Source organism: Roseibium sp., from assembly GCF_048260565.1.
In the GTDB taxonomy this organism is placed as follows: Bacteria; Pseudomonadota; Alphaproteobacteria; order Rhizobiales; family Stappiaceae; genus Roseibium.
In genome coordinates, this window is the sequence record NZ_JBLXGP010000005.1 from 1 (window position 1) to 115,343 (window position 115,343).

At 60.5% G+C, this 115,343-nt stretch carries 99 protein-coding genes, 1 tRNA gene, 2 pseudogenes and 1 riboswitch (1 of these 103 running past the window's edge); of the genes and pseudogenes, 30 read left to right on the forward strand and 72 right to left on the reverse strand.

The annotated features are described in order from the left end of the window. The 4 genes and pseudogenes from ACN0SO_RS12795 to ACN0SO_RS12810 all read left to right on the forward strand — a co-directional run. Window positions 1-263: pseudogene (locus ACN0SO_RS12795) on the forward strand (4-carboxy-4-hydroxy-2-oxoadipate aldolase/oxaloacetate decarboxylase); the annotation flags it as partial. Window positions 264-324: 61 nt separating this feature from the next. Beyond that, complete coding sequence (locus tag ACN0SO_RS12800) at window positions 325-1,194, forward strand: amidohydrolase family protein (RefSeq protein WP_417678235.1); 870 nt, start codon at window positions 325-327, stop codon at window positions 1,192-1,194. A gap of 250 nt (window positions 1,195-1,444) precedes the next feature. Next, entirely contained in the window at window positions 1,445-1,801 is a 357-nt protein-coding gene (locus ACN0SO_RS12805) for a protocatechuate 4,5-dioxygenase subunit alpha (protein ID WP_417678237.1), read from the forward strand. 12 nt (window positions 1,802-1,813) lie between these two features. Further along, window positions 1,814-2,662 carry a class III extradiol dioxygenase family protein gene (locus tag ACN0SO_RS12810; RefSeq protein ID WP_417678239.1) on the forward strand — a complete coding sequence of 283 codons (849 nt, stop codon included), beginning with the start codon at window positions 1,814-1,816 and terminating at the stop codon, window positions 2,660-2,662. Between the two features lie 106 nt (window positions 2,663-2,768). Here ACN0SO_RS12810 and ACN0SO_RS12815 read toward each other — a convergent pair whose 3' ends face one another. From ACN0SO_RS12815 to ACN0SO_RS12870, 12 genes are all read right to left on the reverse strand, one after another. Then, complete coding sequence (locus ACN0SO_RS12815; RefSeq protein WP_417678241.1) at window positions 2,769-3,341, reverse strand: ATP-binding protein; 573 nt, start codon at window positions 3,339-3,341, stop codon at window positions 2,769-2,771. After that, complete coding sequence (locus tag ACN0SO_RS12820; RefSeq protein ID WP_417678243.1) at window positions 3,338-4,612, reverse strand: PP2C family protein-serine/threonine phosphatase; 1,275 nt, start codon at window positions 4,610-4,612, stop codon at window positions 3,338-3,340. Before ACN0SO_RS12820 ends, ACN0SO_RS12815 begins: the two co-directional genes overlap by 4 nt. Window positions 4,613-4,628: 16 nt before the next feature. Beyond that, on the reverse strand, window positions 4,629-4,934 hold the full coding sequence (locus ACN0SO_RS12825; protein ID WP_417678245.1) for an STAS domain-containing protein: 306 nt from the start codon (window positions 4,932-4,934) through the stop codon (window positions 4,629-4,631). 15 nt (window positions 4,935-4,949) lie between these two features. Continuing rightward, window positions 4,950-6,092: a methyl-accepting chemotaxis protein gene (locus ACN0SO_RS12830; RefSeq protein ID WP_417678247.1), complete on the reverse strand. Its 1,143-nt coding sequence runs from the start codon at window positions 6,090-6,092 to the stop codon at window positions 4,950-4,952. Between the two features lie 99 nt (window positions 6,093-6,191). Continuing rightward, window positions 6,192-7,262 carry a protein-glutamate methylesterase/protein-glutamine glutaminase gene (locus tag ACN0SO_RS12835; protein ID WP_417678249.1) on the reverse strand — a complete coding sequence of 357 codons (1,071 nt, stop codon included), beginning with the start codon at window positions 7,260-7,262 and terminating at the stop codon, window positions 6,192-6,194. An 11-nt stretch (window positions 7,263-7,273) separates the two neighbouring features. Further along, complete coding sequence (locus ACN0SO_RS12840) at window positions 7,274-7,915, reverse strand: chemoreceptor glutamine deamidase CheD (RefSeq protein WP_417678251.1); 642 nt, start codon at window positions 7,913-7,915, stop codon at window positions 7,274-7,276. Continuing rightward, window positions 7,915-8,781 (reverse strand): CheR family methyltransferase, encoded by an 867-nt coding sequence (locus ACN0SO_RS12845; RefSeq protein ID WP_417678253.1) that lies wholly within the window; start codon window positions 8,779-8,781, stop codon window positions 7,915-7,917. Before ACN0SO_RS12845 ends, ACN0SO_RS12840 begins: the two co-directional genes overlap by 1 nt. A 66-nt stretch (window positions 8,782-8,847) precedes the next feature. Then, window positions 8,848-11,124 (reverse strand): methyl-accepting chemotaxis protein, encoded by a 2,277-nt coding sequence (locus tag ACN0SO_RS12850; RefSeq protein WP_417678255.1) that lies wholly within the window; start codon window positions 11,122-11,124, stop codon window positions 8,848-8,850. Window positions 11,125-11,205: 81 nt separating this feature from the next. Further along, the gene (locus ACN0SO_RS12855; protein ID WP_417678257.1) at window positions 11,206-11,727 is read right to left on the reverse strand and encodes a chemotaxis protein CheW; all 522 of its coding nucleotides are present in this window, start codon (window positions 11,725-11,727) and stop codon (window positions 11,206-11,208) included. A 13-nt stretch (window positions 11,728-11,740) separates the two neighbouring features. Next, window positions 11,741-13,969, reverse strand: coding sequence for a chemotaxis protein CheA (locus ACN0SO_RS12860; protein ID WP_417678259.1), 2,229 nt, complete (start codon window positions 13,967-13,969; stop codon window positions 11,741-11,743). Between the two features lie 21 nt (window positions 13,970-13,990). After that, window positions 13,991-14,356, reverse strand: coding sequence for a response regulator (locus ACN0SO_RS12865; RefSeq protein WP_417678261.1), 366 nt, complete (start codon window positions 14,354-14,356; stop codon window positions 13,991-13,993). Then, window positions 14,357-14,659, reverse strand: coding sequence for an STAS domain-containing protein (locus ACN0SO_RS12870; RefSeq protein WP_417678263.1), 303 nt, complete (start codon window positions 14,657-14,659; stop codon window positions 14,357-14,359). Between the two features lie 334 nt (window positions 14,660-14,993). On the opposite strand from ACN0SO_RS12870, the gene ACN0SO_RS12875 reads away from it, so the two are divergent. Beyond that, on the forward strand, window positions 14,994-17,411 hold the full coding sequence (locus ACN0SO_RS12875; RefSeq protein WP_417678265.1) for a PAS domain-containing protein: 2,418 nt from the start codon (window positions 14,994-14,996) through the stop codon (window positions 17,409-17,411). Between the two features lie 27 nt (window positions 17,412-17,438). Here ACN0SO_RS12875 and ACN0SO_RS12880 read toward each other — a convergent pair whose 3' ends face one another. From ACN0SO_RS12880 to ACN0SO_RS12905, 6 genes are all read right to left on the reverse strand, one after another. Then, window positions 17,439-18,713, reverse strand: a complete 1,275-nt coding sequence (locus ACN0SO_RS12880) for a glycerate kinase type-2 family protein (RefSeq protein WP_417678267.1) — start codon at window positions 18,711-18,713, stop codon at window positions 17,439-17,441. Window positions 18,714-18,827: 114 nt separating this feature from the next. Next, window positions 18,828-19,649, reverse strand: coding sequence for a carbohydrate ABC transporter permease (locus ACN0SO_RS12885; protein WP_417678269.1), 822 nt, complete (start codon window positions 19,647-19,649; stop codon window positions 18,828-18,830). After that, the gene (locus ACN0SO_RS12890) at window positions 19,646-20,533 is read right to left on the reverse strand and encodes a carbohydrate ABC transporter permease (RefSeq protein ID WP_417678271.1); all 888 of its coding nucleotides are present in this window, start codon (window positions 20,531-20,533) and stop codon (window positions 19,646-19,648) included. The genes ACN0SO_RS12885 and ACN0SO_RS12890 overlap by 4 nt, the downstream gene beginning before the upstream one ends. 210 nt (window positions 20,534-20,743) lie before the next feature. Then, window positions 20,744-22,027, reverse strand: coding sequence for an ABC transporter substrate-binding protein (locus ACN0SO_RS12895; RefSeq protein WP_417678273.1), 1,284 nt, complete (start codon window positions 22,025-22,027; stop codon window positions 20,744-20,746). A gap of 65 nt (window positions 22,028-22,092) precedes the next feature. Continuing rightward, on the reverse strand, window positions 22,093-23,166 hold the full coding sequence (locus tag ACN0SO_RS12900; protein ID WP_417678275.1) for an ABC transporter ATP-binding protein: 1,074 nt from the start codon (window positions 23,164-23,166) through the stop codon (window positions 22,093-22,095). Continuing rightward, on the reverse strand, window positions 23,163-23,963 hold the full coding sequence (locus ACN0SO_RS12905; RefSeq protein WP_417678277.1) for a DeoR/GlpR family DNA-binding transcription regulator: 801 nt from the start codon (window positions 23,961-23,963) through the stop codon (window positions 23,163-23,165). Before ACN0SO_RS12905 ends, ACN0SO_RS12900 begins: the two co-directional genes overlap by 4 nt. Before the next feature lie 272 nt (window positions 23,964-24,235). Here ACN0SO_RS12905 and ACN0SO_RS12910 point away from each other — a divergent pair, with 272 nt between their 5' ends. Together ACN0SO_RS12910 and ACN0SO_RS12915 are read left to right on the forward strand one after the other, a co-directional pair. Continuing rightward, window positions 24,236-25,795 carry an alkaline phosphatase PhoX gene (locus ACN0SO_RS12910; protein ID WP_417678279.1) on the forward strand — a complete coding sequence of 520 codons (1,560 nt, stop codon included), beginning with the start codon at window positions 24,236-24,238 and terminating at the stop codon, window positions 25,793-25,795. A 98-nt stretch (window positions 25,796-25,893) separates the two neighbouring features. Next, window positions 25,894-27,522: a hypothetical protein gene (locus tag ACN0SO_RS12915; RefSeq protein ID WP_417678281.1), complete on the forward strand. Its 1,629-nt coding sequence runs from the start codon at window positions 25,894-25,896 to the stop codon at window positions 27,520-27,522. 40 nt (window positions 27,523-27,562) lie between these two features. On the opposite strand, the gene ACN0SO_RS12920 is transcribed toward ACN0SO_RS12915, so the two are convergent. The 3 genes from ACN0SO_RS12920 to ACN0SO_RS12930 form a co-directional block, all read right to left on the reverse strand. Then, complete coding sequence (locus ACN0SO_RS12920) at window positions 27,563-28,264, reverse strand: GntR family transcriptional regulator (RefSeq protein WP_417678283.1); 702 nt, start codon at window positions 28,262-28,264, stop codon at window positions 27,563-27,565. Between the two features lie 394 nt (window positions 28,265-28,658). Then, window positions 28,659-30,011 carry an aromatic amino acid lyase gene (locus ACN0SO_RS12925; protein ID WP_417678285.1) on the reverse strand — a complete coding sequence of 451 codons (1,353 nt, stop codon included), beginning with the start codon at window positions 30,009-30,011 and terminating at the stop codon, window positions 28,659-28,661. Beyond that, window positions 29,989-31,332: a hypothetical protein gene (locus ACN0SO_RS12930; RefSeq protein WP_417678287.1), complete on the reverse strand. Its 1,344-nt coding sequence runs from the start codon at window positions 31,330-31,332 to the stop codon at window positions 29,989-29,991. Before ACN0SO_RS12930 ends, ACN0SO_RS12925 begins: the two co-directional genes overlap by 23 nt. A gap of 123 nt (window positions 31,333-31,455) precedes the next feature. Between ACN0SO_RS12930 and ACN0SO_RS12935 the strand changes: the two genes are divergently transcribed. From ACN0SO_RS12935 to ACN0SO_RS12945, 3 genes are all read left to right on the forward strand, one after another. Beyond that, window positions 31,456-31,869: a VOC family protein gene (locus ACN0SO_RS12935; RefSeq protein WP_417678289.1), complete on the forward strand. Its 414-nt coding sequence runs from the start codon at window positions 31,456-31,458 to the stop codon at window positions 31,867-31,869. Beyond that, on the forward strand, window positions 31,866-32,813 hold the full coding sequence (locus ACN0SO_RS12940) for a 2-hydroxyacid dehydrogenase (protein WP_417678291.1): 948 nt from the start codon (window positions 31,866-31,868) through the stop codon (window positions 32,811-32,813). Before ACN0SO_RS12935 ends, ACN0SO_RS12940 begins: the two co-directional genes overlap by 4 nt. 103 nt (window positions 32,814-32,916) lie before the next feature. Continuing rightward, a complete protein-coding gene (locus ACN0SO_RS12945) occupies window positions 32,917-33,735 on the forward strand; it encodes a sugar phosphate isomerase/epimerase family protein (protein ID WP_417678293.1) in 819 nt (272 codons plus the stop codon). A gap of 18 nt (window positions 33,736-33,753) precedes the next feature. On the opposite strand, the gene ACN0SO_RS12950 is transcribed toward ACN0SO_RS12945, so the two are convergent. Next, window positions 33,754-34,665 (reverse strand): LysR substrate-binding domain-containing protein, encoded by a 912-nt coding sequence (locus ACN0SO_RS12950; RefSeq protein WP_417678295.1) that lies wholly within the window; start codon window positions 34,663-34,665, stop codon window positions 33,754-33,756. 162 nt (window positions 34,666-34,827) lie between these two features. Here ACN0SO_RS12950 and ACN0SO_RS12955 point away from each other — a divergent pair, with 162 nt between their 5' ends. Next, window positions 34,828-34,950 carry a hypothetical protein gene (locus ACN0SO_RS12955; RefSeq protein ID WP_417678297.1) on the forward strand — a complete coding sequence of 41 codons (123 nt, stop codon included), beginning with the start codon at window positions 34,828-34,830 and terminating at the stop codon, window positions 34,948-34,950. Between the two features lie 134 nt (window positions 34,951-35,084). Here the strand turns inward: ACN0SO_RS12955 and ACN0SO_RS12960 are convergent, their stop codons facing one another. Then, a complete protein-coding gene (locus ACN0SO_RS12960) occupies window positions 35,085-37,526 on the reverse strand; it encodes a Tex family protein (protein ID WP_417678299.1) in 2,442 nt (813 codons plus the stop codon). Between the two features lie 201 nt (window positions 37,527-37,727). Here ACN0SO_RS12960 and ACN0SO_RS12965 point away from each other — a divergent pair, with 201 nt between their 5' ends. Next, window positions 37,728-38,297: a fasciclin domain-containing protein gene (locus ACN0SO_RS12965; protein WP_417678301.1), complete on the forward strand. Its 570-nt coding sequence runs from the start codon at window positions 37,728-37,730 to the stop codon at window positions 38,295-38,297. Between the two features lie 87 nt (window positions 38,298-38,384). Here ACN0SO_RS12965 and ACN0SO_RS12970 read toward each other — a convergent pair whose 3' ends face one another. Together ACN0SO_RS12970 and ACN0SO_RS12975 are read right to left on the reverse strand one after the other, a co-directional pair. Continuing rightward, window positions 38,385-39,131, reverse strand: a complete 747-nt coding sequence (locus tag ACN0SO_RS12970; protein ID WP_417678303.1) for an anti-sigma factor domain-containing protein — start codon at window positions 39,129-39,131, stop codon at window positions 38,385-38,387. Then, complete coding sequence (locus tag ACN0SO_RS12975; RefSeq protein ID WP_417678305.1) at window positions 39,128-39,685, reverse strand: sigma-70 family RNA polymerase sigma factor; 558 nt, start codon at window positions 39,683-39,685, stop codon at window positions 39,128-39,130. Before ACN0SO_RS12975 ends, ACN0SO_RS12970 begins: the two co-directional genes overlap by 4 nt. A gap of 284 nt (window positions 39,686-39,969) precedes the next feature. Between ACN0SO_RS12975 and ACN0SO_RS12980 the strand changes: the two genes are divergently transcribed. Next, window positions 39,970-40,914: a glutathione S-transferase family protein gene (locus tag ACN0SO_RS12980; protein WP_417678307.1), complete on the forward strand. Its 945-nt coding sequence runs from the start codon at window positions 39,970-39,972 to the stop codon at window positions 40,912-40,914. A 7-nt stretch (window positions 40,915-40,921) separates the two neighbouring features. Here ACN0SO_RS12980 and ACN0SO_RS12985 read toward each other — a convergent pair whose 3' ends face one another. Beyond that, on the reverse strand, window positions 40,922-42,046 hold the full coding sequence (locus ACN0SO_RS12985) for an ATP-dependent DNA helicase (RefSeq protein WP_417678309.1): 1,125 nt from the start codon (window positions 42,044-42,046) through the stop codon (window positions 40,922-40,924). A 182-nt stretch (window positions 42,047-42,228) separates the two neighbouring features. Here ACN0SO_RS12985 and ACN0SO_RS12990 point away from each other — a divergent pair, with 182 nt between their 5' ends. Further along, window positions 42,229-42,552 carry a PAAR domain-containing protein gene (locus ACN0SO_RS12990; RefSeq protein ID WP_417678311.1) on the forward strand — a complete coding sequence of 108 codons (324 nt, stop codon included), beginning with the start codon at window positions 42,229-42,231 and terminating at the stop codon, window positions 42,550-42,552. 25 nt (window positions 42,553-42,577) lie between these two features. On the opposite strand, the gene ACN0SO_RS12995 is transcribed toward ACN0SO_RS12990, so the two are convergent. From ACN0SO_RS12995 to ACN0SO_RS13015, 5 genes are all read right to left on the reverse strand, one after another. After that, the gene (locus ACN0SO_RS12995; RefSeq protein ID WP_417678313.1) at window positions 42,578-43,333 is read right to left on the reverse strand and encodes a helix-turn-helix transcriptional regulator; all 756 of its coding nucleotides are present in this window, start codon (window positions 43,331-43,333) and stop codon (window positions 42,578-42,580) included. Between the two features lie 231 nt (window positions 43,334-43,564). After that, the gene (locus ACN0SO_RS13000; protein WP_417678315.1) at window positions 43,565-44,521 is read right to left on the reverse strand and encodes an MliC family protein; all 957 of its coding nucleotides are present in this window, start codon (window positions 44,519-44,521) and stop codon (window positions 43,565-43,567) included. A gap of 124 nt (window positions 44,522-44,645) precedes the next feature. Next, window positions 44,646-45,677 carry a 4-hydroxyproline epimerase gene (locus tag ACN0SO_RS13005; RefSeq protein ID WP_417678317.1) on the reverse strand — a complete coding sequence of 344 codons (1,032 nt, stop codon included), beginning with the start codon at window positions 45,675-45,677 and terminating at the stop codon, window positions 44,646-44,648. Between the two features lie 14 nt (window positions 45,678-45,691). Beyond that, on the reverse strand, window positions 45,692-46,933 hold the full coding sequence (locus ACN0SO_RS13010; RefSeq protein WP_417678319.1) for an NAD(P)/FAD-dependent oxidoreductase: 1,242 nt from the start codon (window positions 46,931-46,933) through the stop codon (window positions 45,692-45,694). 4 nt (window positions 46,934-46,937) lie between these two features. Next, window positions 46,938-47,831, reverse strand: coding sequence for a dihydrodipicolinate synthase family protein (locus ACN0SO_RS13015; RefSeq protein WP_417678321.1), 894 nt, complete (start codon window positions 47,829-47,831; stop codon window positions 46,938-46,940). A 122-nt stretch (window positions 47,832-47,953) separates the two neighbouring features. Here ACN0SO_RS13015 and ACN0SO_RS13020 point away from each other — a divergent pair, with 122 nt between their 5' ends. Further along, window positions 47,954-48,610 carry a GntR family transcriptional regulator gene (locus ACN0SO_RS13020; RefSeq protein WP_417678323.1) on the forward strand — a complete coding sequence of 219 codons (657 nt, stop codon included), beginning with the start codon at window positions 47,954-47,956 and terminating at the stop codon, window positions 48,608-48,610. Between the two features lie 10 nt (window positions 48,611-48,620). On the opposite strand, the gene arsB is transcribed toward ACN0SO_RS13020, so the two are convergent. From arsB to ACN0SO_RS13065, 9 genes are all read right to left on the reverse strand, one after another. Further along, the gene (gene arsB, locus ACN0SO_RS13025; protein WP_417678325.1) at window positions 48,621-49,661 is read right to left on the reverse strand and encodes an ACR3 family arsenite efflux transporter; all 1,041 of its coding nucleotides are present in this window, start codon (window positions 49,659-49,661) and stop codon (window positions 48,621-48,623) included. Window positions 49,662-49,783: 122 nt separating this feature from the next. Continuing rightward, window positions 49,784-50,128: an ArsR/SmtB family transcription factor gene (locus ACN0SO_RS13030; RefSeq protein WP_417678327.1), complete on the reverse strand. Its 345-nt coding sequence runs from the start codon at window positions 50,126-50,128 to the stop codon at window positions 49,784-49,786. An 84-nt stretch (window positions 50,129-50,212) separates the two neighbouring features. Next, window positions 50,213-51,040 (reverse strand): dipeptide ABC transporter ATP-binding protein, encoded by an 828-nt coding sequence (locus tag ACN0SO_RS13035; protein ID WP_417678329.1) that lies wholly within the window; start codon window positions 51,038-51,040, stop codon window positions 50,213-50,215. Continuing rightward, a complete protein-coding gene (locus ACN0SO_RS13040; protein WP_417678331.1) occupies window positions 51,040-51,876 on the reverse strand; it encodes an ABC transporter ATP-binding protein in 837 nt (278 codons plus the stop codon). The genes ACN0SO_RS13035 and ACN0SO_RS13040 overlap by 1 nt, the downstream gene beginning before the upstream one ends. A gap of 4 nt (window positions 51,877-51,880) precedes the next feature. Continuing rightward, entirely contained in the window at window positions 51,881-52,735 is an 855-nt protein-coding gene (locus ACN0SO_RS13045; protein ID WP_417678774.1) for an ABC transporter permease subunit, read from the reverse strand. Window positions 52,736-52,827: 92 nt separating this feature from the next. Next, entirely contained in the window at window positions 52,828-53,835 is a 1,008-nt protein-coding gene (locus ACN0SO_RS13050) for an ABC transporter permease subunit (RefSeq protein ID WP_417678333.1), read from the reverse strand. A 123-nt stretch (window positions 53,836-53,958) separates the two neighbouring features. Continuing rightward, window positions 53,959-55,557: an ABC transporter substrate-binding protein gene (locus tag ACN0SO_RS13055; protein WP_417678776.1), complete on the reverse strand. Its 1,599-nt coding sequence runs from the start codon at window positions 55,555-55,557 to the stop codon at window positions 53,959-53,961. 308 nt (window positions 55,558-55,865) lie between these two features. Next, a complete protein-coding gene (gene glpK / locus ACN0SO_RS13060; protein ID WP_417678335.1) occupies window positions 55,866-57,359 on the reverse strand; it encodes a glycerol kinase GlpK in 1,494 nt (497 codons plus the stop codon). 69 nt (window positions 57,360-57,428) lie between these two features. Next, window positions 57,429-59,816, reverse strand: a complete 2,388-nt coding sequence (locus tag ACN0SO_RS13065; protein ID WP_417678337.1) for a mechanosensitive ion channel domain-containing protein — start codon at window positions 59,814-59,816, stop codon at window positions 57,429-57,431. Between the two features lie 269 nt (window positions 59,817-60,085). Between ACN0SO_RS13065 and ACN0SO_RS13070 the strand changes: the two genes are divergently transcribed. Continuing rightward, window positions 60,086-61,213 (forward strand): DUF2336 domain-containing protein, encoded by a 1,128-nt coding sequence (locus ACN0SO_RS13070; protein ID WP_417678339.1) that lies wholly within the window; start codon window positions 60,086-60,088, stop codon window positions 61,211-61,213. A gap of 17 nt (window positions 61,214-61,230) precedes the next feature. Here the strand turns inward: ACN0SO_RS13070 and ACN0SO_RS13075 are convergent, their stop codons facing one another. The 4 genes from ACN0SO_RS13075 to fliI form a co-directional block, all read right to left on the reverse strand. Further along, window positions 61,231-61,701: a paraquat-inducible protein A gene (locus ACN0SO_RS13075; protein ID WP_417678341.1), complete on the reverse strand. Its 471-nt coding sequence runs from the start codon at window positions 61,699-61,701 to the stop codon at window positions 61,231-61,233. 124 nt (window positions 61,702-61,825) lie between these two features. Beyond that, window positions 61,826-62,266, reverse strand: coding sequence for a DsrE family protein (locus tag ACN0SO_RS13080; RefSeq protein ID WP_417678343.1), 441 nt, complete (start codon window positions 62,264-62,266; stop codon window positions 61,826-61,828). A gap of 245 nt (window positions 62,267-62,511) precedes the next feature. Further along, window positions 62,512-62,919, reverse strand: a complete 408-nt coding sequence (fliJ, locus tag ACN0SO_RS13085; RefSeq protein WP_417678345.1) for a flagellar export protein FliJ — start codon at window positions 62,917-62,919, stop codon at window positions 62,512-62,514. 28 nt (window positions 62,920-62,947) lie between these two features. Further along, entirely contained in the window at window positions 62,948-64,240 is a 1,293-nt protein-coding gene (fliI, locus tag ACN0SO_RS13090) for a flagellar protein export ATPase FliI (protein ID WP_417678778.1), read from the reverse strand. 404 nt (window positions 64,241-64,644) lie between these two features. Between fliI and ctrA the strand changes: the two genes are divergently transcribed. Then, window positions 64,645-65,337 carry a response regulator transcription factor CtrA gene (gene ctrA, locus ACN0SO_RS13095; RefSeq protein ID WP_153771958.1) on the forward strand — a complete coding sequence of 231 codons (693 nt, stop codon included), beginning with the start codon at window positions 64,645-64,647 and terminating at the stop codon, window positions 65,335-65,337. Between the two features lie 181 nt (window positions 65,338-65,518). On the opposite strand, the gene ACN0SO_RS13100 is transcribed toward ctrA, so the two are convergent. From ACN0SO_RS13100 to ACN0SO_RS13130, 7 genes are all read right to left on the reverse strand, one after another. Next, window positions 65,519-66,391, reverse strand: coding sequence for a CheR family methyltransferase (locus ACN0SO_RS13100; RefSeq protein WP_417678347.1), 873 nt, complete (start codon window positions 66,389-66,391; stop codon window positions 65,519-65,521). Continuing rightward, window positions 66,388-67,596 (reverse strand): protein-glutamate methylesterase/protein-glutamine glutaminase, encoded by a 1,209-nt coding sequence (locus tag ACN0SO_RS13105; RefSeq protein WP_417678349.1) that lies wholly within the window; start codon window positions 67,594-67,596, stop codon window positions 66,388-66,390. The genes ACN0SO_RS13100 and ACN0SO_RS13105 overlap by 4 nt, the downstream gene beginning before the upstream one ends. Before the next feature lie 26 nt (window positions 67,597-67,622). Further along, a complete protein-coding gene (locus ACN0SO_RS13110) occupies window positions 67,623-67,988 on the reverse strand; it encodes a response regulator (RefSeq protein ID WP_417678351.1) in 366 nt (121 codons plus the stop codon). Between the two features lie 41 nt (window positions 67,989-68,029). Next, window positions 68,030-68,512, reverse strand: coding sequence for a chemotaxis protein CheW (locus ACN0SO_RS13115; protein ID WP_417678353.1), 483 nt, complete (start codon window positions 68,510-68,512; stop codon window positions 68,030-68,032). Further along, entirely contained in the window at window positions 68,509-71,271 is a 2,763-nt protein-coding gene (locus ACN0SO_RS13120) for a chemotaxis protein CheW (protein WP_417678355.1), read from the reverse strand. Before ACN0SO_RS13120 ends, ACN0SO_RS13115 begins: the two co-directional genes overlap by 4 nt. 133 nt (window positions 71,272-71,404) lie before the next feature. Then, window positions 71,405-72,049, reverse strand: coding sequence for a histidine phosphotransferase ChpT (gene chpT / locus ACN0SO_RS13125; protein WP_417678357.1), 645 nt, complete (start codon window positions 72,047-72,049; stop codon window positions 71,405-71,407). Window positions 72,050-72,150: 101 nt separating this feature from the next. Then, complete coding sequence (locus tag ACN0SO_RS13130; RefSeq protein WP_417678359.1) at window positions 72,151-72,531, reverse strand: YHS domain-containing (seleno)protein; 381 nt, start codon at window positions 72,529-72,531, stop codon at window positions 72,151-72,153. Between the two features lie 265 nt (window positions 72,532-72,796). Here ACN0SO_RS13130 and ACN0SO_RS13135 point away from each other — a divergent pair, with 265 nt between their 5' ends. The 9 genes from ACN0SO_RS13135 (at window position 72,797) to ACN0SO_RS13175 (ending at window position 86,422) form a co-directional block, all read left to right on the forward strand. Continuing rightward, a complete protein-coding gene (locus ACN0SO_RS13135) occupies window positions 72,797-73,408 on the forward strand; it encodes a DUF1134 domain-containing protein (protein WP_417678361.1) in 612 nt (203 codons plus the stop codon). 139 nt (window positions 73,409-73,547) lie between these two features. Then, a complete protein-coding gene (locus ACN0SO_RS13140) occupies window positions 73,548-74,819 on the forward strand; it encodes a hypothetical protein (protein ID WP_417678363.1) in 1,272 nt (423 codons plus the stop codon). A 267-nt stretch (window positions 74,820-75,086) separates the two neighbouring features. Further along, window positions 75,087-77,291: a multiheme c-type cytochrome gene (locus ACN0SO_RS13145; RefSeq protein ID WP_417678365.1), complete on the forward strand. Its 2,205-nt coding sequence runs from the start codon at window positions 75,087-75,089 to the stop codon at window positions 77,289-77,291. 18 nt (window positions 77,292-77,309) lie between these two features. Continuing rightward, window positions 77,310-78,779, forward strand: coding sequence for a hypothetical protein (locus ACN0SO_RS13150; RefSeq protein WP_417678367.1), 1,470 nt, complete (start codon window positions 77,310-77,312; stop codon window positions 78,777-78,779). Between the two features lie 43 nt (window positions 78,780-78,822). Further along, window positions 78,823-80,106: a 2Fe-2S iron-sulfur cluster-binding protein gene (locus ACN0SO_RS13155; protein ID WP_417678369.1), complete on the forward strand. Its 1,284-nt coding sequence runs from the start codon at window positions 78,823-78,825 to the stop codon at window positions 80,104-80,106. A 53-nt stretch (window positions 80,107-80,159) separates the two neighbouring features. Continuing rightward, window positions 80,160-81,179, forward strand: a complete 1,020-nt coding sequence (locus ACN0SO_RS13160; protein WP_417678371.1) for a cytochrome c family protein — start codon at window positions 80,160-80,162, stop codon at window positions 81,177-81,179. 11 nt (window positions 81,180-81,190) lie between these two features. Beyond that, a complete protein-coding gene (locus ACN0SO_RS13165; protein ID WP_417678373.1) occupies window positions 81,191-82,894 on the forward strand; it encodes a 4Fe-4S dicluster domain-containing protein in 1,704 nt (567 codons plus the stop codon). Continuing rightward, window positions 82,882-83,718 (forward strand): hypothetical protein, encoded by an 837-nt coding sequence (locus ACN0SO_RS13170; protein WP_417678375.1) that lies wholly within the window; start codon window positions 82,882-82,884, stop codon window positions 83,716-83,718. The genes ACN0SO_RS13165 and ACN0SO_RS13170 overlap by 13 nt, the downstream gene beginning before the upstream one ends. Window position 83,719: 1 nt before the next feature. Further along, on the forward strand, window positions 83,720-86,422 hold the full coding sequence (locus ACN0SO_RS13175; RefSeq protein WP_417678377.1) for a hypothetical protein: 2,703 nt from the start codon (window positions 83,720-83,722) through the stop codon (window positions 86,420-86,422). Window positions 86,423-86,437: 15 nt separating this feature from the next. Here the strand turns inward: ACN0SO_RS13175 and ACN0SO_RS13180 are convergent, their stop codons facing one another. The 4 genes from ACN0SO_RS13180 to ACN0SO_RS13195 form a co-directional block, all read right to left on the reverse strand. After that, window positions 86,438-87,778, reverse strand: coding sequence for a tetratricopeptide repeat protein (locus tag ACN0SO_RS13180; protein WP_417678379.1), 1,341 nt, complete (start codon window positions 87,776-87,778; stop codon window positions 86,438-86,440). A gap of 362 nt (window positions 87,779-88,140) precedes the next feature. Then, window positions 88,141-88,524 (reverse strand): Rap1a/Tai family immunity protein, encoded by a 384-nt coding sequence (locus ACN0SO_RS13185; protein WP_417678381.1) that lies wholly within the window; start codon window positions 88,522-88,524, stop codon window positions 88,141-88,143. 214 nt (window positions 88,525-88,738) lie between these two features. Continuing rightward, window positions 88,739-88,814: transfer RNA gene (locus ACN0SO_RS13190), tRNA-Glu, on the reverse strand. A 111-nt stretch (window positions 88,815-88,925) separates the two neighbouring features. Further along, window positions 88,926-89,282 carry a hypothetical protein gene (locus ACN0SO_RS13195; protein ID WP_417678383.1) on the reverse strand — a complete coding sequence of 119 codons (357 nt, stop codon included), beginning with the start codon at window positions 89,280-89,282 and terminating at the stop codon, window positions 88,926-88,928. On the opposite strand from ACN0SO_RS13195, the gene ACN0SO_RS13200 reads away from it, so the two are divergent. From ACN0SO_RS13200 to ACN0SO_RS13210, 3 genes are all read left to right on the forward strand, one after another. Further along, window positions 89,281-90,306 carry an RluA family pseudouridine synthase gene (locus ACN0SO_RS13200; RefSeq protein ID WP_417678385.1) on the forward strand — a complete coding sequence of 342 codons (1,026 nt, stop codon included), beginning with the start codon at window positions 89,281-89,283 and terminating at the stop codon, window positions 90,304-90,306. The genes ACN0SO_RS13195 and ACN0SO_RS13200 overlap by 2 nt on opposite strands. A gap of 188 nt (window positions 90,307-90,494) precedes the next feature. Continuing rightward, on the forward strand, window positions 90,495-91,379 hold the full coding sequence (rpoH, locus tag ACN0SO_RS13205; protein WP_417678387.1) for an RNA polymerase sigma factor RpoH: 885 nt from the start codon (window positions 90,495-90,497) through the stop codon (window positions 91,377-91,379). A gap of 170 nt (window positions 91,380-91,549) precedes the next feature. Further along, complete coding sequence (locus ACN0SO_RS13210) at window positions 91,550-93,784, forward strand: CHASE2 domain-containing protein (protein ID WP_417678389.1); 2,235 nt, start codon at window positions 91,550-91,552, stop codon at window positions 93,782-93,784. A gap of 27 nt (window positions 93,785-93,811) precedes the next feature. Here ACN0SO_RS13210 and ACN0SO_RS13215 read toward each other — a convergent pair whose 3' ends face one another. The 4 genes from ACN0SO_RS13215 to ACN0SO_RS13230 form a co-directional block, all read right to left on the reverse strand. Next, a complete protein-coding gene (locus ACN0SO_RS13215; RefSeq protein ID WP_417678391.1) occupies window positions 93,812-94,750 on the reverse strand; it encodes an ABC transporter substrate-binding protein in 939 nt (312 codons plus the stop codon). A gap of 39 nt (window positions 94,751-94,789) precedes the next feature. Next, window positions 94,790-95,545 (reverse strand): ABC transporter permease, encoded by a 756-nt coding sequence (locus ACN0SO_RS13220; protein WP_417678393.1) that lies wholly within the window; start codon window positions 95,543-95,545, stop codon window positions 94,790-94,792. 145 nt (window positions 95,546-95,690) lie between these two features. Then, window positions 95,691-95,793: riboswitch (TPP riboswitch) on the reverse strand. A gap of 267 nt (window positions 95,794-96,060) precedes the next feature. Continuing rightward, a complete protein-coding gene (locus ACN0SO_RS13225) occupies window positions 96,061-97,842 on the reverse strand; it encodes a hypothetical protein (protein WP_417678395.1) in 1,782 nt (593 codons plus the stop codon). A gap of 272 nt (window positions 97,843-98,114) precedes the next feature. After that, complete coding sequence (locus ACN0SO_RS13230) at window positions 98,115-99,407, reverse strand: adenylosuccinate synthase (RefSeq protein ID WP_417678397.1); 1,293 nt, start codon at window positions 99,405-99,407, stop codon at window positions 98,115-98,117. Between the two features lie 422 nt (window positions 99,408-99,829). Here ACN0SO_RS13230 and ACN0SO_RS13235 point away from each other — a divergent pair, with 422 nt between their 5' ends. Continuing rightward, window positions 99,830-100,723, forward strand: a complete 894-nt coding sequence (locus tag ACN0SO_RS13235) for a DMT family transporter (RefSeq protein ID WP_417678399.1) — start codon at window positions 99,830-99,832, stop codon at window positions 100,721-100,723. 57 nt (window positions 100,724-100,780) lie between these two features. Here ACN0SO_RS13235 and serA read toward each other — a convergent pair whose 3' ends face one another. The 13 genes and pseudogenes from serA to ybgC form a co-directional block, all read right to left on the reverse strand. After that, window positions 100,781-102,367 carry a phosphoglycerate dehydrogenase gene (gene serA, locus ACN0SO_RS13240; RefSeq protein WP_417678401.1) on the reverse strand — a complete coding sequence of 529 codons (1,587 nt, stop codon included), beginning with the start codon at window positions 102,365-102,367 and terminating at the stop codon, window positions 100,781-100,783. Between the two features lie 75 nt (window positions 102,368-102,442). Then, the gene (locus tag ACN0SO_RS13245; RefSeq protein ID WP_417678403.1) at window positions 102,443-103,621 is read right to left on the reverse strand and encodes a phosphoserine transaminase; all 1,179 of its coding nucleotides are present in this window, start codon (window positions 103,619-103,621) and stop codon (window positions 102,443-102,445) included. A 287-nt stretch (window positions 103,622-103,908) separates the two neighbouring features. Further along, window positions 103,909-104,595 (reverse strand): annotated as a pseudogene (locus ACN0SO_RS13250) (outer membrane protein); the annotation flags it as partial. 230 nt (window positions 104,596-104,825) lie between these two features. Next, window positions 104,826-106,169 (reverse strand): phosphoglucosamine mutase, encoded by a 1,344-nt coding sequence (gene glmM, locus ACN0SO_RS13255; RefSeq protein WP_417678405.1) that lies wholly within the window; start codon window positions 106,167-106,169, stop codon window positions 104,826-104,828. Window positions 106,170-106,318: 149 nt separating this feature from the next. After that, entirely contained in the window at window positions 106,319-108,241 is a 1,923-nt protein-coding gene (gene ftsH / locus ACN0SO_RS13260; RefSeq protein ID WP_417678407.1) for an ATP-dependent zinc metalloprotease FtsH, read from the reverse strand. Between the two features lie 168 nt (window positions 108,242-108,409). Beyond that, entirely contained in the window at window positions 108,410-109,780 is a 1,371-nt protein-coding gene (tilS, locus tag ACN0SO_RS13265; RefSeq protein ID WP_417678409.1) for a tRNA lysidine(34) synthetase TilS, read from the reverse strand. Then, on the reverse strand, window positions 109,764-110,747 hold the full coding sequence (gene ybgF / locus ACN0SO_RS13270) for a tol-pal system protein YbgF (RefSeq protein ID WP_417678411.1): 984 nt from the start codon (window positions 110,745-110,747) through the stop codon (window positions 109,764-109,766). The genes tilS and ybgF overlap by 17 nt, the downstream gene beginning before the upstream one ends. A gap of 184 nt (window positions 110,748-110,931) precedes the next feature. After that, window positions 110,932-111,417 (reverse strand): peptidoglycan-associated lipoprotein Pal, encoded by a 486-nt coding sequence (gene pal, locus ACN0SO_RS13275; protein ID WP_346892122.1) that lies wholly within the window; start codon window positions 111,415-111,417, stop codon window positions 110,932-110,934. 136 nt (window positions 111,418-111,553) lie between these two features. Next, window positions 111,554-112,849 (reverse strand): Tol-Pal system beta propeller repeat protein TolB, encoded by a 1,296-nt coding sequence (gene tolB, locus ACN0SO_RS13280; RefSeq protein WP_417678780.1) that lies wholly within the window; start codon window positions 112,847-112,849, stop codon window positions 111,554-111,556. Window positions 112,850-112,949: 100 nt separating this feature from the next. Then, window positions 112,950-113,891, reverse strand: a complete 942-nt coding sequence (locus ACN0SO_RS13285) for a cell envelope biogenesis protein TolA (protein ID WP_417678414.1) — start codon at window positions 113,889-113,891, stop codon at window positions 112,950-112,952. Between the two features lie 7 nt (window positions 113,892-113,898). Then, window positions 113,899-114,351, reverse strand: a complete 453-nt coding sequence (tolR, locus tag ACN0SO_RS13290; RefSeq protein ID WP_417678416.1) for a protein TolR — start codon at window positions 114,349-114,351, stop codon at window positions 113,899-113,901. A 3-nt stretch (window positions 114,352-114,354) separates the two neighbouring features. Beyond that, window positions 114,355-115,062: a protein TolQ gene (gene tolQ, locus ACN0SO_RS13295; RefSeq protein WP_417678418.1), complete on the reverse strand. Its 708-nt coding sequence runs from the start codon at window positions 115,060-115,062 to the stop codon at window positions 114,355-114,357. A 249-nt stretch (window positions 115,063-115,311) separates the two neighbouring features. Continuing rightward, a protein-coding gene (gene ybgC, locus ACN0SO_RS13300) for a tol-pal system-associated acyl-CoA thioesterase (protein ID WP_417678420.1) crosses the window boundary here: on the reverse strand, window positions 115,312-115,343 show its 3' portion. It continues 412 nt past the right edge of the window; only the last 32 of its 444 coding nucleotides appear in the window; its start codon lies off the right edge, out of view — the gene reads right to left on this strand; it ends in the stop codon at window positions 115,312-115,314.

A 115,343-nucleotide genomic window follows, 5' to 3' on the forward strand; every position in this document is an offset into this window, starting at 1 on the left:
GCACGGTGAAGGAGACGCTCGGCTCGGTGAACGTGCCGGTGGTCTGCGCCAACCAGCTGGTGAACCCGGGCGACATCATCGTCGCCGACGATGACGGGGTCTGCGTGGTGCGCCGCGAGGAGGCCGAAGCCGTTCTGGAAAAGGCCCGCGCCCGCGAGGCGGCCGAAGAGGACAAGCGCAAGCGGCTTGCCGCCGGCGAACTCGGCCTCGACATCTACAACATGCGCGGCCGCCTAGCCGAAAAAGGATTGAAGTATGTCTGAGGTGAGCGCCTACTCGCTTCCCGGACGTCTTCAGCTTTAAAATTACAGGACTTACGTTCCAATGGATAAAGATTATCTTCCGTTCCATCCCAACCCGTCCAAGCCGACGTTCAAGCTGCCGGCGGGTGCCGTTGACGCCCATTGCCACGTCTTCGGCCCGGCCGATGTGTTTCCTTACGCGCCCGAACGCAAGTACACTCCTTGCGATGCGCCGAAGGAAAAGCTGTTCGAGCTGCGCGACTATCTCGGGTTTGACCGCAATGTGATCGTGCAGGCCACCTGCCACGGCAAGGACAACCGCGCCCTGGTCGATGCGCTCAAGGCCGCCGGCGACAAGGCGCGCGGCATTGCCAGCGTCGGACCCGACATCACCGAGGCAGAGATTCAGGAAATGGATCAGGCCGGCGTGCGTGGCGTGCGCTTCAACTTCGTCAAGCGCCTGGTCGACAACACGCCCAAGGACGTGTTCCTCGGCATTGCGGAAAAGATCAAGCAATTCGGTTGGCACATCGTCGTCTATTTCGAGGCGCCCGATCTGGAAGACCTGACCCCGTTCCTGAAACAGCTTCCCACCACCATCGTCGTCGACCACATGGGCCGGCCGGACGTGACCAAGGGGGTCGACCACCCGGATTTCCAACGGTTCGTCAACCTGCTCCGGGACAACGACAACATCTGGACCAAGGTCACCTGCCCGGAACGTCTGACGGTCGCCGGCCCGCCCTATGACGATGTCGTCGACTTCGGCAAGGTTCTCGTCGAGCGCTTCCCGGACCGGGTCATCTGGGGCACCGACTGGCCGCATCCGAACATGAAATCCCACGTGCCGGACGACGGCATGCTCGTCGATTTCATTCCCCGGATCGCCCCCACCGAAGCCCTGCAAAAGGCACTCCTCATCGACAATCCGATGCGCCTTTACTGGGGCTGAGCACGCGGGATCCACGCGTCCGCCAGAAAAGACATGAGAAGCAATTTAGCCCGGACGCTCAGCGATCCGGGCTTTTTGTCGTAGCGGCCTGTATTTTCGCCGATTTCCCGCCCAACCGAGGAAGTAGGCAGTATAAGTTTTGCGTAACGGGTATTCATTCCAATACCCGCGCCCGGACCACTTGATTTAGGTCAAATCCGCACCTCTTCGCACCCGTGTATACATAACGAAAGCGTAGGAGGAAAAGGTCATGGACCAACCAGGATTTCACTATCACATCGACATTCCGGGCACGACGATCTTCGACGGCAAGCAGGCCATGAAGGGCTATGCGCTCAACAAGATGTGCTACTCGTTCAACAAGGCCGAGAACCGGGAAGCGTTCCAGGCCGATGAAGAGGCCTATATGGAAAAATACGGCCTGAACGATCAGCAGAAAGAAGCGATCCGCAAGCGCGACGTGCTCGGACTGATCGAGGCCGGCGGAAACATCTACTACCTCGCCAAATTCGCCGGCATCTTCAAGCTGTCGGTGCAGGATGTCGGCGGTCTGCAGACCGGAAAAACCACCGAGGAATTCAAGGAATTCCTCGCCAGCCAGGCATGAGGAGGACAGATCATGGCTAAGGTTCTCGGTGGCATCACCACCTCTCACATTCCCGCCGTCGGCAACGCGATCCAGAAGGAACTCTACGACGATCCCTACTGGAAGCCTTTCTTCGACGGCTATCCCAAGGTCCATGCCTGGATCAAGGAACACAAGCCCGACTACGTGATCAACATCTACAACGACCACGGCCTCGGCTTCTTTCTCGACCGGATGCCGACCTTCGCCATCGGCGCGGCGCATGAATACAAGAACGAGGATGAGGGCTGGGGTCTGCCGTCGCTCGATCCGTTCCCGGGCGCACCGGAGCTTTCCTGGCACATCATCGAATCCATGGTGGCCGACGAGTTCGACATCACCTCCTGCCAGGAACTGGCCGTCGACCACGGTTTCGTGGTGCCGATGCAGCTGTTCTGGCCGGGCGCCCCGCACCATCCGGACATGCCGCGGTGCGTGCCGATCTCGGCCAACACCGTGCAGCATCCGATCCCGACGCTGAACCGTGCGCTGAACTTCGGCAAGGCGCTCGGCAAGGCCCTGCGGTCCTTCCCGGAAGACGCAAAGATCGTCGTTCTCGGCACCGGCGGCCTGTCGCACCAGCTCGATGGCCAGCGGGCGGGCTTCATCAACAAGGAGTTCGACCAGTACTGCCTGGAAAACATCGTCCACAATCCGGAAGAGCTGACCAAGATCACGCGCATGGAGCTGGTCGAGAAGGCCGGCGCCCAGGGCACCGAATTCCTGATGTGGATGATGATGCGCGGCGCGCTCGGCGACGATGTCACCGAGATCACGCGTAACTACCACATTCCGATTTCCAATACCGCGGCCGGCACACTGCTGCTGGAATGCGCTGCCTGACAAGTCGGACTTTTGACAGGAAAAACGCCCGGAATTCTTTCCGGGCGTTTTTTGTCATCAGGCAATGGACCGAACGCGCCTGCTCCACATCGAAAATTTCACAAAATCAAAGCTCTATGGTGGCAACGACTTCGTTCCCGCATCCATGGTATTCGAGCGTATCGAAGCACAGGTTTCGCGCCACCAGAAGACCGCGTCCATTGGGCTGGTCCAGCGGCATTTCTCCGTTCAGGACCTTTTCGAAGTCGAACCCTTTCCCCTCGTCCTGAACCTTCAGCCAGACGTGAGACCCTGAGCATTTGAAGAACACCCGCACCACCCGGTCTCGGTAGGCCCCCAATCGCAGGCGTCGCTGAATTTCGTCGTCGATCTCCCCGCTCATGATCAGCTTCGCCTTGGTCTGCTGGTCGATCTCAAGATTGCCGTGCTCGACCGCATTCGACAGCAGTTCCCAGATGCCAAGGGACGCCTTTTCGGGACAAGGCGTGTTTGCCGCCAGCATTGTAGAAAGCTTCTCCGCCTCGCTGAGCGTGGTAATCTCGAACTCTCCGGAGACCAGACGACCGATGACCGGTTTGTTTTTCGATACATACTGCTGGATGGATTCAATCGGATTTGGCTTGTCCCCCATAGGCGACGCTCCCGTTTCAGGCTCCGTATCTTTCACGATCGTGGTCATTTTACACCTCCGTCAAATGCCTGGAGATGATCCTCACCGGGAACCGCGTTGCGATGGAACAACGAGATGATCGTCAGATCGTCATTCGGCTTCTGTTTGGCCTTGCGCTCAAGGTAGGATACGATTTCCGAAGGAAGGCGGCGGCAATCCATGCCCCGGCCCTTCAGGTTGACGAACTCCGCCAATCTTTCCGGGGTAAACACCTGCCTGGGCGGATCCGGCGTCTCTATCAGGGCATCGCTGTACAGGATCAGGCCGCCGCCCGGCGCAAACCGGCTGCGAACCTCCTCGTAGGTCGCCCCCTGGATCAGCCCCAGAGGATAGCCGGTACCGTCGATCAGGCGAAAGGGCTCGTGCGCAGTCGAGCCGGACAGAAGCTGCGACGGAACACCCGCCGATGCATGGACCACTTCGCCGGCGTCGAAGTCGATCACGGCGCAGAACATGGTGGCGAACTGGCCGATGGGCAGGACGGAACACAGGTATTCGTTCAGCTGCGCCATCCAGGCGGCCGGAGATTCCGCCAGTATCGTTCCGCTGGACATGAAAGTATGCAGCCGGAATGTATTGAGGGCGGAGCCCACGCCATGGCCGCTGAAGTCCGCGCTGAAGACCTTGAGTTTGCCGCTTCCGAGAGGCACCAGCCCCCAAAGGTCGCCACCCAGTCCCTGGGACGCTTCATAATGGCTGCCGATCGTAACCGGGAAGGCGGCCTCGATATCCGCGATGACCGCTTTCGACGGCAGCAGCGATTCCTGCATGGACCGGGCGAGCCGAAGTTCCTGGTCCATGTTTTTCTGGAATTCCGACAAGCGCTTGATCAGATAGAGATGGTCGAGATGAACCCGGATCCGGCCGATAAGTTCAAGCCGGTCGATCGGCTTGGTGATCAGATCTGTCGCACCGGCGGAAAAAACGGCTGAGCGGTCGTCAGACTTGTCCATGCCGGTCAGAACGAGGATCGGAATATCCTTGAAAGACGCATGTCCCCTCAGTCTCTGGCAGAGTTCGAAACCGTCCATGTTCGGCATGATCAGATCGGTCAGCACAATATCCGGCCGCCACTCCAGCGCCATCGCCAGGGCTTCCTGGCCATCGGACGCTTCGGAGATGTTCGTGAAGCCGTAATTGCGCAAATGGCGGGCAATGACCGTCAGCATCAACGGACTGTCATCGACAATCAGTATCCGCGCGTCGGCCACGCGGTTGGAGGAGGTCACATGATAATTGGGGCTGTTGCCCGCCGCGCCTTCGCCCCCGGATGCTGGCACCTGTGACACAGCGCTCCTACTCCACGACTTCCAGTATCTTGTCGAACTTGCCCATCTCGAGCAGGGTTTTCACATGCCCTCTCGGCGCCTTGAGACATAGGGACCAACCGTTCGTTTTCGCCGTGTCATGGGCAACCATGAACATGCCCAGGCCGGAGGAATCGATCGAGTTGAGATCGGAGAGGTCAAAGACACATTTCTTCGCCCCGGAACTGCTGACATCCTCGATCAGGGTCCGGAACATGGTGTGATCGGAAAACTCCATCCGGTCACTGAGCTTTGCCAGAAAGATATCTCCATCCAGGCTGGTATTCAGTTTCATTGCGCCTGCCCTCCCTTAGAACAATTCAATATCGTCATCGTCATCATCTGCTTTCGGCCCATTGTCGCCGTCTTCGATTGCTGCAACGGCTGCGAGGGACACCATCGGTTCGTTCGGAAGAAGCTCCGCAGCCAGTCGGCGACGGACGTCCTCGAGGCTGAACCTGTCGAGTATGCGACGAGCGAGGATTTCCCTTGGCGTCTGTCTCCGATCGTCCTGCGAAAAATCCGCCGACTGCCGGTCGAGTTCCTCCGCGGCCGAGGTCATTTCCTCGATCGCCCATTTGATGTTTTCAAGCGTCTGGGTGGTCCGGTCATGGAACTGCAGCCCGATGACAGCCGCCGAGATGTCGTTGGTGATTTCCTCGGTCGTGACCGCGGTCTTATGCAGCACCTCGGACATTTCGTTGTTCTGCCTGACCATGCAATCCACCATCTTCGTGAACCCCGCGTTGACCTCGAGGTTCTCGTTCGCCAGATCCATTTGGGCGATTTCCTCGACGAGCGCCTGGGTACCTTTCAGTCCGTGGGCGATCCCGCCGATCTGCTCCTTCAGATCGTTTGAAAGGGAATCCACGGTCTTCGCCAGCTCGCGCACCTCATCGGCAACGACGGCGAACCCGCGCCCGGCCTCGCCGGCACGCGCCGCCTCGATTTTCGCATTCAGGGCAAGCAGATTGGTCTGGCTGTTGATCTTTTCGATCTTGCCGATACTGCCTTCGACGTTGACCAGATCCTCATTGATGTCATTGAGCTTGTAGACCATCGACATGCCCCTGGACGACAGATGGACGATCTTCTCGATCAGCTCCGAGAGAATGTCGTTCAGCCCCGAGGCCAGGTCCGGCAGCGCAACCTTTTCTCCGTCGACCTCGACCGACTGGGCGATTTCCGACAGGTTCTGCACCGTCTGGGACTGCTCGCGAGAGCGGACTGCAATACTCTGAAACCGCCCGGTGACCTCACCGATATTCGTGTCGATGACGTTGCAGGTACCTTCGATTTCGCCGACGAGCGCGCGCAGGGCGACCCTCTGGGCATCGCTGAAGCCCAGCCAGTCCTGAAGAAGCTCCAGGGCGTCGACCCGAGAAGGGGGAAACTGTGCATCCGGATGGGAAGCCGTAGAGTTTAAATCTTCGGTCTCTTCTAACTCAAACACGACTTCTTCCTCAAATTGAAGCACGAGAAAATATTGCAACCTCTGTATTTAAAATTCGTATACCTGAAAAATATTATTTTCTATCACTACATAATATTACTATACTCTTATCTTGATCTTATTATCACTGGTACAAATAGCGAGTATTTCACGAGATATTTTCGAAAGAGGCAATTGAAACTCTACGGCATCCATCTCGAACGCAACCCTGGGCATTCCGTAGACAACGCATGATGCCTCGTCCTGCCCCAGCGTCCGTGCGCCCGATGCGCGCATTTTCTGGAGACCTGCGGCCCCGTCCTTGCCCATGCCGGTCAGGATCACTCCGACGGCATTTTGCCCTGCGTGTTTGGCCACGGAATCGAACAGGACATCGACGGACGGACAGTGACCGGTTACCGGCTCCTGTCCGCCAACCCTGCATATGTAGTTCGCGCCGTTGCGGCCCAGCCGCAAATGCTGATCCCCCGGTGCGATGTAGGCATGCCCCGGCAAAACGCGCGCGCCGTCCTGCGCTTCCGAAACCTGGATCGCGCACATGCGATCGAGGCGCCGGGCAAAGGTCGAAGTGAAGCTTGCCGGCATATGCTGCGTGATAAGGATTGCCGGACTATCGGCCGGCAGGGTGCTCAGGACACTGGTCAGCGCTTCCACGCCGCCGGTCGAGGCGCCGATCGCTACGATCTTCTCCGTCGACGAATATCCCCGCCCCTGAATTTCGAGGCGGGGTCCGGCCGGAGCCCGGGACGCGCTGGCCATGACATTAGCCCTGGCCGCGGTCTTGACCTTGGCGATCAGCTCGGCGCGCTTTTCCTCAAGACCGACCTGAATGTCCTGGGTCGGTTTGGCGACATAATCGACCGCACCGATTTCAAGTGCATGCAGCGTCGCGTCCGCACCGTGTTGCGTCAGGGTCGACACCATGACCACAGGCATCGGACGCAGGCTCATGATCTTCTTCAGGAACTCGATGCCGTCCATCCGTGGCATCTCGATATCCAGCGTGATCACATCCGGATTGAGTTCCTTGATTTTCTGGCGTGCCACAAGGGGGTCGGGAACCGCTCCAAGAACCTGGATCTCCGGATCGCTTGAAAGCATTTCGCTCAGCATCTGCCGGATCAGCGCTGAATCATCGACGATGAGGACGCGAACAGGTTTTGCGGTCATCCAGGAGCTCCTCAGCCAAACAGTTCGATGTCGCCTTCCACAGGCTCGATTCGCAGGGTCGACACGTATTCCTGCTCCTGGCGGACGAAGTTCCGTTCCGCGGTCGGTTTCTGAAGCAGGCGTTTCACGGCTCCGGTTTCCGGAAAGTAGTGAATCCGGCGGCCCCGGGCCCCGCCCAGGTCGTGCGCTGTAAGCCTTAGTCCCTCCTGGGCAAGATACTGCACGGCGAACTCGGAATTCTTGGTGCCGATCAAGGTCGGTCCGACATTGAGATTGGCGCCGCCGAACAGCTTGATTTCGAGATCCTCGCGCCGGCAACCCGACTTCAACACCTCGTTGATCAACGCTTCCATGGCAAAATTGCCGTAGCGCAAGGCGGCATTGATGCCGTTCCAGTCGGCCGTCTCGTTGTTGGGCAGCATAAAATGATTCAGGCCGCCGAAACCGGTGTTGGGGTCGCGAACGCAGGCCGCCACGCAGGAACCGAGTACGGTCACGATCATTTCGTCCCTTGCATCGGTGACGTAGTATGCACCCGGCAGCACGCGGACGGCCCACATGTTGTTTTTCGCATCGAAGGTCCGGCTCACGTTCGGACCCTCATGGGCATTGATCGGCGCCTCTTTCCGATGGGCCTGGCTGAGAGCGTGCATCACCCCTTCCTCCGGTAGACCGTGCGGCCTTTCAGTTCGAACTGAGACTGGACGTCGAGGAGTGTTTCCGAGTGTCCGATATAAAGCCAGCCACCCGGCCGCAGCATGTCGCAGAACCGGTCGATCAGCTTTGCCTTGGTCGGCTCGTCGAAATAGATCATGACATTCCGGCAGAAGATCGCGTCGAACGGCCCCCGCATCGGCCAGGGACCGAGCAGGTTGAGCTTCTTGAAGGCGATCAGGTCCCGTACACCGTCCGCCACCTGGAAACTGTCGCCGGCGCCCGGCGCCTTGCCGAAGAAACGGTTGCGGTATCCAGCCGGCAGGTCTGCGATGGACGATGCCGGATAAATGCCCGCCTTCCCCCTTGCGACCATCGTGGTATCCAGGTCCGACGCCAGGATCCTCGCATCCCAGGTTTTGAGGCGAGGCATGGCCTGGGTCAGGGTCATCGCAATCGAATAGGGTTCCTCGCCGGAGGAACATCCCGCCGACCAGATCCGTAGCCGGTTTTGCCCGGTCGAGGCCGCCAGATGGCTCACCTCCGGCAGGACCACCTCCTTCAGATGATCGAAATGATGGGTCTCGCGGAAGAATTTCGTCAGGTTGGTGGTGATCGCATTGATGAGAAAGCCGACTTCATCGGCGCCCTCGCGGCTCTTCAGCAGAGCACAATAATCCGAAAACCTGTTCAGCCTGAGTTCCCGCAGGCGCCGCGCCAGACGGGAATAGACCATGTTCTTCTTGTGGTCCTTCAGAACAATGCCGGTCTTTTCGTAAATCGTTGCTGAGAGAAACCGGAAATCCTTGTCGCCAAAGGCAAATTCCTGGCCGGACTGTTCATCCCTTGCCGTGACTGCAGACATACGACACCTCATGAAAAACCATTCCCGGCCGCACCGGCCGGGAATGGCTGCCGTCAGGCTTTGGCCTTAGAATTCCTTCCAGTCGTCGTCTTCTTCGAACGCGGACTGCAGATCGGCCTGCATGGAGGCCACCGCCGCAGCCCCACCACCATTTACGCGCATGGTCCTGTCCGGCCGGACAGCAACGGGACGTTTCGGCTGTACCGCTACTGGACGGCTGGGCGCCATTCCCGCCGTGGTGCCGGCCCGGAAGAACGACATTCTCTGGTGCATACTGGCGGCCTGCTCCTGAAGCATCCGGCAGGCGGCCGCATTTTCCTCGACCAGCGCCGAGTTCTGTTGGGTCATCTCGTCCATCTGGCTGATGGCCTTGTTGATTTCCTCAACCCCGGTTGCCTGCTCGCGGCTGGCGGCTGCGATTTCCGAGACGATATCGGTTACACGCTTCACCGATTCCACGATTTCCGTCAGCGACGTACCGGCATTGTTGACCAGGGTCACGCCGTCCTTCACCTGGGATCCGCTTGCCACGATCAGCGCCTTGATGTCTTTCGCAGCTTCCGACGACCGCTGCGCCAGCGAGCGCACCTCCGAGGCCACGACCGCAAAGCCCTTGCCCGCATCGCCCGCACGGGCCGCTTCCACCGCCGCGTTCAGGGCAAGCAGATTGGTCTGGAACGCAATCTCGTCGATCACACCGGTGATATCGGAAATCTTCTGCGAGGAATCTTCGATCTGGGACATCGCAGTCACCGCCTTGCCGACGACCTCGCCGCCATCGGAAGCAACAGTGCGGGCGCTGATCGCGAGTTGGTTCGCCTGCTGGGCGTTATCCGCATTCTGCTTGATCGTGGAGGCGATCTCTTCCATCGAAGCCGCCGTTTCCTGCAGGTTGGACGCCTGCTGTTCCGTGCGCTGCGACAGGTCGTTGGTGCCGGACGTGATTTCGGCCGATGCGTTGGTAACCTCGTTCGCGCTGACGCTGACCTCGGTGACGATTTCGCTCAGCTGTTCCGCGGTCCGGTTGAGACGGTTCTTCAGATCCTCGAAGCTGCCGGCATAGGATCTCTCGATCCGCTTGGTCAGGTCGCCGGAAGCGATAGCCTCCAGGTTGGTATTCACATCGTCAAGCGCTTCACCGGTGGTTTCGCACAATCGGTTCATGGCTTCCGCCAGGTTGCGCATGAAACCGGTCTTGCCCTCCAGGGAGATCCGTTCGGCAAAGTTGCCGTTCACCGCCGCGGTGACCATGTTGTCGATCTCGGACTCGACCGCCCGTTCCTGCGTGACGTCCTTCCACTCGACAACGGAGCCCAGCCTGTTGCCGTCGGAGTCCATGACCGGATTGGCAATCAGGTCGAATTTTCGCCCGGCGACAGAAATGCTGGTGTTATAGGTGGAAGACAGCCGCTCCAGCATGCCGCGCTGATGGGCCGGGTTCTTGTGGAACACATCGATGTTCTGCCCCACGAGCCGGCTGGAATCGAACTGGGACAGTTCCTTGCGCAGATCGCTTTCCGCTTCCTTCATCATCTCTGTAACGCTGTCGTTCATGTAGACGATGTTGAAGTTGTTGTCGGCGACCATCACGTTGGTGGTGCAATTGTCCAGCGCCACCTTGATGCGCATATTGTCCTCGAAGGCTTTTTTCATTTCCCGCTCACGCTTGTCCTCGTGAGTCCGGTCGGCCCACTCGACCACGGTGCCGATGCGCGTGCCGTCGTCGTCGAAGACAGGGGTCGCGATAAGATCGAAGATCAGATCGCCGATATGAAGCGTTGTCTGGTAGGGTTTGACCAGACCGTCCAGAAGCCGGCGCTGATGCGCGGGGTTCTTGTGGAAGATGTCGATGTTGGCACTGATCAGCTTCTTGGAATCGAACTGCGGCAATTCCTGACGCAGCTCGGTTTCCACCTCGCCCAGCATCTTGCCGAGAGATTCATTCAGGTACACGATGTTGTAGTTGTCGTCGGCGACCATCACGTTGGTCGTGCACCGGTCCAGCGCCACCTTGATGCGCTGGAAACCGAAACCTCGTTCCTTGATGGCCTGGATATGACGGGCCAGCACGCCGAATTCGTCGGTTCGGTCGATGCCCGGAATTTCCACATTGGCCTCGCCGTTCGCAATCCGTCCGATCGCTTCCGACATGCTGGCAAGCGGCCCGGTGATGGAACGCACCGTGAAATAGGCAATGGCCCCGGACAGAAGCAAGTCGATCACCACGATACCGAGATCCACGAAGATCTCGGACCCCTGGGCGCCGTTTGCGATTGCCGTGGCAACGGTCGAGCCAACCAGGATCAGGGCGATCGCCCCAAAGCCTGTGATGAGCCGTTTCATGATACTCATTCCGGAAAATATCCTGGGCATTTTCTAACCCCCGTTCTGGAAGCGTTTCGGCGAAGGGACGCCGGGATTTGGTTAAGCGGCTATTTCGCCCGATGCGGCGATGTCCCCGCGCTGGAACAGTTTTTCGAGTGAAAGCAGAACGACCATGTTCTCTTCGACCGTGATGATCCCGGAGAGAAACTCCGCGGCCGCAATGCGTTCCATGTCAGGCACCGGCCGGATCTGATCTTCATGAACCGTCAGGATGTCGGACACCGCATCCACCAGGAGGCCGATGGTTCGCTCCTTGACGCTCGCGATAATCACAACGTGATAGGGCGTGGCCACCGTCCCCCCCATCCCGAACCGGCGGCGCAGGTCGAAGGTCGGAACGATGGTCCCGCGCAGGTTCATCACACCGAGATTGTAATCGGGCTGGTTCGGCAGAGGTGCCGTTTCCGTCCATCCCTTGATTTCCCGGACAGCCATGATGTCGATGGCGAACTCCTCGTCGCCGACCCTGAAGCTGATGAATTGCCGCGTGTTCGGCTGGTTGATCTCCACGGCTTCGGAGGCATCGGCTTCCTGATCTATTCCGTCGATGTGGTCGTCCATTTCTCCCCCTTCCCTATCCGGTCTGTGCCATCGCCGCCTGCGGCGCGTCATCGCGTGGGACGCCCGGCGTATGTGTTGAAGTTTCGTGCAGGTGATGTCTGCCGTTCGTGCGCGGACCGTCGCCACGGCCGGACATGGTCCGCAATTGCTCGATGTCCAGGATGAGCGCGACCTTGCCGTTGCCGAGGATCGTCGCCCCCGACACACCGGGCACAGGATCGAAGTTTTCCTGCAGGCTCTTGATGACCACCTGCTGCTGACCGATCAGTTCATCGACCACGACACCGATCTTGCCGCCGTTGGCGGTTTCCAGAAGCACGACCAGGCCGTTCCACGGCTCCGTCACGGCGCCGGGAACATCGAACAGGCGGTGCAGATAAATGAGCCGGATGAATTCTCCCCGGATGGAAACGACTTCACCGCCGCCGGCAAGGACTCGCACCTGACCGCGTTCCGGCTGGAAGCTTTCCACGATGCTGGTCAGCGGCAGGATGTATTTCTCCCGGCCGACCGCAACCATCATGCCGTCGAGCACGGCAAGCGTGAGCGGGATCGTCAGCGTGAAGCGGGTGCCCTTGCCGAGGACGGACTGGACGCTGATACGACCGCCGAGATTGTTGATGTTCCGACGCACCACATCCATGCCGACGCCCCGGCCGGAGACATCGGTCACCGCCTTTGCGGTCGAGAACCCGGGCGCAAAGATAAGATCGTCGATCTCATCGTCACCCAGCTTGGCGTCGGCCGCCACGATGCCTTTTTCGACGGCCTTGTCGAAGAGTTTCCTGCGATCGATGCCGGCGCCGTCGTCGGTCACCTGAATCAGGATGTTGCCGCCGGCATGTTTGGCCGCAAGCTTGATCGTGCCGACCGGCGCCTTGCCCTTCTCCGTGCGGGTCCCGGCATCCTCCAGACCGTGATCGATCGCATTGCGGATCATGTGGGTCAGGGGATCGGCCAGTTCCTCGATCACGGTTTTGTCCACTTCGGTCTGTTCGCCGGTCGTCAACAGCCTGACCTGCTTGCCGACCTTGGCGGAAACCTCCCGGACAAGACGCGGCATTCTGGCAAAAACCGATTTGACCGGCTGCATCCGGATCGCCATGACGCATTCCTGGAGTTCCCGGATCAGGGTCGCCATTTCCTCATGACCCTGCGCGGCTTGAAGGCCTCCGGCTTCGTTCCGATCCGCTGCCTCCTGCGCCAGCATCGACTGGGTAATGACAAGTTCGCCGACCACGTTCACGAGCCTGTCGACCCGATCGAGATCGACCCGGATCGAGGTAATCCCCGTCGTGCCGGATCCGGCTTTCGTGACCGGCCCCTTGCCGTTTTGCGGCGCGGGAACCACCTTCGCCGGCGGTTTTGGAGATGCCAGCGGAACGGCGGCGGAGGCTTTTTGCGCAGATGGCGCGGCTGCAGCCGGCGCTTCCTCGGCCGCTACGGCGTTGTGTTGCGGATCTTCGTCCCGGCTGCCGGATATCGCGTCCGCATCCAGTCGGGTGATTTCGAGATCGCAGTCGTCTTCGACGAACTCGAAAACTTCCGCGATATCGCCCCTGGATTTGTCGGTAATCAGTTCAAAGGTCCAGCAGAGATAGGCATCTTCGGGCTCCAGGCTCCGAAGCGGCGGCAGGCCAGACACATCGCAGGCAACAGTCACCTCGCCGAGCGTCTTGAGTTCGCGCACCAGAAGCAGCGGCTCGTTCGCGTGGCGGAACAGTTCCGCATGAGGCTTGAAGCTGATCCGGAACCGGGACGTCCCGGCATCGCCGCCGGATACGTCCTCTTCCGGCAGGTCGGGGCCAACGGCCGGCGCGCCGTCGGCTGCGCCATCTTCCTCCATGATCAGTTCCAGCTCGTCGAGCACCTCCGAGCCGTAATCGTCGGCAAGCTCCTGCTCCATCTGCGCCGCCTCGACAAGGACCGCAAGGATGTCACCGGCATTGACGAGCGCGGTGATGACCCGTTCGCTCTGTTCGATCCTGCCTTCCCGCAGGAGGTCCAAAAGCGCTTCGTACTTGTGGGAGAAGGCCACCAGGCGGGTGTAATTGAAGGCGCCTGCGCCTGCCTTGATTGAATGAACGGCGCGAAAAATCGAATTCAGGGCTTCGCTGTCGGCGGTTTCCTCCTGCAGACAGCTCAACCGTTCGTCCAGATTGGTCAGCAGCTCATCGCATTCATCGAAGAATGTCTTGCGGAACTGCGCGAATTCGTCGCCGGTTATCTTGCCACCGCTCATTTGGTTTTATCCCGTAGCCAGTCAGGGGCAGACTTTGTTGACGACCTGGACAAGCTTGTCCGGCGTAAACGGCTTTACGATCCAGCCGGTCGCCCCGGCGGCCCGTCCGTCGGCCTTCTTCTGCTCGCCTCCTTCCGTGGTCAGTACGAGAATGGGTACTGATCGGTGCGCACCGCCGCCCCGCACGCGCTTGACGAGGGTCACCCCATCCATATTCGGCATGTTGATATCGGTGATGATCAGGTCGACGCTGGTCTTGTCGAGAACCGCAAGAGCATCCACACCGTCCGCGGCTTCCACCACTTCGAAGCCGGCTCCCTTCAGGGTGAAACTGACCATGTCGCGCATGGTTTTTGAATCATCGACCGTAAGAATCTTCTTTGCCATTTAACGAGAACTCCAACGCTTGAGATCTTCGGCCAACCCGAGATCTTCAAAGGCAAAAACCAGTGCCTGCGATGCATCGCGAAGATGGAAGGACCGCCCCTCGGCGGTAAAATCGCGCGCGGCGGCCAGCAAGATCTGCACAACCGGCGTGGAAACACGCTCGACCTTGCTGCCGTCTACGGTGACCTGATCGCTTGCCGACCCGACCTCGATCAAACCCTCCTTGAGGGAAGAAGCTCCGCCGATATCGAGAACGTCCGGCAACACGTAGGCACACGCCTTATTGTCAGAATCGTTACTCAATTCAGCCACCCCCCGGAAATTGAAATCTAGAACACCTGTCAATAATTACCATGTAAATATATCAAGATGCCCTAAAAGGACTTTGGAAATTCAAGCACTATAGGGTTTACAATGTGTTAATGGCCGGATTTGAACATTGTTATTTTCTACAATGTCGTTGTAAAATACCGTTTTTATCCTTAAACAAATCCAAATCAATAATAATAAACACTAATAGAGCGTATCATTTACATTTTCTTCACAGAAGAAGCCCAATAAATGACACAGATACACGCTTTAAGTGCATTAACAAATCATTGCATTAAACATAGTCGGCGAGATGCTGAAGGGCGAAATGAAGGAAAAAGCCAGCGAGCAAAAGCGTAATGCCGATCAGACATCCAAGGATGACGCATTATTCTCGGCGGACAACCGCTGGCAGGTCGCACTCGACACCGCAGGTATCGGCATCTGGGAAATCGATTTCGCGAAAAAACGCTGCTTCTACTCAGACACATTTTTCAAATTGCTCGGCAGAAAACCCGGATCTCTGGGAACGGAAATTGATGGCTGGCATGACCTGGTCCATCCCGACGACTGGCCGCGCGTTCAACGGACGTTCCTGACCAGTCTGTCAGACTTCGCGAAATCGGGAGAAATCAAGCGGCCCATCGACTGGATCTACCGCATGCATCACGCAGACGGGCACTGGCTTTGGCTTCTGAGCCGGACAACATCCGTTTCCGAACTCGCATCCGGACGGCCGACATGCCTGATCATCACCCATTGCGACATCACCGAACAAAAAAAGGCAAGGGATCAGATCCGGGAGGAGGAACGGCGGGCCACCTTTGCCCTGGACAATGCCAATCAGGCGATCTGGGACCTGGATCTCCAGCAGGGTAAGTCTTTCTACTCGCCAACCTGGCAGGCAATGCTCGGCTATGGCGAGGACGAAATTTCATGCGATCCGGAAGCCTGGAAGGCGCTCATTCATCCTGATGACCGAAACGCCGTCCTGGAGGCCGACCGGGCACACAAGGAAGGCAGAACCCCGGCCTTCGAGGCCGAATTCAGAATGCGTCACAAGGACGGCGGATGGATCTGGATTCTCGATCGGGGCAAGGTTGTTAGTCGCGATAAGGACGGCAACCCCCTGCGCATGATCGGAACCCATGCCGACATCACGCACCGCAAACGGGCGGAAGCCGAACTCAAGGTAGCCAGGGATGTTGCGGAAGCGGCATCGCGGACGAAGACGGACTTCCTGGCCAACATGAGCCACGAACTCCGCACACCTCTGACCAGCATTCTTGGGGTCACGGACCTGATCCTGTCCGAATTGGGCGATCAGTTGAGCGAACGCCATCTGTCGGCCTTGAGAATTCAGAAAGCGGCCGGCGATGCCCTTATGGCGCAGGTCGATGATATTCTGGACTTCGCCAAACTCGAGAACACCCGCCTCAAGATCGAAACGGTTCCGCTCGAACTTGCAGAACTGGCCGATGCCTGCCTGGCGATCGTGGCGAATGCGGCCGAAGCCGGAAACATCCGTCTCACGCGGAAATTCGGTGCCGGCCTCCCGAAATCGATCACAGGCGATCCGCGCAGGCTCCGGCAAATCCTCATCAATTTCCTCTCCAATGCCATCAAGTTCACGCCCGAAGACGGCAGGGTCCTTCTGGAGATTTCGGTGGAGCCGGACGGCCGCATCTGCTTTGCGGTGGAAGACACCGGGATCGGAATTCCCGAAGATCAGATTGCCACCATTTTCGATCGCTTCACCCAGGCGGACGCATCGACAACCCGCCGGCATGACGGGTCCGGACTGGGGCTCGCCATATGTAAGTCCCTGGTCGATCTGATGGGCGGCACCATCGGCGTCCGGACCGCACTCGGCGCCGGATCCACGTTCTTTTTCAGCCTCCCTCTTCAGATTGCCGAACCCGCGTCCGCGGAAGCTCCGGATACGATCGAAGACGGACGGCTGAAGGGCATGCACGTCCTTCTCGCAGAAGACAATGACGTCAACCGGAGGCTTATCCGGCTTGCCCTGGAAGCCGAAGATTGCAGCGTGACCGCAGTGGCCGATGGCCTGGCCGCGGTCCAGGCGATGGAGAACGGCAGTACAGGCAGCTTCGACGTGATCCTGATGGACATCCAGATGCCACAGCTGGACGGCGGCGAGGCGGCCCGGCTCATCCGGCAGATGCCCGCCGGCCGGACCGTGCCGATCATAGCCCTGACGGCGAATGTCTATGCAAGCGAGCAGGAGGAATTCCAGCCGGCCGCATTCGATGCCTGGCTCGCCAAGCCCGTCGACTGGCCGGCACTCTTCGGTGCCATGGCCGGGCTTACGACACCTGAAAGACCGATGCGCGGTTCCGCTGCACCTCAAAAGTTACAGCCGGCCCCTGAGGCTTCACACGAGACAACCACCTATTTCGAACCTGACAAACCGGATGACCTCATCGATCAGTTCGGCCCGGAAGAAACGGTGCGGCTGATCCTGATGCTCGAGGAGGAAATGACGACGCGAATCGCCACGATGCAGGAGCCCGACACCGACCTTGAAACCATCGGTGTCTCGGCCCACACCCTGTCTTCGTCGGCGGGGACTCTCGGCTGCAGGGAGGTATTCCGCCTCTGTCGCGACATCATGGCGGCTGCCAAAACGGATCGCCCCTCAACGATGGCACTTGTCAGCAATCTCTCCGCTGCGATCGGGACAACCCGCAGGTTGTTGGCGGATTACGTGGCGAGAAACACCTGAGCGAGAATGAACATCGTTCGAAGCCGGCTAAGCCGGCTCTATCAGGATTGCACGAAAGTCGTTGACGTTGGTCAGCGTCGGCCCGGGAACCACCTGATCTGCGAGCTTGCCGAAGAAACTGTGCGCGTCGTTGCAATCCAGCGCGGTTTGCGGATCGATCCCGAGCGCGGCCGCCCGATCCAGCGTCTGCGGATCGATCAGGGCCCCGGCCACCTCCGCCGCCCCGTCGACGCCGTCGGTGTCGCAGGCAATGGCGCGGATACCCGGCTTGCCGCCGAGCGCAAGCGCCAATGCCAGCGCATACTCAGCATTCGGGCCGCCGATGCCATCTCCCTTGCGGGTTACGGTCAGTTCGCCGCCGGACAAAAGCACAAGCGGCTGGTCGCCCGGTGCCATCTTCGACTGCCGTTCCAACGCCAGGGCGGCATGGTGCTTCGCCACTTCCCGGGCCTCGCCTTCCAGCGCATCGCCCAGGACCTCCACCCGGATCCCGGCCTCACGGGCAAGAGCGGCTGCAGCTTCCAGAGACTGGGACGGAGCAGCCACAATTCGGTTCTCGATCCGCGCAAGCTCGGGAGCGTCCGGTCTCAGAACGCCATTTCCGCTTCCCAGCACCTGAGCGACCGAGCCCGGCAGGTCGATATGCCATCTCTCCAGGATCTTGCGGGCGTCATTGGCCGTGCTGGCATCGCCGACCGTCGGGCCGGAACCGATGGAGGCCGGATCGTCGCCCGGAACATCGGAAATCAGCAGCGCCAGCATGCGCGCCGGATAGGCCGCAGCCGCCAGTTGCCCGCCTTTCACCCGGCTCAGGTGCTTGCGGACGATGTTCATCTGACCGATCGGCGCGCCCGAGGCCAGCAAGGCTTCGTTCACCGCCTGCTTTTCGGCAAGCGTAATCGGTTCGAACGGCGCAATCAGCAACGCGGATGCCCCGCCTGAAATCAGCGCCAGCACGAAATCGTCTTCGCCAAGGCCATCCAGCAGATCAAGCATACGCTTCGTCGCATCGAGCCCGGCCTGATCGGGAACCGGGTGCGCGGCTTCCACAATCTCGATCCCCTGGCAGGGACGCCCGTAGCCGTAACGGGTGATCACCAGGCCTTCGCACGGCCCCCATTCGGCCTCGACCGCTTCCGCCATCCGCGCAGACGCCTTGCCGGCACCGATGACCACCACCCTGCCCCCATGTCTGGCATCCGGTTTTTCCGGCAGATAGGCGGCAAGGCTGCGCATGGGATCGGCGACCTCGACCGCCTTGTCGAACAAGGCCCGCAGAAATTCGCGCGGATCGCCGGTCATTTTGCTTCTCCCCGGTTGACGGTCTCCGTCTTTAGTTACCGGAGCGGGCAGGCAAACGGCAAGCCCGTACGCTCGCGAAACGGTTCGCCCGTCAGAACGGCGAAGAAGATGAACCTATTTGATACCGGCCCGCATGAAGCTCTGGACGAACTGGCGCTGGAACAGCAGGAACGCGATCAGCAGCGGACCGGAGGTCATCAGGGTCGCAGCATTGATCACCGACCACTCGATGCCCGAATCGATGGCCGAAAAGATGCTGAGCCCAACGGTCACCGGCCGGGTGTCGACCGAGTTTGTCACGATGAGCGGCCACAGGAAATTGTTCCAGTGGTGACTGACGGAAACGAGACCGTAGGCAAGGTAGGTCGGCTTGGCGAGAGGGATATAGACCTTCCACAGGATCCCCATGAAGGACGCCCCTTCCACGCGGGCAGCCTCGTCCAGTTCCTTCGGCACGGTCATGAAGGTCTGGCGCAGCAGGAAGATGCCGAAGCCGGAGGCGATATAGGGAAGCGCGATCGCCGGGATCGTATCGACCAGATCGAGCATCCGCATGGTCTTGTAGTTTTCCACGATCAGGATGTCCGGCATGACCAGCAACTGGAGCAGAACCAGCGTGAAAAAGATCGAGCGGCCCGGAAACTTGAACCGGGCGAAGGCATAGGCCGCCAGCGTGCCGAGGAAGAACTGGCAGGCGAGGATCAGCGTCACCAGGATGAAGGTGTTCAGGAAATACCTTGCAAAGGGGGCTGACTGCCACGCCTTGACGAAGTTCTCCAGCGTCAGCGGCGCCGTCAGGACGAAATGGGCCTCGTAGGCCGCCGGGTGAAACGCCGTCCACACCGCATAGGCGAGCGGCAGGATCCAGACGATGCCCAGCGCCCAGGCGGCCGCCGTGTTCAGGACCCGATCGAGGGAAAACGCGGACCGGTTCATTTGTAGTGCACCTTGCGGTCGAAGAAGAAGAACTGGCCGATGGCGAGTGCGGACAGCAACACCAGCAGGACGACGGTCAGGGTCGCCGCATAGCCGGTTTCCCAAAATCGGAACGCAATCTCGTAGATGTAGAACAACAGCAGCGACGAGGCGTTGTCGGGCCCGCCGTCGGTCAGGATGAAGATATGGTCCACCAGCCGGAAGGAGTTGATGACCGCGTTGACCGACACGAACAGGGTCGTCGGCATGAGCAGCGGAAAGGTGATCTTCCAGAAGACTGTCCAGCGTCCGGCGCCCTCGATCTCGGCCGCTTCCTTCAGCGAAACCGGAATGGCCTGAAGGGCCGCCAGGTAGAAGATCATGAAGAACCCGGCCTCCTTCCAGATCGTGACGACCATGATCGCATTGAGCGCCGTTGCCGGATCGCCGAGCCAGTTCGTGTGGGTCGAGCCGAACAGGACGCTTGCAATCTGGTCGAACAGACCGAAGCCTGGCGTGTAAAAAAACAGCCAGATATTGGCGACGGCAATCAACGGCAGAACGGTCGGCGTGAAATAGGCCATCCGGACGAAGCTCCGGCCTGCGAGCTTTTCATTGACCCAGAGCGCCATGAGAATGGCGAGCCCGATGGAAACGGGAATAGTGCCGAGCGCGAACCACAGATTGTTCCAAAGGACCTTCCAGAAAACGGGGTCGTTGAAAAGCCGGTCGTAATTGGCAAGCCCCAGGAACTTGGCCGGACGGCGCCCGCGCGGCGTGGAGAAGAAGCTGTTGATCAGCGTGGTCACCGCCGGGACATGGGTGAAGGCGAACAGGAACACCATGGCCGGCAGCAACAGCAGCCAGCCGTAGATCCATTCCCGTTTCAACGTCCAGGCGCGCATGGTCCGTTCAACCTCGAATAAGCGTTCGTTCTTTATCTTCAAAAGCAGTCCTCGGAGAGTTTCCCCGGGATGGGACGACAGGACAGACAGCGGCAGGACCCTCTGCGCCCGTCATCCGGGCAGTCCCACCCCGGGGAAACCGGCAGGTCCGCGAAAACGCGGACCATGCAAACCGGAGGGTGACAGTGACCGCCACCCTCCGAAGTCGGCCTAGCGGTATTCCGCCAGGATCGCGTCGGCCTGAGCCTGGGCTTCCTTCAGCGCTGCTTCCGGGGTCTTCTGGCCGGTGATGGCAGCGGCAAGCGCATCGTTGAAGATGCTGGTGACGCGCTGGTTCTGATAGGTGGACAGCTCGGCCTTGGCGAATTCGAGCTGGTCGCGTGCAACGAGAACCTGCGGGAAGCCTTCCGCATATTTCTTCATGGTGTCGGTTTCCCAGGTTTCCGGCCGCGGTGCGACGTAACCGGTTGCCATGGTCCACTTGGCGGACTGTTCCGGCGCGGTGATCCACTTCACGAAGTCAACGGCCGCCTTGGTCTGCTCTTCGGACGCGCCCTTGAACAGGTAGAAGTTGCCGCCGCCGGTCGGTGCGCCGCGCTGCAGTTTCTTCGGCAGCATGCCGACGCCGAATTCGAACGGAGCGTTGTCGCGGACGTTGGTCAGGTTGCCGGTGGAGGTCCACATCATCGCGGTCTGACCTTCGAAGAAGGCCTTCGGCGTGGAGCCCCATTCGATGATGCCCGGAGCCATCACCTTGTCCTTGGTGCTGAGGTCGACCATGTACTGCAGCGCCTCGACCACTTTCGGGTCGTCGAAGTTGGTCTTGTTGCCTTCCGCATTGGCAAGGGTCACGCCGTTTTCGATCGCCAGACCCTGGAACAGCCAGTAGGGGAAACCGGAGGACGGAATGCGCACGCCCCACTGGGTGACATTGCCCGAAGCGTCGGTCTTGGTGAGTTTCTTGCCGAACACGACCATTTCTTCCCAGGTGGCCGGAGCCGTTTCAGGATCGAGACCGGCTTCCTTGAAGGCTTCCTTGTTCCAGTAGAGAACCGGCGTGGACCGCTGGAACGGAATGCCGTAGGTCTTGCCGCCGGTCTGGCTGTTTTCCATGAACGCCGGGTAGAAGCCGGCAATCCACTTCTTGTCTTCGTCGGAGGTCAGGTAATCGTCGAACGGTACGATCAGGTCTTCGTCGATCAGGGTGAACATGTCCGTGGACAGGATCACCGAAAGCTGGGGCGGGTTGCCGCCGCGCGATGCGGTGATCGCCTTGGCGACCGTGTCCTGGTAGGACCCGGCGTAGACGGCGTCGATGTTCACATCCGGATGCGCCTTGGCATACGCGTCGGTCAGACCCTGGATGGTTTCAGCGGCCTTGCCGCCGACGGCAACCGGGAAATAGAACTGCAGGTCAACAGCCTGGGCGGAGGCCCAGGTGCTGAATGAAAGCGCCGTTGCGGCAACGGCCTTCAAGAGAGTGGACTTCAACATCTCAAATCATCCTTGGTTTGAGCCCCGCAAGATTGCGGCTGTCCTGCGCCTTCCGGCACAGCTTTTCAGGAGCGCAACTGCGCTCCAATTTCGGAAATCAGATCGTCCCGGCGCCCGCCGGTGGCGTCGTCGAAGACATGCAGGTCCGCCACGTCGAACCCGAGCGACAGGGTCTCGCCAGGCGCAATCCGGCTGTCGCCGGACAGCCGCACCTGGAACGGCGCCGTGCCCAGCAGGCAGTCGGCCAGCGTGTCGGCGCCGAGATATTCCACCGTCTGGACCTGCGCCCGGATCGGGCCGTTTGCGTCGACCCGCATCGCCTCCGGACGGATACCGAGCTGCAGTGTTCCCGCTCCTGTGAGCCGGTCGAAGGCAGCCGCGGGCAGGAGGTTCATCGGCGGCGTGCCGATAAAGCGCGCGGCAAAGGGCGATACGGGTTCCGCGTAGAGCTCGCGCGGGCTGGCCACCTGTTCCAGGCGCCCCTGATTGAGCAGCACCACCTGGTCGGCCATGGTGATCGCCTCGACCTGGTCGTGGGTCACATAGACCATCGTGAAGCCGAGCTGCTGCTGCAGCGCACGGATTTCGACGCGCATCTCGTGGCGCAGTTTTGCATCCAGGTTGGACAGCGGTTCGTCCATCAGGCAGACCGGCTTCTCGCCGATGATGGCCCGGCCCAGCGCCACCCGCTGCTGCTGCCCGCCCGAGAGCTGCGCCGGTTTCCGGTCGAGATAGGGTGAGAGCCCCAGAAGGTCGGCGACCCGCTTCAGCCGGTCTGCGCGCTCAGCCTTCGCAACCTTGCGGACCTTCAGGCCGAACACGATGTTTTCCGCCACGTTCAGATGGGGAAACAGCGCATAGGACTGGAACACCATGGACAGGTCGCGCTGGGAGGACGGGCGCCTGGAGACGTCTTCCCCTCCGATCAGGATCTGGCCTTCGTCGACCGTCTCCAGTCCGGCGATCATCCGTAGCGTGGTCGACTTGCCGCAACCGGACGGGCCGAGCAGCGCGGTGAAGGATCCGGCCGGCACCCGGATGGACACACCGTCCACGGCACGCGTACCGGCCCACACCTTTGCGACGGCCTGCAATTCAATTGATTTGCCAGCTAATTTCCTGTCGAAGGACTTGTTCATTTCGCATCCTCCGGAGCGACGGCGATCCGCGAGCCGCTTTCCCGCAGAAGTTCGGCGACAGGGCCCGGAACGGTTTGGTCGGTGAAGATGGCGCTCACATCGCGGATATGACCGCCGCGAACATGGGCGCTGCGGCCGAACTTGCTGTGATCGAGCACCAGGAAGGATTTCCGGCAGTTGGAAAGGATCGACTGGCGGGCGGCGACCTCGTCCTCGTGAAAGTCGAGCAGCGTGCCGTCCTCGTCCACGCCGGCAACACCAAAGATCCCGACGTCGACCTTGTAGTTGGCGAAAAACTCCTGCGCCGAGGCGCCGAGGATATCCCGGTCGCCGTGGCGAAGCCGCCCGCCGGCGATGGTCACCTGGAACGTCGGATTGTTCGACGCACTGATGGCGACATTGAGGTTGTTGGTGAAGACGTGCAGGCTCTCGTGGCCGGCAAGCGCCTGCATGACGATTTCCGGGGTCGTTCCGATCGAGAAGGCAAGCGACTGGCCATTCGCGATTTCGGCGGCAACCGTCTTTGCGATCTGCTGCTTTGCCCCGAGATTGAGGATCTTGCGCGTATTGTAATGAATATTGGAAGCAGGGGCCGGAGGCTCGACCCCACCGTGCGTGCGCCGCAGAATACCCAGCTCGCACAACCCGTTGACATCCCGGCGGATCGTCTGGGTGGTCACATCGAACCGCTCGGCCAGTTCCTCGACCGACGCGAACCCCGCCTTTTGCACGAGATCCGTGATCTCCGCCTGTCTTTTTGTAATGTCTAGAGCGAGCTGCATGCGCAAGTCTGTCATCTCCATTTCGCCAAAACGGTCAAAATGGCGGCACGCGGTTCGCGGGCCGTCCGCATGCTGGTTAGCGCGCTCATATGAACCTTCTTAGACGTTCATATGAACATCCCATGACAGGGCTGCGCGCCCGCTCCTATAAATTGCGAGGCGAAAGGAATATGGTTTCAGGTGGTAGCCCTGAAGACCGACACAACACTGAAATAAATTGCGGTTACTTGCGAGCATCAAGCGCGCGAGCGCGATTGAAACAGCCACCGTACCGGGAGCCAACAGAGATGAAAATCAAGACCCTTGCCTTTGCCCTGGCAGCAACAACCTGCCTCTCCTCAGCCGCCCTTGCAGACTCTCTCACCCGCGTCGTTACCGTTCCGCTCGGCGCCGAGATTACCGGGATGTACCTCGAAGGCGGCGATCTGTTCTTCAACGTCCAGCATCCGTCGGACGACCTGAAGTCCGATTTCTCGAAGGCAACCGTCGGCGTCATCTCGAATGCCGATTTCTCCGGCAAGGAATCCCCGCTTCCCGAAGGCGATGAAAAGGCGGTCGTCAAATCGTCGCTTGGCACGTACCAGATCCTTCTCCAGGAAGGCGACCTTGACACGGTCGGCAAGATCGAGGGCGCCGGCGGCGTCATCAAGACGTCGAACGATCCGGACTTCAACGGCTTCATCAGGACCGGAGAGAACGAAGGCTATCTCTTCACCAACTGGGAAGACCGCCCGGGTGGCATGTCCCGCGCCAAGCTGTCCCGCGCTGCGGACGGGACGTGGACCGTCGACAAGAACGACGTCCGGATGATCGATTTCACGGCCGTCGGCGGCACCTGGGTCAACTGCTTCGGCAGCGTCAGCCCGTGGAACACGCCGCTGACGTCGGAAGAGCTTTATTTCGACGACACGGCCGACTGGAACAATCCGGATTACAAATACATCGACGGCGTCGATGCCCTGGCCAACTACAAGGGCGAATATCCGAACCCTTATGACTACGGCTACATCGTCGAAATCAAGGACCCGGCCGGCCGCGCCATCCCGGTCAAGCAGATGGCACTGGGCCGCTACAGCCACGAAAACGCCATCGTCATGCCGGACCGGAAAACGGTCTACATGTCCGACGACGGCACCAACGTGGTCTTCTACAAGTTCGTTGCCGACAAGGCGGGCGACCTGAGCTCCGGCACGCTTTACGCAGCAAAGATCACGCAGATGGCGGAACCCGGAACGAAAGCCTCCAAGGCTCCCTTCCAGATTTCCTGGATCGAACTGGCCCATGCCTCCAATGATGAAATCGCGAGCTGGGTCGCCGAGTATGACGGCATTACCAAGGACGATTACAAGGCCGGCGAGACGTCCTACATCTCCGATGCCGAGGTCGCGGCCTGGGCCGAGGGCGAAGCCGACGACAACCGGGTTGCCTTCCTTGAAAGCCGCCGCGCCGCGGCTGCCAAGGGCGCCACTGCCGAATTCCGCAAGATGGAAGGCGTGCAGATCAACCAGGTTGCCGCTGCCGACGGCTCGGTTCCCTTCATGTACATGGCGATGTCCGAAGTCTCCAAGGGCATGGCCGACGACAAGGGCGACATCCAGGTTGCCGAAAACAAGTGCGGCGTGGTCTACCAGATGAAGCTGGACGACAACTTCAACGTCCAGAAGATGACCCCGGTCGTCGCCGGCGGCGCCTATGACAAGAACAACGCGGCCAACGCCTGCGCCACTGACAGCGTCGCCAATCCGGACAACATCGCCGTCCTGGCAAATGGCGACGTGCTGATCGGCGAAGACACCGGCAACCACGAAAACAACGCCATGTGGCTCTGGAAAGCCTCTTCGATGTAAGACGGAAAGCGTCTGTTCGTAACGAGCAATTGAAGGGGGCGCGGCGACCGCCCCCTTCTTGATTTAGAGCATATCCATTGAATGTGGGACGGCTTCAGATGAGACTTGCGACCCTGTCGATTGCCATGCTGGCCTGCCTCGGCGCTGCCGCGGCTGCTATCGCGGCGACACTGAATCTTGAAGGTATGACCACAGAAGAGATCATGACCGCCCGGCCGTCGTCGACCGAGTTGGCCCGTGCCGGCCGCATCTACAATCCGGAAGCGCCGGTCCCGCCCCAGTGCTACACCCGGATCGAGGGCAAATTTAATCCCTGCTACGTCTGCCACCAGAACAACGACGACCCGAAACGTCCCAACTTCATGCAGGACGGCTCCCTGCAGCAGGCCTACGAGTTCTCCGAGGCCGGCCTCACCAATCATCATGTGAACCTCTTCGTCGACCGCAGCGAAGCCGTCGCCGCGATATCGGACGAGGAGATCCTGGCCTATGTCGGCGAGGACAATTACAGCCCCCTGCCCGCACGTCTCGAGGCGCGGAACTGGACCGGCTTCGTTCCCGACCTTGCCGATTACGCGGAAGGGGCTAAGGCCTTCGACGAACACGGCCACGCGCGCGACGGATCGGGCTGGGTGGCATTCAACTACAAGCCCCAGCCGTCGACCTTCTGGCCCACGAACGGCTCCACCGACGATGTCCTGATCCGGCTTCCCGAGGCTTTTCGCTCCTACGCGGACGGCAATCCCTCCCGCGATATCTACACGGCGAACCTCGCCCTTTTGGAAATTGCATTCCAGGATCTTCAAAGCGTCACGCTGCCGGACGTCGACGAGGAAAAGATCGGCGCCGACATAGACGGCAACGGCACGCTTGGACGGACCGGCAAGATCCTGCGCCGGGACACCTATCTGGGTGCGGCCGACGGCGAGCCCCTGACCCGGATGACCTATCCGCAAGGGACGGAATTCATGCATTCGGTCCGCTATGTCGGCGTGGACGGCGACGAGATCGTCATACCGAAGCGGATGAAGGAGCTGCGCTACATGGTGAAGACGCGCAAGCTGACGCTTTCCGAGGCGCGTTCGCGCTATGGCAACGAGCTTCAGGAGAAGATCGACGAAAACCTGCCGAGATACATCGATCTCGGTGACCGGGGCATGGACACCGGCTTCGGCTGGACCATGGTCGGCTTCATCGAGGATGCGGACGGCCACTTGCGCCCGCAAACCAATGAAGAGCAGTTCTTTTGCCGCGGCTGCCATGCGAGCGTGGGTGCGAATATCGATCAGACCTGGGCGTTCCCGCGCAAGAAACGGGGCGCCGATGGCTGGGGCTATATCGACTACCGTGCCATGACCGACGCCCCCAACAAGGGGGAAGAGGTCGGCGAAATCCTGACCTATCTGAAGCGCGTGGGCGGCGGAGACGAGTTCCGTTCCAACACCGAAATGCTGGAACGCTGGTTCTCAGAAGACGGCACGGTGAATGAGGAGGCGGTCGCGGGCAAATCCGTTTACGACCTGATCACGCCGAGCCCGGAGCGGGCCCTGATGCTGGACAAGGCCTACCGAACGATTGTTGCCGGGCAGACGTTTGTCTACGGCCGCGATGCAACGGTCGTTCCGCCCAAAAACGTCCATGCCCGGATCGACGAGGCGACCGCGCCGACGCTGCCACGCGAGCTGCGTTTTCCGCACGACATCCGTCTCGATTGGGGCGTGGACTGAGACAGGAGCTTCAGGGGAAGCCGAGAATTGGGTCCGTACCCTAGATCTGCGACAGCTGGCTCGTCCGGAACAACTCGCAAAAGGTCTCCAGGGTTCTCCGCCTGCAGGCGTGAGATTGTTTATAGGCGCCCGGTCCGTCGCCGCTGACGATTGCCGCCAGGATGTCCCGGTAGGTCTGGACCGTTGCCACGGGAACGCCGCGCAGCCGCAGGAGAACCATACGCCCGCGCCTGACCTGGTCATAAAGCCCGAGCACGACCTTTTCCAGACGCCGGTTCTCGCCCAAAGCCAGCAGCAGCCGGTAATAACCGTCCTCGGCGTCCGCCCAGCTGTCGATATCGTTGCGTTCAAGAGCCATGTCCATGTCCCTGATCAGCTCTTCAAGCTTTTCAAGGTCTTTGGAGGCAATCGTCCGGCTGGCGAGATTGGAGATAGCCAAAGGCTCGAGAGCGCTGAGGATGTCGTAGACCTCCACGAGGTCCTTTGACGAAACGCCGAGGACCCTTACGCCGCGCCTGGGGACCAGATGAACCAGTCCGTCGGCCTCCAGACGGATCAGCGCCTCGCGAACCGGGGTCCGGCTCATGCCGAGCCTTTCGGCGATATCGGGCTCCGGAGCCTGTGAACCCGGGGGGAGCTTGGAATGTGTAATTTCGAATTTGAGACGATCATAAGCATCGTCCACGCGTGTGTTTTTTGATCTTGTGTGCATCAGCGCCGAAGACCCTATCTCAAATGGCATACGAGTACTGTTTCCACGGTTCTGCCCGGCTCCCGCTGACAGTCCCGGAGGATCAGGTTCAAATCAGCCCCCTTCTGACGGGAAAGTCGATATCTATCGTTAAAAATTACAATAGCATTTTATCGGATCGGCGAAATACCCTCGCCGCTGCTTTCCGGAATAGTGTGAAACATGGTTATTTCGAGTAAAGGGCTATGTATTCAAAATACTATACATACAAAAACCCGCAATAAGTCGCGGAAGCCAAACCTAGAATTATGCAGCAATGAAGTGCCGCGCCAAGTTCTCAGAGCTCGACGTTAAGATCTTGAAGCACGCACCCTGAACAGACAGCCGACCGTTCCTGGCGTCGTTTGCGGCAGGCTTCGGTGGCACGATCGAGACGGATTCCGGCTCACATTGGCAAGGGCATCCGCGACGCCTGAATGAATGAGAATTGTTCCAATTTAGCGTCCGGAACGCCGGCGTCGGTCGACCTTGACACCTCTGTGTCCGCTTGCCCGGCGCCCGCAGCCTTAATGACCGCATGCTCCCAGTCCAGCAACTCTTCGAACTCCTGGCATATGGATTCCATGTCCTCAACAAGGCTCAATCCGTTGCTCCAGAAATCCTCCACTCCGTGGGAAGTCGAATCGCCGGAAACGAAAACACGACGCGAATATCTGCTCCGCATACGTTCCAGTTTCGCTCTCGCCGCTTTCGGCCATTGGATCCACCCAAGCGGCGTGCCGGTATCGGATAAATCCCGGGCGACGTTTTCCACCGAACCGCTCAGGAGATATTCAATTCTGCGATACACATACCACGCAAGCATAAGAATGGCGTCGATCACTTGCCCCTGGATTAATGACAGTCCGGGATTCACGAAAGAACCGCTCGGCATCGAAACCGGATTTTCATCGCCCACGATCAGAGGATTTCCGCTCGGTCGACGGAGGCTCCCCTCCAGTTCCAGAACCAGTTGCTGCAAGGATGAATAAAACGCCGAGACGATCTCCTCGGTACAGCGGATGGACACAGGTCCCTGAGAGTCGCCCCGCCCTTCTTTTCTGCCCTCGTACAGAAAATCGAAAATCCGCGACAACTCGGGATCATCGCCTCTCAGCGGCGCATATGGAACGGAAGCAAAAGTGCTGAAAAACAGATGACTGTTCTGCAGGAACCCTTGCCAGATCCGGTCCAAATGCGTGAATGCCCAGACCGTTCCTCCGACATGCACAAATGAACCATTGATCAGTGCCATTCCCTCCCCGGGCTGCAAACGATATCCGTCCATGAGTTGCAGGGTGCGGCGAGCCCAATGAGACGCCGGAATGACGTCACCTGACGAGTAAGACAGGTTTCGAGGTATTTGTGGCGCGTAATTCCGATCCGGAAGAAGCGTGAGCAGTCTTCGATAGAAATCTCCGGAAACGAGAGTGCTCCCGGACGAGATCGAATAGGCCTTCGCAAACGATACGAAAATGCCAAAATCGTTCGGGAAAAAAGTTTTTCCCGGCAAACAATGATTTTCGATCAAATCGCTCTGATAGCGGGAAATATAGTCAGGCGACGGAGCCTGACCTTCCTTATGCCCCGGAAATGTATTCAGACCGTATATTTTCTTGGAGGGGTCGATATTCCGGATAAAAGACGAATATCTTTCATTTACGAGTTCAGCACGATCTCGCAAAAAGTCATCGACTTTGCGTTCTCTGCATGCCGCCACAAAACAGCTCAGTTCTTTACTCGCCTTTGTACGAGGCATAAATCGCTCCACCTATTAGCAACACCGAGAGAATATTTGTAGTCAAATTAAAATCAAAGAGCGAAAACAAGTCATGAATACCATATACGATATTGCTTCTCGGACTGTCCGTGAAAGCAAAAAGATCAACAACAAGCTGCAAAACTTGAAATGAAGCAAGAAACGCCAAAAAGAAGCGAACGACACGTCTGTCAGTCCTGCCAACGAAATAACTTCGCCTCTTTATTCTCGCTTCAACAATAAGATCTCTTCCCTTTATGATTTCTATCAACTTATTAACTTCGAATACTTTGCACATATTCACAAAGTATTTTTTCCGAGTAGACTGAAGAGAAAGATCCACATCAATGAATTCATTCTCCACATAACCAACGAAGTCTTCCATTCTGGAATACCTGACGATCAGTCTCTGAAGTGCTCGCTTGGCCTCTTCGAGGGATATCTGTCTGAAAATATGATTCTGATTGGAATTGAGAACATCGAACAGGCAGAAGTAATATTGCGCGATGCTGGATGAAAAAAGAAACTCATCTATCAGGTGATCGTGGGGAATAAAGCTGGTGCCCACATGAAAAACCGAACCATCCCCTACATGACAGCCTTCCCTGAAGATCTCGTCACACCGTAACACCTTCCTGGCATAGGCTTCATTCTCGATGCCCTGGAGCGAAAACACCCGGTGCGTCCAGAAGCACGCGTTCACGCTCTCGTCCCAATTTGGAAAGGGATGATCGTTGACGTCTGAAAACACCTCGAAGCGCTTTGGCGGCCGCATCAGGCGAACACGTTTGTATTTCTTTTCCACGTCGGAAAGGGCGACCAGAAAATCGGAAACAAATAACTTGTTGATCCTGTTGGAGATAAACTCGCCAACTTCGGAAAATAACAATTCGATATCACAGGGATCGACTTCATGATCCACGGGTTCCAACTCTGTAGAACCGGATACGGACAGAACAGCGATTGTATTATCGTAGAATTCGACAGAAACATGCCCAATGCCGAAACGTGTCAAACCGACTTTCTGAAACTTCGCGTCAAATTCTGCGCTGATCAAATCCAGCATATATTGCGCGTCGATCCTGAGTGTGATGATTGGAGAACTGAACCAGGCAACCTGGTCGTCGTTCAAACTCTTGAACCCTCTCTTGGAGTCGCCAACATCGGCTTCGATCAATTTCACATCGGCGATACAGTCCGGCATTTGAACACGCGCAAGCGCTTCCGCCATTGCCGCCAGAGATCGTTTCTTGTGAATCGAAAACGATTCTGTTTCTAAATTTATAAGAGTGCGAAAAGGCGTGCTTAGTCCAAACTTCACAATAAAGCTCCTGTAGGCGATCACGGAGACCATCAACTGAAATAGCTACCGATAAGTTTCCCCCTCACCTCCTGAACAATCAACCGGGAGCGAAAACCCGCTCAAAGGAAAGTTACAAGAATAATGCAGTCCTGTTTTCACCTTGCCTATCATGTGACCGATCTGGACGAGGCCCGCGCCTTCTATGGCGCTCTTCTGGGGTGCCGCGAAGGCCGCAGCACCGACACCTGGGTGGACTTCGATTTCTTCGGCCATCAGATCTCCCTGCACAAGGGAACCCCGTTCGAGACAACGAACACGGGCAAGGTAGGCGACCACATGGTGCCGATGCCGCATCTGGGCGTCATTCTCGATATGGAGACCTGGGCGGCTTTGGCCGAAAAGCTTGAACAGGCCGGAATCGCCTTCGTGATCCCGCCGACCGTGCGCTTCAAGGGCGAACCGGGCGAACAAAGCACGATGTTCTTCCGCGATCCCTCCGGCAATCCGATCGAGGTCAAGGGCTTCGCCGACACCAGCGGGATTTTCGCATCATGAAGCCGGTCGTCCCAATGATCCTCCGCGCCCAGGAAGACGAACTGGCCCTGTGGGTCCGGCATCTGCCGGCCGCGCTCAAGGACATCGCAACCTTGAAGCCCTTCGATGAACTGTCCGAGGCGGAACGGAACGCAACCGAGGTCGCCATCGTTGCCAACCCGGACCCGAAGGACGTCGCGTCCCTGCCGAACCTGAAGTGGGTGCAGAGCCTTTGGGCAGGTGTCGAACGCCTCGTTTCCGAACTTCCCGCGGACGGACCGCGTATCGTGCGTATGACCGATCCGCAGATGGCGGAGACCATGTCGGAAGCCGTTCTTGCCTGGACCCTGTACCTGCACCGGAACATGCCCCGCTATGCCCGCCAGCAACGCGACCGGGTCTGGCTGGAACATCCGTTGAAACTGCCCGAAGAGCGCACCGTCGGCATTCTCGGCCTCGGGAAGCTCGGAAGCCAGGCGCTCGCCCGCCTGCGGGACCACGGCTTTTCCGTGTGCGGCTGGAGCCGGACGGAAAAACAGTTCGTCGGGGTCGAAACCCACCACGGCGCCGACGGCCTGAAAACCGTTCTATCAAAGTCGGACATTCTGGTTCTGCTCATGCCGCTGACCGCGGAAACCCGCGGACTGATCGATGCGGAAGCCCTGAGCCTTCTGCCGGACGGCGCCTCGCTGATCAATTTCGCCCGCGGACCGATCGTCGACGACGAGGCCCTGCTCGCAGCGCTGGACAGCGGTCGGCTCGATCACGCGGTGCTCGATGTCTTCGTCACCGAACCCCTGCCCGAGGACCATCCCTACTGGTCCCATCCGGGCGTAACGGTCCTGCCGCATATCACCGCTCCCACGATCCCTGCCACCGCATCGCGGATCGTCGCCAGGAATATCGGCGCCTTTCTGGACACCGGTACCATTCCCGACAGCGTCGACCGGAAACGGGGATACTGAGCGAAAAACATCGGCCGAACGCCTTTACTGTCGCACGGTTGTCAAGGAGCCTGCCTAAGAGCCGGGAAACAGGAATATTCCCTTCCCGGACACAGGCACATCCATGACAGACCTCCCCGTCGTCGGCGCGGCAATGACGCTGAAAGACCTTGAAATCCACCGCGACCTGATGTTCGCAAAGCACCGCGATCTGGAACTGCAGGATTTCATTTATGCCGATCTTCTCAACGGCGACTGGCAGTCCGTCGTCGCTCAGGCAAAGAAGCTGCTTGACGGTCATCAGGGCCGGGTCGGCATTCACGGCCCCTTTTGGGGCTTTGCGGTCGACACCATGGATCCGGAGGTCCGCGCCATCGTCAGAAAGCGCCTGCTGCAGGGCCTGGACGTCTGCGAGGCACTCGGCGGCACCCATATGGTCGTGCACAGCCCCTTCACCACCTGGAGCTACAACAATCTCGACAATTATCCGAACGGCCGCGAGCGGCTGGTCGAGCTCTGCCACCTGACCATGAAGGATGCGGTCAAACGCGCGGAAGACATCGGCTGCGACCTGGTGATCGAGAACATCGAGGACAAGGATCCTTACGACCGGGTCCGCCTCGCCGACAGCTTCGGTTCAGACGCGGTCGCGGTGTCCATCGACACCGGACACGCCCATTATGCCCACGGCTCCACCGGCGCTCCGCCGGTCGACTATTACGTCAAGGCTGCCGGCAACCGGCTCCGCCACATCCATCTGCAGGATGCCGACGGTTACGCCGACCGCCACTGGGCGCTCGGTCAGGGCACGGTCAACTGGCAAGCGGTGTTCGAGGCACTTGGGGCCCTGACGAGCAAGCCCCGCCTGATCATCGAGCTGCGCGACCCCGCCGGCATTGGGGCATCCATCGCCCATCTGGAAAGCCTGGGCCTGGCGCAATAAGCGACAACGGGCGTTCCGTTACCCCGCCGTTGCACTCATACCGAGCGCCATCTCCCGGAAACATTCCTTCACGTGGTCGGCAAAGGCGTGCGTGGCTTTGCCCGCATGCGGGTTCTGCGCCAGGATGATGTGGTAGTTGCCGATATCCGGCAGGCCGTGGCGTTCGTCGAGGGCCTGCAGCGGCGGCTCGACCACGCTCGCCGGAAACGGCGCCACGGCAAGATCGGCCAGAAGGGCCGCTTCCTGGCCCGCGCTGTGAAAGCTCGTATAGGAAATCCGGTAGGGCTTTTCCGCCTTGTCGAGGGCAAGCCTCGCCGCCCGCCGCCAGGGGCAGCCGGAGGTGGAGACCGCCAGCGGCACCGGATCGCGTTCATAGGCAACCCCGCCCTCAAGGCCCACCCAGATCAGCGGCTCTGTGAAGACGATTTCTCCTTCCTTCAGCAGCTCGCTGTCCGGACGCGCGGTGTAGAGAACGAGGTCGAGTTCGTCGTTCCTCATTTTCCGGGCAAGCCCGGGACTTGCGTCAAGGTCCACGTCCACATTCACCCCCGGATGGGAACGGGCGAATCGGGACAGGAAATTGGGCAGAAACCGGGTGCCGAAATCGGACGGCGCGCCGAACCGGACTTCGCCTTCCACATCCGGCGAACGGAACAGGCTGACGGCTTCCTCATTCAATTTCAGGATACGACGGGCATATCCAAGCAGCGCTTCGCCCTCCGGAGTCATGCGCACAGCGCGACCCTCCCGTGAAAAAACCGCAACTCCCAATATGGTTTCCAGTTTCTTAATCTGCATCGAGACGGCCGATGGCGTACGCCCAACCAGCTCGGAAGCCTTTGTAAAGCTTGATGTTTCTGCAATCGTAAAGAAGGTGCGATAGAGATCGAGATCGATCAGCGGAGCGCCCTGGCTCGGTACATTTTCCATGTCGGCAGGCCTGTTTTATTCAGTTCAATATTTTTGATCGAAATCATGAATACAATTCGTTTGATTGAAAGGCAATGGGCGCCCATATACGAGGCAAGCGGCCAACTAATTAGGCAACCGCCTCCCGAAAACCACAGATCGAACCACAGGTTAGGAAACGCCATGACCTATCTGGCACAAATCCTCGGCAGCACCCTTCTGGGCGTCTTCTCCTCCTATGCGCCGGCTCAGAACGGCACCATGGGCCAGGTTCCGAGCAAGCAGTCCGCCAAGGGCCGGAAATAAGACGTCAGCCCGGGCCCCTTCCCGGCACCGTTTTACGGCAGAAATGAAAACCGCCCGATGCAGTCCGCATCAGGCGGTTTTTCTTTTGTGCTGAACGAATTCGCAGACCAGTCTTCGAAACGTCTTTCTGCGCCCTATTTCCCGCGCTTGTTCATCGCCGCCGCAAGCGCCGCGGCCATGGCGTTGTTACCGCCGCCGGACTCGCCACGTGGTCCGTTTCCGCGCGGGGCGTTGCCGCCGGGCTTAGGTCCGCGTCCGCCCGGGCCCGTGCGGTCCGGCCGTCCCCCGCCCCTGCGCTCGTCGCGGCCACGCTCGTTCTGGCGCTCTTTCTGCCCCTGGTAATCGGCCTGGGACTTCATGGTCATGGAGATGCGCTTGCGCGGCACGTCCACCTCCAGGATCGTCACCTTCACGATATCGCCGGCCTTGACCACCTTGTGCGGGTCGTCGACGAAGCGGTCGGCGAGCTGGGACACGTGGACCAGCCCGTCCTGATGCACGCCGACATCGACGAAGGCGCCGAAATTGGTGACGTTGGTGACCGTGCCCTCCAGCTTCATCCCCGGCTTCAGGTCGGAGATTTCCTCAACCCCGTCCTGAAGGGCGGCGGTCTTGAATTCCGGGCGCGGATCACGTCCGGGCTTTTCCAGTTCGGAGATGATGTCCTTCACCGTCGGCAGGCCGAAGCGCTCGTCGGTGAACTCCTTCGGGTCGAGCCCGCGCAGCAGGCTGTTGTCGCCCATGATCTGCCGCACGTCCCGGCCGCAGGCCTTCACGATGCGTTTCGCGAGCGGATAGGCTTCCGGGTGAACGGAGGACGCGTCGAGCGGATCCTCGCCGTCGTTGATGCGCAGGAACCCGGCGCAAAGCTCGAACGCCTTGGCACCCAGGCGCGGCACGTCCTTCAATTGCTTGCGGCTGGTAAAGCGGCCGATGGAGTCGCGATGCTCCACCACGGCCTTGGCAAGGCTGTCGGACAGGCCGGAAATCCGGGTGAGCAGTGCCGGTGAGGCCGTGTTCAGATCGACGCCGACCGCGTTCACGGCATCTTCGACCACCGCATCGAGCGCGCGGGCGAGCCGGGTCTGGTTGACGTCGTGCTGATACTGGCCGACGCCGATGGACTTCGGTTCGATCTTCACCAGTTCCGCCAGCGGATCCTGCAGGCGCCGGGCGATGGAGGCCGCCCCGCGCAGGGAAACGTCCACGTCCGGCATTTCCTTCGCCGCGAGTTCGGACGCGGAATAAACGGAAGCCCCGGCCTCATTGACGATCACCTTCACCGGCCGGCTGGCAGGCGGAATGTCGGTAAGCACATCGGCGGTCAGGCGGTCGGTCTCCCGGCTCGCCGTGCCGTTGCCGATGGCGATCAGTCCGACCTTGTGCTTGGCGATCAGCGCCAGCAGCGCGGCCCGGCTGCCGGCCACATCGTTCCTCGGCTGGAACGGATAGATGGTCGTCGTGTCGATGAGCCTGCCGGTCTCGTCCACGACCGCCACCTTGACCCCGGTGCGGATGCCCGGATCGAGACCGAGGGTCGCCTTCGCACCGGCGGGAGCCGCCAGCAGCAGATCCTTCAGGTTCCGGGCAAAGACCTGGATCGCTTCCTCCTCGGCTTTTTCGCGAAGATCGCCCATCAGGTCGAGTTCGATGTGAAGCGCGAGCTTCACCTTCCACGCCCAGCGCGCCACATCCATCAGCCACTTGTCGGCCGGTCGCCCCCTGTCCGCAATGCCGTAGGTATCGGCGACCATCTTTTCCGCTGGCTTCACCGGCGAGACATCGTCCGCATCGACGGTCAGGTCGACCGACAAGATACCTTCGTTTCGGCCGCGGAACAGCGCCAGCGCCCGGTGGCTCGGGATCTTCGACAAGGGCTCTGAATAGTCGAAATAATCGGCGAATTTTGCGCCTTTTTCGCTCATGCCATCGATCAGTTTAGATTGCACCACGCCGCGCTCGCTGACATGGGAGCGCAGGCGGCCCACCAGTTCGGCGTTTTCCGCAAACCGCTCCATCAGGATCTGGCGCGCTCCGTCGAGCGCCGCCTTGGTGTCCTCGACACCCTTTTCCGCATCGACATAGCCGGACGCTTCCGCTTCCGGGTCCTTCATCGGATCTCCGAGAAGCAGATCCGCCAGCGGTTCCAGACCGGCCTCGCGCGCGATCTGCGCCTTGGTGCGCCGCTTTTTCTTGTAGGGCAGATAGAGGTCTTCCAGCGTCGCCTTGGTGTCGGCGGCCGCGATGGACGCCGCCAGCTCGTCGGTCAGCTTGCCCTGCTCATCGATCGATTTCACGATTGCGGCGCGCCGGTCTTCCAGCTCGCGCAGATAGATCAGCCGCTCTTCCAGCTTGCGCAATTGGGTGTCGTCGAGCCCTCCGGTTGCTTCCTTGCGGTAACGGGCGATGAAGGGAACCGTCGACCCCTCGTCGAGCATCGTCACCACCGCATTGACCTGTGCCGGCTGGCAGGCGATCTCGTCGGCGATCCTGCGCGCAATGCGCAGAGCGGTATCAGCGCTCGTTGCCTGCGGGTGTGCAGCAGGGGCAGAGGAACTCATGGTGACGTCCGACATTCAAACATTCCCAAACGCGTTTCAGGGCTGGCGACGATAGTGCCGCCAATGACGGCGATAAAGAGACTGAATCCGTGATCCACGAAGAAATCGAGAAACGGCCTTCGATTTTTTTTGAATCGCGCCGAAACTTTTTCCCGGCCCTCTCCGTAACTGCTCCCCGATTGCCGAAACGCGCAATCGAAAACAGAGGAGAAGACAATGACCGTTTCACTGAAATCCATTGCCCGCGCCAGCGTTGCCGCATCGATCCTGGGTTTGGCCGCCCTGCCCGCCTTTGCCGAAAAGACCGTCGAGGTCGGAGGCGCGCCGATGTATCCGTCGAAGAACATCGTCGAGAATGCCGTCAATTCGAAAGACCACACGACGCTGGTCGCCGCCGTAAAGGCCGCCGGCCTGGTCAAGACGCTCGAAGGCGAAGGCCCCTTCACCGTCTTCGCCCCGACCAACGAGGCCTTTGCGAAATTGCCCGACGGCACGGTCGACATGCTGCTGAAGCCGGAAAACAAGGACAAGTTGACCAAGATCCTGACCTGCCACGTGGTGGCGGCCGACGCCATGTCCGATGCGATCAAGACAATGATCGCCGATGACGGCGGTGCGCACCCGGTCAAGACCGTCGGCGGCTGCGTCTTCACCGCGAAGATGATGGACGGCAAGATCGTCCTCGAGGACGGACAGGGCGACATGGCCCATGTCACCATTCCGGACGTCGATCAATCCAACGGCGTCATTCACGTCATCGACACGGTCCTGCTTCCGGCAAGCTGACCCCCGGATACCTGACCCGACAGACAGCCCGGCCGATATTTCGGCCGGGTTTTTCTTGTTCTCCAATCCCGATTGCAGAATGTCCGATCACTCCGCCTTGACGAGCTGCCCCGAATAAACGACCGGTCCCGTCGGCAACCCGGTCGGCGAGCCGCCTTCCGGCTCCACACTGATCGCAATCGCCGAACCCTCGCGGGCATAATCCGCGCGGTTCGCCGGGTGCAGGGATGTCGTCGATGCCTTTGCATCGACAAGACCGAGCGAGACCGGCGCTTCCGTACCATCCGCCACGTACCAGACTTCCAGGCTCTTGCCCTGTGGCTGTTCAGCGGCAAGGCTGCGCACCTTGACGACGCCTTCCGCCGGGTCGACGGACACGATCAGAGCCGGCAGCTCGCCGCCCCGGTTGACCACCGCCACATAACGCTGGTCGGCGGCCGGGTTGAAAACCCGGTCCGAAATCCCGGAAAACACAACGAAGCCCGCCAACCCGGCGGCCAATGCTCCGGCCGCAACTGCCGTCCTGCGCCAGAACGCGAGACGCCTGGTGAGATCAATCACTTCTGCACCACCACTGCCTGAGACAGACGCCTGCATTTCGCGGGCGAGGGATGCCTCGATATTGCGCCAGGCAAGATCGGGCGGCGTTTCCGGCGCAGTGGCATCGGACAACGGAGACAGGCGATCTTCCCAGCGGCGCACCGCTTCCGCGAAAGCCGGATGGGCCGCAAGCAGACGCTCAGCCTCGGCCCGCTCGAACGGGTCGAGCGTTCCAAGAACATATTCGCCTGCCAGACCTTCCAGATCCTCAGGCAAGGGCGTTTGCTCTGTCATTCGCGGTCCATACACTCTTTCAGGCGCATCAGGCCGCGCCTCAGCCAGGTTTTGATCGTCGCCTGCGGCATGTCGTAGGCTTTCGCCAATTCTTCGCGAGAATAGCCGTCGCAATAGGCCTGAACAACGCAGCCCCGCAGTGCCTCCTCCAGCTCGCCGAGACAGCCCCGCAGCGTCTCCCGATGGACCGGATCCACCTTTGCGTATCGCTCATCCGCGATCCGCTCCAGGGGGTCGTCTCCGTCGTCGGACACATCAAGAGGCCGCTCGCGCCGCTGGCGCAAGACATCGATTGCCGTATTGCGGGCGATCGCGGCCATCCACGTGACCGGTCGTCCACTCGCAGCTTCATACCGGTCCGCGTTCCGCCAGATCTTCAGGTAGGTTTCCTGCAGAACCTCCGAAGCACTGTCCCGGTCTTTCAAGATACGGAGAATGATGCCGAAAAGTTTCGCGCTGGTCGCGGAATAAAGGTTCTGGAATGCGGCACGATCTCCACCCGATATGCGGGCGAGCAAGTGTTCCAGATCGGCCTTGGCGTCAGATTGCTGCACGCATGCCCCTTTTCGCTTCGGGACAGCATCAGGGTTTCTGCCGTTAGGTCAAGTAGACTTGTCCATTGTCCGATCACCTTGTGATGATCACGACTTCGACCCGCACAGGCGATCTTGCCGGCGATCCCGCGCGCAGTGCGCAGGATGGTTTCCGCATCTGCCGCTCGACGGTCTGCTGTGCAGAGAAAAAGCCGAAACCGAACGATCTGCATCAAATACCGTATGATGCGTCCGGCGCACTCGGCTATCACGTAATAATCCGAATGTTCGATTGGGGAGGACACATGTCCGGCGCGGTAGACGAAATCATCTTGCACAATTACCCGCAATCGCCGGTGGCCGAGAAGGTCCGTGTCGGCTTCGGCATCAAGGGGCTGTCCTGGCGTTCGGTGGAGATCCCTCGCCTGCCGCCCAAGCCGATGCTTGTCAAACTGACCGGCGGCTACCGCCGCACCCCTGTGATGCAGATCGGCGCCGACATCTATTGCGACAGCCAGGCGATCCTGCGTGAACTGGAACGCCGCCACCCCTCACCGGGCTTCTTCCCCACCGGAGACGAAGGCCTGCTGTGGAGCCTGAGCCGCTGGACCGACGGCGCGCTGTTCGATCTCGCCGTCAAGATCGTCCTGGGCTCTGCCGGCGAGAACCTGCCGAAGGATTTTGCCGAGGACCGTGGCCGGCTTTATCTGGGACCGGACTGGGCGGAAGGCCTCAAGGCTGCCAATGCGGAACTGCCTCATCTGGTCGCGCAATTGCGCACGCAGCTGGCCTGGCTCGAACAGCAGCTCTCCGACGGCCGCCCCTTTCTCCTCGGCGAGGCCCCGTCCGCCATCGACGCCCAGTTCTATCACGTGATCTGGTTCGTCCATGGCCGTTGGAAAGAGAGCATTCAGCTCCTGTCGGAATTCACCCAAGTACTGCGCTGGGAAGAAAACGTCGGCAAGATCGGCCACGGCACCATGACCGGAATGTCGGCAGAAGACGCCATTGGCCGCGCTCGCCAGTGCATGCCGCTTGAATGCGATCCTGCAACAGGCAACGACCCGCAGGGCCTCAAGGCCGGAATGTCCGTTGTGATTTCGCCGGATGTCGACGGCGGCGAACAACCGGTCGAAGGTATTGTGGCCGCTGCCAGCGCCGACACGATAACCCTGCATCGCACCGATCCGGACGCCGGCGATATGCATGTTCATTTCCCACGCGCGGGTTACAAGGTCGAGGTGGTCTGAAGCGTACTTACCGCACCACGGTGATGCGCTCGGCCGCACGGGTCACCGCCGTGTAGAGCCAGCGGTCCTTGTGTTCGCGGAAGGCCCAGCTCTCGTCGAACAGCACCACGTCGTCCCACTGCGAGCCCTGCGCCTTGTGCACGGTCAGCGCATAACCGTAGTCGAATTCTTCGGCCTTTCGGCGGATCGCGTAAGGGATCTGTTCCGCGCCGTCCTCGAACATGGCCGGCAGAACCTTGACCTTCACCACCTGCTTCGCGCCGATGTCGTCCTCAGGGATGACATCAAAACGCAGCGTGTTGCCCTGCGGCGTGCGCAGGCGCTTGACGGTCCACAATCCGCCGTTCAGGAGGCCCTTGGTCTTGTCGTTGCGAAGGCACACCAGCTTGTCGCCGACGGCGGGCATCGGCGTGGTGAACTCCTTCAGTTCCCGGATACGGCCATTGTAGAGCCGGCGGGTCTTGTTGGTGCCGACCAGAACCTGGTCGGTCGACAGGATCTGGTCCTTGTCGATATCGCGCCGGTGAATGACCCGGCTCTCGCCGTAGTCGCCGTAATCGAGCTTGCCGCCCTCGCGGATATCCATGGACATGCGCACGATCGGATTGTCCTGCGCCTGGCGGTGCACCTCCGTCAGCATCACGTCCGGCTCGGCTTCGGTGAAATAGCCGCCGCCCTTGACCGGCGGCAACTGCGCCGGATCGCCGAGCACCAGCACCGGCGTGCCGAAGGAGAGCAGATCCCTGCCCAGTTCCTCGTCCACCATGGAGCATTCGTCGATGACGATCAGCTTGGCGGTCGCCGCCGCGCTGTCGCGCTTGATGGCGAATTGCGGACCGGTGTCGTCCTCGTCGTCATCCGTGTCCTCTTCCTCCTTGGCGGCGCGCGGCCGGTAGATCAGCGAATGGATCGTGCCCGCATCCGCGCAGCCCTTCTGGCGCAGCACATGGGCGGCCTTGCCGGTGAAGGCGCCGAAACAGACGTCACCGTCGATGCCCTCGGCAAGATGGCGCGCCAGCGTGGTCTTGCCGGTACCTGCGTAACCGAACAGGCGAAACACCTGCCGATCGCCGCGCTTCAGCCAGCTTGCCGTTTCCGTCAGCGCCTTGTCCTGTTCCGGCGACCACGCCATCAACTGATTCCCGTTTCGTTCTCGTCCGGTTCGTGCATAGCGTGATTTCGCGAAAGTGGCTATGGGGGGAGTGAAAATCGGTCTGGTGAAGAGCAGATTTCCAGGCATAGTCCGCAGGCCGGAACAGGCATCCATCGGTCGGGACGCTTCCCCGGCGGCCAGCTTTCTGTCATAGAAATGGGATGAAGACCCTGTTCCCCTTGTCCCTGTTCCTGTCCGTCGCGATGCCGCTGCCCCTGCAGGCACAGACGCCGAACCTGCCCGCCTGTGCGGCCAGCGGTGCATCTTCGGTCTTCATCAACGGAAGGCCGGCGCTCAGGCTCTCGGATGTGGCGACCTGTCCGGAAGGCATGTTCGAAATCGTGCCGGGGATCTTCGTCGAAGGCGAACCGGCCGTTCGCTTCGCCTCACCTACGGAAAACTGCGCTGTGGGCGGTTCCGCGGATGTGCTTGTCGGCGGCGCTCCCGCGGGCCGCGCCGGCGATGCGGCCTGCCCGCCCAAATAGAAGCAGCCGGCTTAGCCTCGCAGCGTCACGCGGCCGGTTTCTGGACGCTGATGATCCCGAGGCGGATGGCCATGCATGTGGCCAGCACCTTGCTGGACACCTGCATCTTCTTGAAGACGTTGTTCCAGTGGAACCGGATCGTGGCGGAGGAAACGCCGAGGATGATTGCGATCTCCGCATCTGTCTTGCCTTCCGCCGACCAGGCCAGGACATCCCGTTCCCGGTCGGTCACATGCGGGACCGCCCGACTTGCATAAAAGCTCAGAAACTTGTCGTGGAACGCATTTCCGATCAGCGCCACTTCGGCCAGTTCATGATAATTGCGGCCCGTTACCGGCCGATCCCGCGACAGGCCGACAGCCGACAGCTCTCCGGAAAGACTGATGAAAGGCACGCCGATTCCGTCGCCCAGACCGGCCTCGGCGGCCTCATTCATGAGCCTTTTCGACGTGTTGAGCGCCTTGTCATTCTTGGCGGGGTCGCGGCTCTGGACCGCCACCGCTTCGTCCCAGAAAAACGGCGCCGGGCTCTGGAAACACCGGTAGACGACCGGATCTTCCGGATAATAATTCTGCGCCATGTAATGGCTCATCCAGTCGTCCGGATAGCTCGTGGCAAATCCGTGGAACGCCTGCAGCCCCAAGGTTGGATGATCGGTCATGAGGGTGAAACAGACCTTGTCGTAGCCGTATTGTTCCGCGGCCTTGCAGAAGATCCCGAACGCCTCTGACGAACATTCGGAGCGCTGGATTTCCTCGATCACCCGGCCAATATCAACCATCTCTCACACGGGACCCCCGACCCTAACAATTCTGATAGCTATCAGAAGTAGTGACAATTTGGTACAAAACTCATGAATGTTTCAGCCTTGGGGCAAAAACTTACTTTAGGGTATTTTAAATTAAGACAGCGGCAGGACAACCTGCCGCTGTTTTTTTCTTTCGCAGGCCAAATCTTAGGACCGCAGTTCACGTTGGAGAAACGATCTGCACTGCCGATCCGCTAAAAGGGCCTAACGCTCATGACACTGGTCGAGGCCGCTGGGACTTTCGAGAGAGGCGGAATTGCCCTTGCTGTAGAGCGTGTAAGTGCCGTTCGTGTAACGGGAGCCGGAACCGGACACCACCTGTTCAAGCCGGGTCTGCGGCGAGCCGTCGATACTGAAGATCACATGCCCGTTGCCGCTGTTCACGTAGGTCACGGTCAGGGGAAGCCCCTCCGCGCAGGTGTAGTGGACCGTAATCGAGTTCGAATCTGCCGGCTGCGGATAGCCCCCGCCGGTTTGCGGCTGTGCCGGCGCGGCATCGGCGATGGCGTTCGTTATTGCGTACAAGGGGCCTTTGGGCGCATTGCCGAGACCGTAGAGAACCTGCCTGCGATGGAGGTCCAGCTGCAGGGAAACATTGCGCGACGCGTCGTACAGATAGACCGACCATTCGTCGCGCTGCTGTTCCTGAAACCGGAACGTCACCCGTCCCTGGTCGTTCAGTTCCTCCCATTGACCGCCCCCGGCCTGCGAGAAACTGCCGCCGGAATGAAAGACCTGGGAGACATTGTAGCCGTTGACCTGCACCGGGCCGGTATTCGGGTTTTGCGCCGGCTGGCCGTTGTTGGGCTGGCCATGATTAGGTTGCCCGGCATCCAGTCTCGGTCCGTTGCAAACCCGGAAGATTGTCGGATAGGGGGTCTGCGAACACATGAGGCCACCCCACTGGTAGCCGGTCCGGCCGTTGCGGTAGCGGATCTGGAACCACTCGTAGCCGTTCATCATGGCGCCGGTGCCGTTGAGAATGAGGATCCGGTCGCCCTCGCGAAGGCTCCCCACCTGCCGGTATTGCATGCCCGGACCGCCGCGAACCTTGCCGCCGTAGGAGGTGCCGGGCTGGGGGAAATCGACATCCGGAGAGGCCGAAGCCGGAGTGGATAAAGCCAAGAGACCAAGCAAAACGAGCTGCAAAAAACCGCGCATGAAAAATCCTGCCTTGAACAAATGATGATACGCCACGCAGAAAGCGCATGGCGTTTCATGAAGTGACGTAAGGTAGGTACGATACCCCGGATGAACCGAAGTTGAACGGTGCTTTCTCGGTGCGTTACGGCCGAGGATAGCGCTTCACGCCGGTGCCTGTGACCGAGAAGCCGGTCATGTAGGGATCTCGTTCATCAAGCGTGATGGTGCTGGTCCCGGTCTTCACCGCCCAGCCTTCGATCGTCGGCACGATGCCGCGCCGGTTGCCGACCAGGACATCCTGCTTGACGCCGCCGGTGAACAGCGAGCCGATGACGCTTTCATGGACGAATGTGTCGCCCACATTCAGCTTGCCCTTGCCGAAGAGCTGCGCCATACGCGCCGAGGTGCCGGTCCCGCAAGGGCTGCGGTCGATCGCCTTGTCGCCGTAGAAGACCGCGTTGCGCGCATCGGCTTGCGGATCTTCGGCCGGGCCGGTCCATTGGATATGAGTGATGCCCTTGATCTCCGGATTTTCCGGATGCCGCATCTCGAAGGCTTCGTTGAGGGCCACCCGCAGCTTCGGGCTGACCGCCACCAGCTGGTCGACCGGCACCTTGCCGACGCCGGGGAAATTTTTCTGCGGCTCGATGATCGCATAGAAATTGCCGCCATAGGCGACATCGAAGGTGAGTCGGCCGAATTCCGGGCAATCGATTTCAAGCCCTTCCGCCGCCAGGAACGACGGCACATTGGTGAGCTTGACCGAGGAAACATACTCCCCGTCCATCCGGTATTCCGCGGTAACGAGACCGGCCGGCGTTTCGAGGCGGGCAATACCCGGCGTCTTCGGCGTCAGCAGGCCTTCCTCGATCGCCATGGTCACCGTGCCGATGGTGCCGTGACCGCACATTGGCAGGCAGCCGGTGGTCTCGATATAGAGCACACCGACGTCATACTCGTCGGAGGACGGCGGATAGAGGATCGTACCCGACATCATGTCGTGACCGCGCGGCTCGAACATCAGACCCGTCCGGATCCAGTCGTAATCGGCGAGGAATTTCTGCCGCCGTTCGAACATGGACGCGGCCTCGATGCGCGGCCCGCCGCCGGCCACGAGCCGGACCGGGTTGCCGCAGGTGTGGCCGTCGATGCAGAAAAACGTATGCCGTGCCATCACCCTGCTCTCCCCTAGAAACGTGTCGCCCGAAACGGCGAGAGATCGATTGCCGGTTTCTCACCCAGAAGAAGGGCAGTCAGCAGTTCACCGGTCGCCGCCGCCTCCGTCAAGCCGTGATGGGCATGGCCGAATCCGTAGACGATGTGATCGCTGGCCGAGGACGGTCCGATCACCGGCAGGCTATCGGGCAGCGACGGCCGGAAGCCCATCCAGCGGGTGCCGGTGGAGGCATCGAGCCTTGGAAAGATCGTCTTCGCCCGGGCGATCATGGCATCGACCCGCTTCCAGTTCTCCGGCAACTCAAGACCGCCGAACTCCACCGCCCCGCCGATCCGGAGCCCGGTTTCCAGAGGCGACAGAACGAACCCGTGACCGGGCAGCATGATGAACCGGGTGACCTTGATTCCCGGTTCCGGCACGGTGATGTTGTAGCCGCGCTCCGTATCGAGCGGCACCGCGTCGCCGAGCTGGGCGGTGAGCTTCTTCGACCAGGCACCGCAGGCGATCACCAGCTTGTCGCAGGACCGGCTGGTTCCATCGGCAAAGCGGATGTCCGCGCCGTCTTCCTTGGCCGATACGCCATCGACCGACGCGATCTCGAATGTCACGCCTTGCCCCTTGAGCCAGTCGGCAAGCGACAGGCACAGCTTCTTCGGATCGTCCATCTGGGCCCAGCCGGGTAGAAGACCGCCGCCGATGATCCGGTCGGTCAGTTCCGGTTCCATCTCGCGGATCCGGTCGCCGGTCAGTTCCTGGACTTCGACGCCGTAGTCCCGCTGCTCCGCCCAGGTCTTGCGGTAGCTTTCAAGTTTGGCCTGGTTGTCGAAGATTTCCAGGCAGCCGTTGTAGTTCACCTGGTTGTGGGTGCCGGTCAACCTCCAGGTCCGTTCCCAGGCCGGCAGCGCCATGCTGTTGAGCGCGGCGAGCGCCTCGGTGCTTGCCCGAACCCGCGACCGGCTGGAAGCGGCCAGGAAGCGCAGCATCCACGGCAGAATCTTGAGCGCATAGGCCGGACGGATGGTGAGCGGCCCGAGCGGATCCGCCAGCCATTTCAGCGCCTGTTTCCAGACACCGGGAGATGCGAGCGGTGCAACATCGGTCCAGGCAATGCCGCCGGCGTTGCCCTGGCTGGCCCCGGCAGCCAGACCTTCCCGGTCAATGATCGTAACCTTGCAGCCGCGTTCTACGAGGAGACAGGCAGTCGCGAGGCCGACGATCCCGGCGCCGACGATATGAACATGAGGTTTGGTCATGTGGCTAAAGAAGAGGGAGTTGCGGTCTCTTTTCAAGAGCGGATTTGATCACTGCCTCGACGCGTTCCCGCTCGGCACCGGAGAGCGCCAGGCGCGGTGCGCGGCAGCGGTCGCTGGAACCGATGGCATGGACCTCCGCCAGCTTGATGTTCTGCACCAGATTGGTGGAGACATCGAGATCGAGCAGCGGCCGGAACCAGCGGTAGATCTCAAGTGCCTCTTGGATACGCCCAGCCTGAACCAGTTTGTAGATGGCAACCGTTTCCTTCGGGAAGGCAACGACCAGACCGGCGACCCAACCGACCGCCCCCATCATCAGGCTTTCCAGCGCCAGGTTGTCGACGCCGGTGAAGACGTCGAAGCGATCGCCGAACCGGTTGAACACGTCGGTCACCCGGCGGATATCGTCGGTGGATTCCTTCATGGCCACGACCAGCGGCTCTTCGGCGAGCTCCTCGAACATATCCAGGGTGACGTCGACGCCATAGGCGATCGGATTGTTGTAGATCATGACCGGCAAGCCAGCGGCTTTAGTCACGGCCTTCAGGTGTGCAACCGTCTCGTGGGGCGCAGACTTGTAAGGCACGCCCGGCAGCACCATCAGGCCGTCGGCACCGGCCTTGGCGGCCGCCTGAGCCGCCTTGGCGGCGCGTTTGGTAGAGCTTTCGCAGACCGTCATCAGGACGGGACGGGTTCCGGCGGCGGATTTTGCGATTCCAAGCAGTTCCAGCTTTTCCTCAGGCTCCAGGGCCATCGCCTCGCCGAGCGACCCGCAAACGATCATGCCGTCACAGCCCGCATCGAACTGCAGGCCGAAGCAGCGCTCGATCTCGCCCACGTCGAGTTCATCCCCTTCGGTGAACTTCGTCGTGACCGCCGGAAAAATACCCTTCCACATGACACTCTCCTCAGAAAACCGTTGCCGAAGATGGTGCCGCTCGCCTTGCCCCTTGTCAACTACTGATATATCAATAAAATATCAATTTAGCACACATCGTCCCAATCAGGTTCGGAGATCAGATGGGAGAAGAAGAAAGCCTCTCGCAAGCCGCCTACCGGCAGCTTGAGGAAGCCATCGTCACGTTGAAGCTGAAGCCGGGCGAAGCAGTCACGGAAAGCCGGCTGACCCAGGACCTGAAAATGGGCCGGACGCCGATCCGCGAGGCAATTCAGCGCCTGAGCTGGGAAGGCCTGGTCTCGATCCGCCCCCGGCTCGGCATCGTGATCGCGGACCTGCATCCGGGCGACTTCGCCCGTGTGCTCGATGCGCGTCACGGCCTGGAGGTTCTGCTGGCCGGAGCCGCGGCCCGTCTTGCCAGCAAGGAAGAACGGTCAGCCCTGCAGGACTGCGCCGGAAAAATGCGCGATGCCGCATCCGGCCAGGACGTCACCGCCTTCTACCGGCTCGACAAGACCTTTGACGGAATCGTCGCCGGAGCGTCCTGCAATCCGTTCGCGGCTAAGGCGGTCGCGCCCTTGCAGACCCTCAGCCGCCGGTTCTGGTTCCGCTATTTCGCCGACAGCGATCTCGACGCGGCCGCCTGGGCGCATCTTGAGCTGATGCAGGCGATCGCCGCCGGCGAGGAACATCTGGCGATCGGCAAGGCCGGCGAACTGATGCAGTATCTCCACCGCCAGGCCGCTGCCCTGATCGCCGGCGTCGACTGGGCCGGTTAAGCCCGACCGCTCAAGCGAAGTGGCCGCGCGTCCGGTTGGCGAAGGCCACCAGAGACAGCATCACCGGCACTTCCACCAGAACCCCGACCACGGTCGCAAGCGCTGCACCGGAGTTCAGCCCGAACAGACTGATTGCGACCGCCACCGCCAACTCGAAGAAATTGGATGTGCCGATCAGGGCCGCCGGTGCGGCCGTCGTGAACGGAACTCGCCACAGGTAGCCCCAGGCATAGGCGATCGCGAAGATGCCGTAGCTCTGAACCAGAAGCGGAATGGCAATCAGGACGATCACCATGGGCCTGTCGACGATGGTCTGCGCCTGAAACCCGAACAGCAGGACGACGGTCGCCAGCAGTCCCATGACGGAGAAAGGTTTCACCCGCGCCGTGAATTGGGCAATGCGCTCGTGATGCCCCGTCTTGTCCAGATTTCGCCGGGTCACGTAACCGGCGGCGAGCGGAATGACCACGTAGAGAATGACGGAAAGCAGCAGGGTTTCCCAGGGTACGATGATATCGGTCACGCCAAGCAGCAAAGCCGCGATCGGCGCAAAGGCGAACACCATGACGATGTCGTTGATGGAGACCTGCACCAGGGTGTAGTTGGCATCTCCGCGGACCAGCTGGCTCCAGACGAACACCATGGCCGTGCAGGGCGCGACACCGAGCAGGATCATGCCCGCGATATATTCCTTCGCATCCTGCGGAGCGACCATGCCGGCGAACAGATACTCGAAGAACAAAATACCGAGAGCCGCCATGGTGAACGGCTTGATCAGCCAGTTGACGACGAGGGTGATACACAGGCCCTTGGGTTTCTTGCCCACGTCCTTCAATGAGGCAAAGTCCACATTGACCATCATGGGGTAAATCATCACCCAGATGAACACGGCCACGACCAGGTTGACGCTGGCATATTCGAGACCGGCAATCGCCGAGAAAAGACCCGGAACGGCCAGGCCGAGCGCGACACCGGCGGCAATGCACAAGGCCACCCATACGGAAAGATAGCGCTCGAACACCCCAAGTGGCGTTTCATCGGCAGTTGCCATGTTGCAGTCTCCTATACAGCAGTGCGCCTCGATCAAGGTGCCGCCGGACCTGGGGCGGGAATTCTTCTTGACCGGACAGGATGATCCAAGGCCCGTGATCCGGACCTGTAAAAGAAAAGGCGTTACGTTTCGGCTTCGGCAGCAGGTGTGAGGCAGGACAGGACCGGAGCGCAGAGTTCCGGCTGCCCGCCGCAGCAGTCCTGCAGCAGATAGGTCACCAGGTCCCCCATTGCGGCGAGGTCCGCCCGGTACAGGATCGAGCGCCCGTCCCGTTCGGCGTTCACGAGGCCGGAGCGGGACAGGACGCCCAGATGAGTCGACAGGGTATTCGGCCGCACGTCGAGCGCATCGGATATGGCGCCTGCCGGCATGCCTTCTTTTCCCGCTTTCACCAACAGGCGAAAGACGTCGAGGCGGGTTTCCTGCCCAAGCGCCGCAAGCGCGTCGAGTGCGAGTTCTTTTTTCATATTTCGATATTATGCGAAATATCGAATAATGCAACACGAAAAACGCCGCAGCTCCACGAAAGGCTGCGGCGTGATACCGAAAAATTAAGCCGCTTTCGCCGCGAGCCTTTTCCGGATGCTCTCCACATCGGCGCGCGGCGTCGCCGCGAACAGCGTCTTGGTGTAGTCGTGCTGCGGGTTGCTGAAGACCTCGTCCCGCGTGCCGTATTCCACCACCTCGCCGAAATACATCACCATCACCTTGTCGGCGATGTAACGCACAACCGACAGGTCGTGGCTGATGAAGACGTAAGTGAGACCCATCTCATCCTGGAGATCGGCGAGCAAGTTGAGGATCTGCGCCTGGACGGAGAGATCGAGCGCGGACACCGGCTCGTCGAGCACCAGAAGCTTCGGCTTCAACATGATCGCGCGGGCAATGGCGATACGCTGGCGCTGGCCGCCGGAAAACATATGGGGATAGCGTCCGTAATGTTCCGGTTGAAGCCCGACCTTCTGCAGCATTTCCAGCGCCATGTCGCGCCGCTCGGCGGCCGCCATGTCCGTGTTCAGCAGAAGCGGCTCTTCCAGGACGTCGCCGATCTTCTGGCGCGGATTGAGCGAGCCGTAGGGATTCTGAAAAACGATCTGCACCTTCTGGCGCATTTCCCTGGAAATGCCGGTTTTCGAAATATCCATCGACAGGCCGTCGATTTCGATGGAGCCGGAAGACTGGGCATCGATCATGGTCAGCATGCGCGCCAGGGTGGACTTGCCGCAGCCGCTTTCGCCAACGACCGCCAGCGTCGAGCCACGCTCCACGTCGAAGCTGACGCCCTTGACCGCGGTCAGCGTGGTCGCCTTGCGGAACAGACCGCCGGAAATGTCATAGGTCCGGTAGAGATCGCGGACTTTCAGAATGGGTTCGCTCATCAGAAACCTCCTGCTTCCGCGAAATCGCTGACTGTCGGCAGCCGGTCGCCGGTCGCATTTTCCGGCAGGGCCGACAGAAGGGCGCGCGTATAGGCGTGCTGCGGGTTTTCGAACAAGGTCAGCACGTCCGCCTCTTCCATCCTGCGGCCCTGGTACTGGACGATCACCCGGTCCGCCGTTTCCGCCACGACCCCCATGTCGTGGGTGATCATGATCAGCCCCATGCCGCTGTCCTGCTGGAGCTTCACCAGCAGATCGAGGATCTGCTTCTGAATAGTCACGTCGAGCGCTGTGGTCGGCTCGTCGGCAATCAGCAGCTTGGGCTTGCAGGCGATCGCCATGGCGATCATGATGCGCTGGCACTGGCCACCGGACATCTGGTGGGGGAAGGCGCCGAGACGCCCTTCCGGATCGGGAATGCCGACGGAGTGCAGCAGTTCGAGCACCCGTTCCTTGCGTTGCCTGCCGTTCAGACTGGTGTGGATCTTCAGCGTCTCGCCGAGTTGGAAGCCGACCGTGAAACACGGATTGAGGCTGGCGATCGGCTCCTGGAAGATCATGGAGATATCCTTGCCGATGACCTTGCGCCGTTCCTTCACCGACAGGGTTCTGAGATCCCGGCCCTCGAACTCCATCTTGTCGGCGGTGATCGTGGCGCTGTCCGGCAACAGTCCCATGGTCGCCAGCATGGCGACGGATTTGCCCGATCCGGATTCGCCGACGATGGACAGCACCTCTCCCGCATCGACCGTGTAGTCGATACCGTCGAGCGCCTTGAACGGGCCTTTGGCCGTGTCGAACTCGACCTTCAGGTTGCGGATTTCGAGCAGCGGCATCGGCTCAGCTCCTCTTCAGCTTGGGATCGAGCGCATCGCGCAGGCCGTCGCCGACCAGGTTGATGGCCAGCACCGTGATCAGGATGGCAAGACCCGGGAAGGTCACCACCCACCAGGCGCGCAGGATGAATTCGCGCGCTTCCGCCAGCATCGTGCCCCATTCCGGCGTCGGCGGCTGCGCGCCCATACCGAGGAAGCCCAGCGCGGCTGCATCCAGGATTGCGGTGGAAAAGGACAGGGTCGCCTGAACGATCAACGGCGCCAGACAGTTCGGCAGGATCGTCTTGAACATCAGCCGTAGGTGACCGGCACCGGCGACCCTGGCTGCGACCACATAGTCCCGGTTGCGCTCGGACAGCACCGCCGCGCGGGTGAGGCGGACGAAATGCGGCTGCAGCACGATAGCAATGGCGATCATCGCGTTCATCAGGCCCGGTCCGAGGATTGCCACCAGAACCAGCGCGAGCAGCAGGGAGGGAAAGGACAGGATGATGTCCATCACCCGCATGATCAACGTATCGACCGGACCGCGCAAGTACCCGGCGACGAGGCCCATGACGATGCCACCGGACAGCGCGATCGTGACCACGACCAGGCCGATAAACAGAGAAAATCGGGCGCCGAAGATAAGTCGGGAAAGAATATCGCGGCCAACCGCGTCGGTGCCGAGCAGGAACGCGGCCTTGCCGCCCTCTTCCCAGAACGGAGGCGTCAGGAAGCTGTCACGATACTGGAAACCCGGATCATGCGGCGCGATCAGCGGCGCGAACGCCGCCATCAGCACCAGGAGCACGAAGATCGCCAGACCGGTCACCGCGCCCTTGTTCTGCGAGAAATAATACCAGAACTCGGCGAGCATCGCCCTGGTTGCGTTGCGGCTTTCGCTCTTGAGCGTTTCGTCGGCGGCCGTATTCGCCGGGGAGGTCTTTGTCATTTTCTGTCTCCCCTGGCTCAGTTATGCCGGATGCGCGGATTGATGAGCCCGTAGAGCACATCGACAATGAGATTGACCACCATGACGATGCCCGCAATCAGCAGCAGTCCGCCCTGGACCACGAAATAGTCCCGGCGCGAAATGCTGTCGACCAGCCATTTGCCGATGCCGGGCCAGGAAAAGATGGTTTCCGTCAGGATGGCGCCGGCCAGGAGAACCCCGACCTGAAGGCCGATGGTGGTCACGACCGGGATCAGTGCGTTGCGCAGGGCATGAAGACCGATCACCCGGCGCGGTGGCAGCCCCTTGGCCCGGGCCGTGCGCACGAAGTCCTCGCCGAGCACTTCCAGCATGGCGGAGCGAGTCTGGCGCGCAATCACCGCGAGTGGAATGGTGGCAAGCACGATCGACGGCAGGATCAGGTGGCTCAGGGCCGAGGCGAAGGCCCCTTTCTGGCCGGACAGCAGGCTGTCGATCAGCATGAAGCCGGTCACCTGGGGAAAGTAGAACATCAGCGAGATCCGACCCGAGACCGGAGTCCACTGCAGGATACCGGAAAACAGGATGATCAGCAGAAGCCCCCACCAGAAGATGGGCATGGAATAACCGACCAGCGCCGTTCCCATGATCGCCTGATCGGCGACCGAACCGCGCTTCACCGCGGCGAAGATACCGGCCGGAATACCGAGTGCGACCGCGATAATGATGGCGCACAGCGACAGTTCGGCGGTTGCCGGAAACAGGGTGAAGAACTCGACCAGAACCGGCTTCTTGGAGACGAAGGAAATCCCGAGATCGCCGTGGAAGATGTTGACGACATACTCGATATATTGCTGCCAGATCGGCTTGTCGAAACCAAGTCGGGCCATGATCTCGGCCTTGCGTTCAGGGCTGACGCCCCGCTCGCCGGCCAGAAGGTCGACCGGGTCTCCCGGCAGCAGGCGGATGAAGCTGAAAGCGACCAGCGTCACGCCGAAGAAGGTCGGGATGAGAAGGCCGAGGCGGCCCAGAAGAAAGCGAAACATTTTTTGGGTCCGGGTTTATCCAACCGGCGGAAATTCAGGCATACAGTCTAGCCTGAAACATCGCCGCCTGAACATGGAAGGACGCCGGCGGAAACCGCCGGCGCCCTGAGTTGCTGAAGGTCCTTATTCGGCGATGTCGACGCCGTCGAACCAGTGACCGCCGAGGGGATCCATGATGTAGCCCTTGACCTTGGTCGACATCGGCATGAACACCGTCGAATGGGCAATGGTTGCCCACGGCGCCTGTTCCTTGAACACGACCTGGGCCTGTTCGTAGAGCTTGGTGCGTTCGCCCTTGTCGGAAACGATCTTGGCCTTCTGGATCAGGTCCTCGAAGTCCTTGTTGCACCACTGCGCGCGGTTGGAGCCGCCAACGCCGTCGCAACCGAGAAGAACGGCAAGGAAGTTGTCCGGATCGCCGTTGTCACCGGTCCAGCCGAGGAGAACCGCGCCGTCGCGCTTGACGTCCTTCGACCGCGACAGATACTCGCCCCACTCGTAGGAAACGATCTCGACCTTCACGCCGATCTTGTCGAAGTCGGCCTGGATGACTTCGGCCATGCGCCGTGCGTTCGGGTTATAGGGACGCTGCACAGGCATCGCCCAGATCTTCATGGACAAATCCGTCACGCCCGCATCGGCCAGCATCTTCTTGGCCAGTTCCGGATCGTAGGCGTCGTCCTCGATGGCGTTGTTATACGACCACATGGTCGGCGGGATCGGGTTCTTGGCAGCGACACCCGAGCCCTGGAAGACGGCGTCGAGAATGGCCTGCTTGTTGATGGCGTGGTTCAGAGCCTTGCGCACTTCAACCTTGTCGAACGGAGCCTGCTGGGTGTTGTAGGCGAGATAACCCACGTTCAGGCCCTGCTGTTCCATCATGGTCAGGTTGCTGTCGGCCTTGATGTCGGCGATATCCGCCGGAGCCGGATACGGCATGACCTGGCATTCGCCGGCCTTCAGCTTCTGCAGGCGCACCGATGCGTCCGTCGTGATGGCGAAGATCAGGCTGTCGATCGGCTGCTTGCCGCCCCAGTAGTCGGCGAATGCCTGATAGCGGATGACCGCGTCCTTCTGGTAACCGACGAAGGAGAACGGACCGGTGCCGATCGGCTCCTGGTTCAGCATGTCCTTCTTGCCGGCCTTGTCGAGCTGGTCGGCATATTCCTTGGAGAAGATCGACGCGAAGTCCATGGCCAGGTTCGCGATCATCGGCGCTTCCGGGCGGTTCAGCTCGAACTTCACCGTGTAGTCGTCAACCTTGACGATGTTCTTGATCAGGTCCGGCATGGACATGCCGTTGAAATATTCCCATGCAGCACCGGCGGTGTATTCGTACCAGGGACTGTCCTTCTTGAGCTGGCGCTCAAAGGAAAAGATCACGTCATCGGCGTTAAAGTCGCGGGTCGGCGTAAAGAAGCTCGTGGTGTGGAACTTCACGCCCTTGCGCAGATGGAAGGTGTATTCGAGACCGTCGTCGGAAACGTCCCAGCTTTCGGCCAGGCCCGGCTGAACTTCCGTCGTGCCGCGCTTGAATTCCACGAGCCGGTTGTAGATCGGCTTGGAGGACGCATCGAACGTGGTTCCGGCCGTATACAGCGCCGGGTCAAAGCCTTCCGGAGACCCTTCCGAGCAATAGACCAGCGTCTTTGCGGATGCGCCGGTTGCCGCCACCACGGCAAGGCTGGCACCCAAAAGAGCGGCCTTCAGGGTTTTACGCATTTTCATAAACTGTTCTCCCCTAAATGAAGAGGCGGACCACGCATCGTTGAGATCGTGCGAAACTTCCGGCCCGCCGAAGCGCAAAATAAGGCCCGATTTTCAGATGAAATCAACCGGCAAATTATTTCTTATTTCACCAGTAATGAGGAAAAATATTATTGAGTAAGGCATGCTGACGTAGTTTTAAAACCACTTAACTTGTTAAATACGGAAGGACATTCCCTAAGGTAGCCTCCACTCATTCAACCTCTATAACCCTTTGAAAACATTACAACCTATCGCCTCGGAAAAATTGACGTTGCGGAGGCTTAGTCCGATCTGGACCGGGTACGGCGCACCGCGTCGCGCCATCCGGCGAGAAGATTATCCCGCTGTTCGGACGCCATGTTCGGGGAAAATCTTTTGTCCAATTGCCAGCGCGCTGCAAATTCCTTCTGGCCGGGCCAGGCTCCCGCCTTCAATCCGGCAAGCCAGGCGGCTCCGAGCGCGGTCGTTTCGATCACTTTCGGCCGGTCGACCGGCGCATCCAGAATGTCGGCAAGAAACTGCATGGTCCAGTCCGAGGCGGTCATGCCGCCGTCGACCCTGAGCACGGTCTCTTCTGTTCCGCTCCAGTCGGCATGTTTCGCGTCAAGCAGATCGCGTGTCTGGTATCCGACGCTTTCCAGAACCGCCCGGGCGATTTCCTTTGGTCCGGTCGAACGGGTCAGACCGAAAAGGGCTCCGCGGGCCTCCGCGTCCCAGTAGGGCGCGCCGAGACCGACAAAGGCCGGCACCATATAGACCTGCTGGTGGGGATCGGCGGTTTCGGCCAGCGCCTGGCTGTCGGCGGCATTTGCGATAATGCCCAGACCGTCCCGCATCCACTGAACCGCGGCCCCCGCCACAAAGATAGACCCTTCCAGGGCATAGGTCGTCCTGCCGTCCAGACGATAGGCAATCGTGGTCAGCAACCGGTTGCGGGAAGTTACCGCTTCAGCGCCGGTGTTCATGACCGAAAAACAGCCGGTGCCATAGGTGGACTTCACCATGCCCGGCTCGAAGCAGGCCTGGCCGACGGTAGCCGCCTGCTGGTCGCCGGCCACCCCGAAGATCGGCAGGGGCGCCCCCAGAACGGACGCCTCGGTCTCCCCGAAATCTGCAGAACAGTCCTTGACCTCCGGCAACATGGAAACCGGAACCCCGAGCATCCGGCACAGGTCGTCATCCCAGGCATTGTCGTGGATGTTGTAAATCAGCGTCCGCGATGCGTTGGTCGCGTCGGTGACATGGACCTTGCCCCCGGTCAGGTTCCAGATCAGCCAGCTGTCGACCGTGCCGAAGGCAAGCTCGCCCCGTTCCGCCCTTTCCCGGGCCCCTTCCACATTGTCGAGGATCCAGGCGATCTTCGTCCCGGAAAAATAGGGGTCCAGCAATAGACCGGTTTTCGAGGTGAACTCCGGTTCCAGCCCATCTGCCCGCAACCGGGCACAAAGATCGGCCGTCCGCCGGTCCTGCCAAACGATGGCGTTATAGACGGGCCGGCCTGTCGCCCGGTCCCAGACAACCGTGGTTTCCCGCTGGTTGGTGATCCCGACCGCCGCGATTTCCGAGGGCCCCAGCCCGGACTTGGCGAGTGCCTCCCTGCAAACGGAAAGCGTCGAGGTCCAGATATCCTCCGGATCATGCTCCACCCAACCCGATTTCGGGAAGTGCTGCGGAAATTCCTGCTGCCCGATGGCAAGCGACGTGAAATCGGGTCCGAAGACGATGGCCCGACTGGACGTCGTACCCTGATCGATCGACAAGACTGCTCCCGTCACGCTACACCTCCCGCTTGCTTTTTGAACCTGTCTGCCCTTCGGAACCGCCGCGGATTTGCCGCCCGCCCATTATTCGTCCGAAGAGGACGTTGAATATCCGGCCGCGCCTTCGCCGGGCCCCTCGCCTTCGGCATCCTCGTCATTATGGACACCGGCCAGTGGCTTCTTCGTCGCGGTCGGCGGCGCCCCGGCTCCGGCTGCGTGATAAGTCACCTGCGGGAACGGAATCTCGATGCCCCACTCGTCGAAGACGTCCTTGACGTATTCGTTGTAGGCCCGGCCGACGCTCCATTGATCTCCCGGCGTCGTCTTGATCCGGGCACGTATGTCGATCGCGCTGTCGCCGAAGTTGGTGACGCCGTGCATTTCCAGATCACCGATGATTTTGTTGCCGTAGTCCGTCTTTTTCAAACGCTGGAACGCCTCCTCCAACGCTGCTTTTGCCCGCCGGACATCGGTGTCGTAGGCGACGCCGATAACGGCAACGTGATAGGAGAAATCGCGCATGAAGTTGGACACCGTATCGACCGAGGAAAACGGCACGATATGGCTGGTCCCGTCGAGATCGCGCAGCCGTACGGAACGGACGGTCAGACGTTCCACGACACCGGTCACGCCTCCGACCGTGACCACATCTCCCTCGTTGATGGCATTCTCGATCTGAATGAAGGCACCGGTGATGATGTCCTTCACCAGGGTCTGCGCCCCGAAGGAGATGGCCAGGCCGACGACACCGGCACCGGCGATCAGCGGCCCGATATCCACCCCGACCTCCGACAAGCCCAGCAGCGCGGCCATGACGATGACCAGCACCGTGAAGGCATTTCGAAAAAGCTGGAAAAGCGTCCGCACCCGGGCTGTCACCACATAGCCGGCCTGCTCCCGAAGACGCAGATCGATCCAGGACATCATCCCGAGCCAGATCACGAAGGCAATCACCACGACGAAGAAGGCTGAACTGAAACGACCGACAATGGAGATCCCCTGTTCGCTCCGCAGCCAGCCGATAATGTCGATGAAGCCCCAGATTTCCAGCAACAACAGGAGGGTCACCAGGAAAACGAAAATCCGCAACAGCTTCAGCAGACGCGGCACGAAGGCGTTTATCCTGCCCTGAAGGGCGGGGAGACTTTTCCGCAGGTCCTCCGGCAGACGGATGCCTCCGGTGATCGCCCGGGTCATGATGAGCGTGACGGCCGTCCCGGCCATGATCGTCAACACCGACAACACCGTCGCCCGCATGGCGATTGCCACTGCCTTGAACGGACTTGTCAGCCACAGGCCGAAAACCAGCAGGACGTACAAGTTCGCCCAGATATGCCAGACCCGTGCGAGGATTTTCATGGCCTTCTTGCCGAAGGCGCCCGGCATCTGATCGGCATAGGCTGAAAGACCGCTCGATACCTTGCGACGGTTGCGATGGATCAGCGTGAACAGGATGAGAGCGGAGATGATGACGACCAGCGCCCGCACCGCATTACCGATCACGAAGGAAACCGCCAGATTAGCCACGGGGACGCCCAGCATGATGCCGTATCCCATGAGCGCGACGACAAACCCGAGTTGCCGGCACCAGTAGGACGCGGTCTCGTCGCTGAACGGAAACAGCCGCAGTTCCCGGCGCTTGGGCGCAAAGAAGAGCCTCAAGCCGACCTTGGTCAGTCCGGTGATGAGGAAGGCATTCAGCGCCAGGCTCTCCAGCAGCGACACACCGCCATCCAGCAGCCCGAACTCGATCAGCGCGGCCGCGTATCCCGCACCCCAACCGACGACGACAATTGCGGCATCGGCGACCGTGGTCGACAACAGGATGAACGCGCGCTGTGCCCAACTGCCGTAACGGGCGCGTACGGCCTGGCGGTCGAACAGAAAGGTCAGGAGCTTCTGGCCGATCCCAAAGAGCACCATCGCAGCGCTCAGAACGATCACGACTTCCAGAGCAGCAATCCGCGCCCTGTCCCAGCGGACCTGGATCTCGCCATTGACGAGCAGCGACACGCCCCGGAAGGAATGGGCCACGCGCAGAACAAGCCCAATGGCGTCATCGGCGATCAGTTTTGTGTATTCGCCAAGCCGGACCGCGAAATTGTCACGAGCCGTGGCGTCTGAATTGCGGGAAGATTGCGCGGCCGGATCCGCCCCTTCAGCCGTCGGCTGTGCCACAGCATCATTTGTGGAACCCGCGGCACCCGCGGGCTGACCCGTGGCCTGGGTCGCCTGATCTTGCTGCCGGATCAGGTCGATCAATGCAGCCCGGCCTTTCGGATCTTCCAGCAACCTGGCCAGCGCATCGGCAGCCGCGCCGACGGCGGCGGAAGCCGTCTCGGACTCAGGAGCAGGAGCCTGCTCCCCTGCAGCTTCAGGACCCGCGTTTGAAGGCACGCCCTCCTGGGCATGGGCAATCGACCCAAAGAAACAAACAAGCGATACTGCCAGGCAGCGCATCAAGACGGTCATCATCGCATCCGGTCGTTTATTCTCATTTCGGGCGGCTCAAACCCATTCCCTCGCGGTGTCTGCTGCTTAACAGGATTTGATGCGTGAGATGAACCAAATTCGCCCGGCCGAAGCCGCAGGGTCGCAAGATGGGAGTGCGGTTTCAAGACGTCCGGCCCATCCATGGCGTTCCCAAGTAGACAAACCCGGGCTTTACCGTTCGTTCAGCATGTTTCGTAACCCGGACATAAGAGTGTCTGGTGCATGCTCTCTCGGTTATTGGGGGAAATATGTCCGAGTCGCTTCTAAAGCTGGCAAAAACAAAAACGCCTGAAGCGCATGCTGAACTCGTGCTCGGCATTGCGGATGCGATATTCAACAATATCGACGCACGGACAGACGATGAACTGCGCCTGTTTGCCGAGATTGCCCTCCTGCTCTACGCCACCATGCCGGCAACGGGACGCGCCCGGCTCTCAAAGCGTCTGGCCTCCCACGCCCGCGCACCGGTGAACCTGGCGATGAAACTGGCGGAAGACGAACTCGACGTCGCCCGCCCGATGCTGCTTCACGGCGGATGCTTCACCCAGGAGCATCTGCTTGAGCTTGCCCGCCGGGTCAGCGACAAACATCTGGAATTCATCGCGCGACGTTGCGACCTCGGCTATGAAGTGTCAGACGCCCTCGTCAAGCGGAGCACGAAGCCGATCAGACGGCTTCTGGCGAGCAACCGGGATATCCGTCTCTCCCGTCTGGCCCTGCAGACCCTGGTCCGGAAATCCATCGACGATGTCGTTCTGCGTGAGGACCTTGTGCTACGCAAGGATCTGACCCACCGCCTGCGCGAGCAGATGCTTCCCTATGTGAATGAAGCGACACAGACCAGGCTGCGTGACATCATCAACGGCGCCCTGTCCGACGAGACACTCAGCCAGATCGCCCGTTTCAAGCAGATCCGCCGGGATTTCGGTCCCGCCCTCGATACATCCGACATGCGCAAGCTCTGGCGGATGGCGGAAAAGGCGCACCTCGACCTGAACGATCTCGTCATCCTGCTCTTGCAGGACAACCGCTTGTCCCATGTTACCGAATTGCTGGCTATCTTGACCAAGCAACCGCCGGCGGACCTACGCAATGCGGTCTATAAGGGCATTTCCGATACGGTCATCGAAACCGCTCTACGACTGAAACTGCGCCCGGACACATTTGCCTTGCTCGCCCATACCCGCTGCCGCCATCTGCGCATTCCGGATTCCCAGGCCGACGACTGGATCACGGTCTATTCCGAAGCCTTGCTCGGCTTACGGGGTTATGCCGAGAAGCCGGCCGACGGATTTGCCGCGAAGCGGCGTCGCAGATCGACGGTCGGGCGTGACAAATCCGCTGAGAAAAGATCCAGGCGGCTTGCGGTCATATAGGTCCGACAGCCGATGCTCTAGCGGTTACAGAGGAAGGCCGCCAGGGCGGTCGACAGTGTTGCGGCGGCATAAAACCAGAGCCCCGGAAGCACCGCGGCATCCGCCAGGCTGCTCGTCTTTGCGGCAAACATCACCAGTGCCACCAGCATCACATCGAGCATCGACCACTTGCTGACCGCCGAGAGAAGCGCAAGGGACCGGGCCTTGCCTCCGTTAAGCGCGGCCATATGGGTCAAGAGGATCTTCACTGCCGGAAACCCGATCGAAAACGTTCCGATAAGGGCGGCCAGCCACGGATCCCCATCCTTCCACAATGTCTGCACGATCTCGATCAGCGACGGCCGGTCTTCCAGAAAATACAGTCGCTCGAACCGCATCAGGGGCAATGTGAGCCCCAGGGCGAAGGAGAAGGTTGAAACCGGCAACAGCAAGGCAATGATCAGGCGCATGGAACCTATGTAGTCATTGTTTTCGAATTTGAACGGCATTCATACAGAAACAGCGCGCAAAAGACAGACGGGGCGACCGCTCCGGCGGCCGCCCCGTCCTATTGGATTCATCAGAGACGCAGGCTTCAGGCATATCCCTGAGGCTTGCGCCGGTCCAGGCCCGTCAGGGCCGGACGTAGGCGTATCCCTGCTCCTGCAGTTCCATCAGGCGCACCACCCCGGAAGGCACGACACCGGCCTCGCTGAGGAGTTTGATCTCATGACCTTCTTTCTTGGTCATGCCCTTGATGGTGTTGTTGCAGGCCGAGAAGGTGATGTTCGGCAATTCCAGCGCCATGGTCGAGATGCGGTCCTTGACCGGGCTCTTGTCTTCGCGAAGCATCATCAGCCCAGGCCCGTAGGTCACGAGTTCGATCGCCACGTCCTCACCCTTTTCGGAATAATAGGCCGCGAGGTTCTTGGCGTTGTTCAGCGCCATGTTCATGACCTGGGGATCGTCCTGGTTCACGTGAATGGCCACTTTATGTGCAGAAGCCGCCGCGAATGCAGTATTCGGCAAGAGCATTGCCGACAGAATCAGGAAAAGACCTGCCATAAATTTCATATTCGTTTCCTCCCAAAGCACGAAAACGTGCGCAGTTGTTGACCCGACCATCGCAGAACGGATCATACGTATTAAACCATAGGAGGTGCGACAAAATACATCAGAATTTTGTGATATATGAAAAATAGTGTGCGTTTTTACGTCCCGCGGGACGTGAACAGGTTGCACCTGTCCGCTCTGCGCCCGCCAGGCACCTTTCGATACGGCACCCGATCAAGCGGCAGTTTCTGTTCTCGCAGACCGGCTCAGCGCGCGCGGGCCCGGCCTGCGATTTCGTCCAGCTCTTCCTGTTCCGCCATTTCCTGGGCGGACCGTTCGCGTTGCTGGTCGCGTTCCTCGAGCTGTTCGAATTTCTTCAGCTCTTCGATCGCTTCCGCCAGTTCTTCGCGCGCACGTTCAAGCTGTTCGTCCAGTTCATGGGCCGAATTTTTCAGATTGTCGCGCCGGGTGGCGGCAGCTTTCGCAAACGTCGGGTAGGCGAAATGGCTCACATCCGTGATACCGACGCGTTCCTGCTCCGCGCGGATCTGTTCGTCCAGCTCGTCTGCCATTCTATTGAACTCGGCGATCATCGACTCGATCTGGGTCAGTTGCCGCCGCTTGTCATCGACCTGAAACCTCTTCAGGCGAATGAGACTGTCTCGGGTTTTCATTACTCTATACTCCCCTAACAGGAGCATCCTAATCCGGAGTCATTTCCAAAAGGTTGGCAAGTTGAAAATAACCTTCTTCTAACGACGTTGATTCGTCCTTGCCCTGATTCAGAAAGGTCTCCATCGGATCAAATCGCCGGATCGCCTCGTCTACGCCAGGATCGGATCCCTTGCGATATGCGCCCAGGCGAATGAGCTCTTCCATATCCGTGTAGGTGGACAAGAGCTGTTTTGCCTTGCGCAGAACCGGCAGATGCTCGTCCGGCACGCAACGCGGCATGGTTCGCGAGACAGACTTTAGCACATTGATCGCCGGATAGCGCCCGCGTTCGGCAATCGCGCGCTCCATGACCACGTGCCCGTCCAGAATACCGCGCACCGCGTCTGCTACCGGCTCGTTGTGATTGTCGCCTTCCACCAGAACCGTGAACAGGCCGGTGATCGAACCGGAACCGTTCAGCCCGGGTCCGGCCCGCTCAAGAAGGCGCGGCAATTCGGTGAAGACCGTCGGCGTATAGCCCTTCGAGGTCGGCGGCTCGCCGATGGACAGACCGATTTCCCGCTGGGCCATGGCGAAACGGGTGACGGAATCCATCATGCACAGCACGTTTTCGCCTTCGTCGCGGAAATGTTCGGCAACCGTCATGGTCAGATAGGCCGCCTGCCGGCGCATCAGCACGCTTTCGTCCGATGTCGCCACGACCACCACCGAGCGGGCGAGCCCCTCCTCTCCCAGATCGTCCTCGATGAATTCCTGCACTTCGCGGCCACGCTCGCCGATCAGACCAATGACGGCGACGTCGCATCTCGTATTGCGGGCCAGCATGGACATGAGCACCGACTTGCCGACCCCTGAGCCCGCGAAAATCCCCATCCGCTGGCCTTCGCAGCAGGTTACGAACGTATTGAGTGCACGGACCCCCAGGTCGAGCGGCGGTCCGACCCTGGCCCGCTCGGACGCCGGCGGCGGCGAACTTCGCAATTTGCGAGGCGTTTCGCCTCCGGGCAATTCACCCTTTCCGTCGATCGGCTCGCCCATGGCGTTCACCACCCGGCCAAGCCATGCATTCGACGGATGAACGACACTGTCCCTGGAACTGATGACGGCCTTGCAGCCCATACGCACGCCTTCCAGACCGGAAAACGGCATGCACAGGGCATGCCCCTCCCGGAACCCGACGACCTCGGCCGGAACTTTCGGATTGTCCTCGCCGCTGTCGATCATGAGCCGCGAGCCCACGCTCATCTCGTGAATCGGTCCCGCGATTTCCACAAGCAGGCCCTGAACGGCGACCACCCGCCCGTAAATTTCGGTCGGCATCAGCGAATCGATGTCGGCAAAAAGCGACTTCAATTCAATTTCCTTTCAGGAGTTAACGAGTTTGGTAACGGATCGTTTACATCTCTGCTTAATGTTAACGTTTGGAACGCCGAGAGGCGAGCGCCATTTCAAAGTTCAAGGGCTTTGTGGAAATGAGTCTGAATGGAGTCGCGTACACCGATTTCCTAAAGTGAAACTTTAAGTGTCGAGGAACCCGATTTTTTACGGGGATTCAAGATCTTGGGTGTTTTTCACAGATTCGTTTTTATAGAGCTTGCCGCTACGAATCAGAATTTGTTAACCATTGATCTCTAGCTTTGAGTCGGGGTTAACACAGTCCTTCGTAGCAGGCACCGACAGAGCCGTTGCGACTTGCCCAGGAAAGGCAACAAAAGGGGATTGGCATGCGTGTATTGTTGATTGAGGATGACAGCGCGACGGCGCAGAGCATCGAGCTGATGCTCAAATCCGAGAACTTCAACGTCTACACGACAGATCTTGGCGAGGAAGGAATCGACCTCGGCAAACTGTACGATTACGACATTATTATGCTGGACCTGAACTTACCGGACATGTCCGGTTACGAGGTCTTGCGCACACTGCGCGTTTCGAAGGTCAAGACACCGATCCTGATCCTCTCGGGCAACGCGGGCATCGAGGACAAGGTTCGCGGTCTCGGTTTCGGAGCCGACGACTACATGACCAAGCCGTTCCACAAGGACGAACTGGTCGCCCGGATCCACGCCATCGTCCGCCGCTCCAAGGGACACGCCCAGTCGGTCATCGTGACCGGCGACCTCAAGGTCAACCTGGATACCAAGACCGTCGAGGTCGGCGGCCAGCGCGTGCATCTGACCGGCAAGGAATACCAGATGCTGGAGCTGCTTTCCCTGCGCAAGGGAACGACGCTCACCAAGGAAATGTTCCTCAACCATCTCTACGGCGGGATGGACGAGCCGGAACTGAAGATCATCGACGTGTTCATCTGCAAGCTGCGCAAGAAGCTGGCAGCCGCCACCTCCGGCAAGAACTACATCGAAACCGTCTGGGGCCGTGGCTACGTGCTGCGCGAACCGGAAGTCGAACAGGCAGCCTGATCAAGGCGGTACTTTCCTGCGACCACGGTCACGAATTTCCAAACCCCGCCGTCTCGGCGGGGTTTTTTGTTATAGCAAAGCACCGAGCAGACATGGCTCGACGCCCTTATGCGCGTCGCCTTTAAAAAAATGGCGGCCCGCAGGCCGCCATTTCGAACTGACATTCCAAGTCTGCCGTGGCTCAGCGCTGGAGGTTCGCCGTGGCAAACGTCCTGGGCGCCGGACCTGTCGCCGCTTTGGCGGCAACATTGCGCTGGAACAAACCGCGTTTTCCCGGAACCGGCTTGAAGGCATCCGTCAGGCCGACGACCGTTTCCGCGGCGCCGAGCACCAGATATCCGTCTTCGGGAAGGCTTTTTGCGATCCGGCCGAGGATTTCGGATTTCGTCTGCTGGTCGAAGTAGATCAGAACATTCCGGCAGAAGACGATATCGAACTCGCCCAGATGCGAGAAATTATCCAGGAGATTGAGCTTCTTCCATTCGACCATGGCGCGCAGGCCGGCATTGATCTGCCACATGTCGCCCTTCTGGTCGAAATACTTCAGAAGCATCTGGATCGGCAGGCCGCGCTGCACCTCGAACTGGCTGTAGAGCCCGGCCTTTGCCTTGTCCAGAACCTCGTTGGACAGGTCGGTTCCAAGGATCCGGGTCCGCCATCCGGCGACCTTGGACTGCGCTTCCTTCAGACAGATCCCCAGGGAATAGGGTTCCTGGCCGGTCGAAGCGGCAGCGCACCAGATCTTGATCTGCCGCGTCCTTGCACGCCCTTCCAGGAGGGCCGGCAGCATCGTTTCGTTGAAGTGATCGAACGGTGTCTTGTCGCGGAAGAAGAAAGACTCGTTGGTCGTCATCGCTTCCACGACGTCCGTCTCAAGCGCCTTGTTGGTGCCCCTCTGCAACACGCCGATCACGGCGCTCAGCGTTTCCAGCTTGGAACTGCGGGCAATCGGCAACAGACGGCTTTCGACCAGGTATTGCTTGTCGTTCGACAAAACCAGACCGGAGCGTTCTTTCAGGAATTTTTTCAGGAACTCGAACTCGCCCGGTGTCATCTGGTATTCCCTTTGAGTACGCGGCTGATTTTCGGTCCGATCTCCGAAAGCGGCAGAATATCGCTACACATTCCGGTCTGAGCGGCAGCGCCGGGCATGCCCCAGACAACACTGGACGCTTCATCCTGGGTGATGATGCTGCCGCCGCCGGCGGCAATCGTCCGCACTCCGTCGGCGCCATCGTGGCCCATTCCGGTCAGAATGAGAGCCAGGGTCGCGGATCCGTAAATTTTTGCCACGCTGTCGAACAGGGGATCGACCGCCGGCTTGCAGAAATTGACGGGCGGATTGTCGTTCAGGCGGATTCTGACCGTGCCGGCATCCTTTTCCAGCACCATGTGCTTTCCGCCCGGAGCGACGTAAATATGACCCGGCTGCAGCACGTCGCCGTCCTTGCCTTCCGCCGCGGGGCGAAGGGCGGCCTTGCCGACATGTTCTGCGAGAATTGCGGTAAAGGTCGGCGGCATATGCTGGGTGATCACCACCGGCACATCCTGGATCGACGTCCCGATCGCCTTCATGACCACTTGCAGAGCCTGCGGACCGCCGGTGGAAGACCCGACGGCCAGAATGCGCGGCTTCGCGGAGGAATAGGGGCGCAGCTTAAACGTCGCCGCGGCCGGTGCCGCCGGCCTGGCTGCGCCGCGAAAGGCCTCACGCGTATCGGGAGCCCGGCTTGCCGGTATCGGCGCCGCGGTGCGTCCGGCCGTCGTTTCCGCCCGCATTCTGTGCGCGGGACCGCGCAGGCGTCTGGCGCGAAGCCCGAGCGCCTTGACCTTGTCGATCAGTTCACGGCGGAAATCCACCGACGTCGTCACCTCGGAGGTCGACTCCGGTTTTGGCACGTAGTCGGCAGCACCCAGGGACAGGGCCTTCAAGCTGATTTCGGCGTTCCGGCGGGTCAGGGTCGACGCCATGATGACGACCAGGTCGCGTTTTTTGGCCAACATCAGCGGCAGCGCGGTCATGCCGTCCATTTCCGGCATTTCGATATCGAGAACAACCACGTCCGGGTTGCTCTTGAGGATGTCGTCCACCGCCAGCTTGCCGTTCCGCTGGGAGCTGACCACGGTCAGGCCGGGAGCATCATCCAGCCAGCGGGTCAAAAGCCCCCGGATGACCACCGCATCATCGACCACCATCACACGGATGGGATCGCTATCCTGGCTTGCCCCCGGAGTGGAGGTCTTTTGCGCAAATGCCATCTACTGAACCCGAACGCACGATACTGTTAGATGAGGCCAACTTCCTGAAACTTCGCTTCCACGATTTCGCGGTCGAAAGGTTTCATGATGTACTCGTTGGCTCCAGCCCGAATAGCCCGGGCGATATGCGCAACGTCGTTTTCAGTGGTACAGAAAACGACGATCGGCTTCTCGCCGCCCTCTTCGGCGCGCAGGCTCGTCAGGAACTCAAGTCCGTCCATGACGGGCATGTTCCAGTCCAGAAGGATCGCATCCGGCATGCTTTTGCGGCACTCGTCCAGCGCCTGCTGGCCATCTTCCGCTTCCGTGATCTGAAAATTCAGGTCTTCCAGAATTCTGCGGGCGACCTTTCGGATGACGCTCGAATCGTCAACTACAAGGCACTGTTTCATCAGGTTTAACTCCACTTTCGACCAGCCGGCCGATCACAACGTTATGCAGCAACCATCGGCTGTTCGGTAAACATTGCCCCCAGAAGCCGATCGACATCCAGAATGACCATGAGCTTGCCTTCAAGCCGATGAACACCACCGGAAATTTCGGCCCAGCGCTTGTCGAGATTGGACGGGTTGGCTTCGGCCGAGGCGACCGGCAGCGTCAGAACCTCGCCGACCGAGTCGATCATCAGGCCGTAGCTTTCATGCTTGTATTCGATGCCGACTGCCATCATCTGCCCTTCCTTCAGAGGCGGCAGATGCAGCCGGCGGCGCATGTTGATGGCCGTCACGATCCGGCCGCGCAGATTGAGAACACCGGCCACTTCCGGCGCCGAAAGCGGCACGCGCGTGACGCTTTCGGGCACGAACACGTCATGCACCTGGGAAATCGGCAGGCCGAAAAGCTGTCCGCCGATGACCACGGTGACATACTGGATCATGTCACTGCCAGTGGTGACTTGTTTTTCCAGCACAGTCATGCTGCTACTCCCATTTCACCGGAGAACACATCTTTCAGGGCCGCGATCAGGCCCGGACGGTCGAATTTCGCGACATAGTCGTCGAAGCCCGCCTGACGGCCGCGCTCGATGGAGGCCGGCGTCACCATGGCGGACAGGGCCAGGACCGGAATATTCCGGAACCTCGGATCGCGCCGGAGCGCTTCGCAGAACTCGAAACCGTTGATTTCCGGCATTTCGATATCGCTGACGACCGCATGGAATTTCGCGCCGTTTTCAAGCAGTTCGAAGGCATGGCTCGCGCTGTCACAGGTCGTGACATCGTAGCCTGCGGCCTTGAGGACAGGTGTCAGCATGTTCCGGAAGAAAGCGGAGTCGTCGACGAACAGGACCTTCTTGGTCAGGGCCTCGATGTCCATTTCCTTGCGCATGAACCAGTCTTCGAACGCCTGCGGCAGGTAATAGCCGAGGTCGATGATTTCCGTCGCGCGCTCCTTGACCACCGCGGATCCGAGGATGCCGGGACGCTCGGAGCCGACCTCGATGTTCATGCGGTCCTCGACAATGTCGACGATCTCGTCGACCACGAGGCCCATGGAACGACCGCTGTCGGAGAACACCAGCATCGGCTGGGTGCCTTCGGTCTTGTGCTGATCGCCGTCGGTGACATAGACGAGCGGCATGAGGGCGCCGCGGTACTGAACCAGATCCCGTCCGTTGGAGCGCTCGATCTTGGAGACCTCGAACTCCTCCAGGCGGGTAACCAGCGAAAGCGGAACCGCCTTGGGCTCGGGAGCGCCTGCACGGAAGAGAAGCAGCGAAATCGACGACTGATTGGTATGCGCCTTCTTCGTCAGATCTTCCGCTTCCTCTTCGGTCTGCTCGGCCACCGCACTGGAAGCATGGCTTGCCATGGCGCTGGCAACTCCGTTCGGATCGATGATCATGATCACCGAACCGTCACCGAGGATGGTGTTGCCGGAGAACATGGTCAGGTTACGCAGCATCGTGGACATGGGCTTGACCACGATTTCCTCGGTATGGAAGACGCCGTCCACCACGACACCGAAGGTCTGGCTGCCAACCTGCATGACCACGATGAAGCCGTTGTCCGCATCGATGGCATTCTCGACGTCTTCGCCTTCGTAGATGCCGAGCAGCTGGGACAGATGTACCAGCGGCAGAAGCTTGTTGCGCAGACGCAGAACCGGGGTGTCCTTGATCCGTTCGATCCGGTGTTCGGAGTTCGTCTGGACTCGCACCAGCTCCACGACCGAAAGCTGCGGGATCGCGAACCGATCGCCGCTGGCTTCGACGATCAGGGTCGAAACGATGGCCAGCGTCAGCGGGATCTTGATGGTGAAGGTCGTTCCCTTGCCCGGCGTCGAGCGAAGATCGACCGTACCACCAATGATTTCGATGTTGTTGCGCACCACATCCATGCCGACGCCGCGGCCGGAAACGCTGGTCACCTCGGCAGCGGTCGAGAAACCCGCAGCGAAGATGTACTTGTGGATCTGGGCGTCCGTCATCTTGTCGAATTCGGCTTCGGTCGCAAGTCCGCGCTCGAGCACCTTCGCCTTGATCTTGCTGACGTCGAGACCTTTACCGTCGTCGCGGACCTCGATGATGATGTGACCGCCTTCATGGTAAGCGGCAAGGGTAATGGTACCCTTCTCATGCTTGCCCGCAGCCTTGCGGTCCGCCGGCATTTCCAGGCCGTGGTCGGCCGAGTTGCGGACCATGTGGGTCAGCGGATCCTTGATCATTTCAAGGACCTGGCGGTCTAGTTCGGTATCGGCGCCGATCATTTCGAGTTCGATCGGCTTTTCCAGTTCCTGGGACAGGTCACGCACGATGCGCGGCAGCTTCTGCCATGCATTGCCGATCGGCTGCATGCGCGTCGCCATGACGCCTTCCTGCAGTTCGGCCGTGACATTCGACAGCCGCTGCAGAGGAACCTTGAATTCGCTGTCTTCATGACGGCGGACGATTTCCAGAAGCTGGTTCCGGGTCAGCACCAGTTCCGACACCATGGTCATCAGGTGCTCAAGCGTATCGACCGCCACACGAATGGACTGGTTGGAAACGGACGAGCCGCCGCCGGATTTCTTGTCGCCGTCGGCCTTGGCCTTGCCCGCACCCTTCGCGGCAGCCTTTTCCTTGACCGGAGAAGCCGCAGCAACCGGAGCGGCATCTTCAACAGCCTCGTCTGCGACCGGATCCACGACTTCCGCCTCGACTTCCGTTTCGCGGAAGGCACGTTCCAGTTCGTCGAGAGAAACCTCGCCGGGGCGCAGCGGGCGTTCCAGGGTCTGATCCGGCAAAATATCGCCGGCAGCTTCCTCTTCCGGCGCTTCCGCTTCGGCTTCCGCATCGCTTGCGGCCGCTTTGCCCGTATCCGCATTGGTCGACATGCGTTCCATTTCGGAAATCAGATCGCTGTCGTCGCCTTGCGGTTCCTCGCCTTCCGCCGCTTCGAGATCGGCAAGGATTTCCTTGATCCGGTCAATCGACGTCAGGATGATCGACACGGCCTCTTGCGTGACGGGAGCCCCGTCACGGAACTTGCCCATCAGTGTCTCAGCAGCGTGTGCGATGCCTTCAAGTCGTGGGAGCCCCAGGAAACCGCATGTGCCCTTGATCGTGTGCACAAGGCGGAAGATGTTATCAAGAATTGTCGCGTTGTTCGGCTCTTGCTCGAATTTGACAAGTTCAACGTCGACAACGTCGAGACTTTCATTGGTCTCAGTAATAAATTCCCTGAGGAGGTCGTCCATGGCCTGCTCTCACCCGACTGGTTACTGGTTCCGCGCCTCGTAGAGGCGGCTGGACCGTTATGTCCATGTCGAAAGGGTGAGGCGAAACAGTTAAGATACGCTGAAGCGCAAAAAGAGTTTTTCTTTCTATATTCTATATTTTCATGGAGGCAGTAATTTTTACAAGGTCCTCATCTTTGTCGATATCAAGCTTCATCCCGCTTTCCCGGGCAAGCAGAAGCGCGTAAATCGGCTGCACCGAATGGGCGTCGATCCGTTCGGGCTCTTCTCCAGACAGCGTTTCCTTCATGCCCAGCGGAATACGCGGGTTGAGGCCCTTGGCGGTCAGGAGGAAGGAAGGAGCGGACGGCTCGCCCTCCATCTCGACCTTGATTTCCCCGCCACGCGGAACGCACTGGTTAGCGATCAGAATAAGATTTAGCAGAAGTTTGACGAAATTCTTCGGCATCAGGTGCCGCTGCACTTCCCAGACGAGATCGGACTTCTCGTTTTCCATGAACCCGGTCGCAACGACCTGTGCATCGCCCAGATCAATCTCCGCTCCGGCCGACCCGGCCGCGCCGAAAGCAAGCCGCGCGAACTGCAGTTTCGCCGAAGCCTGGCGGGCGCTTTTCCGGATCAGGTCCATGGCGAACTCGCGCATGTCCTCCGAGCCTTCCTCGTCCAGAACCTCCAGCCCGTTGGTTATGGCACCGACCGGGCTGATAATGTCATGACATACCCGGCTGGCTACGAGGGCAGCAAGGTCAAGCGCGGAAAGTTCTTTAAGTTCGGGCATGGCTATCCAAGGCTCTTTCGGCGAACTGATGCCAATTGATTCGTTAACTGTGATTTCAAGGGATACACACGACGGGCTTCAATGCCAAGCCGCAGACAAATTCAGCGGTTCGGAACACAGCCAGTTTTCTGTGCATTTGCTTCCGCTTCCGCCAGCAACTGCCGGTCATTGACGAGAAAGAGGAACCGGTTGACCTCCGAATGGAAGAAAATCAGCTTTCTGCCGACGATGGCGAAGATGAACGGATTTCCGGACGTCGCGAAGCCATTTGTCAGGGCATAAGCGCCGCACGCGGCAAACAACGGCGCATAGATTTCAGGATTTTTCTTGAAAGCCGCGAGATTTCCCTGATTGACGAACACCCATTCGGCCCCTCCCCATTTGTAGGAAAACTTTCGGCTTCCCTGACGCGGACGATTATCGACGAAATACGAAACCGGGTCGTGACCGCCGATCGCATATCCTGCGATAGGGTCCGGCACGAAAAGCGGTGGACGCGCATTGCCCCTTTCGATTCCGGTAAAAATTCCGGTTCCAAAGCAGAAAGCTGCGGTACAAAGGAACGCGAGCCTTACCCTCGTCCTATTTCCTCTCCAGTTTTGCATTTGTCCGGACTATGCGTTTGGCTGTCTTCACTGGCGAATCAGTCGCACAGCGCAGACACTATAGCACCGGCAAAGAACGATCCCGGTTTATCGCAGGGCGCACCGGCAGACCCGTCCTGCTCCTTTGAGGAGAAAGCCTTCCATGTCAGCATTGCCCAAAGCCAAGATCCTGCGGAGCCTGGCAGCCTTCATGGTTTTCGGTGCGGTTCTCGCACTCCCGCGATTTTCCGCGACCACGGACAGCGGCAAAGCGCACGCACAGCCGCCGGAGCAGACCTACGGCCAGGACCAGGTCGTTGCCACCGGGCACAAATTTTTCGGATCGGTTTCAGGCGGCCTCGCCTCGGTCGTGGAAAAGGCCTTTGCCAAATACGGGGAGCCGAACGGCTATATTCTCGGCGAAGAAGGCGCCGGCGCGATCGTTGCCGGAGCCCGCTACGGCGAGGGCCATCTCTATACCCGCAACGCAGGCACCCACAAGATCTTCTGGCAGGGACCGTCCATCGGATGGGACTTTGGCGGAAACGGCGACCGGGTGATGATGCTGATCTACAATCTGCCGACCGTGGATGCCATCTACAAGCGATACGTCGGCGTCAACGGATCCGCCTATCTTGTGGGCGGAGTCGGCATGACCGTCCTGTCCAACAACAACGTTTTCGTGGTTCCGATCAAGTCCGGGCTCGGCGCCCGTCTGGGCGTGAACATCGGCTATCTGAAATTCACCGACAAGCCCACATGGAACCCGTTCTGACCGAATGGCATGAAGCGGTATCCAATTGAAAATGACGCTGGGTTCCCCATGAACAACGGCGCAAATCGTTGCTCTCCGACATCGCGTCGTTTATTGATGCACTGTGATTTGAAGTCCTGCAAGTGATCTGGAGCCGGTCGTGATCGAAGCGGCAATGTATGGTGCACTCGGATTTTTTATAGCCACGCTCCTTGGCCTGGCGATCCTGCCTGCTGTCTACAGGCGCGCCGTCCGGCTCACCCAGGAAGCCATGAAAGCCGTCAATCCGTCCACCTACGCGGAAGTCCGGGGCGCTCAGGATCATGAGCGTGCCCAGCATGCCTTGGCGGTCCGGAAGGTCGAGCGGGCCCTCGACAAGGAGCGGGAAAATGCCGTGACCTTCCGCCTGGAGGCGGGCAAGCTGGCCGCCGAGCTGATCAAGGAAAAGTCGAAACACGAAGCCGAACTCAAAAGTCTTCGTCAGGAATTCGAGAACGAGGTCACGGAAAAATCCAAGGGCCGGCAGGCGGAGCTGCAGGCGGAACTGGAAACCGTCCGCCAGAAACTGCACGAGACCGAGCAGGCTCTGGCAGCCGCCCACGCGGAAGCGGACGTTCTCAAGGCCAAATCGACCGACGAGAGCGGATGGCTACCGGCCGAGGATACGATGGCCCTCGCCACGATTACCGGCCTTGAATCCCAGATTTCCACACTGAAGGCGCGCCTGGCGAAATACGAAGGCGGCGAGATCCCTTCTCCCGACCTGCATCTGGAGACCGGCGCGGCCAAGCTCCAGAAAATCGTGAAAGACCTGGAAGCGCAGCTGGTTGATGCCGAAACCCAGTATATTTCCGCGCAAGCGGAAGTCGCCCGCCTCACCGTACAGATCGAAACCGTCGACCTGCCGCGCGATGACCTCGTGGAACGGCTGGAGCGCGATCTGAAATGGGCTGAAACCGAAAAGGCCCGCCTGACCGCCCTGACCCGGGATCGGGAACGGACGTTGCTCAGAGCCCAAAATCAGATCATGCGCCTGCGCCAGGACCTGAACGCGACCCCCGCGCTTTCCGGCCTGCGCGAGGAGCTCAAGGAACTCGGCAAACGGATCGCCGAACGCGACACCGGCCCCGTTTCGGGAAAATCCGGAACTGCGGATAAACAGGCCCCGGCCGCGAAGAACAAGACGACCGGCAAACCGGACAGCCGGAAACAACCCTCTGCGGAAGCGGATCGCGCTGACAAGCCCGGAAAAGACCGGAAGACAACTTCCGAAGGCCCCCAGAAAGCGCCAACTCCGGTCAGCGCCCTTGTCAGCCGCATCGTCAAATCCAGCCAGGCGAATGCGGAAAGTGACGCAACGCCGACAAACAAGACCGATTCCAAAAAGAAGCCTGACACCGGCTCCAAGGACAAGAATCGGGATGTTGCTTAAGCCTGCGAAAGCCGGGCAGCGCCGCGAGCTGGGCAGCCCCTTTTTAGGACGGCTCGCCTACGTCTGCGTCACCTGATCCGTTGATTGATGTTTTATTGTGGCCATACGGCCACAATTTCGCCCCGATAGTTGCCTCGACGGAAATATTGTGTTCCATAGGCCCATATTTATTGCTTTTATCGGCATGTCGGTTGCACGCATAGAATTACTCCAAAATAAAAAACGCGCGTGAGTCGGCAATGAGGGGCCAAAGACAGACGCGAAACAATGATCACTTTTCTCGGATTCCCGTTCCGCTCGATTCTGCTGTCTTTTGGTGGAATAATAGCGATCGGCACGGCATTACCATCCGCCGCCGCCGACCAGGCACCGACGACCATACATCATGGCCTTCGCGCCGACGCCATAACACGGCTTGAAAACTACGTTTCCGGCCTCGATCGCCGCGAAACCGCCCCGATCGTTCTGGCCGCCGACGACACCCTTCTTGAGGATTCCGACGATACGCTTTTGAACAACCCGGATGACGCGGCCGCATCGGATACGGATAATCTGTTGCCCGGTGACGACAGCGACAATCTCCTGGCAGCGCCTGCGGACAGCAGCGACGATCTGCTCACGTCCGATGACAGCGGCGGCGACGACCTCCTTTCGGGCGGAAACGAAAGCGGTGACGATCTTTTGAATGCTGACGGCGGAGGAGACGACCTTCTCCTGCCAAGCGACGAGGAAAACCTCCTTCTGCCCGGCGGTGGCGGGCTGGAAACGGCGGAAGAGAACAAGAAGAAAGAGCCGGCGATCACGCAAAGGGCCGCCAACGAAGCCCACGAAAACCTGTTTATCGAAAGCAAGTATCCCTCGGCCAACACCTGCGCCACCTGCCATCCGCGCCAGTACGAACAATGGTCGGTCTCCCAGCACGCCTACGCACAGCTGAGCCCGGTCTACATGGCCATGCAGACCACCATCAACATCAAGACCAGCGCGACCAACGGCGATTTCTGCATCCGTTGCCACAACCCGGTCGGCATGAACCTCGGCGAGTCGCTTTACGTGACCAATCTGGACCGGCCGCCCACCTCTCGCGAGGGAATTACCTGCGTGGCCTGCCACCGGGTCAACAAGAACTACGGCAAGATCAGCGGCCGCTTCGCACTTGAACAAGGCGACATCTTCTCCCCGGTCTATGGCCCGAGCGGTGACCAGGAGCTCGCCCGGGTTCTGAACCATCCGGAAGAATACCGCGTCTCGACATCGAAAGACGATCCGGGCCGCAGCATCCACACCCAGGCCAAAAAGTTCTTCACTCTGACAAAGCCGAGCTTCTGCGGAACCTGTCACGATGTGACCCTTTTGAACGGTTTCCGCCTGGAAGAGGCCTTTGCCGAATTCAAGCAGACACCGGCGGCCAAGCGCGGCGAGACCTGCCAGGATTGCCATATGGGCAAGATCCAGGGCGTAGCCTCCGGCTACCACTATGGTCCCGCGGCCATCGTCGGCGACGTGCCGACCAAGAACCGCAAGCTGACCGACCACTCCTTCGCCGGACCGGATTACTCCATCATCCATCCCGGCATTTTTCCGCACAATGTCGAGGCGGCCGAGTTCAAGACACTGCGCGAGTGGCTGCAGTTCAGGTATTGGGAAGGGTGGGGAACGGACAAGTTCGAGGATTCCGTATCCGACAATTACAAGTTCCCGAAGGCCTGGCAGTCCATCGACGACCGTTACGACGCCCGCGCAATTCTGAAGGTTCAGTTCGAACGGCTGGCGAAAGCAAGGGCCCTGCGCGAACAGGTGTTGCGCAACGGTTTCAAGCTGAGCGACATCAATATTCTTAAAGGCGACCGGAGCGGCCTGAAATTCTCGGTGGATGTGCGCAACGGCACCGACGGCCATGCGGTTCCGACCGGTTTCGATGCGGAGCGACTGATCTTCCTGAAGGTGGAAGTCAGGGACCGGCATGGAAAGATCGTCTATGTGTCCGGGGACAGGGACCCGAACGGCGATGTCCGTGATTCCCACTCTCTTTATGTTCACAATGGCGAGCTGCCACTCGACAAGGATCTTTTCAGCCTGCAGTCCAAATTCCTGGTCCGCATGATCCGCGGAGGCGAGCGCGAACAGGTACTTGCGGTCAACACCTCGACCGACGTTCTCCCCTTCGTGCGTCCGGAAACCCGCGCAACCACCATCTACGGCCGCCCCCGCGGCGCCCGCAAGCACAAGCAGACCATCGAGCCGAACGCCAGCCGAACTGCCACCTATGACATTCCCGGCAACAGGCTGAAACCGGGAGAAACCTATTCCATTTCGGTGAGCCTGATCTCCCAGATGGTGCCGGTCAATCTTATCGCCGCCATTCAGGGGGCAGGCTTCGATTACGGCATGAGCCCTGCGCAGATTGCCCGGGAGATTGTGCGTGGAAGTTCCGTCCTCTGGACGCGCCGGTCAAAAGTCCGGATCGACTAGGGGGCCATGAGGGGGGTGATGAACAACGTGCGCATCGGCAAGGTCCTGTTCTATCTGGCGCTGTCCTGTTCGGCTTTGGGCGGCAAAGCCCTTGCGGCAAGCAGCAGCGCGCTGAGCGAAGAACCCCGTCCCATGCTGACCGAACAGGAGGTTCACAAGGCGCAGAAACGGTATGGGGGCGGGCACCACAGCAGCACGCTTCCGACAAAGTCGAAGCCGCTGTTCACCAAGGAAAACGAGCCTAAGCCAACGCCTCCGATCATCGAGCGCGGCGACAAATTCCTTGCAAACGGAAACATCGAACCAGGATACACCCTGCCTACCGGCGCGGTCTGGCAGCCTGGTCTCTGGGTCTTCGGCAACTGGCGCAACGCGGCCGGGCACTTCGATAACGGCAGGGCGGAAAGCCAGGAGTATCTGGCCACCCGCCTCGACCTTTTCTTCAATCTCAAGCTGTCGCCGACGGAACGCATCCTGCTCGGGATCACGCCATTCACGGACGGCGCCCAGCAAACCGGGATCCTGCATCGCAATTCACAGGGAACCACGTTCGAAAACGGTCTTAATCCCTATATCAACACGCTGTTTTTCGAAGGCGAATTCGGCGAAATCTTCCCGAACCTCGATCCGGATGACAACAAGGCCCTCGATTTCGGTTTCGCCATCGGCCGTCAGCCGATCTTTTTCCAGGAAGGCATCATGATCAATGACACGATCGATGCCATCGGGATTACACGCGATACGATCATGATCCCCGGCCTGACGCCGGACATGCGCCTGACGGCCCTCTTCGGCTGGAGCAACATCCATCGCAATGACAATATCCGCGACCGCGATGCCTATCTCCTGGGTCTGTTCACGGAAACCGATTTGCGCTGGAGCACGGTCAACCTGGACGGGTCCTATGTCATCAGCACCAATCCTCAAGGCGGGGACGGACTGTTCCTCGGTGCAGCCGCCACGCAGCGCATAGGCCAGTTCAACACCTCGTTCCGGATCAACGGCTCCCTGGCCGTCAACGAAAAGGGTCCGGCGGTCGACAGCGGCGTTGTCCTGTTTTCCGAAGTTTCCCGAACCGTGACCGGCTCCGAAAACCTTGTTTATGCGAATGCGTTCTGGGGCATCGAGAACTATACCTCCGCAGCCCGCGGGCCGACCACCGGCGGACCGCTCGGCCGCGCCGGGATTCTTTTTGCTTCCCCGGTCGTCGGTTTCGCAGGCTCGGCCCTGTCGAACCAGGCAAATGATGTATTCGGGGGCGCCCTCGGCTACCAGATGTTCTTTAATCATGAAAAAACGCAGCTGACTCTGGAACTGGGCGGGCGGAAAGATACCGACGGCTCGAACACCGGAGCTGTTGCGTTCGGCGGCCAGTTGCTGCACGCTTTGAACAATCGCAGTAGCATTCAATTGGACGGCTTCGTCTCCGAGGGTCAGAACCAGACCACGGGTACCGGGCTGCGGTTGGAGTTGAGGACGCGATTCTGATGTTCGCAAAGCCAAGAGCCATGCGTAGAACCAGGAGCGATCGATGATGCTGGCGCTCCAGATCGGCGGCGGTTTTATCGTGATCGCGGCGCTGCTTCAGGCAGGCGCCGGCGCGATCGCCCAGGTCGCCGGCGCCTTGCGCAAGCGGAGCATGGACCAGCAGCGGCTGGCTTTCTTCAAGAAACAGACCGACATCCTGATCAATCGTGCGGAAGCCGACCGGCAACGCAACGTCCTGACTTGGTCCGGCAAACGGAAATTCCGTGTCATCAAGCGCCAGCTGGAAAATCGCGTTGGCGATATCTGTTCGTTCTACCTGGCGCCCCATGACGGCGGCTCTCTTCCGCCGTTCCTCCCGGGCCAGTTTCTGACGTTCGAACTGAGCATACCCGACCAGCCGCGCCCGGTCGTGCGTTGTTATTCCCTCTCCGGCAGTCCGGAAGATCGCGATTTCTATCGGATTTCCGTCCGCCGCCAGGGTCCCCCGCCATCCGCCGGGCCGGATGTCCCCGGCGGGCTTTCGTCGAATTTCTTCCATAACAATATCAAGGAAGGCGACGTCATCGACGTCATGGCGCCCAACGGCAAGTTTCATCTGGACGTTCATTCCGACCGTCCGGTGGCGCTGATCGGTGGCGGCGTCGGCCTGACACCGGTCTTGTCCATGCTCAAGTGGCTGGCCGATACGAACAGCCATCGGGAAGCCTGGTTCTTCTATGCCGTGAGAAATGGCGAGGATGTCGCCTGCATCGACGAAATCCGTGAAACCATCAACAACAACAGCAATTTCCATTTGGTCGTCCTTTACAGCGAACCGGCTGAAAACGACGTTTCGGAAAAGAACTGCGATTGCCAGGGCTACCTGTCCGTCGACGTGATGAAAAATTATCTCGGCACGTCGAATTACGAATTCTACATTTGCGGACCGCCCCCAATGATGGACGCGGTCACCACCAGCCTGAAGGAATGGGGCGTTCCGGAAGACGATATTCATTTCGAAGCCTTTGGTCCCGCATCCGTGAAGAAGACGGCCCCGGCGGGAGCAGCAGAAAGTGCCCCAGGTGATGGCGAAGCGAAAACCGTCAGCTTTGCTCGGTCGAACAAATCCGCTCCCTGGAATGAAGCCGCCGAAACATTGCTGGACCTTGCCGAGGAATGCGGCGTTCAGATCGCTTCGGGCTGCCGTGCCGGGAATTGCGGCACCTGCGCGACCGCCGTCAAGGAAGGCAAGGTCACCTATGTCACGCCTCCGACGAGCCAACCGGCCAAGGGCACGGCGCTCTTGTGCATTGCCTGCCCGGACGGGGACATTGTCCTCGACGCCTGAGCATGACGGCAATTTTCAAGACTCTAAATTCATTTGAGAAACAGGACGGTAAAATGAGTATGAAGCGAATGATTTCAGCACGTTGGCGGTGGCTCGCTGTAATGGCCGTCCCGATGTTCTTCTCCGCCTTCACGGCACCGGCCATGGCGATCGATGCCGATCTCGTCGTCGGTCCGAACGAATGCGCCGAGTGTCACAAGGCGGAAGCCGCGGTCTGGCAGAAAACCCACCACTTCGCCACCTTCCGCAGCCTGCCCCAAAGCAAGGAAGCGAAGGAAATCGCGGAAAAAATGGGTGTGAAGCGGCTGAAGGCGGACAGTCTTTGCCTGAACTGTCATTTCACCACCCAGACGGTCAATTCGAAGCCGGACGTGATCGCCGGCATTTCCTGCGAGTCCTGCCACTCGGCCGGCAAGAACTGGTACAAGGTTCACTCCGGTTTCAGCGGCAAGAAGGAAGGCCAGGAGACACCTCAGGAAATCGCCGCCCGCTGGGCAAAGGCTGAAGAGGCGGGGATGATCCGCCCGAAAATGACCTACACGCTCGCCAAGAACTGCTTCAGCTGCCACCTGGTGCCGAACGAGAAGCTGGTCAACGTGGGTGGCCACGCTGCCGGCAGCCCGTTCGAACTGGTCAGCTGGTCCCAGGGCGAAGTGCGCCACAACAACTGGTACAACAAGGGCGCAAGCAACAAGGAAGCCTCGCCCGAGCGCAAGCGGATGCTGTTCGTCGTCGGCCGGATCGTCGAACTGGAAACCGCCCTGATCGGCGTCAGCAAGGCGACGGAGAAGGCGGACTACGCGCTGAAGATGGCAAAACGGGCCGACAACGCACGCAAGGTGATGGCCAGCCTGGCAAAGCTGCTGCCGGATGCGCCCGAACTGGTCGAGATCACCAAGGTTGCCAATTCGGCCAAGCTGAAACTCAACAACGAAGCCGAACTGATCGACGCGGCCGGCCAGATTTCGGTCCTGGGGTTGAAGTTCTCCGACACCTATGATGGCACCACCTTCGCCGCCATCGACAAATACATACCCGGTCCGGACAAGTACAAGGGACCGGTCTCGAACTGAGGACAGTCGGTTTGGATCCGGAACTCCGCGACGAGCGTAACCAGCGCTGGGATGAACCTTTCGGCAAGGAACCGCTGGGGGAAGAGGCCATTGCGCGCGTCCTCGCCCTGCCGGCCTTCTCCGGCATCAACGCCCGCGACTTCCCGGACTGGCTGCCTCTCGACCGGATCATAGCCAACGACGGCCGCATCCGCCGTTTCGATCGTGGCGAAGTGATCATCCGCAAGGGCGATTACGGAAACTCGCTGTTTGCGATCCTGGAAGGCAAGGTGATCGGCCTGTCGTCTCCGTCCGCAGGGGCAGGCTATGTCAAACCCGGATCCCGGAGCCGGAAGTCCTGGTCCCGCTCGCTTGCGCAGTTGCTGGCCCGTCGCAAACCGGCAGAATACCGCAAAACCCGTCGGAAAGCCGGGGCGCGGTGGAAGCCCAACTCGCCCCAGGCGAGCGATCTCGGCGAGTTGGGCAAGGTCGATATCGCAACGCTGGAAGAGCACGATTCGGCCTTCACCCTGCAGGCGCCGGAAATGTTCGGCGAACTGGCCGCCCTGACCCGCAGCCTGCGCAGCGCAAGCGTTTTCGCATTCGAGGACGATACGGTTCTGTTCGAACTGCGCTGGCAGGGATTGCGGGATATCCGCAACTGGTCGGAACCCTTCCGGCAGCGGATCGACACGCTCTATCACGAACGCGGTCTGCTGACCCGGCTTCAGGAATGCCCGGTCTTCGACCATGTCAGCCGCGACAAGCTCAATGAAATCGCCCGGCAGTCCTTGTTCGAGACCTACGGCAATTTCGACTGGACGCACCGGTTCAAGCGCGAAATCGCCCGACAGGCCGGAACCGGACATGTCATCGAGCACGAACCGCTGATCTGCGAACAGGGCAACCATCTCGATGGACTGCTGTTGATCAACAGCGGCTTCGCCCGGGTCAGCGAGCGGGTCGACCATGGCGAAAGAACGATCAGCCATCTCTCCCGCAACGACACCTTCGGGCTGGACGAAATCGCGGCCACGGAGAATGGCGGTGGCGGCATGACCCTCGATGTCAGCCTGCGCGCCATCGGCTATGTCGACGTGATCCGGATTCCGACCAGCCTGATCCGGACCCATGTGCTGCCCGGCCTTCCCCGCAAATTCCTGAAGAAGGACCTTTCGGCAGATGTGAAGGGCCGTAAGGAGGAAATGCGCCAGGGAATGATGGATTTCGTCGTCGACCACCGGTTCATCAACGGCGAGAACGCCATGGTGATCAATCTGGACCGCTGCGTCGGCTGCGACGACTGCGTGCGTGCCTGCGCGACCGCCCATGACTACAATCCGAGGTTCGTGCGCCACGGCTATTCGTTTGAAAATGCCATGATCGCCAATGCCTGCATGCATTGCACCGACCCGGTCTGCCTGATCGGCTGTCCGACCGGGGCCATCCACCGGACCGAGAACACCGGCGTCGTCGTCATCGACGATTCGATCTGCATCGGCTGTGCGACCTGCGCCAATTCCTGCCCCTACAACAACATCCGCATGGTCGACATCCGCGACGAAACCGGCGCGCTGGTCCGCGACAACGACGGAGAGGTGATCAGCCGGGCGACCAAATGCGATTTCTGCTCCGATCAGCTGACCGGCCCGGCCTGTGTCCAGGCCTGTCCGCATGACGCGCTGACCCGCACCAATATCCGCGATACCGAGAAGTTGCTCCAATGGCTTGGCTGAACTGGTTCTTCGACCGGGGCGTGCTCCTCAACCTGGTATTCGCCGCTGCGGCCTACGCGCTGTTTCTGCTGGGCAATCTCGGCTACGACGTGTCCCTGCGCGACGCCCAGTATTTCAATGGCTGGATTCTTCTGGGCTGCATGGCGGTGATGATGCTGCTCACCTTGCGCAAGCGCGTCGTGATCCTGCCGCTTGGGCGCGTCCGGTTCTGGCTGCTGCTGCACATCTACCTCGGTTTCGTCACTGTCGGCATTTTCCTCGCCCACACCCATTACCAGCTCCCCGACACGCCGCTGGAATGGCTGTTGTGGGGTCTTTTTGTCCTGGTCGCCATCAGCGGACTGGTGGGCACCTGGATGAGCAAGACCATTCCGACACGGCTGGAATCCTACGGCGAGCGCATGATTTTCGAACGCATACCCGTCTTCCGGGCCCAGCTTGCCGCGGAGGCCGAGGCCCTGGCGCTCAGGTCCGTGGAAGACGGCAACACCCGGAGTATCGCCAAACTCTATAACGATCTGCTCGGCCGGTTTTTCGCTCGCCCGCGCAATCTCCTGGCCCATTTGCGCGCTTCGCGGCTGCCCTTGACCCGGCTCCAGGGAGAACTCGATTCCATTGAGCGCTACCTCGACGCCGACGGCAAGGCCCGGCTGGCGCGGATGCGCGAACTGGTCGAAGCGAAAAACGGCCTCGACTTTCATTATGCCAACGCCGGCCTGCTCAAGCTCTGGCTGTTTCTGCATATCCCCCCAACCTACGCGCTGGCAGTGGTGATCGTCATCCATGTCGTCATCGCCTACGCCTTTTCGACGGGGATAGCCTGACGTGACCGTCCTGCAGAAATTCGGCTTCAAGGACAGCCCCTACCAGCGCCCTCATGACAAATGGGTCTGCGGCCACCTGGCGGAAGGAAAGCCCTGCCCCCTCGGTCCGGACATGCACGGAAAATGCGGGGCGAAGGCGGCCTGCGAGCCGCACCTGGAAGATGGACGCTGGCAATGCAGACGCTCGGCACTGGAAGGCGGACCTTGCGAAAAGGGCCCGCTTCCGGATGGCCGCTGCTGCCTGCAGCAGGAACCGTGCGTCCCTCAACCGAGCCTGCGGACCAGGCGGGGTCGTATGGCCCGTTGGGCGGCCGCCCTTGCCGTGGGGCTGGTGGTTCTGATCGTCGCCAGCAGCCAGGCGGGCCGTTTCCTGATGCCCGGACCGCTGACCTCCGCCCATGCCAGCCTGACGAATTGCGACGCCTGCCATGCCGGCGTCAAGGCTGAGAAACTCGGATGGCTTCACAGCTTCGCGGCAACGACCAGCGCGAAGGAAAACGCGAACCTGTGTGTCGCCTGCCACAACGTCGGCGATGCACCGTTTTCACCACACACCAACCCGGTCGAGCGGCTTGAGAAGCTGACCGCGGCCTACCAGGCGGGTCCGGACGGGCGGACGGTCCAGAACGACAGCTGGGTCCACCGGATATCCTTCCCTCCGCCGAAACAGGCGTCGGGGCAAACCGAGATTTTTTGCGCCACCTGCCACCAGGAGCACGAAGGCGGCATCCATGATCTCACCACGGTTTCGAACCTGCGCTGCCAGACCTGCCACGTCTCGAAATTCGAAGAATTCGTAAACTCGCACCCGCAATTCACGAACTTCCCGTTTAACCGGCGAACCCGGATCATTTTCGACCACAAGTCCCACTTCGGAACCCATTTCCCGAAGACCGCCGAAACGAATTCCTCCTCCGTTCCCGGCACCTGCATGGACTGTCATGTGCCCGGAAAAGACCAGCGGTACATGGAGGTCCGGGCCTTCGACACCATGTGTTCCAGCTGTCACGAGGGCGACATTCTGGGCACGACGCGTGTCAGCGGTCCGAAAGGTATCAATTTCCTTGCTGTTCCCGGTCTCGATGTCGCGACCCTCAAGGAGCGTCATGTCGATATCGGCGACTGGCCCGAATACTCCGAGGCCAGACTGACCGCCTTCATGAAGGCCCTGCTTGCCAAGAACACATCCGGCCAGGGCATTGCCGACCAGGTCGCCCAACTCGATCTGCTCGACCTGACCGAGGCAAGCGACGAGGATCTCGCCAAAGTGGCGGACCTGGCCTGGTCGGTCAAAGGTCTGTTTTCCCGGTTCGAGAACGACGGCATCATGAAGGCGATGCACATGCCCGCCGATGACAGCGGCACGGACATGAACCGGCTGGACATGTCCTACCTGACCGGCCTGATTTCCCATGATGTGATCGCGTCCGCGAACCGCGACTGGTTCCCCAACCTGCAGGACGATCTGCACCGGCACAACAACGGCCAGCCGACAACCGCCTTCGAAGCCTGGAAGAAGGCCGAGGAAGAAGCCGCGGCGGAAGCGGCAAAGAAGCAAGCCGCCGCAGCGGCGGAGAAGACGTCGTCTTCCTCCAGCGGGCAGGATGCGGATGACGGTTCGATCCTGGGCGGCGACGATACCGGGTCGGACGGCGATATTCTGGGATCCTCCGACGATCTCGCCGGCGGCAACGATGGCGGCACGGACCTGCTCGGACAGCCCGCCGGGGCAGATGAGATCGGCACAGATCTGCTTAGCCCGCCCGCCGGTGCGGACGAAGCCGATGCCGGCCTGCTCAGCCAGCCGGCCGGAGCGGACGAGGAACCGGCCGAGGAAGCGCAATCGGGCGGGGATAGTCTGGCAGGCAACGACAGCCCGTCTTCCGATGACATCCTGTCCGGCGGCGGCACCGGGCCTGCGGAAGATACGGACTCGATCCTTGGCGGCAGCAGCGATAGCGACGGCGACGACATTCTGTCGGGCGACAGTGGCGGCGGCGATATCCTGTCCGGAGACAATCTTTCCACAGACGGGGGCGGTGCCGACATCCTGTCCGGAGACATGCTTTCCGGAGACGGGGGCGGCGCCGGCGGTCTGGAAGTGGCGGACACGGACAGCGACGCGCAACCGGCCGAATCCCGGCAGACGCCGTTCGATCCGGAAGTCTGGGCGGAGCTTGGCGGCTGGTACCGGCAGGATTACACCATCCGCTACCGCCCGATGGGCCACGCCGACCGCTTCCTGCGCAGCTGGCTCGATTATGCCGGGAGCGCATTCGGCACGGACCGGCAGGGCATGCTGGCGCCGATCTTCGACCAGCTCGCATCGTCCGACGCCGTCGGGCGCTGCACCAAATGCCACAGCGTCGATGATGATGCCGGAACGCAGCACGTGAAATGGAAGCCGTTCAACTCCTCACGGGTCAAGGACCGCTTCACGAAGTTCTCCCATGAGCCCCATATCGACGCCGTGGGCGACAAGGGCTGCCGGACCTGCCACGAGCTGGACCCGGCTCCGGATACTTATCTGGAGACCTATAAGGGCAACGATCCGGCCGTCTTCTCACCGGTCTTCGCTCCGATCGAAAAGAACATGTGCACCGATTGCCATACGGACGAAGCCGCCGGCGAGACCTGCACGCTCTGTCACAATTACCATGCGACCCAGTTCGGCAGACCGCTGGTCCCGACCAAACTGCCATAAGGCCGGCGGCGCGCCTCAGTCGAACAGCTTGCGGAAGCGTTCCTGCGCAAAGCCGGCGTTCAGGGCAACGGCCTCACGGTAATCCGCCTTCGCGCGGTCTGCCTTGCCAAGCCGTTTCAACAGCGTTGCCCGCTGAAAATAGGCTCGGGCGAAGCCGTCATTGGCGGCAATGACCTGATCCAGATCGCTCAGGGCTTTTTCATTCTGCCCGGCTTCCAGATAGGCAAGGGCGCGATTGTAAACGGCGAGCGCATTGCCGGGTTGGGCCTTGATCGCCTGCGAATAATCGGCGATCGCTTCGCTGAACCGCCCCAGCTTCGCGTAAGCAAAGCCGCGGTTGAAAAACGCGGCCGCATACCCCGGCTTCAGCTTGATCGCCCGGTCGTAATCGGCAATCGCCTCCTCATACCGGCCGAGCTTGCGTTTCGCGTAACCCCGGTTGTTGTAGGCAGCCGCATAGGTCGGCTTGAGCCGGATCGCGGCATCGTAGTTGAGGATCGCCGCCTCATAGTCTCCGGTCTTGCGGTAGATGATGCCTCGGTTGTTGTAGGCATCCGGAAAGTTGGGTTTCAGGCGGATCGCGACCGTATAGCGGAGGATGGCCGCCTCATAGTCCTTCTGGGCCGTCAGGGCGAGGCCGCGATTGAAATACCGATTGGCGAACCGGCGTTGCGCCGGCGCCCTGATCTGGGGATAGTCGTTGCAGGCTTCCTGGAAGTCCCGGGCCTCGTCCAGGACGAAGCGGACGTCGGGCGGCGTCTTTTTCTTCCAGTCATTGGCGCTGTGGCCGGTGATGGCATAGACGTAGCCCCGGGTTTCGCCGGGCAGGCCCGAACGGCCTCGCAACCAGGCGTCGACGCGCTTCTCCCCGGCGTTATAGGCTGCGGCCGCAAGGCCGGCATTGCCGTATCCCTTCCACAGGTACGAAAGCAGATTGGCCGACGCCGTGATCGCGGTCATCGGCTCGAACGGATTTTCCAGGCCCCAGACCTTCGCAGTCGACGGCATGAACTGGGCGATACCTTCCGCGCCCATCGGGCTGATCGCGTCCGGATCGAACCTGCTCTCGGTCCAGATCAGCCTGGCGAGAAAGGCCGGCGGCAGGGAATAGGCCTTCGCCACAGCTTCGATTTTCGTGCAGACCCTGGCAATGAAGGCCGCCTGCTCGGGCGTCGCAGGCGGGACGATCTGCTCCGATCCCAGCTCGATAATCTCTCTTGAGCGCCCCGGATCGGCCGCATGCGGCCCCATGATTGGTTCCGGCCGGCCAAGCCCCATCGCAGCCCCCTCGCCCGGCAGGGCAGCGACCGATAAAAACCCGATGGCAACCGGCAGATATCGCAAAAACCGGGTCAAGTGCGGGCAACCTCTTTAAAACAAATGACGTTGGGTCAATCGGGCGAATTCTAGAAAGAGCCGCCGCGATGGTCAATCGGGCGCGACTGACGAACCCACCTGAGATAGCCGCAATCAAAACACGACCGATCAAAAGGTCGTATATCGCCATCATATCGGGGATTGAAGCGACGTAGTGGAAACCCGCGCCAAATAGGCGAAAGCCGGTAGCGCCACTAAATGCCTAAACTGAGACACAGTTGACATTCCGCTTCTGACATGCAGGCGACATTGGCGAAGGCTACGTCAATAGGGCTGACGGGGCGCTACTCAAGCACTGATTTCCGAGGAATTCGAAAGGTTCAATATCTTACATTTTAGCGTCAACTTGAACTACACGGGAACGATCGGGCCAAAGCATCTCGAATTATTGCAGAAACGGGAAAGTGTAGGTTCTCAGGGTGTTCCTGCATGAATTTATATGCGATTTCTAGGGCCTGCGAAGTACTCACGCCTTCCGGTTGGCAAAATCCAACATATTCGTCAATTTTTTTAATTGTTGGTGTTTCGCCCGTCGCCAGCGCTGCACCGCGCATCGCGCCAACCCAAAGAGCCTGGATGACTCCAGCAACAAAGAATTTACATGTCAGCGGTCGATTTCCTGGCTCACCTTTGCAGATTGCTAGGAATTCATTCCCATTCATTGCACCGCCAAAACTGGGTGTCGTGAATAGAAGAGAACAGACCAATAGTACCGCCACTCTCATATGACCTAGCCTTGTGTTGCTGCTAAGGGAAAGCCTATCGGGAAAATTGCGACAATGCGAGCGCACAGGTCGTGACCTGTTGGCCAATATACGCCAGCGTATATTCGCGGGATATTCGGCTCTTCGAGGGAAAACCGCGCTCAAGCAGGCCAACGGCCGATAGCGCGAAACCACGCGCTCAAGTAGGCCAACGGCCGATAGCGCCAGAAAGAAATGGCACGCCCAACGGGACTCGAACCCGTGTTTCCGCCGTGAAAGGGCGGCGTCCTAGACCGCTAGACGATGGGCGCCCAGGTTCGGGCGAACAAGCGCCCCGAACCGAGAAGCGAGCATATAAGGGGCCTTTGAAATGAGGGCAAGCCCCTTTTTTGCCAGCTTGTTTATATTCTCGGAAATCCTCCCTACTGCGCCACGAAATCCGTGCGGCCGAGCACGCGGCCTGTGGATGGATCGACCTGCAACAGGGCCGTCGTGCCGTTTTCGCGAATGACAACCATCATCCGTCCGTCGACCCAATCGACGCTTTCGACCGTGGCATTTGCGCCGATTGCGATCGTTCTGGCGATCGATGCCGCGTCGACTTGCCGGCCGGAGGAGTTGATCTTGTAGAAAATTGCTGCGAAGACAGCGATAAATCCCGCAAGCATGACCAGGGACGATCCCGCAAGCAGGCGCTTCAGCTTTTTCTGCACGCGCTCCACGGCCGGATCGAGCGGCTTTTCCTCGTTGCCTTGGTCGTTGAACTCAGGTTGAGTCATGAATGATGGTACTCCGGAAGATCCGACCGAATTCGGTTCGGATTTCACATATCAGGTTGAAGCCGATGACGCCGGTAAACGCCTCGATGCCGTCTTGGCAAGCCGACTGGACGCCTTGAGCCGGAATCGGATCCAGGCGTTGATCAAGTCCGGCGACGTCACCGCAGGCGGGCGCAAGATAGTGGAGCCGAAATACCGGGTCAACGAGGGCGAGGTCCTGACCCTCAGCCTGCCGGAGCCGGAGGACCCGGAGCCCCAGGGCGAGGATATCCCGCTCACCATCGTCTACGAGGACGAGCACCTTATCGTCATCGACAAACCCGCAGGCCTCGTGGTCCATCCCGGACCCGGCAACTGGACGGGAACGCTGGTCAATGCCCTGATCCACCATTGCGGCGACAGCCTGTCGGGCGTCGGCGGCGTCAAGCGCCCCGGCATCGTGCACCGGATCGACAAGGACACCAGCGGCCTGCTGGTCGTGGCCAAGACCGATCAGGCCCATCAGGGCCTTTCCGCGCAATTCGCCGACCACGGCAAGACCGGCCCGCTGGAACGGGCCTATTCGGCCCTGGTCTGGGGGGCTCCATCGAGCCTGAAGGGGACGGTCGATGCAAATCTCGCCCGCTCCCAGGCCAACCGCCAGAAGATCGCGGTGGTGAAAACCAGCGGCCGCCATGCCATAACCCACTGGCAGGTGAAGGAACGTTTCGGCCCGGAGGGAGAACCGGCGGTCGCGTCCCTGATCGAATGCCGGCTGGAAACCGGCCGCACCCATCAGATCCGCGTCCACATGGCCCATATCGGCCACCCCCTGATCGGCGACGATGATTATGGCGCGGGCTTCAAAACGAAAGTCAACCGGCTGCCGGAGCCTTTGAAAAGCGTGGTCGCCGGCTTCTCCCGGCAGGCCCTGCATGCCGGATTGCTGGCTTTCGCCCATCCGGTCACGGGCGAAACCATGAGATTTGAGAGCGGCTATCCCGCTGATTTCAATGAACTTTTATCCGCATTACAAAAATTTTAGAATCCTGTTCCTCCCCCAGGCCATGTAAAAGGCGTAATCCTACTTATATTAAAGCTACGGGCGCGCCGGAATCCGGGCGTCCAATACTAGGCGTTCGCCTTTAAAATCAGGAACCTGGCAAGACAGGGGGACTGTTTGCCTCCTGATGCGCAAGGGAACGCAGCGACGGGAGAAAGGGGGCGCATACAATGGCCCAGAATATACCGATGCTTACTGCCGGGGAAGGCGGGCTGAGCCGCTACCTCGACGAAATTCGCAAGTTTCCGATGCTTCAGCCGCAGGAAGAGTACATGCTCGCCAAGCGGTACAAGGAGCACGATGACCCTGAAGCCGCCGAGCGGCTGGTCAATTCCCACCTTCGTCTTGTAGCGAAAATCGCCATGGGCTACCGCGGCTACGGCCTGCCTATCGGCGAAGTCGTCTCCGAAGGCAATGTCGGCCTGATGCAGGCGGTCAAGCGGTTCGAGCCCGACAAGGGCTTCCGCCTGGCCACCTACGCCATGTGGTGGATCAAGGCCGCGATTCAGGAATATATCCTGCGCTCGTGGTCGCTCGTCAAGATGGGCACGACCGCCAACCAGAAGCGGCTGTTCTTCAACCTGCGCCGCCTGAAAGGCAAGATCCAGGCCCTGGACGAGGGCGATCTGAAGCCGGACCAGGTCGAACAGATCGCGACCACGCTTGGCGTGAGCCAGGAAGAAGTCATATCCATGAACCGGCGCCTCGGCGGCGACGCCAGCCTGAACGCGCCGGTGCGCGCCGAGGCTGACGCCGGTGAATGGCAGGACTGGCTCGTCGACGAAAGCGAAAGCCAGGAGACCATGCTCGCCAATCAGGAAGAGCTGGACATGCGCCGCAAGCTCCTGAGCAATGCCATGGACGTCCTGAACGACCGCGAACGCCGGATCTTCGAAGCCCGCCGGCTGTCCGACGATCCGATGACCCTTGAAGACCTGTCGGGCGAATTCGGCGTCAGCCGCGAGCGTGTCCGCCAGATCGAGGTCCGCGCCTTTGAAAAGGTGCAGAAGGCCGTCCAGACCAGCGCGAAGGCGATGGAGCGGCCAACGGCCTAAAAAGTTTAGAAAGCCTGACAAGTTAACCTCCCAGTCGACACAGGCAGGCGCCGGAACAAACCGTTCCGGCGCCTTTTCCTATGCGTGCGGCCCTTCCCCGGACGCCTGCACTTGCAGGCCCCATCCGCCGCTAATAGGCTGGCCTCTCAGCGACACTGGGAGGCTGATTCATGCGCGGGATCGTCAAGCGACTGACCGGAAAACGGACACTGGTCGCCGTAGCGGCGGTTCTCGGACTGATCGCCGCGACCGGGTTGCGGGCCGTGAACCCCGACTTCCTGACCGCCGTCCGGGAACTGACCTTCGACTACTACCAGCGTCTCACCCCCCGTCCCTATGCCGCGGCACCCGTGCGTGTGGCGGACATCGACGAGGCATCCATCGAGAAATACGGCCAATGGCCCTGGCCGCGCACCCGGCTGGCCGAACTGGTCACGACGCTGACCGACATGGGCGCCGCGGTCATCGCTTTCGATATCGTCTTCAGCGAGCCGGACCGGACCTCCCCGACGCGGATCAGCGAATCGCTCACCCTGGACGACGGCCAGGATCCGGCGGCGTTGAAGGCCCTGCTGGACCGGTTGCCCGACAACGACGAAAAATTCGCCGAAGCCCTGGCGCGATCCCCCTCGGTCCTGGGCTTTGCCGCCCGCCGGGATGCCGCAGGCCGCTCGCCGGCCAGCAAGAGCGGTTTCGCGTTCGGCGGCACCGATCCGGTAAAGATCCTGCCGGCATTTCCGTCCGCCCTTCCGAGTCTTGAAATTCTTGAAAACGAGGCAAGCGGCGTCGGCGGCATTTCGCTGTCGGCAAAGGACCAGAGCGGCGTCGTCCGGCGTGCGCCCCTGCTCTTTTCCGACGGTAAACAGCTTTACCCCGCCCTGGGCGTCGAGGCCCTGCGGGTTGCCCAGCGCGCAAAGGGGTTTCTGGTCCGAACCACCGGCGCCAGTGGCCAGACCGACACCGGCAACGCGGCCATCACCGATGTAAAGATCGGTGCATTCTCGGTTCCCACCGCCGCGGACGGGGAAATGTGGGTCTATTTCGACCATGAACGCCCGGAGCGATACGTCTCGGTCAGGGACATTCTGGATCCGGAAAAACGCGCCGAAGTCGCGCCGCTGGTCGAGGGACAGATCGTCTTTGTCGGCACTTCCGCGGCGGGATTGCGCGACATCAGGGCCACGCCTCTGGGCGAGCTCGTGCCGGGCGTGATGATCCATGCGCAGGCAATCGAACAGATCATCAACGGCAACTATCTGACCCGGCCCGACTGGGCGGACGGCGCCGAAACCCTCGCCACCTTTGTCGTCGGAATTGTCGTGATCCTGGCCCTTCCGGTCATCGGCGCCATCGGCACCGGCTTTCTCGGCGCCGGCGCCGCCGCGACCATGATCGGAGGGTCGTATTATCTCTTCCTCAAGGAAGGCCTGCTGATCGATCCGATCTATCCGAGCTTTGCCATCTTCATGATCTTCGCGGTCACCACGGCCCTGCTCTATTTCCTAACCGAACGGGAAAAGCGATTCGTCCGGCAGGCCTTCAGCCAGTATCTTTCGCCCGACCTGGTCACCCAGCTGGAAAAGTCACCGGAACAGCTGGTGCTCGGCGGGGAAATGCGGCCGATGACGATCCTGTTCATGGATATCCGCGGCTTCACCCCGATTTCCGAACAGTTGACGCCGACCGAGCTTGTCAGCTTCCTGAACACGCTGCTGTCGCCGCTATCGGATGACATCCAGGCCGAACGGGGCACCATCGACAAATACATCGGCGACAGCATCATGGCCTTCTGGAACGCGCCGCTGATGATCGAGGCCCATGCCAGCCATGCCTGCCGGGCCGCACTGGAAATGCTCGCCACCGTCGACCGGCTCAACGAAGCGGACGCCTTCGGCTTCAAGGCCCGCAACCTGAAGACCCAGACGGTCCGGATCGGCATCGGGCTGAACAGTGGCGAGGCTTGCGTCGGCAACATGGGTTCCGACAAACGCTTCAATTATTCGGTGATCGGCGATGCGGTGAACGTGGCATCGCGGATCGAATCCAGCTGCAAGGCCGTCGGTGCGGAACTGCTGGTCTCCGACGAGACCCGCAACCAGGCGCCGGAATTCGCCTATCTGGAAGCAGGGGAAATCCCGCTGAAAGGGAAATCGGAAGCCGTCAGGCTGTTCGCGCTCGTGGGCAGCGAGAAGCTGCGGACATCGGAAGGTTTCCGCAAACTCAGCCGATCGCATGCGGACCTGATCGAGGCCCTGCGCGACGGAGAGGCCAACAAAGCCGAACGGCTGTTGAGCGAATGCCGAAGCGCGGCACCCGACCGATTACAGCCCTTCTACACCCGCTTTGCCGAACGCATCGCGGCTCTGGCAGCCCGGCCAATCCCGGCCGGCGATGCCGCACAGTAGCGGCACCGCAGGCCGGGTATCTGTCGTTCAGCGGATTTCCACCGCATAGGTCTCGACCGGCACGACCTTTTTAATCAGCTTGTTCTCGTACATGAACTCCGCGAACCGCTGATACCGCCCCTCGTCGAGTGCCGCCGGGCGCTTGGCGAACCTAGGCAGGGTATCCGTCCAGGCCCGCTTGTTCAGCTCGTCATCCAGATTCGGATAGGCCTTGACGAAGGCCTGCCAGGCCTTTTCCGGATGGTTGGTCAGATAGATGGTCGCCTCCTCGACAGCCGCCAGGAAACGGGCGTAACGGGGATCGTCCGTCTTGTCCTTGTGCACCACGTAGATCAGCTCGTCGAAGACCGGCATCCCGTGCTCTTCCGGATAGAAGGCCTTGCCTGCCTTGCCTTCGAGTTCGATCTGGGTCAGTTCGAAATTCCGATAGCCCCCGATAACCGCATCGACCTGGCCGGACAGGAGCGCCGGTGAGAGGGAGAAGTTGACGTTGATCAGTTCCACATCGGCCATGGTCAGGCCCACCGATTTCAGCATCTGGCCGAGCATGGCATCCTCGAAGCCGGACACGGAAAAGCCGATCTTCTTTCCCTTCAGATCCTCAAGCGTCTGGATCGGGCCGTCCTTCAGGACGATCAGCGAATTGAGCGGGGTTGCGACCAGGGTGCCGATCCACTTCAGCGGCAGGCCTTCGTCGATCTGGGCATGCAGGGTCTGCTGATAGGAGACGGCGATGTCCCCCTGACCGGCTGCCACGAGCTTCGGCGGCATGGCGGGATCCGCGGGTTCGATCAGCTCGACGTCGAGCCCTTCCCTTTCGAAGAAGCCCATGGTCTGCGCCGTAATCACCGGTGCATGGTCCGGATTGACGAACCAATCGAGCAGCACGGTCAGCTTGTCGTTCGCATGAGCCGGCATCGCGGTCATCAGCATGGCCGCAATCGACCAGAGCGCTAGTTTTTTCATTCAGTCCTCCTTGGGATTGTGAGAGCAAGTTGGTCCGGATCAGTCCTCGACCTGCCAGGGAACCAGGCGGCGGGTGAGGCGATCGACGGAAAAACGTAAAATCAGCACCATCAGCGCAAGCAGAACCAGCGCCGCGAACATCACGTCGGTCTGCATGCGCGCGTTGCTCTGGAGCATGATGAAAGCGAGCCCGCCCTTTGCCCCGGCCATTTCGCCCAGGACTGCGCCCATCGGCGCGAACACGGCGGCAATGCGTATGCCCGAGGCAAGGGCCGGCAATCCGGCGGGTATACGGAAATAGAGCAGTTCTTTCAGCCGGGTGACCCGGTAGAGCCGGGCCAGATCGATGAGGCCTTCGTCGGCCCGCCTCAGACCGTCAAAGAACGAAGAGGTCATGGCAAAGAAGATGAACAGCACCGTCATGACGATCTTCGATGCCAGCCCGAAGCCGAGCCAGAGAACCAGGATCGGCGCAATGGCAAAGACCGGCAGCGCCTGGCTCACCAGAATGGTCGGCAGCATGGCCCGCCGGGCGAGCGGGGACAGCCACATGAGAATGGCGAGACAGGTCCCGGCGACGACCCCGACGACAAATCCGAGAAGCGTTTCGTAGGCGGTGATGGCCGCATGGTGCAGCAGGAAGCCGCCCTGTTTCTGGAACGCCAGCGCGACCCGCTCCGGACCGGGCAGCATGTACGGCTCGATTTTGAAAACGCGGACCAGTGCCGCCCAGGCGATCAACGCCACGACAAGGCCGGCCAGCGTCGTTACCGCCTTTCGCATCAGGTCCCGCATCGCGAAACCTCCCGGCAAAGCCCGGGCCGATGCGGCGGTATCGCCGCCCTGAAGAAAAGTGCGCACAGAACTGCGCTAATACGTCTCGACACAACAGGATCTCCCGTCTTCGGATAAACCGAAACCGACACTGGAGATCCGGGATAAGGCTAAAGGCTTCCGTCCCTTCGCCGGCATGACCCGGATCAGGTTCTAAGGGTTCGGCAACGCCATCTCAGTTCCGCTTTGGAACACCCCTCGGACCGACCGCGACCATGCACCGGCGCGCGCGAAAACGCAACCCCGGCCCGTATTTCTCCCACTCCTTACGCCCTGCGTCGCATATTGGCTTGCCGAATGCGGGTGATAGACGCGCAGAGCATAGTGGACACTATGGTCAAGCGGCTCTCGCCCGTAGGCGGCCGCCAAAATGCGACCCTACGGGCCGGTTGAAACAGGCGCAGGACATAAGGAGTGGGAGAAATACGGGCTGCACGGCTAAGTTCACATTGCTGCTGAATGAGACCGCTCGGCCGTCAGCCCGCCTGCCAGGCCTGCACGGCTTCGTCGACGGCCTTGGTGCCGGTCGGCCCCTTTTCCAGGGTCAGGATCCCGCGCTTGCCGTTGTCGTAGAGCATGGGAATGTCGATCCATCCCCGCTCACGCAACAATCCGATGTTGCGTTCCCGCTCGCTGGAAATATTGGACAAGGCAATCCAGAAGTAGCCTTCCGAAACCTTGACCGAGGCGCCGATCAGCGCATCTCCGCGTGCCTGTTCGGTCGGCTTCATCACAAGACCCGGCACGTTCTGCACGTCACCGGCCGGGAAATCCTTCGGGAAATTATACTTGATCTCGACCAGGTGGCTTGCCGGCAGCGAGCTGTCCTCGTTGGGCTTCAGCCGGACGTCGACGGAGATTTTCCGCTCCGGGATCTTGACCTCGGCCGTCAGAATTTCCTGCTTCTTGCCGTCCAGATCGGTTTCTTCCTTGATCGCCCAGACGACCTCGCCCTGGGAGGCGGTTCCCGCACCGTTCTCGCCGGCGCCTTCTTCATAAAGGATGGCGCGCTGAGAGACGGCTGCCGTGCCTTCCGGCGCAGGCTGCGTGCCCTGCTTTTCCCCTTCCTCGGTAGAGGCTACGATTTGGGGGACGCTCGGAGTCGTGACTGGCGCGGCCACTTCCGGAGTGGCGGGTTCCGGAGCCGCAGGCTCCGGCGTTGCCGGCGCGGGTGCGGCTGTCTCCGTTTGCGGAACGGGGGCCGCCGGAGCGACCGTTTCGGCGGGTGCCGCCGGTGTTGCCGCCTGCGTGGACGACTGATCGGGCGTGATGGTCGTCGTCGTCACCGTGCGCGCATCGGGAGCTGCTGCAGGCTGGCCGTTGTCATCCAGAAGACGGTCGGTAATCTTACCCCCGTTCTTGTCGGTGCCGGCGGTATCCTCGGCGACCCGGGGCTCCGGCGTAACGGCCGGTGCGGTCGTCTTGTCATCCGTCACGGTCTGTTCCGGATTTGACGACCCGCCGGCCATCATTTCCGAAATCATGTCCCTTTGGGAGTAAATGACCCCGGCGATGCCAAGGAGGATCAGGATCAGCACCCCGATCAGGGCCAGCGGGACAAGGGAAAGACCGCTGCCCGGTCGCCGGACCGCATCCGACAGCCGTTTGCGGCCTCGGCCTTTGCTGCCCGGTTCCGCATCATTGTCCGTGTCTTCAGAATAGGCGTGGTGCCGGACCTCGTAGCCGTTCGACGCATTCGGCGCGTAGTCCTGATGAGGCTCTTCCTGGTAGACGTCGGTCTCTGCTTCCGGTTCGTAAGCAGCCATGACCGGTTCCTGGGAAGATCCCACGCCCGTATCGGCGGGAGCTGAAATCGCCTCTTTTGTGGACTGAACCGCCATGTGCGACGCCGCACCCAGCTTTTCGGCGTCCTCCACAGCCTGCTTGAGCGGCGAAGCCGACGCAGGCTCGGCTGGCTGAACGGCCGGCGCTTTTTCCTCAGGTGGCGCAGGAGGCGGCGTTGGTTCCTGCCGGGCGGTCAGGGTGGCTGTTCCCGACGTACCGGCTGCTGCCGGCGGCTTGCTCAAAGGGTTGAGGCCAAGGCTCTCGCGCGCGGCTTCTGCCTCGACCTTGCGGATCGCTTCTTCCAGGCGGAGCTGTTCAGCCGTGATTTCCGATGGCGACAGGGGCGGCTGATAGGCCTTCAGCTGATTGACGATCGCGTTCCGTGCCCGGCTGTAAACACCGCGGCGGGCCGCGCCGTTGTTTTCCGGTAGAGAGCCGATCGTTTTTTTCAGAATCGAATAGTAGTCAGCCATCTTATTGCCTATCGGCAATTTGCCGATCCAAAAACAGTCCCTTTAAACAGCCATATACCATGTTATGCCGGGCGCGAACCCCTTGTTCGCGGGGTTCGCCGTCGGTCGGCACGCGGCAAATGACGCTTCGGCCCTATCGGTGCATCACGTAGTCGTTGCAATTCGCCTTTCTAAAACCGGCTCCCGTCTCCGGGCATCCGTCTTTGAACGGACATCGTACTTTTTCAATTGCCTGCTTTTTTGGCGTTTTTTAAGGCGATTTTTGACCAGCCTCACCCCTGGAAGGGGTTCTGAACAAGGATCGTATCCTCCCGTTCCGGGCTCGTGGACAACAGGGCGACCGGCGCGCCGATCAGTTCCTCGACATGGCGAACATACTTGACCGCCTGCGCCGGAAGATCGGCCCATGAGCGCGCACCTTCTGTGGATTCTTTCCATCCCGGCAGGGTTTCGTAGATGGGAACCACCCGTTCCTGGGCGCCTTGGGAGGCGGGAAGATAATCGATTCGCTCGCCGTCGAGTTCATACCCGATGCAGATCTTGATTTCCTCGAGGCCGTCGAGAACGTCGAGTTTGGTCAATGCGATGCCGTTGATGCCCGACGTGCAGACCGTCTGGCGTACCAGAACCGCATCGAACCAGCCGCACCGGCGGCGGCGGCCGGTGACCGTTCCGAATTCATGGCCCCGGGTGCCGAGAAATTCGCCAACCTCGTTTTGCTGTTCCGTCGGGAACGGCCCTTCGCCGACGCGGGTCGTATAGGCCTTGGTGATACCCAGAACATATCCAACGCTGCCCGGCCCGAGACCGCAGCCGGTGGCAGCCTGTCCGGCGACCGTGTTGGAAGAGGTCACGAACGGATAGGTGCCGTGGTCGATGTCCAACAGGGCACCCTGCGCGCCTTCGAACAGGATGCGCTTGCCTTCCTTGCGCTGCCGGTCGAGCAGGCTCCAGACCGAATCCATGTAGGGCAGCACCTTGTCCGCCACGCTCGCCAGTTCGTCATAGATGACCTGTGCGGAGATCTCGTCCTGGCCGAGCCCCCGGCGCAGGGCGTTGTGATGCACGAGCATGCGGTCGATCTTCGCCGGCAGTGTCGACAGATTTTTCAGGTCCATCAGGCGGATCGCCCGCCGGCCCACCTTGTCCTCGTAAGCCGGACCGATGCCCCGCTTGGTGGTCCCGATCCGGGTTCCCGTATTGGAATTTTCCCGAAGCGCATCCAGTTCACGGTGCAGGGACAGGATCAGCGTGACATTTTCGGCAACCCGAAGGCTCTCCGGCGTAACCACGACTCCCTGGGCGGCAAGACGCGCAACTTCATCCACCAGGGCATGCGGGTCCAGGACGACACCGTTGCCAATGACGGAGAGCTTGCCTTCGCGCGCGACGCCGGAGGGAAGCAGCGAAAGCTTGTAGCTCACACCGTCGATGACCAGCGTATGGCCCGCGTTGTGACCGCCCTGGAAACGGACGATGACGTCGGCCTGTTCCGACAGCCAGTCGACAATCTTGCCCTTGCCTTCGTCACCCCATTGCGATCCGACGACAACCACATTGGCCATTAAGACACGCCCTCCTGAAGCGGCAATTCCGGCGCCGGATGACCGGCGCAAACACGACAAGCCCCGGACGCGCCGCCCGGGGCAAACGCGGCGGACTATAGAGCGGTTCCGGTTGAAATGGAAACACTTCTGTCGGCAGGCCGAAAGCCGGTCCTCAGGAACAGAACCAGACGGTCGGAAAGCCGGATTTTCCGAGCTTTCCACTATGTGCAGAAGTGTGTTTCCTGCCGCCGCCACACTATCCGGAAAGCCTCGAAGAACCGCCTCAACACGCTGGAAAAAAAGGGGAATCGATGAAGGCATTCAGGAGGCCTGAATCTTCGAAACGCTCGCGAATCGGGTTTTGGGCCAAAATCCGTCATGCTAGTCACGCAGGTCCCTTCCGCCCGGAAGTCCTCTTCAAACCTGCATGGATTTGTCGCATGTCCCTCAGAAACTGGATCCTGTTGCTCTCTCTCGGCGCCATCTGGGGCGGATCCTTTCTCTTCGCCAAGGTTGCCGTGGCCGAGATCCCTCCGCTGGTTCTGGTGTTCTGTCGTGTGGCCATCGCCTGTGTGACACTGCACATCATCCTGCGGTTCACGTCCCACCGTTTCCCGGTTCAGCCGGGCCTGCTCGCAGCCTTCCTCGTCATGGGCCTCCTGAACAATGCGATCCCGTTTTCTCTGCTGTTTTGGGGACAGACCGAAATCTCGGCCGGGCTCGCCTCGATCCTGAATGCAACGACCCCTATCTTCACCTTCATCGTCGCGGCCCTGCTCGTGCGTCAGGAGCCCGTGCGCGCGCACCGGATCGCCGGCGTCCTGATCGGCTTTGCCGGTGTGCTCGTCATGGTCTCTCCGAGCGTCACCGGGCTGGGTGACGATCCGCTGTGGGCGCAGCTCGCCTGCCTGGGAGGCGCATTTTCCTATGCGCTTGCCGCCACGTTCGCCCGCAGGTTCCGGAACATTCCGCCGCTGGTTTCGGCAACCGGCCAGCTTTCCGGTTCCACCCTGATCATGTTGCCGGTCGCCCTGCTGACGGCCGGAGACTGGTCCCCGTTTGCGACCTCAGCCATTGTCTGGCTGAACGTTCTGGCGCTCGGCATCGGCGCAACGGCGCTGGCCTATCTGATCTACTTCCGGCTTCTGGCCGACGCAGGCGCCACCAATGCCTCGCTGGTTACCTTCATCGTGCCCGCAAGCGCCATCCTGTTCGGCTTTCTTCTCCTGGGCGAACGGCTCGATGCCTACCAGTTCGCCGGCCTCGGGCTTCTGCTGACGGGCCTGCTTGTGCTGGACGGGCGCATCCTGCCGAAGAAAAGACAGACCGCATGAAAACGGGCGGCCCGAAGACCGCCCGTTCGATTGCTCAAGGCTGACGACAACCGCGTCTCAGAACCGGAGCGACTTCACCTGCTTGACGTGGGACACTGCGGATAGCCGGTCCATGACGGATTGCGGAACCTCCCCGTCCACTTCAACCAGGCAGATCGCATCCTGTCCCGGCGCGGTCCGACCCAGGTTGAAGGTCGCGATATTGACGCTGCTGTTGCCGAGTTCCATGCCGAGATGCCCGATAAAGCCCGGCTTGTCCTCGTTGGTGATGTAGAGCATGTGCGGCCCGAGTTCGGCCTCCATGTTGATGCCCTTCACCTGGATGATCCGCGGCTTGCCGTCGGCGAAGACCGTGCCCGCCACGGACCGCTCCTGCCGTTCGGTCACAACCGTCAGGCGGATATAGGTTTCGTAGGCGCCTTTCTTCTCCCGGCGAACCTCTTCCACCTGAATGCCGCGGTCACGGGCGACGATCGGGGCGGAGACCATGTTCACGGTCTGCAGCAGCGGTGTCAGCAAGCCACTCAGGGCCGCTGATGTCAGCGCCTTGGTGTTCAGTTCGGCCACCGCCCCGGCATATTCCAGCCGGATCGCTTCGATGCCGCTTTCGGTCAGCTGGCCCGCGAAGGAGCCGAGCTGTTCGGCCAGACGCACGAACGGCGCGAGCTTGGGCGCTTCTTCCGCCGAGATCGACGGCATGTTGAGCGCGTTCGTCACCGCCCCGTCGAGCAGGTAGTCGCACATCTGCTCGGCCACCTGCAGCGCCACGTTTTCCTGGGCCTCGCTGGTGGACGCACCCAGGTGCGGCGTGGACACGAAGTTCTGCGCGCCGAAGAGCACGTTTTCCTTCGCCGGTTCTTCCACGAACACGTCGAAGGCGGCCCCGCTGAGCTTGCCGGCGTCGAGCGCATCGCGCACCGCCTGTTCGTCGACGAGCCCGCCGCGGGCGCAGTTGATGACATAGGCGCCGTTTTTCATCTTCGCGATGGCTGCCGCATCGATGATGTTGCGCGTCTTGTCGGTGAGCGGCGTGTGCAGCGTGATGAAGTCAGCCCGCTTCAGGAGCTCGTCCAGATCCACCTTGTCGACGCCGAGCGAAGCCGCCCGTTCCGGCGTCAGGAACGGATCGTAGGCAACCACCTTCATCTTCAGCCCGATCGCCCGGTCGGCCACGATCGAGCCGATATTGCCGCAACCGATCAGGCCCAGAACCTTGGCTGTGATTTCCTTCCCCATGAAGCGGGATTTTTCCCACTTGCCGGCCTGGGTCGAGGCGTCGGCCGCCGGGATCTGCCGGGCGGCCGCAAACATCATCGCGATCGCGTGTTCGGCGGTCGTGATCGCATTGCCGAAGGGCGTGTTCATCACGATGATGCCGCGCGCAGTGGCCTTGGGGATATCGACGTTGTCGACACCGATCCCCGCCCGGCCGATCACCTTGAGATTGTCGGCGGCCGCAATGATCTTTTCCGTCACCTTGGTCGCGGAGCGAATGGCCAGACCATCGTACTGGCCGATGATGTCCAGCAGTTTGTCCTTGTCCTTGCCGACATCCGGCAGGAAATCGACATCGATACCGCGATCCTTGAAAATCTGCACGGCCGCATCGGACAGCTTGTCCGAGATGAGTACTTTCGGAGCCATCAGTGGCCTCCTTTGAAATCGCAAATGGGAGTCCGGCCGGACAGAGCCGGCCGGCAAAAAAGACAGCGAAGCCGGTCAGGCAGCCTGGGACAGGCGCTCTGCTTCGCGGGCAAAGGCCCAGTCCAGCCAACCCGTCAACGCAACGAGGTCGGAAGTCTCGATGGTCGCGCCAGCCCAGATCCGCAGGCCGGACGGGGCATCGCGGTAAGCGCCGATGTCATAGGCGACGCCTTCCGCGTCCAGAGCGGACACCATTGCCTTGGAAAAGGCGGCCTGTTCATCGGCGGACAAGGCGCTGACTTGCGGATCGACGACCTTCAGACAGACCGAGGTATTGGACCGCGTGGCCGGTTCGACGGCTAGGAAATCGACCCAGTCGGTCTTTTCCACCCAATCGGTGAGCACCTTGAGATTGGCGTCCGCGCGGCCGATCAGGCCGGAAAGTCCACCGACGGACTTCGCCCATTTGAGCGCGTCCACATAGTCCTCGACGCAGAGCATGGACGGGGTGTTGATGGTCTCGCCCTTGAACACGCCCTCGATCAGCTTGCCGCCCTTGGTCAGGCGGAAGATCTTCGGCAGCGGCCAAGAAGGCGTATAGCTTTCCAGCCGTTCGACCGCCCGCGGGCTGAGGATGAGCATGCCGTGGGCCGCTTCGCCGCCGAGAACCTTCTGCCAGGAGAAGGTCACCACATCGAGCTTGTCGAAGGCGAGATCCTGGGCAAAGGCGGCCGAGGTTGCGTCGCAGATGGTCAGGCCTTCCCGGTCTGCCGGGATCCAGTCGCCGTTGGGAACCCGCACGCCGGAAGTGGTGCCGTTCCAGGTGAAGACCACGTCATGGCTGAAGTCGACGGTCGAAAGATCGGGCAGTTCGCCGTAGGGCGCCTCGATCTTGCGGGCGTTTTCCAGCTTCAGCTGTTTCATCACGTCCGTGACCCATCCGGAGCCGAAGCTTTCCCAGGCCAGCATGTCGACAGGCCGCGCGCCGAGCAGCGACCACAGCGCCATCTCGACGGCCCCCGTGTCCGACGCGGGCACGATGCCGATGCGGTAGTCCGCCGGCACCTGCAGCACTTCGCGGGTGAGATCGATCGCCTCAGCCAGTCTGGACTTGCCGATTTTCGCGCGGTGGGAACGGCCGAGCACGGCGTCGGACAGGCTCTGAAGAGACCAGCCGGGACGCTTGGAACAGGGACCGGAAGAAAAATTGGGATTGGCCGGACGCACGTCCGGCTTGGCATTCGATACAGTCATGTAATCTACCCTTTCAGATAGGAGCCCCTCGTTGGGGAGGGGTGGCCCACTGATTGGGATAGGCCCGATCACCGGGGGCGTCAAATGAATTTGGAGAGAATATTTTTCCAAAAACGAAAAAGGCCGGCGTTGCAGCCGGCCTTTTCCGTTGATCTGTGTCCAGCTCAGTAGTTGCTGGTAATCGGCTGCGGCGGGAAATAGGTCGGCACAGCAGCCACCTGGTTTGCGAACTGGTAACGCACACCGAGCCGGAATTCATGAGCCGTCAGGTCCTTGAATTCGGACCGGGTCTGGCCGGATCCGGTGTTGTAATATTTCACCGTTTTGGCCGTGCCCAGATTCTTGTACCGGTACCCGGCATCGAGGCTCCAGTTCGGCGTCATCGCATAGGAGGCGCCGGCCATCAGAGCCCAGGCGAAGTTCCATTCGCCGTGCGATCCGTCATAGTTGGTCGTCACACCGCCCGGGTTTTCCGAAACCGTGTTGCTCGTATTCACGTAAGCCGCACCGATACCGGCACCGACGTAAGGCGTGAAGTTGTTCCAGGTGCCGATGTCATAATAACCGTTCAACATCAGGGTCCAGACATCGATGTCCGTGGTTTCCTTGGAGAAGCCGCCGGTACAGCCGCCGCAGACCGCATAGCCGGTGGCTTGCGCCGGCGTTTCGTAATCCAGGGTGACGTCGCCACGCAGGTGATCGGAGAACTTGTAACCGACACCGACGCCGATCATCCAGGCGTTGTCCATGCTTTCGCGCTGATAGCGCAAGTTACCGACAACCGGATCGTTGAAGCTTCCGTCCGGATCGCCGTAAAGCTTGTAGCCGATATCGCCGCGCAGGTACCAGCCACCGACGGCCGGAACTTGCGGAATGTGTTCGATGACCGGTGCCGGAAGGTCGGCAGCGAAGGCTGCAGTCGACATAACAACCGCGATGCCGGCCAAAGACAATCGCTTAAAATACATGACCATGTCCTAGTCCTCTTCTTCAGCCGTCCGCACGTTCGGTTGCGGTTCGCGCTTGAATCACAGGTCAACAATGGTCGGAATTCATTAAAGGTGACTTAACCGTACTCATTAACCGAGTTTTTTTACCTTAAGAATTACTTAACAGCCCTGTTTTTGTTTACCCTTCATAAAGAAAAGGCGCTGCCTTCCGCGAGGCAACGCCTGTTTTCGATAAAACCGATCCTTGGTGTTGGTCAGGCCGCGGATCGGGCCACGGAATCCGCGATATCGTTGACCACCTGATTGACGAGATCCGCGTCGTCGCCTTCCGCCATGACACGGATGACCGGTTCGGTGCCGGACGCGCGGATGACAAGGCGGCCGTTCTTGCCAAGACGGCCTTCGCCATCCCGGATCGCGGATTTGACGTCTTCCTGTTCCAGCGGCTCTCCGCCTTGGTAGCGGACGTTTTTCAGGAACTGCGGCACCGGTTCGAAGCGGCGGCAGACTTCCGACACCGGCCGGTTCTGATCCTTGACGCAGGCCATGATCTGCAGGGCTGCGATCAGGCCGTCCCCGGTGGTGGCGAAATCCGACAGGACGATATGACCGGATTGCTCGCCGCCAACGTTGTATCCGTCCGCCCGCATGCGTTCGACCACATAGCGGTCGCCCACCTTGGTCCGCACAAGGCCGAGGTCGAGGCTCTGCAGATAACGCTCCAGCCCGAGATTGGACATGACGGTCGCCACGATCCCCGGTGCGGTCAGCCGGTTATTCGCCTTCCATGACTGCGCGACGACGGCCATGAGCTGATCGCCGTCGACCACCTGACCGTTCTCGTCGACGATGATCACGCGATCCGCGTCCCCGTCGAGCGCAATACCGATATCCGCCCGGACCTCGTGGACCTTCTTGATCAGGGCATCGGTGGAGGTCGAGCCGCAATCCTTGTTGATGTTGAACCCGTCCGGCGAAACACCGAGCGAAATCACGTCCGCTCCCAGCTCCCACAGGGCCTCCGGCGCGACCTTGTAAGCGGCCCCGTTGGCGCAGTCGATCGCAACCCGGAGACCTTCGAGGCTCATCTCCCGCGGCAGCGTGCGCTTTGCGAATTCGATATAGCGCTGCTGGGCGCCCTCGATGCGCTTTGCGCGGCCCAGGTCCTTCGGACCGGGAAGAAGCGCACTCATGTCGCTTGTCGCAATCCGCTCGATTTCCAGTTCGATGGCGTCGCTCAGCTTGAACCCGTCGGGGCCGAAGAACTTGATGCCGTTGTCCTGGAAGGGATTATGCGACGCGGAGATCATGACGCCGAGATCCGCCCGAAGCGAGTGAGTCAGCATGGCAACGGAAGGGGTCGGCATGGGGCCTAAGAGAAAAGCGTCCATGCCGACGGAGGTAAACCCGGCAACCAGCGCGTTCTCGATCATGTAACCGGACAGCCGGGTATCCTTGCCGATCACGACCCGGTGCCGATGGCCGCCGTTCTTGAAGGCAATCCCGGCAGCCATTCCGACCTTGAGCGCCATTTCGGCGGTAATGGGGAACGTGTTTGCCTGCCCGCGAATGCCGTCCGTGCCGAAGAACTTGCGCATGTGTGTTTGTCGCCTGTCTGAGAATTATCGTTTTGCTTCTTTTATCCCGGATTATGGCAAAAAACGGTTCAAAAATTATGAGCAAGTATTACGCTCCACACACAAAAATGCCCGGTCAAAGCCGGGCATTTTCTCTTTTTGCGTTCCGGTCAGGCCTGGGGCTGCGGCTCCATTCCACCGGTCGGCTCGTCTCCGCCACGCTTGACGCCTGTAGTGGGAACGGCCGAGGAGCGTCCGATCGGCTGATCGTCGTCGGTGTCGCGAACCGGCGGCTTGCCGTCGAGGAGACCCTTGATCTCGTCGCCGGACAGCGTTTCGTATTCGAGAAGTCCCTTCGCGATAATGTGCAGCTGATCCTCATGATCGCGGAGGATCTTGTTCGCGGTCTCATAGCCCTGATTGACGAAGGACTTGATCTCCGCATCCACCACCTTCTGGGTTTCATCGGAAACGTGCTGGTTCTTGGCAACCGAGTGTCCGAGGAAAACTTCTTCCTGGTTTTCGCCGTAGAGCAGCGGACCGAGCTTGTCCGACATTCCGAACTGGGTCGCCATGGCCCGTGCCAGCTTGGTTGCCATCTGGATATCGCCGGAGGCGCCGGACGTGACCTTTTCGTAGCCGAAGATCATTTCCTCGGCCACGCGGCCGCCCATGGCAACCGCAAGGTCGGCCTTGCACTTGGCCCGGGTCAGGGACACCTGGTCCTTTTCCGGCAGGCGCATCACCATGCCCAGCGCACGTCCGCGCGGAATGATGGTCGCCTTGTGGATCGGATCGGATGCTTCCTGATGCAGGGCGACCAGAGCGTGGCCGGCCTCGTGATAGGCGGTCAGCTTCTTTTCTTCCTCGGTCATCACCAGGGTACGGCGTTCCGCACCCATCATGACCTTGTCCTTGGCATCCTCGAACTCGGCCATGGTCACCAGCCGCTTGGAGCGGCGGGCGGCCAGAAGAGCGGCCTCGTTGACCAGGTTCATCAGGTCCGCGCCGGAGAAGCCCGGGGTGCCGCGCGCCAGCGTCTTGACGTCGACGTCCGGGGCAAGCGGAACCTTGCGCATGTGAACCTTGAGGATCTTCTCGCGACCGGTGACATCCGGGTTCGGCACGACGATCTGACGGTCGAAACGGCCCGGGCGCAGCAGCGCCGGGTCGAGAACGTCCGGACGGTTGGTCGCGGCGATGATGATGATGCCTTCGTTCGGCTCGAAGCCGTCCATCTCGACGAGCAACTGGTTCAGCGTCTGTTCACGTTCATCGTTGCCGCCGCCGAGACCGGCGCCACGGTGGCGGCCGACGGCGTCGATTTCATCGATGAAGATGATGCACGGCGCATTCTTCTTGGCCTGTTCGAACATGTCACGCACTCGCGATGCGCCGACACCGACGAACATTTCCACGAAATCAGAACCGGAAATGGTGAAGAACGGCACGTTGGCCTCACCCGCGACCGCACGCGCGGTCAGGGTCTTACCGGTTCCCGGAGGCCCGACGAGCAGAACACCGCGCGGGATACGTCCGCCAAGGCGCTGGAATTTCTGCGGATCGCGCAGGAACTCGACGATTTCCTGTAGGTCTTCCTTGGCTTCGTCAATGCCTGCGACATCATCGAAGGTCACGCGGCCATGGGCTTCCGTCAGCAACTTCGCCTTGGACTTGCCAAAGCCCATGGCCTTGCCGCCCGAACCCTGCATCTGGCGCATGATGAAGATCCAGATCCCGAGAATGATCAGCATCGGGAACCAGTTGATCAGCGCTGCGAGGATGTTGTTTCCTTCCGCCGGGGGCTGCGCGTTGATCAGCACGCCCTTGGAGCGGAGCAGATCCACATATTGCCCGGCACCTTCCGGCGCGTAGGACTGGAATGCGCCGCCGCTGCTGTAATGACCGGTGATCTTCTGCTTCTGGATGGTGACGTCCTGAATGTTCCCCTGTTCCGCCTGATTCAGGAACTGGGAAAAGGCGATTTCATTCGGTGCCGTCCGCTGCCCGGGGCTCTGAAACAGCTGGAACAGGGCGATCAGCAGGAGTGCGATAATCACCCAGAGTGCGAAATTGCGAAAATGTGCGTTCATTTCGATCCCTTTACCGCCGCACGCAAGAACTTGCGCGGCGTTAGTACTCACCTGTCAAGATAGGTCGCGGAAGCCCATCTGCCAAGGCGGTGCGCCATTCTTGCGCATCGCGTCTGACTTTTTCCTTAAGGAACTTATCTCGGCATCGGCATCTCGGTTGCAAGATTGTCAATAAATGCAAGCCTCTGGTCCCTGTCCGTCTTGCTCCTTGGCGGGCATGTCCGCGGTCTGGTCGGGTAGCCGGCAAAGCTCCACATCGGACATAAACCCGGCGCCGTCCGCTTCAAAAAGTCCGGGCACAAACAACAGCCTGTCATCGACCCGCAGGGCTGGAGCACAGGTGAAAGCCGGTTTCGGCCAGCCGGCAGGCCAATCGACAAGGGTGGACGTCCCGGGCTCCCGGTCCAATGGACCGAGCGTGAACGTCCTGTCCGCGCCCTCGCCTACGGCCTCTTGCCGACTGTAGCTGTAACGATTGTCCCAGACCCCTTCCGCCCCCTCCGCGAGGCAGATGCGTGCCGGCAGTTCCCTGCCCGCCTCTCTCCAGACGAAGAGATCACGGCCCTTTGCAAGGACAATCGCGCCCGACAGTGTCTGTTGGCCGCCTCCGGCCAGAACGCGCTCCTCGATAAATTCCAGTTTGGCAAGGCGCAACGGCATGTCGCGCCCCGTCACCCGCCGGATCATTCGCGCCAGCAGTCGCAGGCGCACCTCCTGCGGCAGCCCGGCCAGGACCGCGAATTCCACACGAAGGGGTCCGGCCGGATGTTCGGTAACGGACGTCGTCCAGACGTTTGCCACCCACGTATCGACGGCATCGGCCGCCCGTCGCAGGCGCCGCGTGGTTTCGACAAGACGGTCCGAATCAAGCCCCTCGTCCGCCAGAAGCCCGGCCATGGTCCTGAGCCGGACGCGCTTGTAGTCCGGATTGCGGTTTGAGGGATCATCGGCCCAGGAAATGTTACGCGCGGCGAGTTCGCCGATGAGCCTCGCCTTGGGAAGCCCCAACAAGGGGCGCATCAGCCGCAGCCCGTGCGGGCCGTTCGGTTGATCGGGAGCCATGGCGCCCAGACCGTAGACACCGCTGCCGCGGGTCAACCGATCCAGGAACGTCTCGACCTGATCGTCCCTGTGATGGGCAAGAAGGAGACAGTCGATGCTGGCGGCGCGCATTTCCTGCGCCATGAGCCGGTACCTGGCATCGCGAGCTTTCGACTGAATGTTCGACACCGGCTTTTCGCCTTCCCAGACCAGGATCCGGTGATCCAGGCCCAGTTGTTCGCAATGGCGCGAAACGGCTCGCGCCTCCAGGGCACTCTCGTCGCGAAGCCGATGATCGACGGTCAGCACCAGAACCCGGCCGGTCCAGCCCGTTTGCAGTCGCCAGTCGTTGAAAAGATAGAGAAGCGCAAGAGAATCCGGACCACCTGAAACACCCAGCGCAAGGGCGTCGGTTCCGGTCAGCGGATCGAAGAGCTGTTTGACCTCGTCTTGCGTCAGAACAGGAACGTCGTCGGGCCGGTCAGGAACACTTGCCACGGCGCTGCTCGTCGCGCGCCTGATCGAGAACCGCCGGCGCCGCGTTCGGGTATTTGTTCAGAAGTTCCGAGAAGGTTGCGCAGGCCGCACCATTCTCGCCGAGGCCGTTCAGTGCCAGACCGAGCTTCAACAGGCTGTCGGGGCTTTTTTCGCTGTCCGGATGATCGGTATAGGTCTTGAGAAAGGCATCCGCCGCTTCCCGGTAACTCCGTTGGGCCAGCAGGCTCTCGCCGAGCCAGTACTGGGCATTCGCGGCAAGCCGGTTGTCGGGATAGGTGTCAAGAAAGGCGCGGAAGCCCTCTTCCGCCGCCTTGTACTCTCCGTTGACCGCATAGCTGTAGGCCCGGTCGTAATCGGCCCGGGGATCACCGCTCGGCGCCAGGCCCGCCATGAGATTGCCGGCAGCTTCCGTGCCGTTGTCCCCCTGGCCCACGGGCGGCAAGCCGCCATTGGGCTGGCCGCCATTGCCCTGACCGCCATTGCCCTGGCCGCCCGAAAGGCCGCCGGCCAGGGCGCCCAGGTCGATCGGTCCGTTTCCGGGCAGGCCTCCGGATGCGCCGCCATTGGAACCGCCATTCTGGTAGCCGCCGGACGCACCCCAGTCGCCGTCGCCCGATCCGCCGGACGGCAAGGTGCCGAGCGTCTGGACGCTGTCGGCGAGATTGCCCGCGGGCGGTTCCGGCTGTCCGGCATCGGACCGTTTGCCCGGCTTCCCGCCGCCTTCCAGCTGCTGGAAGCGATATTCATTGTCTTCCTGCATGCGCCGGATCTGATCCTGCAATTCCCGCACCTGGTAGGACAACTGCTCGATATGGCCGGTCAGAACGCGCATCCGCTCTTCCATTTCGTCGATCCGAACATTCGAATTGTCGTTCTTGCGGCCGAACAATTGCGCCTGTGACGGGCTGGCAAGCGTGATCAAAGCCAGCGCGGCCAGGATTGCCGACAGTGCTTTCAATTTCCCCATTCCAATCCTCCGTCTTGTGCAGGACCTGTGTCCTACTCAAGGGCTGGATACCACAGGGCGCGCGGAGTTCGGCCAAAATTTGGCATGAACGCCGATTTTTTTGCACACCGCGCCCCGGCCTCCGGGCAAAACGAAAGAGGCCGGGCGAACGGCCCGGCCTCGATCCTTAACGGATACGGATCCGTTAACTCGATGCGTTGTTCAAAACGGTCACGGCGCGCCGGTTCTGCGACCAGCAGCTGTTGTCGTTACACACGGCGACCGGCCGCTCCTTGCCGTAGGAAATCGTCTTGATGCGCGAGGCGGAGACGCCGCGGGAAACCAGGTAGTCCCGGGTCGCATTGGCCCGGCGCGCGCCAAGGGCAAGGTTATACTGCCGAGTGCCGCGCTCATCTGCGTGCCCTTCGACGGTAATGGTGTATTTCGAGTAGCTGCTCAGCCACTGGGCCTGCTTGTCCAAGGTCGCCTTGGCTTGCGCGTTGAGCGTCGACTGATCTTCTTCGAAGAACACGCGATCACCCACATTGACGACGAAATCCTGACCGGTACCGGGCTTCACGTTGCCCTGAAGACCATCCGGCTGTGTCTGGGCGCAGGCGGCGACGAACAGCATGGCACCGATCACGGCCATGAATTTTGCGCCCCGCGCCAACTTCCCCAATTCAAACATTCTCGTTCTCCTATCCCCACCGGCCCCGACAGGGTGAACAGTTTCTAGCCAAAGCTGGTTAAGACCGTCTTGGCAAAACTGGTTAACAGTTTCCTAATCGATCCGCAGCTTGTCCCTGCCGGTCGCCCCGGTCCCCCTAGTCGATCAGCGGCGACCAGGACGGATCCGATGCGAAGGACGGCGTGGTAACACGCTGCTCGTTATAGCCGGTCAGATCGACCGTCCAAATCTGAGGCCCGCCATTCGCGCCCGGCGTATCGCGGAAGAACACGAGAACACGGCCATTTGGTGACCAAGCCGGGCCTTCATTGTGATAGCCCTCGGTCAAGATGCGTTCTCCCTTGCCGTCGGGGCTCATCACTCCGATCATGAACCGGCCCTGATGCTGCTTGGTGAAGGCGATCAGGTCGCCGCGCGGCGACCACACCGGCGTGGAATACCGGCCCGGGCCGAAGGAAATCCGCTGGGCGTTCGACCCGTCGGCATTCATCACGTAAAGTTGTTGCGATCCGCCCCGGTCGGACTCGAACACCACCCGCTTCCCGTCCGGCGAATAGGACGGACTTGTGTCGATGGCGGCGGTGTTGGTCAGGCGCGTCGTCCGCCGCGAGCGGAGATCCATGGAGAAGATATTGGCATTACCGCCCTCCTCCAGGCTCATGATCACCCGCTGCCCATCCGGCGAAAACCGAGGCGCGAACGTCATGCCCGGGAAGTTGCCGACGATCTCCCGCTGCCCGGTCTCGATGTTGAGCAGATAGACGCTCGGATCGGTGCCGCCATAGGACATGTAGGTGATTTCCTGGCTGGTCGGCGAAAAGCGCGGAGTCAGAACCAGTTCGTCGCCCCGGGTGAGATAACGCACATTGGCCCCGTCCTGATCCATGATGGCCAGGCGCTTCACCCGCTTGTCCTTCGGACCGCTCTCGTCCACGAAGACGATCCGTGTGTCGAAGTAGCCCTTCTCGCCTGTCAGCCGTTCATAGACCGCATCGGCGATGATATGCGCCAGCCGGCGCCAGTTTTCCGGTGTCGTGTAGAATTGCTGCCCGAGCATCTGCTGGGACACGGTAACGTCCCAGAGCCGGAATTCGGCCCTGACACGGCCATCGGCCTGTTTGGCGACCGACCCGGCCAGCATGGCCTGAGCCCCGATGGTACGCCAATCACCGAAGCGCGGCTGGGTATTCGCGCCCATGTTCTTCTGGATGAAGCTTGCCGGATCGAGGGGCTTGAACAGGCCCGACCGCTTCAGGTCGGCCGCGATCACGGCAGTCATCTCTTCGGCAAGCTTGGCGTCGCCGCCTTCGGGCGAGAACACCGGCAAGGCGATCGGCAGAGGCTCGACATGACCTTGTGTCACATCGATCTCGATCAGGGCTCTCGCCGGCTGAACACCGGTCAGGAAACCTGCCGCCAGTCCGAATGACATGAGACACACGGCTGCCAACGCCTCCAGGCGGGGCAGGAAACGAATTGCTTTTGTCTTGTCGCACATGAGCGAAAGGGCTCCTTGCTTTCTCAAATTCATCCTACCCGCCGATCATCTCGCGCGGGTCGAAATTGATAATCACTTCCTGCCAAGCCTCGTACTTCGATGCTGGCAACGAATAGGGGGCGCACCGCATAACGGCTCGGACGGCACTGCTCGCCGCCGCCCGGAACGCGGGGTTCGAGTTGGAGTTCAGGACTTCCGGGCTGGCCGAAACCTGGCCGGAACGGTCCAGACCGAACTTGACGCGAACCTTCAGATCTTCCGCGCCGACGGCGCCAACCGGCGGGCTCCAGCATCTTGCGATCTGCCCCCTGAGCGCATCAAGCTCCGATTGGCTCATATTCACATTGGTGTCCTGGCTCAGACGGCTGCCAAGGGACGCGGGGTCCTGGGATGTCGATCCGCCTCCCGTGGGTTCCACCTTGTTGAGCAGGGCCGCGATTTCATTGGGCTTGAAGTCCTTTTCCTTCGGCTTCTCCGCCGTCTGCGTCGGACGCGGCGGCTTCGGCTTTGTCCTCGGCACGACATTGGTCCGGATCGGCTCGGGCGCCGCCGCCTCCGGGGCCGGCTCCGGAGCTTTCTCCGCCGGAGCTGGTTCCGGCTCCGGTTCAGGAGCAGGCTCGGGGGCCGGCGCGGGTTCGGGTTCGGCAGGAGGTGCCGGTTCCGGGGTCGGTTCCGGGGCCGGCGCGGGTTCCGGTGTCGGCGGTGTCGGCTGCGCCACTGCGGGCTGATCCGGTTTTTCCGTCGGCTCTGCAGGTTTTTCTTTCGGCGTTTCGGACGGCTTTACGGCGGCAACCTCCCGGACTTCCGCATCCTTTTCGCCTTTCTGCAGGCGGGTGATGTCTTCCACCGGCACCAACTCGACGGGAAGGGAATCGACAGGAGGTGTCGTAAAGCTTCCCGCGTCCGGAAAGGCGATCAAACCCCAGAGTAGAACGGCCGTATGACCGGCCAAAGACGCGATGAGGCCAACGCGCATAACTGAGTTACGAGCCCTTTTCGTCGAGCGTTACGAGGCCGAGCCGCTTGAACCCGGCGGCATTGATCCGGCCCATGATCTTCATCATGGTGCCGTAGTCAGAGTGTTGATCACCGCGCACGTAGATGCGCTCGTCGTAACCGTTCTTGGCAATGGCCTCGAGTTTCGGCACGACTTCGTCGATGGCGATTTCCGTGTCCTGAATGAAGATCTGGCCGGACGCAGTGACGGAGATCGTTATCGGCTCCGTATCGCCTTCCAGGGCCTTGGCCTTGGTTTCAGGCAGATCGATCGGCACCCCCACCGTCAGAAGCGGAGCGGCCACCATGAAAATGATCAGGAGCACCAGCATCACGTCCACCATGGGCGTAACGTTGATTTCGCTCATGGGCGCATGACGCCGACGACGCCGACGACGGCCGCCGCCCGCTCCCTGACCCGATCCCACCTGCATGCCCATGGCTTACGACCTTTCGTCGATCTGGCGGGAAAGGATGGCGGAAAACTCGTCTGCGAACCCTTCCATGCGGGCGACCGCCTTGCCGACATCCGCGGAAAACTTGTTGTAGGCAATCACGGCCGGAATGGCGGCCAGAAGACCCAGTGCCGTGGCAAACAGGGCTTCCGCGATACCCGGTGCAACGACGGCAAGGTTGGTGCTCTCCGAAGCGGCGATCGCCTGGAAAGCGGTCATGATCCCCCACACCGTTCCGAACAGGCCGATGAACGGCGCAGCGGAACCGACGGTTGCCAGAACCAGAAGGCGGCTCTCAAGACGTTCGCCCTCGCGCTGGATGGTGACGTCCATCACCCGGTCGATCCGCTGCTGAAGGCTGCCGATGGCGGGCTTTGCCCCCTCATGGCTGCGTTTCCATTCCCGCATCGCGGCGACGAAAAGGGCGGCCATGGAATGGTTGGTCCTGTGATGCAGGGTGCCGTAAAGCTCTTCCAGAGACTGCCCGGACCAGAACACGGTCTCGAACCGGTTCATCTGGCGCTTGGTCCGCCCCATCAGCAGGAACTTGTCCAGGATGATCGCCCAGCACCAGACAGAGGCGCCGATCAGGCCGATCATCACGATCTTCACGACAATATGTGCCTGCCAGAAAAGTGCAAAAAACGAAATACCGCCATCTGGAGTCGCCAGCGTCGACTGAACAAGTTCATTCATGAAACGTAAGACCTCTTGGTCGTGTAATTTGCCAGAGCCCTGGCTTTCGGAGCATGGGTTGCGTGACGTTGCCGGACCGCCGCTCAGAGCCTCTCTGACCGCTGATTTTGGCGAAACTTCGACTTTGTCAAAGACTTTGCCTGAAGAACAAAGGAATCAATTAAGGTTACCGCCCAATTAATGCTTTGGGCGAATCTCAAAATATTTCCCCGACTCCGGAAAAAGTGACCGCCTTCGAGATCGAAAATATCAGAGCCCGCCGAGGCGACGTGCCAGATCTG

Coding starts and splice junctions, on each gene's coding strand:
- ACN0SO_RS12800 (WP_417678235.1), top strand. CDS start 325: ATGGATAAAGATTATCTTCCGTTCCATCCCAACCCGTCCAAGCCGACG.
- ACN0SO_RS12805 (WP_417678237.1), top strand. CDS start 1,445: ATGGACCAACCAGGATTTCACTATCACATCGACATTCCGGGCACGACG.
- ACN0SO_RS12810 (WP_417678239.1), top strand. CDS start 1,814: ATGGCTAAGGTTCTCGGTGGCATCACCACCTCTCACATTCCCGCCGTC.
- ACN0SO_RS12815 (WP_417678241.1), bottom strand. CDS start 3,341: ATGACCACGATCGTGAAAGATACGGAGCCTGAAACGGGAGCGTCGCCT.
- ACN0SO_RS12825 (WP_417678245.1), bottom strand. CDS start 4,934: ATGAAACTGAATACCAGCCTGGATGGAGATATCTTTCTGGCAAAGCTC.
- ACN0SO_RS12835 (WP_417678249.1), bottom strand. CDS start 7,262: ATGACCGCAAAACCTGTTCGCGTCCTCATCGTCGATGATTCAGCGCTG.
- ACN0SO_RS12840 (WP_417678251.1), bottom strand. CDS start 7,915: ATGCACGCTCTCAGCCAGGCCCATCGGAAAGAGGCGCCGATCAATGCC.
- ACN0SO_RS12845 (WP_417678253.1), bottom strand. CDS start 8,781: ATGTCTGCAGTCACGGCAAGGGATGAACAGTCCGGCCAGGAATTTGCC.
- ACN0SO_RS12850 (WP_417678255.1), bottom strand. CDS start 11,124: ATGAAACGGCTCATCACAGGCTTTGGGGCGATCGCCCTGATCCTGGTT.
- ACN0SO_RS12855 (WP_417678257.1), bottom strand. CDS start 11,727: ATGGACGACCACATCGACGGAATAGATCAGGAAGCCGATGCCTCCGAA.
- ACN0SO_RS12860 (WP_417678259.1), bottom strand. CDS start 13,969: ATGAGCGGTGGCAAGATAACCGGCGACGAATTCGCGCAGTTCCGCAAG.
- ACN0SO_RS12865 (WP_417678261.1), bottom strand. CDS start 14,356: ATGGCAAAGAAGATTCTTACGGTCGATGATTCAAAAACCATGCGCGAC.
- ACN0SO_RS12875 (WP_417678265.1), top strand. CDS start 14,994: ATGAAGGAAAAAGCCAGCGAGCAAAAGCGTAATGCCGATCAGACATCC.
- ACN0SO_RS12880 (WP_417678267.1), bottom strand. CDS start 18,713: ATGACCGGCGATCCGCGCGAATTTCTGCGGGCCTTGTTCGACAAGGCG.
- ACN0SO_RS12885 (WP_417678269.1), bottom strand. CDS start 19,649: ATGAACCGGTCCGCGTTTTCCCTCGATCGGGTCCTGAACACGGCGGCC.
- ACN0SO_RS12890 (WP_417678271.1), bottom strand. CDS start 20,533: ATGCGCGCCTGGACGTTGAAACGGGAATGGATCTACGGCTGGCTGCTG.
- ACN0SO_RS12895 (WP_417678273.1), bottom strand. CDS start 22,027: ATGTTGAAGTCCACTCTCTTGAAGGCCGTTGCCGCAACGGCGCTTTCA.
- ACN0SO_RS12900 (WP_417678275.1), bottom strand. CDS start 23,166: ATGAACAAGTCCTTCGACAGGAAATTAGCTGGCAAATCAATTGAATTG.
- ACN0SO_RS12905 (WP_417678277.1), bottom strand. CDS start 23,963: ATGACAGACTTGCGCATGCAGCTCGCTCTAGACATTACAAAAAGACAG.
- ACN0SO_RS12910 (WP_417678279.1), top strand. CDS start 24,236: ATGAAAATCAAGACCCTTGCCTTTGCCCTGGCAGCAACAACCTGCCTC.
- ACN0SO_RS12915 (WP_417678281.1), top strand. CDS start 25,894: ATGAGACTTGCGACCCTGTCGATTGCCATGCTGGCCTGCCTCGGCGCT.
- ACN0SO_RS12920 (WP_417678283.1), bottom strand. CDS start 28,264: ATGCCATTTGAGATAGGGTCTTCGGCGCTGATGCACACAAGATCAAAA.
- ACN0SO_RS12925 (WP_417678285.1), bottom strand. CDS start 30,011: ATGCCTCGTACAAAGGCGAGTAAAGAACTGAGCTGTTTTGTGGCGGCA.
- ACN0SO_RS12935 (WP_417678289.1), top strand. CDS start 31,456: ATGCAGTCCTGTTTTCACCTTGCCTATCATGTGACCGATCTGGACGAG.
- ACN0SO_RS12940 (WP_417678291.1), top strand. CDS start 31,866: ATGAAGCCGGTCGTCCCAATGATCCTCCGCGCCCAGGAAGACGAACTG.
- ACN0SO_RS12945 (WP_417678293.1), top strand. CDS start 32,917: ATGACAGACCTCCCCGTCGTCGGCGCGGCAATGACGCTGAAAGACCTT.
- ACN0SO_RS12950 (WP_417678295.1), bottom strand. CDS start 34,665: ATGGAAAATGTACCGAGCCAGGGCGCTCCGCTGATCGATCTCGATCTC.
- ACN0SO_RS12955 (WP_417678297.1), top strand. CDS start 34,828: ATGACCTATCTGGCACAAATCCTCGGCAGCACCCTTCTGGGCGTCTTC.
- ACN0SO_RS12960 (WP_417678299.1), bottom strand. CDS start 37,526: ATGTCGGACGTCACCATGAGTTCCTCTGCCCCTGCTGCACACCCGCAG.
- ACN0SO_RS12965 (WP_417678301.1), top strand. CDS start 37,728: ATGACCGTTTCACTGAAATCCATTGCCCGCGCCAGCGTTGCCGCATCG.
- ACN0SO_RS12970 (WP_417678303.1), bottom strand. CDS start 39,131: ATGACAGAGCAAACGCCCTTGCCTGAGGATCTGGAAGGTCTGGCAGGC.
- ACN0SO_RS12980 (WP_417678307.1), top strand. CDS start 39,970: ATGTCCGGCGCGGTAGACGAAATCATCTTGCACAATTACCCGCAATCG.
- ACN0SO_RS12985 (WP_417678309.1), bottom strand. CDS start 42,046: ATGGCGTGGTCGCCGGAACAGGACAAGGCGCTGACGGAAACGGCAAGC.
- ACN0SO_RS12990 (WP_417678311.1), top strand. CDS start 42,229: ATGAAGACCCTGTTCCCCTTGTCCCTGTTCCTGTCCGTCGCGATGCCG.
- ACN0SO_RS12995 (WP_417678313.1), bottom strand. CDS start 43,333: ATGGTTGATATTGGCCGGGTGATCGAGGAAATCCAGCGCTCCGAATGT.
- ACN0SO_RS13000 (WP_417678315.1), bottom strand. CDS start 44,521: ATGCGCGGTTTTTTGCAGCTCGTTTTGCTTGGTCTCTTGGCTTTATCC.
- ACN0SO_RS13005 (WP_417678317.1), bottom strand. CDS start 45,677: ATGGCACGGCATACGTTTTTCTGCATCGACGGCCACACCTGCGGCAAC.
- ACN0SO_RS13010 (WP_417678319.1), bottom strand. CDS start 46,933: ATGACCAAACCTCATGTTCATATCGTCGGCGCCGGGATCGTCGGCCTC.
- ACN0SO_RS13015 (WP_417678321.1), bottom strand. CDS start 47,831: ATGTGGAAGGGTATTTTTCCGGCGGTCACGACGAAGTTCACCGAAGGG.
- ACN0SO_RS13020 (WP_417678323.1), top strand. CDS start 47,954: ATGGGAGAAGAAGAAAGCCTCTCGCAAGCCGCCTACCGGCAGCTTGAG.
- arsB (WP_417678325.1), bottom strand. CDS start 49,661: ATGGCAACTGCCGATGAAACGCCACTTGGGGTGTTCGAGCGCTATCTT.
- ACN0SO_RS13030 (WP_417678327.1), bottom strand. CDS start 50,128: ATGAAAAAAGAACTCGCACTCGACGCGCTTGCGGCGCTTGGGCAGGAA.
- ACN0SO_RS13035 (WP_417678329.1), bottom strand. CDS start 51,040: ATGAGCGAACCCATTCTGAAAGTCCGCGATCTCTACCGGACCTATGAC.
- ACN0SO_RS13040 (WP_417678331.1), bottom strand. CDS start 51,876: ATGCCGCTGCTCGAAATCCGCAACCTGAAGGTCGAGTTCGACACGGCC.
- ACN0SO_RS13045 (WP_417678774.1), bottom strand. CDS start 52,735: ATGCTCGCCGAGTTCTGGTATTATTTCTCGCAGAACAAGGGCGCGGTG.
- ACN0SO_RS13050 (WP_417678333.1), bottom strand. CDS start 53,835: ATGTTTCGCTTTCTTCTGGGCCGCCTCGGCCTTCTCATCCCGACCTTC.
- ACN0SO_RS13055 (WP_417678776.1), bottom strand. CDS start 55,557: ATGCGTAAAACCCTGAAGGCCGCTCTTTTGGGTGCCAGCCTTGCCGTG.
- ACN0SO_RS13065 (WP_417678337.1), bottom strand. CDS start 59,816: ATGACCGTCTTGATGCGCTGCCTGGCAGTATCGCTTGTTTGTTTCTTT.
- ACN0SO_RS13070 (WP_417678339.1), top strand. CDS start 60,086: ATGTCCGAGTCGCTTCTAAAGCTGGCAAAAACAAAAACGCCTGAAGCG.
- ACN0SO_RS13075 (WP_417678341.1), bottom strand. CDS start 61,701: ATGCCGTTCAAATTCGAAAACAATGACTACATAGGTTCCATGCGCCTG.
- ACN0SO_RS13080 (WP_417678343.1), bottom strand. CDS start 62,266: ATGAAATTTATGGCAGGTCTTTTCCTGATTCTGTCGGCAATGCTCTTG.
- fliJ (WP_417678345.1), bottom strand. CDS start 62,919: ATGAAAACCCGAGACAGTCTCATTCGCCTGAAGAGGTTTCAGGTCGAT.
- fliI (WP_417678778.1), bottom strand. CDS start 64,240: ATGCCGACCGAAATTTACGGGCGGGTGGTCGCCGTTCAGGGCCTGCTT.
- ctrA (WP_153771958.1), top strand. CDS start 64,645: ATGCGTGTATTGTTGATTGAGGATGACAGCGCGACGGCGCAGAGCATC.
- ACN0SO_RS13100 (WP_417678347.1), bottom strand. CDS start 66,391: ATGACACCGGGCGAGTTCGAGTTCCTGAAAAAATTCCTGAAAGAACGC.
- ACN0SO_RS13105 (WP_417678349.1), bottom strand. CDS start 67,596: ATGGCATTTGCGCAAAAGACCTCCACTCCGGGGGCAAGCCAGGATAGC.
- ACN0SO_RS13110 (WP_417678351.1), bottom strand. CDS start 67,988: ATGAAACAGTGCCTTGTAGTTGACGATTCGAGCGTCATCCGAAAGGTC.
- ACN0SO_RS13115 (WP_417678353.1), bottom strand. CDS start 68,512: ATGACTGTGCTGGAAAAACAAGTCACCACTGGCAGTGACATGATCCAG.
- ACN0SO_RS13120 (WP_417678355.1), bottom strand. CDS start 71,271: ATGGACGACCTCCTCAGGGAATTTATTACTGAGACCAATGAAAGTCTC.
- chpT (WP_417678357.1), bottom strand. CDS start 72,049: ATGCCCGAACTTAAAGAACTTTCCGCGCTTGACCTTGCTGCCCTCGTA.
- ACN0SO_RS13135 (WP_417678361.1), top strand. CDS start 72,797: ATGTCAGCATTGCCCAAAGCCAAGATCCTGCGGAGCCTGGCAGCCTTC.
- ACN0SO_RS13145 (WP_417678365.1), top strand. CDS start 75,087: ATGATCACTTTTCTCGGATTCCCGTTCCGCTCGATTCTGCTGTCTTTT.
- ACN0SO_RS13150 (WP_417678367.1), top strand. CDS start 77,310: ATGAACAACGTGCGCATCGGCAAGGTCCTGTTCTATCTGGCGCTGTCC.
- ACN0SO_RS13155 (WP_417678369.1), top strand. CDS start 78,823: ATGATGCTGGCGCTCCAGATCGGCGGCGGTTTTATCGTGATCGCGGCG.
- ACN0SO_RS13160 (WP_417678371.1), top strand. CDS start 80,160: ATGAGTATGAAGCGAATGATTTCAGCACGTTGGCGGTGGCTCGCTGTA.
- ACN0SO_RS13170 (WP_417678375.1), top strand. CDS start 82,882: ATGGCTTGGCTGAACTGGTTCTTCGACCGGGGCGTGCTCCTCAACCTG.
- ACN0SO_RS13185 (WP_417678381.1), bottom strand. CDS start 88,524: ATGAGAGTGGCGGTACTATTGGTCTGTTCTCTTCTATTCACGACACCC.
- ACN0SO_RS13200 (WP_417678385.1), top strand. CDS start 89,281: ATGAATGATGGTACTCCGGAAGATCCGACCGAATTCGGTTCGGATTTC.
- ACN0SO_RS13195 (WP_417678383.1), bottom strand. CDS start 89,282: ATGACTCAACCTGAGTTCAACGACCAAGGCAACGAGGAAAAGCCGCTC.
- rpoH (WP_417678387.1), top strand. CDS start 90,495: ATGGCCCAGAATATACCGATGCTTACTGCCGGGGAAGGCGGGCTGAGC.
- ACN0SO_RS13210 (WP_417678389.1), top strand. CDS start 91,550: ATGCGCGGGATCGTCAAGCGACTGACCGGAAAACGGACACTGGTCGCC.
- ACN0SO_RS13215 (WP_417678391.1), bottom strand. CDS start 94,750: ATGAAAAAACTAGCGCTCTGGTCGATTGCGGCCATGCTGATGACCGCG.
- ACN0SO_RS13220 (WP_417678393.1), bottom strand. CDS start 95,545: ATGCGGGACCTGATGCGAAAGGCGGTAACGACGCTGGCCGGCCTTGTC.
- ACN0SO_RS13225 (WP_417678395.1), bottom strand. CDS start 97,842: ATGGCTGACTACTATTCGATTCTGAAAAAAACGATCGGCTCTCTACCG.
- ACN0SO_RS13230 (WP_417678397.1), bottom strand. CDS start 99,407: ATGGCCAATGTGGTTGTCGTCGGATCGCAATGGGGTGACGAAGGCAAG.
- ACN0SO_RS13235 (WP_417678399.1), top strand. CDS start 99,830: ATGTCCCTCAGAAACTGGATCCTGTTGCTCTCTCTCGGCGCCATCTGG.
- serA (WP_417678401.1), bottom strand. CDS start 102,367: ATGGCTCCGAAAGTACTCATCTCGGACAAGCTGTCCGATGCGGCCGTG.
- ACN0SO_RS13245 (WP_417678403.1), bottom strand. CDS start 103,621: ATGACTGTATCGAATGCCAAGCCGGACGTGCGTCCGGCCAATCCCAAT.
- glmM (WP_417678405.1), bottom strand. CDS start 106,169: ATGCGCAAGTTCTTCGGCACGGACGGCATTCGCGGGCAGGCAAACACG.
- ftsH (WP_417678407.1), bottom strand. CDS start 108,241: ATGAACGCACATTTTCGCAATTTCGCACTCTGGGTGATTATCGCACTC.
- ybgF (WP_417678411.1), bottom strand. CDS start 110,747: ATGGGGAAATTGAAAGCACTGTCGGCAATCCTGGCCGCGCTGGCTTTG.
- pal (WP_346892122.1), bottom strand. CDS start 111,417: ATGTTTGAATTGGGGAAGTTGGCGCGGGGCGCAAAATTCATGGCCGTG.
- tolB (WP_417678780.1), bottom strand. CDS start 112,849: ATGTCATTCGGACTGGCGGCAGGTTTCCTGACCGGTGTTCAGCCGGCG.
- ACN0SO_RS13285 (WP_417678414.1), bottom strand. CDS start 113,891: ATGCGCGTTGGCCTCATCGCGTCTTTGGCCGGTCATACGGCCGTTCTA.
- tolR (WP_417678416.1), bottom strand. CDS start 114,351: ATGGGCATGCAGGTGGGATCGGGTCAGGGAGCGGGCGGCGGCCGTCGT.
- tolQ (WP_417678418.1), bottom strand. CDS start 115,062: ATGAATGAACTTGTTCAGTCGACGCTGGCGACTCCAGATGGCGGTATT.